The sequence below is a fragment of the Dyella telluris genome, from assembly GCF_014297575.1.
In the GTDB taxonomy this organism is placed as follows: Bacteria; Pseudomonadota; Gammaproteobacteria; order Xanthomonadales; family Rhodanobacteraceae; genus Dyella; species Dyella telluris.
Window position 1 is genome coordinate 1,079,648 of sequence record NZ_CP060412.1, and the last position, 112,745, is coordinate 1,192,392.

Annotated in this window: 111 protein-coding genes (1 of these 111 cut by a window edge); 34 read left to right on the top strand and 77 right to left on the bottom strand. The window is 65.8% G+C overall.

Going from position 1 to position 112,745, the window contains the following annotated elements; translation table 11 throughout:
* On the top strand, nt 1-210 hold the final stretch of the coding sequence (locus H8F01_RS05035; RefSeq protein ID WP_187057939.1) for an O-linked N-acetylglucosamine transferase, SPINDLY family protein. It extends 1,896 nt beyond the left edge of the window; the window shows 210 of its 2,106 coding nt (coding positions 1,897-2,106); its start codon lies beyond the left edge, outside the window; it ends in the stop codon at nt 208-210.
* 126 nt (nt 211-336) lie between these two features.
* Nucleotides 337-1,122: a polyphosphate kinase 2 gene (gene ppk2, locus H8F01_RS05040; protein WP_187057940.1), complete on the top strand. Its 786-nt coding sequence runs from the start codon at nt 337-339 to the stop codon at nt 1,120-1,122.
* A 69-nt stretch (nt 1,123-1,191) separates the two neighbouring features.
* Here ppk2 (H8F01_RS05040) and H8F01_RS05045 read toward each other — a convergent pair whose 3' ends face one another.
* On the bottom strand, nt 1,192-1,692 hold the full coding sequence (locus H8F01_RS05045; protein WP_187057941.1) for a VOC family protein: 501 nt from the start codon (nt 1,690-1,692) through the stop codon (nt 1,192-1,194).
* Nucleotides 1,693-1,925: 233 nt separating this feature from the next.
* Between H8F01_RS05045 and H8F01_RS05050 the strand changes: the two genes are divergently transcribed.
* Nucleotides 1,926-4,736 (top strand): EAL domain-containing protein, encoded by a 2,811-nt coding sequence (locus H8F01_RS05050; RefSeq protein ID WP_187057942.1) that lies wholly within the window; start codon nt 1,926-1,928, stop codon nt 4,734-4,736.
* Nucleotides 4,737-4,740: 4 nt separating this feature from the next.
* Here the strand turns inward: H8F01_RS05050 and H8F01_RS05055 are convergent, their stop codons facing one another.
* Genes H8F01_RS05055 through H8F01_RS05065 form a run of 3 tightly spaced genes read right to left on the bottom strand, consistent with a single transcriptional unit; the run spans nt 4,741 to nt 6,763 of the window.
* Nucleotides 4,741-5,007: an acylphosphatase gene (locus H8F01_RS05055; RefSeq protein WP_187057943.1), complete on the bottom strand. Its 267-nt coding sequence runs from the start codon at nt 5,005-5,007 to the stop codon at nt 4,741-4,743.
* Nucleotides 5,008-5,009: 2 nt separating this feature from the next.
* Nucleotides 5,010-5,489 carry a TlpA family protein disulfide reductase gene (locus tag H8F01_RS05060; RefSeq protein ID WP_187057944.1) on the bottom strand — a complete coding sequence of 160 codons (480 nt, stop codon included), beginning with the start codon at nt 5,487-5,489 and terminating at the stop codon, nt 5,010-5,012.
* Nucleotides 5,486-6,763: a YihY family inner membrane protein gene (locus H8F01_RS05065; protein ID WP_187059161.1), complete on the bottom strand. Its 1,278-nt coding sequence runs from the start codon at nt 6,761-6,763 to the stop codon at nt 5,486-5,488. The genes H8F01_RS05060 and H8F01_RS05065 overlap by 4 nt, the downstream gene beginning before the upstream one ends.
* Before the next feature lie 130 nt (nt 6,764-6,893).
* Between H8F01_RS05065 and wrbA the strand changes: the two genes are divergently transcribed.
* Nucleotides 6,894-7,496: an NAD(P)H:quinone oxidoreductase gene (gene wrbA / locus H8F01_RS05070; protein ID WP_187057945.1), complete on the top strand. Its 603-nt coding sequence runs from the start codon at nt 6,894-6,896 to the stop codon at nt 7,494-7,496.
* Nucleotides 7,493-7,840: a DUF2069 domain-containing protein gene (locus H8F01_RS05075; protein ID WP_187057946.1), complete on the top strand. Its 348-nt coding sequence runs from the start codon at nt 7,493-7,495 to the stop codon at nt 7,838-7,840. The genes wrbA and H8F01_RS05075 overlap by 4 nt, the downstream gene beginning before the upstream one ends.
* A gap of 183 nt (nt 7,841-8,023) precedes the next feature.
* Here the strand turns inward: H8F01_RS05075 and pdxR are convergent, their stop codons facing one another.
* Entirely contained in the window at nt 8,024-9,499 is a 1,476-nt protein-coding gene (gene pdxR, locus H8F01_RS05080; protein ID WP_187057947.1) for a MocR-like pyridoxine biosynthesis transcription factor PdxR, read from the bottom strand.
* 100 nt (nt 9,500-9,599) lie between these two features.
* Here pdxR and H8F01_RS05085 point away from each other — a divergent pair, with 100 nt between their 5' ends.
* Together H8F01_RS05085 and H8F01_RS05090 are read left to right on the top strand one after the other, a co-directional pair.
* Entirely contained in the window at nt 9,600-10,595 is a 996-nt protein-coding gene (locus H8F01_RS05085; RefSeq protein WP_187057948.1) for a transporter family protein, read from the top strand.
* A gap of 12 nt (nt 10,596-10,607) precedes the next feature.
* Entirely contained in the window at nt 10,608-11,369 is a 762-nt protein-coding gene (locus H8F01_RS05090; RefSeq protein WP_187057949.1) for a class I SAM-dependent methyltransferase, read from the top strand.
* Here the strand turns inward: H8F01_RS05090 and H8F01_RS05095 are convergent, their stop codons facing one another.
* Nucleotides 11,370-12,299 carry a LysR family transcriptional regulator gene (locus H8F01_RS05095; RefSeq protein ID WP_187057950.1) on the bottom strand — a complete coding sequence of 310 codons (930 nt, stop codon included), beginning with the start codon at nt 12,297-12,299 and terminating at the stop codon, nt 11,370-11,372.
* A gap of 109 nt (nt 12,300-12,408) precedes the next feature.
* Here H8F01_RS05095 and H8F01_RS05100 point away from each other — a divergent pair, with 109 nt between their 5' ends.
* The 4 genes from H8F01_RS05100 (at nt 12,409) to H8F01_RS05115 (ending at nt 16,457) form a co-directional block, all read left to right on the top strand.
* On the top strand, nt 12,409-13,407 hold the full coding sequence (locus tag H8F01_RS05100) for an aldo/keto reductase (RefSeq protein ID WP_187057951.1): 999 nt from the start codon (nt 12,409-12,411) through the stop codon (nt 13,405-13,407).
* A 99-nt stretch (nt 13,408-13,506) separates the two neighbouring features.
* The gene (locus tag H8F01_RS05105) at nt 13,507-15,153 is read left to right on the top strand and encodes an acyl-CoA dehydrogenase family protein (protein ID WP_187057952.1); all 1,647 of its coding nucleotides are present in this window, start codon (nt 13,507-13,509) and stop codon (nt 15,151-15,153) included.
* 142 nt (nt 15,154-15,295) lie between these two features.
* On the top strand, nt 15,296-15,787 hold the full coding sequence (locus H8F01_RS05110) for an asparaginase domain-containing protein (RefSeq protein WP_187057953.1): 492 nt from the start codon (nt 15,296-15,298) through the stop codon (nt 15,785-15,787).
* A gap of 142 nt (nt 15,788-15,929) precedes the next feature.
* The gene (locus H8F01_RS05115; RefSeq protein ID WP_187057954.1) at nt 15,930-16,457 is read left to right on the top strand and encodes an RrF2 family transcriptional regulator; all 528 of its coding nucleotides are present in this window, start codon (nt 15,930-15,932) and stop codon (nt 16,455-16,457) included.
* A gap of 45 nt (nt 16,458-16,502) precedes the next feature.
* On the opposite strand, the gene H8F01_RS05120 is transcribed toward H8F01_RS05115, so the two are convergent.
* The 5 genes from H8F01_RS05120 to sufT all read right to left on the bottom strand — a co-directional run bounded on the left by H8F01_RS05120 (nt 16,503) and on the right by sufT (nt 23,385).
* The gene (locus H8F01_RS05120) at nt 16,503-17,708 is read right to left on the bottom strand and encodes an NAD(P)/FAD-dependent oxidoreductase (protein WP_187057955.1); all 1,206 of its coding nucleotides are present in this window, start codon (nt 17,706-17,708) and stop codon (nt 16,503-16,505) included.
* Nucleotides 17,709-17,945: 237 nt separating this feature from the next.
* Nucleotides 17,946-20,597 (bottom strand): protease pro-enzyme activation domain-containing protein, encoded by a 2,652-nt coding sequence (locus tag H8F01_RS05125; RefSeq protein ID WP_238481153.1) that lies wholly within the window; start codon nt 20,595-20,597, stop codon nt 17,946-17,948.
* Nucleotides 20,598-21,280: 683 nt separating this feature from the next.
* Nucleotides 21,281-22,285 (bottom strand): polyphosphate kinase 2, encoded by a 1,005-nt coding sequence (gene ppk2, locus H8F01_RS05130; RefSeq protein ID WP_222615724.1) that lies wholly within the window; start codon nt 22,283-22,285, stop codon nt 21,281-21,283.
* A gap of 176 nt (nt 22,286-22,461) precedes the next feature.
* Nucleotides 22,462-22,680, bottom strand: a complete 219-nt coding sequence (locus H8F01_RS05135) for an HP1242/YdcH family protein (protein WP_187057957.1) — start codon at nt 22,678-22,680, stop codon at nt 22,462-22,464.
* A gap of 147 nt (nt 22,681-22,827) precedes the next feature.
* Complete coding sequence (gene sufT, locus H8F01_RS05140) at nt 22,828-23,385, bottom strand: putative Fe-S cluster assembly protein SufT (RefSeq protein ID WP_187057958.1); 558 nt, start codon at nt 23,383-23,385, stop codon at nt 22,828-22,830.
* Between the two features lie 242 nt (nt 23,386-23,627).
* On the opposite strand from sufT, the gene H8F01_RS05145 reads away from it, so the two are divergent.
* Complete coding sequence (locus H8F01_RS05145; protein WP_238481154.1) at nt 23,628-24,062, top strand: hypothetical protein; 435 nt, start codon at nt 23,628-23,630, stop codon at nt 24,060-24,062.
* Between the two features lie 9 nt (nt 24,063-24,071).
* Here the strand turns inward: H8F01_RS05145 and H8F01_RS05150 are convergent, their stop codons facing one another.
* Nucleotides 24,072-25,499: an NAD(P)(+) transhydrogenase (Re/Si-specific) subunit beta gene (locus H8F01_RS05150; RefSeq protein ID WP_187057960.1), complete on the bottom strand. Its 1,428-nt coding sequence runs from the start codon at nt 25,497-25,499 to the stop codon at nt 24,072-24,074.
* Complete coding sequence (locus H8F01_RS05155) at nt 25,499-25,804, bottom strand: NAD(P) transhydrogenase subunit alpha part 2 (protein ID WP_187057961.1); 306 nt, start codon at nt 25,802-25,804, stop codon at nt 25,499-25,501. The genes H8F01_RS05150 and H8F01_RS05155 overlap by 1 nt, the downstream gene beginning before the upstream one ends.
* A 138-nt stretch (nt 25,805-25,942) precedes the next feature.
* On the opposite strand from H8F01_RS05155, the gene H8F01_RS05160 reads away from it, so the two are divergent.
* The 3 genes from H8F01_RS05160 to H8F01_RS05170 all read left to right on the top strand — a co-directional run bounded on the left by H8F01_RS05160 (nt 25,943) and on the right by H8F01_RS05170 (nt 27,464).
* Nucleotides 25,943-26,527, top strand: coding sequence for an RNA polymerase sigma factor (locus tag H8F01_RS05160; RefSeq protein WP_187059163.1), 585 nt, complete (start codon nt 25,943-25,945; stop codon nt 26,525-26,527).
* Entirely contained in the window at nt 26,524-26,901 is a 378-nt protein-coding gene (locus H8F01_RS05165) for a hypothetical protein (protein ID WP_187057962.1), read from the top strand. The genes H8F01_RS05160 and H8F01_RS05165 overlap by 4 nt, the downstream gene beginning before the upstream one ends.
* A gap of 155 nt (nt 26,902-27,056) precedes the next feature.
* On the top strand, nt 27,057-27,464 hold the full coding sequence (locus H8F01_RS05170; RefSeq protein ID WP_238481155.1) for a DUF3106 domain-containing protein: 408 nt from the start codon (nt 27,057-27,059) through the stop codon (nt 27,462-27,464).
* 60 nt (nt 27,465-27,524) lie between these two features.
* On the opposite strand, the gene H8F01_RS05175 is transcribed toward H8F01_RS05170, so the two are convergent.
* Nucleotides 27,525-28,625: an NAD(P) transhydrogenase subunit alpha gene (locus tag H8F01_RS05175; protein ID WP_187057964.1), complete on the bottom strand. Its 1,101-nt coding sequence runs from the start codon at nt 28,623-28,625 to the stop codon at nt 27,525-27,527.
* Between the two features lie 190 nt (nt 28,626-28,815).
* Here H8F01_RS05175 and H8F01_RS05180 point away from each other — a divergent pair, with 190 nt between their 5' ends.
* From H8F01_RS05180 to H8F01_RS05225, 10 genes are all read left to right on the top strand, one after another.
* Nucleotides 28,816-29,262 carry a cytidine deaminase gene (locus H8F01_RS05180; protein WP_187057965.1) on the top strand — a complete coding sequence of 149 codons (447 nt, stop codon included), beginning with the start codon at nt 28,816-28,818 and terminating at the stop codon, nt 29,260-29,262.
* A 30-nt stretch (nt 29,263-29,292) separates the two neighbouring features.
* Complete coding sequence (locus H8F01_RS05185; RefSeq protein ID WP_187057966.1) at nt 29,293-29,862, top strand: nitroreductase family protein; 570 nt, start codon at nt 29,293-29,295, stop codon at nt 29,860-29,862.
* Nucleotides 29,859-30,749: a 5'-3' exonuclease gene (locus H8F01_RS05190; protein ID WP_187057967.1), complete on the top strand. Its 891-nt coding sequence runs from the start codon at nt 29,859-29,861 to the stop codon at nt 30,747-30,749. Before H8F01_RS05185 ends, H8F01_RS05190 begins: the two co-directional genes overlap by 4 nt.
* Before the next feature lie 233 nt (nt 30,750-30,982).
* A complete protein-coding gene (locus H8F01_RS05195; protein WP_187057968.1) occupies nt 30,983-31,807 on the top strand; it encodes an AraC family transcriptional regulator in 825 nt (274 codons plus the stop codon).
* A gap of 177 nt (nt 31,808-31,984) precedes the next feature.
* Complete coding sequence (locus H8F01_RS05200; protein ID WP_187057969.1) at nt 31,985-32,947, top strand: DMT family transporter; 963 nt, start codon at nt 31,985-31,987, stop codon at nt 32,945-32,947.
* 74 nt (nt 32,948-33,021) lie between these two features.
* Entirely contained in the window at nt 33,022-33,597 is a 576-nt protein-coding gene (locus tag H8F01_RS05205; RefSeq protein WP_187059164.1) for an NUDIX hydrolase, read from the top strand.
* 94 nt (nt 33,598-33,691) lie between these two features.
* Nucleotides 33,692-34,057: a hypothetical protein gene (locus H8F01_RS05210; protein ID WP_187057970.1), complete on the top strand. Its 366-nt coding sequence runs from the start codon at nt 33,692-33,694 to the stop codon at nt 34,055-34,057.
* 241 nt (nt 34,058-34,298) lie between these two features.
* Complete coding sequence (locus tag H8F01_RS05215; RefSeq protein ID WP_187057971.1) at nt 34,299-35,474, top strand: GGDEF domain-containing protein; 1,176 nt, start codon at nt 34,299-34,301, stop codon at nt 35,472-35,474.
* A 157-nt stretch (nt 35,475-35,631) separates the two neighbouring features.
* On the top strand, nt 35,632-36,807 hold the full coding sequence (locus H8F01_RS05220; protein ID WP_187057972.1) for a YjgN family protein: 1,176 nt from the start codon (nt 35,632-35,634) through the stop codon (nt 36,805-36,807).
* Nucleotides 36,808-36,811: 4 nt separating this feature from the next.
* The gene (locus tag H8F01_RS05225; protein ID WP_187057973.1) at nt 36,812-37,876 is read left to right on the top strand and encodes a M48 family metallopeptidase; all 1,065 of its coding nucleotides are present in this window, start codon (nt 36,812-36,814) and stop codon (nt 37,874-37,876) included.
* A 33-nt stretch (nt 37,877-37,909) separates the two neighbouring features.
* Here H8F01_RS05225 and H8F01_RS05230 read toward each other — a convergent pair whose 3' ends face one another.
* The 13 genes from H8F01_RS05230 to H8F01_RS05290 form a co-directional block, all read right to left on the bottom strand.
* On the bottom strand, nt 37,910-38,287 hold the full coding sequence (locus H8F01_RS05230) for a cupin domain-containing protein (RefSeq protein ID WP_187057974.1): 378 nt from the start codon (nt 38,285-38,287) through the stop codon (nt 37,910-37,912).
* Nucleotides 38,288-38,714: 427 nt separating this feature from the next.
* Nucleotides 38,715-39,017, bottom strand: coding sequence for an STAS domain-containing protein (locus H8F01_RS05235; protein ID WP_187057975.1), 303 nt, complete (start codon nt 39,015-39,017; stop codon nt 38,715-38,717).
* Between the two features lie 138 nt (nt 39,018-39,155).
* Nucleotides 39,156-40,343, bottom strand: a complete 1,188-nt coding sequence (locus H8F01_RS05240; RefSeq protein ID WP_187057976.1) for a methyl-accepting chemotaxis protein — start codon at nt 40,341-40,343, stop codon at nt 39,156-39,158.
* Between the two features lie 15 nt (nt 40,344-40,358).
* The gene (locus H8F01_RS05245; protein ID WP_187057977.1) at nt 40,359-41,456 is read right to left on the bottom strand and encodes a protein-glutamate methylesterase/protein-glutamine glutaminase; all 1,098 of its coding nucleotides are present in this window, start codon (nt 41,454-41,456) and stop codon (nt 40,359-40,361) included.
* Nucleotides 41,457-41,559: 103 nt separating this feature from the next.
* Nucleotides 41,560-42,219 carry a chemoreceptor glutamine deamidase CheD gene (cheD, locus tag H8F01_RS05250; RefSeq protein ID WP_222615725.1) on the bottom strand — a complete coding sequence of 220 codons (660 nt, stop codon included), beginning with the start codon at nt 42,217-42,219 and terminating at the stop codon, nt 41,560-41,562.
* Nucleotides 42,216-43,097 carry a CheR family methyltransferase gene (locus tag H8F01_RS05255; RefSeq protein WP_187057978.1) on the bottom strand — a complete coding sequence of 294 codons (882 nt, stop codon included), beginning with the start codon at nt 43,095-43,097 and terminating at the stop codon, nt 42,216-42,218. Before H8F01_RS05255 ends, cheD begins: the two co-directional genes overlap by 4 nt.
* A 2-nt stretch (nt 43,098-43,099) precedes the next feature.
* Nucleotides 43,100-44,812, bottom strand: coding sequence for a methyl-accepting chemotaxis protein (locus H8F01_RS05260; RefSeq protein ID WP_187057979.1), 1,713 nt, complete (start codon nt 44,810-44,812; stop codon nt 43,100-43,102).
* A 26-nt stretch (nt 44,813-44,838) separates the two neighbouring features.
* A complete protein-coding gene (locus H8F01_RS05265; RefSeq protein ID WP_187057980.1) occupies nt 44,839-45,345 on the bottom strand; it encodes a chemotaxis protein CheW in 507 nt (168 codons plus the stop codon).
* A gap of 256 nt (nt 45,346-45,601) precedes the next feature.
* Nucleotides 45,602-47,284 (bottom strand): methyl-accepting chemotaxis protein, encoded by a 1,683-nt coding sequence (locus H8F01_RS05270; RefSeq protein ID WP_187057981.1) that lies wholly within the window; start codon nt 47,282-47,284, stop codon nt 45,602-45,604.
* A 254-nt stretch (nt 47,285-47,538) separates the two neighbouring features.
* Nucleotides 47,539-49,200 carry a methyl-accepting chemotaxis protein gene (locus H8F01_RS05275; protein WP_187057982.1) on the bottom strand — a complete coding sequence of 554 codons (1,662 nt, stop codon included), beginning with the start codon at nt 49,198-49,200 and terminating at the stop codon, nt 47,539-47,541.
* A gap of 270 nt (nt 49,201-49,470) precedes the next feature.
* Nucleotides 49,471-51,465, bottom strand: a complete 1,995-nt coding sequence (locus H8F01_RS05280) for a chemotaxis protein CheA (protein WP_187057983.1) — start codon at nt 51,463-51,465, stop codon at nt 49,471-49,473.
* Nucleotides 51,466-51,613: 148 nt separating this feature from the next.
* Complete coding sequence (locus tag H8F01_RS05285) at nt 51,614-51,976, bottom strand: response regulator (protein ID WP_019466590.1); 363 nt, start codon at nt 51,974-51,976, stop codon at nt 51,614-51,616.
* 14 nt (nt 51,977-51,990) lie between these two features.
* Nucleotides 51,991-52,308 carry an STAS domain-containing protein gene (locus tag H8F01_RS05290; RefSeq protein ID WP_187057984.1) on the bottom strand — a complete coding sequence of 106 codons (318 nt, stop codon included), beginning with the start codon at nt 52,306-52,308 and terminating at the stop codon, nt 51,991-51,993.
* 194 nt (nt 52,309-52,502) lie between these two features.
* Between H8F01_RS05290 and fliK the strand changes: the two genes are divergently transcribed.
* From fliK to H8F01_RS05305, 3 genes are all read left to right on the top strand, one after another.
* Entirely contained in the window at nt 52,503-53,654 is a 1,152-nt protein-coding gene (gene fliK, locus H8F01_RS05295) for a flagellar hook-length control protein FliK (RefSeq protein ID WP_187057985.1), read from the top strand.
* A complete protein-coding gene (locus H8F01_RS05300) occupies nt 53,651-53,926 on the top strand; it encodes an EscU/YscU/HrcU family type III secretion system export apparatus switch protein (protein WP_187057986.1) in 276 nt (91 codons plus the stop codon). Before fliK ends, H8F01_RS05300 begins: the two co-directional genes overlap by 4 nt.
* Nucleotides 53,927-54,258: 332 nt before the next feature.
* A complete protein-coding gene (locus tag H8F01_RS05305) occupies nt 54,259-55,320 on the top strand; it encodes a hypothetical protein (protein ID WP_187057987.1) in 1,062 nt (353 codons plus the stop codon).
* Nucleotides 55,321-55,396: 76 nt separating this feature from the next.
* Here H8F01_RS05305 and H8F01_RS05310 read toward each other — a convergent pair whose 3' ends face one another.
* The 45 genes from H8F01_RS05310 to H8F01_RS05530 form a co-directional block, all read right to left on the bottom strand.
* Nucleotides 55,397-56,341 (bottom strand): SphA family protein, encoded by a 945-nt coding sequence (locus H8F01_RS05310; protein ID WP_187057988.1) that lies wholly within the window; start codon nt 56,339-56,341, stop codon nt 55,397-55,399.
* Nucleotides 56,342-56,841: 500 nt separating this feature from the next.
* Nucleotides 56,842-58,779, bottom strand: a complete 1,938-nt coding sequence (locus H8F01_RS05315) for an AI-2E family transporter (RefSeq protein ID WP_187057989.1) — start codon at nt 58,777-58,779, stop codon at nt 56,842-56,844.
* An 89-nt stretch (nt 58,780-58,868) separates the two neighbouring features.
* On the bottom strand, nt 58,869-59,330 hold the full coding sequence (locus H8F01_RS05320; RefSeq protein ID WP_187057990.1) for a chemotaxis protein CheW: 462 nt from the start codon (nt 59,328-59,330) through the stop codon (nt 58,869-58,871).
* A gap of 52 nt (nt 59,331-59,382) precedes the next feature.
* Nucleotides 59,383-60,525: a flagellar motor protein MotD gene (gene motD, locus H8F01_RS05325; protein ID WP_187057991.1), complete on the bottom strand. Its 1,143-nt coding sequence runs from the start codon at nt 60,523-60,525 to the stop codon at nt 59,383-59,385.
* A gap of 14 nt (nt 60,526-60,539) precedes the next feature.
* Nucleotides 60,540-61,280 (bottom strand): flagellar motor protein, encoded by a 741-nt coding sequence (locus H8F01_RS05330; protein WP_187057992.1) that lies wholly within the window; start codon nt 61,278-61,280, stop codon nt 60,540-60,542.
* Nucleotides 61,281-61,282: 2 nt separating this feature from the next.
* Nucleotides 61,283-63,253, bottom strand: a complete 1,971-nt coding sequence (locus H8F01_RS05335) for a chemotaxis protein CheA (protein ID WP_187059166.1) — start codon at nt 63,251-63,253, stop codon at nt 61,283-61,285.
* 168 nt (nt 63,254-63,421) lie between these two features.
* Entirely contained in the window at nt 63,422-64,063 is a 642-nt protein-coding gene (locus H8F01_RS05340) for a protein phosphatase CheZ (RefSeq protein WP_187057993.1), read from the bottom strand.
* Nucleotides 64,060-64,467: a chemotaxis response regulator CheY gene (gene cheY / locus H8F01_RS05345; RefSeq protein ID WP_187057994.1), complete on the bottom strand. Its 408-nt coding sequence runs from the start codon at nt 64,465-64,467 to the stop codon at nt 64,060-64,062. The genes H8F01_RS05340 and cheY overlap by 4 nt, the downstream gene beginning before the upstream one ends.
* A 132-nt stretch (nt 64,468-64,599) precedes the next feature.
* On the bottom strand, nt 64,600-65,376 hold the full coding sequence (locus tag H8F01_RS05350; RefSeq protein ID WP_187057995.1) for an RNA polymerase sigma factor FliA: 777 nt from the start codon (nt 65,374-65,376) through the stop codon (nt 64,600-64,602).
* A 1-nt stretch (nt 65,377) separates the two neighbouring features.
* Nucleotides 65,378-66,301 (bottom strand): nucleotide-binding protein, encoded by a 924-nt coding sequence (locus H8F01_RS05355; protein ID WP_187057996.1) that lies wholly within the window; start codon nt 66,299-66,301, stop codon nt 65,378-65,380.
* 14 nt (nt 66,302-66,315) lie between these two features.
* Nucleotides 66,316-67,749, bottom strand: coding sequence for a flagellar biosynthesis GTPase FlhF (flhF, locus tag H8F01_RS05360; protein WP_187057997.1), 1,434 nt, complete (start codon nt 67,747-67,749; stop codon nt 66,316-66,318).
* A gap of 131 nt (nt 67,750-67,880) precedes the next feature.
* On the bottom strand, nt 67,881-69,974 hold the full coding sequence (flhA, locus tag H8F01_RS05365; RefSeq protein WP_187057998.1) for a flagellar biosynthesis protein FlhA: 2,094 nt from the start codon (nt 69,972-69,974) through the stop codon (nt 67,881-67,883).
* Nucleotides 69,975-69,984: 10 nt separating this feature from the next.
* On the bottom strand, nt 69,985-71,121 hold the full coding sequence (gene flhB, locus H8F01_RS05370; protein WP_187057999.1) for a flagellar biosynthesis protein FlhB: 1,137 nt from the start codon (nt 71,119-71,121) through the stop codon (nt 69,985-69,987).
* A gap of 10 nt (nt 71,122-71,131) precedes the next feature.
* Nucleotides 71,132-71,902: a flagellar biosynthetic protein FliR gene (gene fliR, locus H8F01_RS05375; protein WP_187058000.1), complete on the bottom strand. Its 771-nt coding sequence runs from the start codon at nt 71,900-71,902 to the stop codon at nt 71,132-71,134.
* Nucleotides 71,899-72,168, bottom strand: a complete 270-nt coding sequence (gene fliQ, locus H8F01_RS05380; RefSeq protein WP_187058001.1) for a flagellar biosynthesis protein FliQ — start codon at nt 72,166-72,168, stop codon at nt 71,899-71,901. Before fliQ ends, fliR begins: the two co-directional genes overlap by 4 nt.
* A gap of 223 nt (nt 72,169-72,391) precedes the next feature.
* The gene (fliP, locus tag H8F01_RS05385) at nt 72,392-73,183 is read right to left on the bottom strand and encodes a flagellar type III secretion system pore protein FliP (RefSeq protein WP_187058002.1); all 792 of its coding nucleotides are present in this window, start codon (nt 73,181-73,183) and stop codon (nt 72,392-72,394) included.
* A complete protein-coding gene (gene fliO, locus H8F01_RS05390; protein ID WP_238481157.1) occupies nt 73,183-73,554 on the bottom strand; it encodes a flagellar biosynthetic protein FliO in 372 nt (123 codons plus the stop codon). The genes fliP and fliO overlap by 1 nt, the downstream gene beginning before the upstream one ends.
* Nucleotides 73,555-73,559: 5 nt before the next feature.
* Entirely contained in the window at nt 73,560-73,901 is a 342-nt protein-coding gene (gene fliN, locus H8F01_RS05395; RefSeq protein ID WP_187058003.1) for a flagellar motor switch protein FliN, read from the bottom strand.
* Nucleotides 73,898-74,914: a flagellar motor switch protein FliM gene (gene fliM, locus H8F01_RS05400; protein WP_187058004.1), complete on the bottom strand. Its 1,017-nt coding sequence runs from the start codon at nt 74,912-74,914 to the stop codon at nt 73,898-73,900. The genes fliN and fliM overlap by 4 nt, the downstream gene beginning before the upstream one ends.
* 13 nt (nt 74,915-74,927) lie before the next feature.
* A complete protein-coding gene (locus H8F01_RS05405; protein ID WP_187058005.1) occupies nt 74,928-75,425 on the bottom strand; it encodes a flagellar basal body-associated FliL family protein in 498 nt (165 codons plus the stop codon).
* Between the two features lie 1,458 nt (nt 75,426-76,883).
* Nucleotides 76,884-78,116 carry a flagellar hook-length control protein FliK gene (locus H8F01_RS05410; protein ID WP_187058006.1) on the bottom strand — a complete coding sequence of 411 codons (1,233 nt, stop codon included), beginning with the start codon at nt 78,114-78,116 and terminating at the stop codon, nt 76,884-76,886.
* A 34-nt stretch (nt 78,117-78,150) separates the two neighbouring features.
* Nucleotides 78,151-78,585: a flagellar export protein FliJ gene (gene fliJ, locus H8F01_RS05415; protein ID WP_187058007.1), complete on the bottom strand. Its 435-nt coding sequence runs from the start codon at nt 78,583-78,585 to the stop codon at nt 78,151-78,153.
* Nucleotides 78,582-79,940, bottom strand: a complete 1,359-nt coding sequence (gene fliI / locus H8F01_RS05420) for a flagellar protein export ATPase FliI (RefSeq protein WP_187058008.1) — start codon at nt 79,938-79,940, stop codon at nt 78,582-78,584. Before fliI ends, fliJ begins: the two co-directional genes overlap by 4 nt.
* Nucleotides 79,937-80,593: a flagellar assembly protein FliH gene (locus tag H8F01_RS05425; protein ID WP_187058009.1), complete on the bottom strand. Its 657-nt coding sequence runs from the start codon at nt 80,591-80,593 to the stop codon at nt 79,937-79,939. Before H8F01_RS05425 ends, fliI begins: the two co-directional genes overlap by 4 nt.
* Complete coding sequence (gene fliG / locus H8F01_RS05430; RefSeq protein WP_222615754.1) at nt 80,590-81,585, bottom strand: flagellar motor switch protein FliG; 996 nt, start codon at nt 81,583-81,585, stop codon at nt 80,590-80,592. Before fliG ends, H8F01_RS05425 begins: the two co-directional genes overlap by 4 nt.
* A gap of 90 nt (nt 81,586-81,675) precedes the next feature.
* Nucleotides 81,676-83,376, bottom strand: coding sequence for a flagellar basal-body MS-ring/collar protein FliF (gene fliF, locus H8F01_RS05435; RefSeq protein ID WP_187058011.1), 1,701 nt, complete (start codon nt 83,374-83,376; stop codon nt 81,676-81,678).
* A 45-nt stretch (nt 83,377-83,421) separates the two neighbouring features.
* The gene (gene fliE / locus H8F01_RS05440; RefSeq protein WP_187058012.1) at nt 83,422-83,745 is read right to left on the bottom strand and encodes a flagellar hook-basal body complex protein FliE; all 324 of its coding nucleotides are present in this window, start codon (nt 83,743-83,745) and stop codon (nt 83,422-83,424) included.
* A 152-nt stretch (nt 83,746-83,897) separates the two neighbouring features.
* The gene (locus H8F01_RS05445; RefSeq protein WP_187059168.1) at nt 83,898-85,319 is read right to left on the bottom strand and encodes a sigma-54 dependent transcriptional regulator; all 1,422 of its coding nucleotides are present in this window, start codon (nt 85,317-85,319) and stop codon (nt 83,898-83,900) included.
* Between the two features lie 358 nt (nt 85,320-85,677).
* Complete coding sequence (locus H8F01_RS05450) at nt 85,678-86,235, bottom strand: PilZ domain-containing protein (protein ID WP_187058013.1); 558 nt, start codon at nt 86,233-86,235, stop codon at nt 85,678-85,680.
* Nucleotides 86,236-86,310: 75 nt separating this feature from the next.
* Complete coding sequence (locus tag H8F01_RS05455) at nt 86,311-86,601, bottom strand: flagellar protein FliT (RefSeq protein WP_187058014.1); 291 nt, start codon at nt 86,599-86,601, stop codon at nt 86,311-86,313.
* Nucleotides 86,602-86,603: 2 nt separating this feature from the next.
* Nucleotides 86,604-87,035 carry a flagellar export chaperone FliS gene (gene fliS, locus H8F01_RS05460; RefSeq protein ID WP_187058015.1) on the bottom strand — a complete coding sequence of 144 codons (432 nt, stop codon included), beginning with the start codon at nt 87,033-87,035 and terminating at the stop codon, nt 86,604-86,606.
* 16 nt (nt 87,036-87,051) lie between these two features.
* Entirely contained in the window at nt 87,052-88,563 is a 1,512-nt protein-coding gene (gene fliD / locus H8F01_RS05465; RefSeq protein WP_187058016.1) for a flagellar filament capping protein FliD, read from the bottom strand.
* A 195-nt stretch (nt 88,564-88,758) separates the two neighbouring features.
* Nucleotides 88,759-90,180, bottom strand: a complete 1,422-nt coding sequence (locus H8F01_RS21950) for a flagellin N-terminal helical domain-containing protein (RefSeq protein ID WP_187058017.1) — start codon at nt 90,178-90,180, stop codon at nt 88,759-88,761.
* Nucleotides 90,181-90,446: 266 nt separating this feature from the next.
* Entirely contained in the window at nt 90,447-91,673 is a 1,227-nt protein-coding gene (flgL, locus tag H8F01_RS05475) for a flagellar hook-associated protein FlgL (protein WP_187058018.1), read from the bottom strand.
* Between the two features lie 12 nt (nt 91,674-91,685).
* Entirely contained in the window at nt 91,686-93,560 is a 1,875-nt protein-coding gene (flgK, locus tag H8F01_RS05480) for a flagellar hook-associated protein FlgK (protein ID WP_187058019.1), read from the bottom strand.
* Between the two features lie 18 nt (nt 93,561-93,578).
* On the bottom strand, nt 93,579-94,553 hold the full coding sequence (gene flgJ, locus H8F01_RS05485; protein ID WP_187058020.1) for a flagellar assembly peptidoglycan hydrolase FlgJ: 975 nt from the start codon (nt 94,551-94,553) through the stop codon (nt 93,579-93,581).
* Nucleotides 94,553-95,722 (bottom strand): flagellar basal body P-ring protein FlgI, encoded by a 1,170-nt coding sequence (locus H8F01_RS05490; RefSeq protein WP_238481158.1) that lies wholly within the window; start codon nt 95,720-95,722, stop codon nt 94,553-94,555. The genes flgJ and H8F01_RS05490 overlap by 1 nt, the downstream gene beginning before the upstream one ends.
* The gene (gene flgH, locus H8F01_RS05495) at nt 95,722-96,405 is read right to left on the bottom strand and encodes a flagellar basal body L-ring protein FlgH (RefSeq protein WP_187058021.1); all 684 of its coding nucleotides are present in this window, start codon (nt 96,403-96,405) and stop codon (nt 95,722-95,724) included. The genes H8F01_RS05490 and flgH overlap by 1 nt, the downstream gene beginning before the upstream one ends.
* An 8-nt stretch (nt 96,406-96,413) precedes the next feature.
* A complete protein-coding gene (flgG, locus tag H8F01_RS05500) occupies nt 96,414-97,199 on the bottom strand; it encodes a flagellar basal-body rod protein FlgG (RefSeq protein WP_187058022.1) in 786 nt (261 codons plus the stop codon).
* 27 nt (nt 97,200-97,226) lie between these two features.
* Entirely contained in the window at nt 97,227-97,967 is a 741-nt protein-coding gene (gene flgF, locus H8F01_RS05505) for a flagellar basal-body rod protein FlgF (protein WP_187058023.1), read from the bottom strand.
* 9 nt (nt 97,968-97,976) lie between these two features.
* Nucleotides 97,977-99,194 (bottom strand): flagellar hook protein FlgE, encoded by a 1,218-nt coding sequence (gene flgE, locus H8F01_RS05510; RefSeq protein WP_187058024.1) that lies wholly within the window; start codon nt 99,192-99,194, stop codon nt 97,977-97,979.
* Between the two features lie 36 nt (nt 99,195-99,230).
* On the bottom strand, nt 99,231-99,914 hold the full coding sequence (locus H8F01_RS05515; protein WP_238481159.1) for a flagellar hook assembly protein FlgD: 684 nt from the start codon (nt 99,912-99,914) through the stop codon (nt 99,231-99,233).
* 17 nt (nt 99,915-99,931) lie between these two features.
* The gene (gene flgC, locus H8F01_RS05520) at nt 99,932-100,360 is read right to left on the bottom strand and encodes a flagellar basal body rod protein FlgC (RefSeq protein ID WP_187058025.1); all 429 of its coding nucleotides are present in this window, start codon (nt 100,358-100,360) and stop codon (nt 99,932-99,934) included.
* Nucleotides 100,360-100,761 (bottom strand): flagellar basal body rod protein FlgB, encoded by a 402-nt coding sequence (gene flgB, locus H8F01_RS05525; RefSeq protein ID WP_187058026.1) that lies wholly within the window; start codon nt 100,759-100,761, stop codon nt 100,360-100,362. Before flgB ends, flgC begins: the two co-directional genes overlap by 1 nt.
* Nucleotides 100,762-102,191: 1,430 nt before the next feature.
* Nucleotides 102,192-103,121, bottom strand: coding sequence for a chemotaxis protein (locus tag H8F01_RS05530; RefSeq protein ID WP_187058027.1), 930 nt, complete (start codon nt 103,119-103,121; stop codon nt 102,192-102,194).
* 164 nt (nt 103,122-103,285) lie between these two features.
* Here H8F01_RS05530 and H8F01_RS05535 point away from each other — a divergent pair, with 164 nt between their 5' ends.
* The 5 genes from H8F01_RS05535 to H8F01_RS05555 all read left to right on the top strand — a co-directional run bounded on the left by H8F01_RS05535 (nt 103,286) and on the right by H8F01_RS05555 (nt 107,492).
* Nucleotides 103,286-104,593: a methyl-accepting chemotaxis protein gene (locus H8F01_RS05535; RefSeq protein ID WP_187058028.1), complete on the top strand. Its 1,308-nt coding sequence runs from the start codon at nt 103,286-103,288 to the stop codon at nt 104,591-104,593.
* Nucleotides 104,590-105,282, top strand: a complete 693-nt coding sequence (gene flgA, locus H8F01_RS05540) for a flagellar basal body P-ring formation chaperone FlgA (protein ID WP_187058029.1) — start codon at nt 104,590-104,592, stop codon at nt 105,280-105,282. Before H8F01_RS05535 ends, flgA begins: the two co-directional genes overlap by 4 nt.
* 93 nt (nt 105,283-105,375) lie before the next feature.
* Nucleotides 105,376-105,699 (top strand): flagellar biosynthesis anti-sigma factor FlgM, encoded by a 324-nt coding sequence (flgM, locus tag H8F01_RS05545; protein ID WP_187058030.1) that lies wholly within the window; start codon nt 105,376-105,378, stop codon nt 105,697-105,699.
* On the top strand, nt 105,696-106,142 hold the full coding sequence (locus H8F01_RS05550) for a flagella synthesis protein FlgN (protein ID WP_187058031.1): 447 nt from the start codon (nt 105,696-105,698) through the stop codon (nt 106,140-106,142). The genes flgM and H8F01_RS05550 overlap by 4 nt, the downstream gene beginning before the upstream one ends.
* Before the next feature lie 93 nt (nt 106,143-106,235).
* A complete protein-coding gene (locus H8F01_RS05555; RefSeq protein ID WP_187058032.1) occupies nt 106,236-107,492 on the top strand; it encodes an EAL and HDOD domain-containing protein in 1,257 nt (418 codons plus the stop codon).
* Between the two features lie 1,220 nt (nt 107,493-108,712).
* Here the strand turns inward: H8F01_RS05555 and H8F01_RS05560 are convergent.
* From H8F01_RS05560 to pdxH, 3 genes are read right to left on the bottom strand one after another with little or no spacing between them, the layout of a single operon-like run.
* A complete protein-coding gene (locus H8F01_RS05560; RefSeq protein ID WP_187058033.1) occupies nt 108,713-109,537 on the bottom strand; it encodes a cobalamin-binding protein in 825 nt (274 codons plus the stop codon).
* Nucleotides 109,538-109,541: 4 nt separating this feature from the next.
* Nucleotides 109,542-109,979: a secondary thiamine-phosphate synthase enzyme YjbQ gene (locus H8F01_RS05565; protein WP_187058034.1), complete on the bottom strand. Its 438-nt coding sequence runs from the start codon at nt 109,977-109,979 to the stop codon at nt 109,542-109,544.
* Nucleotides 109,980-110,009: 30 nt separating this feature from the next.
* Nucleotides 110,010-110,597 (bottom strand): pyridoxamine 5'-phosphate oxidase, encoded by a 588-nt coding sequence (pdxH, locus tag H8F01_RS05570; RefSeq protein WP_187058035.1) that lies wholly within the window; start codon nt 110,595-110,597, stop codon nt 110,010-110,012.
* Nucleotides 110,598-110,639: 42 nt separating this feature from the next.
* On the opposite strand from pdxH, the gene H8F01_RS05575 reads away from it, so the two are divergent.
* Nucleotides 110,640-111,470, top strand: coding sequence for a kinase (locus H8F01_RS05575; RefSeq protein ID WP_187058036.1), 831 nt, complete (start codon nt 110,640-110,642; stop codon nt 111,468-111,470).
* A gap of 18 nt (nt 111,471-111,488) precedes the next feature.
* On the opposite strand, the gene H8F01_RS05580 is transcribed toward H8F01_RS05575, so the two are convergent.
* Together H8F01_RS05580 and H8F01_RS05585 are read right to left on the bottom strand one after the other, a co-directional pair.
* Complete coding sequence (locus H8F01_RS05580) at nt 111,489-111,833, bottom strand: YbjQ family protein (protein ID WP_187058037.1); 345 nt, start codon at nt 111,831-111,833, stop codon at nt 111,489-111,491.
* Between the two features lie 11 nt (nt 111,834-111,844).
* Nucleotides 111,845-112,699, bottom strand: a complete 855-nt coding sequence (locus tag H8F01_RS05585) for an NAD-dependent epimerase/dehydratase family protein (protein WP_187058038.1) — start codon at nt 112,697-112,699, stop codon at nt 111,845-111,847.
* Between the last annotated feature and the right edge of the window lie 46 nt (nt 112,700-112,745).

Here is a 112,745-nt window from a genome sequence, read left to right on the forward strand (position 1 = left end):
TGCGAAGACGAAGAAGCCTTCATCGCCATGGCCACGCAGCTGGGCAATGATCGCGACGCGCTTCGCCTGCTGCGCCAGCACCTGTCGCAGCAGCGCACGCAGGGCTCGCTGTTCGACATGCAGGGCTTTGCCGGCGATTTCCGCCGCACCGTGCAGGCGATGAGCGCGCGTTACCGTATCGGCCGAAAGCCCGTCGACCTGGATATGTAAAGTCGCCAACGAGGCGTGGGAAGCGCGCCGTGAACACCGGCCTGCCCGGCCAGGGTGACGCCTGTTCTTCACCCGCTTCCCACGGTTCGTCGCTTACTTCTACAACCTGCGAAGGAGAGGCTCGCCATGGCCAAGAAAAAGAAGAATCGCAGCTACCGACACGAGATGGCGGAACTGCAGCTTCAACTGGCCGGCCTGCACCGCTGGCTGCAACGCAGCGGGCACCGGCTGGTAGTGGTGTTCGAGGGGCGCGATGCCGCCGGCAAGGGCGGCACCATCAAGGCCATCACCGAGTCGATGGACACGCGCGGCTACCGTATCGCCGCCCTGGGCAAGCCCAGCGAAACCGAATCCTCGCAGTGGTATTTCCAGCGCTACGTGGAGCATCTCCCCAGCGCCGGTGAAATCGTGCTGTTCGACCGCAGCTGGTACAACCGCGCGGTGATCGAGCCGGCGATGGGCTTCTGCAGCAAGGTGCAGTACAAGGCCTTCATGGCGGCCGTACCGGCCTTCGAGAAGCTGATCACCGACGACGGCATCATCCTGCTCAAATACTGGCTGGCCGTCGACCAGGACGTACAGGAAGAGCGTTTCGCCGACCGCGCCAAGGATCCGCTCAAGCGCTGGAAGCTTTCGCCCAACGACCTGGCCTCACGCGAGAAGTACGAGGAAATCGGCCACCTGCGCGACCTGATGATCGAGCGCACGCACCGGCCGTGCGCACCGTGGTTCGTGGTGGATTACAACGACCAGAAGCAAGGTCGCATCAACCTGATCCGCCACCTGCTCGAACAGGTGCCGCGCCACGACGAAACCATTCCCGAACCCAAGCTGCCCAAGCTCAAGGGCAAGCCCAAGTCCGAGCATGTCACGCGCAAGGCGGAATGGGTGCCCAACAGCTGGGACGACTGACCGCGCCCGACGCATTGCCCTGCAGCCGCGCGTCCCGCGCGGTTGCCATCGCGTCATCCGAAGCCACCCTTACCCCGCCGCCGCCTGCCGCAGGGCCTGCAGATCCAGCTTGGTCATGCCCATGATGGCGGCGTGCACGCGGGCAACACTGGCCGCATCGTCGCTGGTGAGCATCGCGATCATCTCCTCCGGCACCACCTGCCAGGAGAGCCCGAAGCGATCCTTGAGCCAGCCGCACTGACCACTCTGCACGGCGGCACCTTCAAGCAGACGCTCCCAGTAGTCGTCGATCTCTTCCTGCGAACGGCAGCGCACCACCAGTGACACGGCCTCGGTGAAGGTGAACACGGGGCCGCCGTTCAAGGCGGTGATCCGCTCGCCATCGAGTTCGAAATCCACCGTCATCACCGACCCTTCGGCGCGCCCCGACGCGGCGGCACTCGCGGAGGCGTAACGCGTGGTGGCGAGCATGCGCGACCGGGGAAAGACCGACACATAGAACCGGGCGGCCTCTTCGGCCTGGTGATCGAACCACAGAAACGGGGTGATGCGCTGGAATCGCGTGGTCATGCGTCGTGTCTCCCTGCGTATGAGCGAATGGGGCCCTTGCCCCCTCACCCTGCCGACGAACATGGCCGGCCTGTATCGACACGGCGGTGTACGCCCCTGCCCGTGCCGCCCCGGTCGATGCGAGGTGAAGGCCGCCCCCGCTCAAGCTTGGCGCGGGCGGGGCCGATAAGGGGAGAGCGTGAATTCCAGAGGCGCGGGAGGGCGTTATGCCGGTCAGGGACCGGGTTGCCGATTTGATCAAACGAGAGCGAGCGGCGGAGATCGTGGTACCGTTCGTACTGGTTGTCGTCGTGATGATCGGGCTGTGCGCTGCCAGCCTGGACATTCTTTCGGCGGCACGCGCCTTCGTGGGTGGCGAAAGCCGCTGGTCGAAGGCGCAGAAGATCGCGGTTTCCAGCCTGCAGCACTACCTGGCCACGGACGCCGAGCCGGACTACCAGCGTTTCCTCGACGCCATTGCCGTACCCCTGGGGGACCACCGCGCACGCCTGGAGCTCGATCGCCCCAGGCCCGACATGGCGGTGGTCACCGCCGGGTTTCTCCGCGGCGGCATCGACCGCGCCGACATCCCGGGCATGGCACGCCTCTACCGCTATTTCCACGGCGTGGGCAGCATCCGCCGCGCCGTGAACGTGTGGGTCAAGGCGGACCAATCCATCGATGAACTGGTGGCGCTGGCAGGCGACGCGCACGAACGCATCAGCCATGGCGACCACCCCGCCGACTGGACCGAATCGACCAGTTCGCGCCTGCGCGACATCGACGAACGCCTGACGCCACTGGAGTACGACTTCTCGGATGCACTCGGCGGCGCAGCGCGCGAAACCGCCAACCTGCTGCGCGTCTGGCTATGTTTGGTAGCGGCCTCCATGGTGCTGATCGCCGCACGACGCGCACGGCGCCTGCTGGACGATCGCGCACGCGTGGCCCGCGACCTGCGCGCCAGCGAAGACCGCTTCCAGCTGGCCGTGGCGGGCAGCAATGACGGTCTTTGGGACTGGGACCGCACGACCGGCCATATCTACCTGTCGCCCCGTCTGCGCGAGATGCTCGGGTTCGACCGCATGAAGGGCGAGCCGAACAGATCGGTATTCCTGTGCCTGCATCCAGACGACCGTCGCCCGGTGATGCGTGCCGTGACCGCTCACGCGTGGAGCAACACGCCGCTGGACGTGGAATTTCGGGTGCCCCAGCCCGTGGGCGGACCACGCTGGTTCCATGCGCGCGGCGCATCGTCGCGCGATGATGCGGGTACCTCGCGGCGCATGGCCGGGTCGGTCACCGAGATCACTGAGCGACGCCGCGCCGACGCCATGCTGTTCGCGGCGAAGGAGCGCGCCGAGGTCACCCTGCAATCCATCGGCGATGCCGTGATTACCACGGACGCGCGCGGCTGTATCGACTACCTCAATCCCAGCGCTGAACGCCTCACGCAGTGGACCACCGAACGGGCACGCGGCAAGCCCGTCAGCGCGATCTGCCAGTTCAGGGCGGAGAGCAGCGGCGCCAGCATCGACGACCCGGTGATGCAGGTGCTCGGCGGACAGGCGGCATGGAGCCAGGAAGACAAGCTGGTGCTGGCCCATGCCGAGGGCCGGGCCACCGCCATCGACCTGACCGCCACCCCCATCCGCGACCGCGCCGGCAACATGGATGGCGTGGTGCTGGTGATGCGCGACGTCAGCAGCGATCGCGAACACGCCGCGCAACTGAGCTACCAGGCCAGCCACGACGTGCTGACCGGGCTGATCAATCGGCGCGAATTCGAACGAAGGCTTGCCCGCGCGGTCAGCTCCGCGGAAAGCAGCGGCCATCCGTTCACCGTGCTCTACCTGGATCTTGATCAATTCAAGGTGGTCAACGACACGTGCAGCCATGCGGCCGGCGACGAACTGCTGCGCCAGATCGGCAGCCTGTTCCTCAGCCACGTGCGCCCCATCGACGCGGTGGCCCGCCTCGGCGGCGACGAGTTCGTGGTGCTGCTGGAAAACTGCACACCCGACGCCGCGCTGTCGATTGCTGAAGGCCTGCGCACCGCCATCGGCGACCTGCACTTCGCGTTTGGCGAACGCAGCTTCAGCATCAGCGTCAGCATCGGACTCATCAGCCTGAGCGGCGAGCAGCGACTGGCTCGCCAGGACATCCTTGGTGCAGCGGATGCGGCCTGCCATCTGGCGAAAGAGAAGGGCCGCAACCGCGTGCAGCCCTATCACCTCGACGACGAAGAAGTGGCCGTGCGACAGACCGAGATGTGCTGGGTCAGCCGCATCCAGGCCGCACTCGCCGATAACCGGCTGCGCCTGTACTCGCAGGACATCGTGGACCTGCGCAATCCCATGGAGCATCCCCACGTCGAACTGCTGGTGCGCATGGTGGGCGAGGATGGTGAGATGCTGCCGCCCCGCGCCTTCATCCCTGCTGCCGAACGTTACGGCCTGATGCCGTCGATCGACCGCTGGGTGGTGCAGACCGCTTTCGCCGCGCTGCGCGATGCGCTGGACCGCGGGGTGGCCGACGTGCCGTCGCTGTGCACAATCAACCTGTCAGGCACCTCGCTCAGCGAGGACGGCCTTTCCGTGTTCCTGCGCCAGCAGTTCGACGCCTTCCATATCGCGCCTTCGTCAATCTGCTTCGAGATCACCGAAACAGCCGCCATCTCGAGCCTGTCCCGCGCCACCACCTTCATCCACGAAATGCGCGCGATCGGCTGTCGGTTCTCGCTGGACGACTTTGGCGCCGGCATGTCTTCCTTCACTTATCTCAAGCACCTGCCCGTCGATTTCGTGAAGATCGAAGGCAGCTTCGTGAAGGACATGATCGAGGACCCGATCGACTTGGCCATGGTCGAGGCGATCAACAACATCGGCCATGTCACCGGCAAGCAGACCATTGCCGAATGCGTGAGCTCACCGGAGCTGCTGGCCGCCGTGCACCGGCTGGGCATCGATTACGCGCAGGGTTTCGTATTGTCCGTCCCGCACCCCTTCCTGCAGGCGCACGAACCGATGCGGGCTGCTCCTGTGGCGGAGCACTCGGCCGCCTGAGCGGTCAGTGGGTGCGGAAACCGTCGAGGTCGGGAGCGTCGCAGTCCTCGCGCAACACCTGTTCGACGTGGGCGCCCGACGGCCCGCGCCTCAACCAGCGTTCCAGTGCGTCGATGGAGGCCGGCGAGCCCTCGGCCACCACTTCGACGCGACCATCCGGCAGGTTCTTCGCATAGCCGGACAAGCCGAGCGCCATGGCCTGCTCGCGGGTGCTGGCGCGATAGAACACGCCCTGCACCCGACCACTGACGAAGAAGCGCGCGGCGGCCATGCTCACTTGCCCAGGCCGATGGCCTGCCCCAGCGAAGTTTCATTGACGGTGCCGACGAAGCGCTTGGCAACCTTGCCATCCGGGCCGATCAGCCACGTGGTGGGAAGGCCGCGCGGCTCGTCGAAATCCTTCAACGGCTTGTCCATGGTCACCTGCGCCACCGGATAGCTCACCGGGTGCTTGAGCAGGAAAGCCTTGATGTCCTCGGCGTCGCTGTCGTCATAGGCCAGGCCGATGGCGCTTACCTTGTCCTTGTGCGCGGTGACGAATTTGGAGATGTCCGGCATCTCCTTGATGCACGGCACGCACCAGGTGGCCCAGTAATTGACGATCACCCACTTGCCGCGCTGCGAGGCCAGGTCATACGACTTGCCGTCCAGCGTGGTCAGCTTGATCGACGGCTGCTCGGGCATGGCGGCCTGCGCCGCGCCGGCCATCGCCAGTGCGAGACCCACGGCAGCGAGCGGTTTCCACAACGTCATGGTGATGTTTCCTTGGTGGGGATCGATGCCGACACACCCGGCGGCCAGGCAACGTCCAGTGTCTTGTGCAGCGTATTGCCGAGCGACTGCGCGGCACCTTCCAGCAGCGCGATCAGCGGGGCCGGCAGGCGCAGCGCGTGCGCGCTGGCTTCTGCCGCCGGGTGCAACGGCACCCGGTAACTGCAGTGAGCATATACGCGCATCAGGTCGGTGCTGTCGAGACTGCGGTTCAGCATCCAGCCGCTGCCCACTTCGCCCTGGATCAGCCCTGCGCGCAGGAGATCACCGAAATAATCCACGATGGAGGCGCGGTGCAGACGCGGCTCCAGCGCGCGCACGCTGTCGGGCGTGATGCAGCTCCCTTGCCGCTGAGCGTCGATGAAGTGGCCCAACACCACCAGCAACCCCAGTAGCGCGGCATCTTCCGGCAGGTAATCGGAGGGCGGCAGGTAGTCGAACGCCGAGACGGAAGCCGCCACCGACGCGCACAAAATCACGATGACCCACGAAAGGTAGACCCACAGCAGGAAGATCGGCAGCGCGGCAATCGCCGCCCCGTAGATCGCCTGGTAGGTATGCGCGTGATGGATGAAACGCGCGAAGCCCCAGCGGGCGACCTCGAACAGCACCGCCCCCATCAGCGCGCCGATGGCCGCATGCTTCCAGTTCACCCGGCGATTGGGCACCACCATGTAGATCAGCATGAGGGTGACAAAGGTGACGACGAACGGCAGCGTGCCAACCACGCGCTCCTTCAGGTTGAGCGTGCTCGCTGCATCGTTGAGAAACGGCAGGGCCGTCGCGAACGAAGCCACCGCGATGCCGCCAACCACCAGCACCGGCCCCAGCGTGAGCGCGGCCCAGTACAGCAACAGGCGCGAAATCCAGCCACGCTGGCGCTGTACGCGCCAGATGCGGTTCATCCGGTCCTCGATGCTCACCATCATCGACAGCGCGCTGAAGAACATCACCAGCACGCTGATGCCGGTGAGCTTGCTGGCGTTGGTGGCGAAGCCGTCCAGGTAGTCCTGCACGCGCTCGCCAGCGGCGGGCACGAAATTCTTGAACATGAAATCGATCAGCATGCCGCGTGCGTCGGCAAACGCCGGAAACGCCGCGAAGATCGCCAGCGATGCCACGATCAGCGGCACCAGCGATACCAGTGTGGTGTAGGACAACGCACCGGCCGTCTCGAAGCACTTGTCGTCGATGAACCGCTGCCACACGAAGCGGCGGAAGCTCTGCAGGCGGTCGCGGTCGAAACGCAGGGCCATGGCCATGGTGACTCCTTTCCACGTCGTACGCCCAGCGTGCCGTCACACCCCATGCGGGATGCGTGAACATGGCGGCAACAGGGGCTCGGTCGCCCGCTACACTAACTGATCACACGCCACTGCCCCAACCATGAGCCACGACATCCTGGTCCTCTACTACAGCCGCTCCGGCCACACCGCCCAGCTCGCCCGACTGATTGCGCGCGGCGTGGAGGAGGTTCCCGGCATGCGTGCACGCCTGCGCCAGGTACCGCCTGTGGCACCCGTCACCGAAGTGGCCCAGCCACCGGAGCCCGATGCCGGCGCGCCCTATGTAACGCGAGAGGACCTGGCCGAATGCGCCGGCCTGGCGCTCGGCAGCCCGACCCGCTTCGGCAACATGGCGGCACCGCTGAAGTATTTCCTCGACTCCACCGGCGCCGAGTGGGCCAGCGGCGTATTGGCCGGCAAGCCGGCCGCCGTGTTCACTGCCACCAGCACCATGCACGGCGGCCAGGAATCGACCCTGCTCACCATGGCGCTGCCCCTGCTTCATCACGGCATGCTTCTGGTGGGCCTGCCCTATACCGAACCCGCGCTCACGGCCACGCTGAGCGGCGGCACGCCCTACGGCGCCAGCCACGTGGCCGGCCCCAAGGGCGACAACGCCATCAGCGAACACGAGCGCGAACTGGCCCGCGCCCTGGGCCGCCGCCTCGCCGACGTGGCACGCCGACTGGCCAGCCACGCATGAGCACGCCCGTTACCGCCAACTACCGCGTGGGACTGGCCGCATGGGCCGCGCTCACGCTGCTGCAGCTTGCATGGCATGGCTGGCTGTTTCCCACGCAGGTCATGCCGACCTGGGTGGCTTTGCTGATCACCGTGCTGCCGTTGTTGTTGCCGCTGTTTGCCATCCGCGACGTGCGACGCGCGCTGCTGTGGGTGGGCATCCTCAGCCTGTTCTATTTCTGCCACGGCGTCAGCGAGGCATGGAGCGCGCAGGGCGAGCGCTGGCTGGCGTGGCTGGAAATCCTGTTCACGCTGAGCCTGATTACCGTGCTTGGCGCGGGCGTGAAACGTCGCCGCGCGGTGTAGCCCCCGCCTCCCCTGTAGGAGCGCACTTGTGCGCGACAACGGCACGTCGAGGTAACACTGGATGGCTGCGGTCGCGCACAAGTGCGCTCCTACAAAAGATCACAAGCAGCCGGTGCATGACAAACCAACGGAGCGGTCACGACGGAACGCCACCGTCGCGCGCAGGGCACGCTCCCACCGTGATCAGAAGCAGCCGGCCAGCCTGCGCACGCCTTCATCAATCTCTGCCAGGCTCGCACCGCCATAACCCAGGATCAGGCCGCCCCGTCCTGGCGGACCGATGTAGCACGGCGTCAACGGCCGCACGGATACACCCACGGCAGCGGCCCGGCGCGATACGTCCACGTCATCGACACCTTGCGGCAGAAACCCGGCCAGCTGCATGCCGGCCTCGGTGCCGATCACTTCCAGCCGACCACCCATGTAACGACTGATCGCCTCGAGCACGGCAACGCGCCGCTCCATGTACAGCGTGCGCATGCTGCGGATATGCCGGGCGAAATGGCCTTCGCGGATGAATTCGGTCATCACCGACTGGTAAAGCATCGACGAAAACGTATCGATGGCGTCGCGCCCTGCGTGGAAATCCGCCACCAGGTCCTTCGGTACCACCAGATAGCCCAGGCGCAGCGCGGGAAACATCACCTTGCTGAAGGTGCCCAGGTAGATCACGCGCTCGTGCGTGTCGGTGCCCTGCAGCGACGACAGCGGCCGGCTGCCGAAGCGGTATTCGCTGTCGTAGTCGTCTTCGATGATCCAGGCATCGTTGCCTGCGGCCCAGCGCAGCAACTGCATGCGCCGCGGCGCGCTCATCGCCATGCCCAGCGGGAACTGGTGCGAGGGTGAGATGTACACCGCGCGCGCGTCTGCAGCCACGCGTGCGCCATGCGCCACGTCGATGCCTTCCCCGTCCACCGGCACGGGCACCAGTTCCGCGCCGGCGGTGCGCAGCGCCTGGTGGGCGCCGGGATAGCCGGGATCTTCCATCCACACACGCTCGCCCTGATCGAGCAGCACGTGCGCGCAGATCTGCAATCCCTGCTGGGACCCGGTGGTGATCAGGATCTGTGAGGCGTCACAGCGCACCGCGCGGGCCACGCCCAGGTATTCGGCAATGGCCTCACGCAGCGGCAGATGCCCCATGGGATCGCCATAGCCCATGGCCTCCGGCGACAGGTGGCGCGCATGACGGCTCACCAGCTTGGACCACAGCACGGACGGAAACGCCTCCAGCGCCGGCACGCCCACGCGGAACGCGCCCATGTTGGCCAGCCACGTAGGCTCGGGCGAACGCAGCAGGGCCGCACGACGCGAGGTGCGACGCGAGCCGCCGGGCGCAGGCACCGGCGCCAGCGGTACCTGCTTCTTCCGCTCCACGATCATGTCGGCGGGGATGGCCCGCGCCACGCAGGTGCCTGCGCCGGTGAAGGTCTCCAGGAAGCCTTCCGACTGCAGCTGCTCATATGCACCCAGCACGGGAATGCGCGAGATGCCCAGCTCGGTGGCCAGGCTGCGGGTGGACGGCACACGCTGCCCCGGCCGCAACTGGCCGCTGCTGATGGCGCGTCGGAACCAGTCCGACAGCTGCTGGTACATGGGCGTGTCGCTGCCCGTGTCCATGGCGACGGGCGGCAGGAATCCGGCGGCGATGCGCTGCATGGCACGATCTCAAAGTGGATATACCAAGACACTTCAAAGTGGCTATTCCAGCCAACCACTTGCGGGCTTAGCTTGCGCTCGTCCGAACGAGCCCGCAACCATGAAGTGCACACCGCCCTCATCGCCGCTTGCCCCGCGCCTGTTCGTGCTCTGGCTGGCGTTCCTGCTGTGTCTGCCGGGCGCCTGCCAGCGCACCTATGCGCAGGACGTCGCCGCCACGGCGGCGCCGCAGTCGCGAGAGGACGCCTGGTGGACCGGCCCGATGATGGCCAATTCCGCGGAGACCCTGCCGCCAGGCCACATCCTGCTCGAGCCCTACCTCTACGACGTCACGAGCAAGGGCTCGGACAGTTTCGGTTCGCGTACCTACATGAACTACGGCGTGGCCAACAACTTCACCATGGGCATCATCCCGGTGTTCGGCTACAACCGCGTCAGCGGTGGCCCGAACAGCAGCGGCGTGCAGGTGGGCGACATCACCGTGCAGGCGCAATACCGCCTGCGGCAATTCCACGAAGGCAGCTGGCTGCCCAGCGTGGCTATCCAGCTGCAGCAAAGCTTCCCCAGCGGCAAGTACGACCAGCTCGGCAACCGCCCCGCCGACGGACTGGGCACCGGCGCGTACACCACCACCATCGGCATCAACACGCAGACTTACCTGTGGATGCCGAACGGCCGCATCCTGCGTGTGCGCTTCAACGTGTCCGCATCATTCTCGTCGCGAACCGAGGTGGAAGGCGTAAGCGTCTACGGCACGGACGCAAACTTTCGCGGTCATGCCCGCCCCGGTGACAACGTGTTTGCCAATGCGTCGCTGGAGTACAGCCTGACGCGCCGCTGGGTACTGGCGCTGGATCTGCTCTACAACCACAACAGCAGCACGCACGTCAGTGGGCAGGAATATGCGAATGGCGATCCGTTCCCGCCTGACGCGACGCTCGGCGCCAAATCAAACCGTTACATTGGCTTCGCGCCCGCCGTGGAATACAACTGGTCGCCGAACATCGGCCTGCTGGTCGGCGTGCGCATCATCCCGTCGGGCAATCGCACGTCGTCGTCCATCACGCCCGCCATCGCACTCAACTACGTGCACTGAGGAAGTGACGCCATGAAACGCTTCTCCGTGATTGCGATCTCTGCCTTGCTCACCGTCACCGCCGTGTCGTTCGCCGCGCCGACGCATCCGCTGCCAAGCACGGTGGGGCTGGCCATTGCCGACAAGAATCGCCCCGCCGAAGATCGCGCGCTCGACGACGAACGCCACCCCGCCGCCGTGCTCGGCTTTACCGGCATCAAGCGCGGCGACATCGTGGTCGACTTGATGCCCGGCAAGGGCTACTACACCCGCCTGTTCAGCCACATGGTCGGCCCCACCGGCAAGGTCATCGCGCTGCAGCCGACGGAAATGGACACGAAGGCGCCCAAGGGTTTGATCAGCGTGCGGGGTTTCGCCGGCAAGGAGCCCTATGCCAATGTTTCCGTCATCGTCGAGCCCGTCACCGATCTGAAGCTGCCCGAGCCGGTGGACGTGATCTGGACATCGCAGAACTACCACGACCTGCATGATCCCTTCATGGGCTCGCCGGACATGGCCAAGCTCGACAAGCAACTGTTCGACGCACTCAAGCCGGGCGGCACATTGATCGTGCTGGACCACGCGGCCGCTGCCGGTACGGGTATTTCAAAGACCGACGACCTGCATCGCATCGATCCTGCCGCCGTCAAAAGCGAGCTGACCGCGGCGGGCTTCCAGTTCGACAGCGAGAGCGATGCGATGCGCAATCCCGCCGACGATCACACCAAGGGCATCTACGACGCATCCATCAAGGGCCACACGGACCGCTTCATCTACAAGTTCCACAAACCCTGATCACGTTGTCCGGCGCACCTCGCCGTCCCCTCGCTGCGCGCCTTCGGCCTTGATGAAGTCGACGAAGGCGCGCAGCGGCGCCGGCATGTGGGCGCGGCTGGGGTAATACAGCAAGGGGCCGCTGAAGCGCTGGCACCACTCCTCCAGCACGGGCTCCAAAGCCCCGTTGGCGAGCTGCGGCTGCAGCAGCTCCTCGAAGGTGTGGATGATGCCCAGCCCCGCCACGGCCGCTTCCACTTCCATCTCGGTCGTGGAGGCCAGCAAAGGACCATCGGGCCGGATGCGCACGATCTTGCCGCGACGCTCGAACTCCCACACGGCAACCACGCCGCTGGGAAAGCGATGCCGGATGCACGCGTGATCCACCAGTTCCTGCGGCCGCGATGGCCTGCCATGCGCCGCGAGATACGCCGGTGCTGCCGCCGCCACGAAACGCTGCAGGCGTGGCCCGATGGGCATGGCGATCATGTCGCGCTCCACCCGCTCTTCGTAGCGGATGCCGGCATCGCAGCCGGCTGCCAGCACGTCCACGAAGGCATCGTCGGTGATCACGTCCAGCGTGATACCCGGATGTGCGCGCAGAAAACGCGTGGCGATGGACGGAAGAATGTGCCGCGCGACGATGGATGGCACGTTGAGCCGCAGCGTACCGGTGGGACTTTCGCGATAGGCGTTGATGCTGTCGAGCGCACTCCCGATCTCGCCGACCAGCGGCCCCAGCCGCTCGAGCAGCCGCTGCCCAGCCTCAGTCGGCGTGACGCTGCGCGTGGTGCGGTTGAGCAGGCGCACACCGAGGCGTGCTTCCAGGCGACGCAGAGCCGCGCTGAGCGCCGAGGCAGAAACGCCGCCCTGCACAGCGGCCCCCCGGAAGCCACGGGCGCGCGCTACCGCCAGGAATGCCTCGACATCGGAAAGACCGAGCTCTTCCATTGTGCTGATTCCTGCACGGGCTGTACGGATAGGATCGGATTATCGTACACCCCGCGCCACGCCATACTTCCGTTCATCGCGTCCCCACCCACGTCTGGAGAGAGTCACCATGCAGCACCTTCCACTTGGCGCCACCGGTCCCCGCGTTTCCGCCCTTGGCCTGGGCTGCATGGGCATGTCGGGTATGTACGGCCCCTCCGATCGCGCGGAAAGCATCGCCACCATCCACGCGGCGCTGGATGCCGGCATCGACCTGCTCGACACCGGCGATTTCTACGGCATGGGCCACAACGAAATGCTCATCGGCGAAGCACTGAAAAACGTGCCGCGCGACAAGGCGCTGATCAGCGTGAAGTTCGGCGCCCTGCGCGGCCCGGCGGGTGACTGGGTCGGCTACGACGCCCGCCCCGCCGCGGTGAAGAACTTCGTCTCCTACACGTTGCAGCGTCTTGGCGTGGATTACATCGATGTGTATCGCCCGGCGCGCCTGGACCCCAACGTGCCCATCGAAGACACCATCGGCGCCATCGCCGACCTGGTGAAGGCCGGTTACGTTCGCCATATCGGGCTGTCCGAAGTGGGTTCGGAAACCATTCGCCGCGCGGCCGCCGTACATCCCATCGTGGACCTGCAGATCGAGTACTCGCTGATCTCGCGCAGCATCGAGGACAGCATCCTGCCGACCTGCCGCGAACTGGGCATCGGCATCACCGCGTATGGCGTGCTGTCGCGTGGCCTGATCAGCGGCCACTGGGACAAGAACAACGCAGGCGCTGGCGATTTCCGCGCGCACAGTCCGCGCTTCCAGGCCGGCAACATCGATCACAACCTTGCACTGGTCGACGCGCTCCGCACGATTGCGGCGCAGAAGCAGGTTTCCGTGGCGCAACTGGCCATCGCCTGGGTCGCCGCGCAGGGCAAGGACATCGTGCCGCTGATTGGCGCCCGCCGTCGCGATCGCCTGCAGGAAGCGCTGGGCTCGCTCGACGTGGTGTTGACGGCAGGCGACCTCGCCACCATCGAAGCCGCCGTGCCGAAAAACGCTGCCGCCGGTGAGCGCTACGCCGCCGCGCAGATGGCGCACCTGGACAGCGAACGCGCGCATTGATCGCCAAGGTGGCCGCATCGATCACCGTCGATGCGGCCACCCCATGATCGGGACGGGGCAGGCCTATACTCGACGGCACCGATCCGACGAGAGCCGATCATGGGATTCCTGCAAGATCCGCCGCAGCTCGCTCATCCGTATCGTGAAGACCCGCTGCTGCGCGCCATGCTTCGTCGCGCACTGCCGCCGGCACGGCTTTCCGTTATCGAACCCGACCTGGAAGCATTGGGCGACTATGCACGGATGGCGTGGGCACGCGCCTGTTGCAGCACGCGCCGCAAACCCGTGCTCACGCAGTGGGATGCGTGGGGCCATCGCGTCGACCGCATCGAACTTACCCAGGCGTGGCAGGAAGGCCCGCACGTCACCACGAAACACGCCGTGCTGGCGGCAGGCCATGAAGCGCATGAGCATGCGCGACTGGAAGCATTCGCACGCGTGTACCTCTATCACGTGGCCAGCGAGTTCTACACTTGCCCGCTCGCCATGACCGACGGCGCCGCGACCGCACTGAAGGCATCCGGCAACACGGCACTTATCGAACGCGCGCTGCCGCACTTGCTGAGCCGCGATGCGTCGACGTTCTGGCTGAGCGGGCAGTGGATGACCGAAACTCCCGGCGGTTCCGATGTCGGCAACACGGAAACCATCGCGCGGCAGGATGCCTCCGGCCAGTGGCGCCTGTACGGCCGCAAGTGGTTCAGTTCCGCCGTGGTCGGCGAGATGGCGCTCGGCCTGGCGCGCCCCGAGGGTGCCGGCACCGGCCCGGGCGCACTGGCACTGTTCTATGTCGAGACGATGGATGGCGAGCGACGCAAGCCGGAGCTGATCATCGATCGCCTCAAGGACAAGCTCGGCACGCACGAATTGCCCACCGCGGAAATCCATCTGGACGGCCTGCCCGCCTGGCCGCTCGGGGAGCTGTCCAACGGCGTGCGCCAGGTGGCGCCGATGCTCAACATCACGCGCACGTGGAACGCCGTATGCGCCACCGCCAGCATGGCGCGCGCGTTGCACCTTGCGCGCGACTACGCGACGCGCCGCGAAGCCTTCGGCAAGCGGCTGATCGACCAGCCGCTGCACGCGCAGACGCTGGCCGACATGCAGGCCGGTTTCGAGGGCGCGTTCGCGCTCACCTTCGAAGTGGCGCATCTGCTCGGGCGGGTGGAACACGGCACGGCTCGGCCACACGAAGCCGCCCTGCTGCGGCTGCTCACGCCGCTGGCCAAGCTGTGGACCGGCAAGATGGCGGTGAAGTTGTGCTCGGAGGCGCTGGAGTGCTTCGGCGGCGCGGGCTACATCGAAGATACCGGCCTGCCCCAGCTTTTGCGCGACGCGCAGGTGTATTCGATCTGGGAGGGCACCACCAACGTGCTGTCGCTGGACAGCCTGCGCGCCCTGGCCGGCGAGAACATCGGCGCATTGCGCACCGCCATCGAAGGCTGGCTGGCCGACAGCATCGACGCGCAGGCGCGGCAGGCGATCCACCAGGCCCTGGATGCCGCCACCGCCAGCCTGCAGGCCAAGGCCATCCAGCGCGACGCACTGGAGGCCGCCGCCCGCGGCATCGCCATCACCCTGGCCCGCTGCACCGCCGCCGCCCTGCTCGCCCGCCACGACACCTGGTCGGCGCCCCATGGCCACGCGCGTACCGGCGCCGCACTACGGCGCTTCGTGGCGCACGGGCTGTCGCGGCTGTCTGCGGCCGATGCCACGGATACGGCCCTGTTGCTAGGCCCCCACTGAGCCCTCAGCACAGCCCCTTCCTCACCGTCATTCCCGCTTTCGCGGGAATGACGGTGAGGGGTAGCAGGATTCCGCCTCGGGGTGCCCCAAAGCAGGCGACCGGCTAAAATGCCCTCCTTCCCCTCCCTGGCGACCCACGACCATGCAGCATCTGACCATCGTCACCACCGGCGGCACCATCGACAAGATCTACTTCGACGACAAGTCGGATTACAAGATCGGCTCGCCGCAGATCGGCGACATCCTCAGCCAGCTTGGCGTGGCCTTCCAGTTCGACGTGATCCCGATCCTGCGCAAGGACAGCCTGCACATGGGCGATGAGGACCGCGCACTGGTGCGCTCCACCATCGAGGCGCAGCCGCATCGCCACGTGCTGGTGACCCACGGCACCGACACCATGGTGGAAACCGCCCGCGAACTGGCCCACATCAAGGGCAAGGTGATCGTGCTGACCGGCGCGCTGAACCCGGCTCGCTTCCAGGGTTCGGACGCCGTGTTCAACATCGGCTGCGCCGTGGCCGCCGTGCAGACCCTGCCGGACGGTGTCTACATCACCATGAACGGCCGTGTGTGGGATCCCGCCAAGGTGCGCAAGAACCGCGACGCCAACCGCTTCGAAGAGAGCAACGGCTGAGGCCACGCTCTTCCTGCGGTAAACCACCCGCTATCCCAAGGCCCGGCCGCCAGCGACCGGGCCTCGTCTCTTTGGTGCCCGTGACTTTGCGGCCGACCTGATCTACCGTATCAACTACGATCCACTGAGTCGCCGTAAGATCATGTCCTTCATCAGCACAGGCGTCGAATACGGCCTGCATTGCCTGCTCTACCTGTCCGGATCGTCTGCCGGCGTTCGCGAAGCGAGCGTGCGCGACCTGGCTGAGATGCAGGGTGTTTCCGTCGATTACGCCGCCAAGCTCTTCACCCGCCTGGCCAAGGCCGGCATCGTGGAATCCACCGAGGGCGTGCGTGGCGGATTCAAGCTCGCACGTCCGCCAGAAAAGATCACGGTGCAGGACGTGGTTGAGGCCATCGACGGCGACAAGGGGCTTTTCGACTGTCGCGAAGTGCGCGGCCAGTGCGCGCTGTTCGGTGAGCAGCCGCCGGCCTGGGCCACGCGTGGCACCTGCTCGATCCATGCCGTGATGCAGGCCGCCGAGCGCGCCATGCGCGCGGAACTGGAAAAGCACTCGCTGGCCGACCTTGCCACGCGCACCCATGCGAAGGCGCCCACCAGTTACGGCGAGCAGGTCATCCACTGGTTCAACGACCGCGCCGCCAATCGCCGCAGCGATCGACAGGCCTGAAGGCAACACGGAGCACGCCCTGCGCGCTCCGTGTGTCATCACCGATCAAGCCACCACGATGCGCAGCGGATCGGCCGCCGCAAAGACTTCTGCGCGGTCGGCCCGTGGCGGATAGATCCATTCGGAATTGATCTGGTGCTTCAAATGCTTGGCATCCATGCCCTGCATCTTTACTTCGCGCTCCCAACCCTCCGTGTACACCGCGCCCCACGGTCCCAGGTCAAGGCACGTCACGTACTTGGGCTGGCTATAGGGAATGGCCGGCAACCCAAGCAGGTCGGCGGCCGCGTTGTGACCCGCCGAGCGGCCCAGGTTCATCGCATGCTGGCACGACATCATGGTGCGATTGCCTTCGTCGTCGGTGGCCGCACACGCCACGTCGCCTGTTGCATAGACGCCGGGCACGCCTGGCACGGCAAGATGTCGATCCACGTGCAGTCGGCCAGCCACGTCACGACTGGAAGGAATCTGTTCGGTCAGTGAACTGGCGCGCAAGCCGGCCGTCCAGATCACCGTGCTCGATTCGATGCGCTCGCCATCGTCCGTCACGATGCCGCCTTCATCCACCGAGGCAACGCCCGCACCCAGGCGCCACGCAACGCCTAGCTCGCCCAGTGCCTTTTCGATGACCGGACGCGGGCCCGCACCAAGATCGGGACCCATGGCCTCGGCGCGCTCGACGATGATCACCCGCACGTCGGCGTTTTCGCCCAATACGGCACGCAGGCGCGCCGGCATTTCCGCGGCGGTTTCGATGCCGGTGAAGCCACCGCCCGCCACGACCACGGTGTTGCGTGCAAGCGATGCGGGCCGGGACGCGAGCTGGTGGATGTGCGTTTCCAGTTCCACCGCTTCGTCGGTCTGGTCCACGCTGAAGGCGTGCTCGGCAAGGCCGGGGATAGCCGGCCGGAACAGGCGGCTGCCGCTCGCGAGCACCAGACGGTCGTAGCTCAGCGTCAGTGCCTGCTGGTCCGCGCCGATCACGTCCACGGTGCGGCTGCCCACATTGACGTGCTCGACCATGCCCTGCACGAAGTTCACGCCCACCGCGTCGAAGATCTCCGTGAGGGGCGCCCTGAAGTTGGCCGGCCCTTCTTCGTACAGGCGCGGGCGCACATGCAGGTGCGGGTCGGGAGCAATCAGGGTGATTTCCACGTCATCGCGGCCCTGTTCGTCCAGCAGCCGCGCCGCGCTCAAGGCGCTCCACATGCCGGCGAAGCCGGCACCCACAACAAGAATACGTTTGGTCATCTGGATCTCCGGTCAATGAATGCACGGCACGCGCTCGCTGTCGCATGCCGCCTTGCGCCCCGTAACTACGATTTTATGAGTCGTAGTTACGGGGCGCAAGTCACCGCCGGCTGACTCTCCATCGGTGACACCCACGCCACGGCGCCGTCAAAACTCGCTACCGGCGGCGCAATCACCAAGAAGAAAGGCCCGATCCACACGGACCGGGCCTTTGCTTTCAACACGATGTAACGGTGCTTACTGCACGGTCAGGTTCACGTCGTCGAGCACGAACGAGGTCTGCAGCGACGAGTCTTCGGAGCCGGTGAACTTCAGCGTCACCGTCTGGCCGATGTACGCGCTGAGATCGAAGCTGGCCTGCGAATAGCCCGAAGCCGCATTGAGGTTCGAATACGTCGCCAGCGTCTTCAGCACCGTGCCGCTGCTGTTGAGCACCTGCACGCTCAGCTTGTCGTACGCCGTGGTGGTGCTGGTCTCGGCGGTGTCGACATGCAGGTAGAACGTCAGCTTGGCCGAGGTCTTGCCGCTGGGGATAGCCACCTTCTGCGACACCGTGTCGGTATGCGTGCTGCCGTAGCCATCCAGCCACGCGAACCAGGTGCCGCCGTGCGCCGTCTCGCCACTGCAGGTGCTGTTGCTGCAGAGCGTGCCGGAGCTCATCGACCACGGCGTGGCCGCGCCGGTTTCGAAGCCAGGGTTCACGATGATCTGCGACGGCGTGCTGCCGCCCGATACCGTCACCGACGAGGTCTTGCTCGAGGTCTTGGCGCTCGTGCCATCCGTGACCGTTTCCGTCACGTTGTACGTGCCGGCAGCGGCATAGGTGTGGCTCGGGCTGGCTGAGGTCGAGGTGCCACCGTCGCCGAAGGTCCACGCGTACGAGGAGATGCTGCCACCCGAATCCGTGGAGCTGTCGGTGAAGGTGGCGGTGAGGCCACTGGTGACGAAGCTGAAGTTCGCCGTGGGCGTGCCGCCCGTGGTGCCGCCACCGCCACCGCCCCAGTACTGCGTCACGTAACTGTTGAACTTGGCGATGTCGAGCGAACCCCAGCCGGTGGAGTTGTCGTAACCGGCCTTCGCGGCGTAGCCATAACCGTTGTAGCCGTTGTTGCCCGACGTGACGTCATGCAGCGGCGAGGCGTCGGTCGGGAAGTGGGCGTACATGTTCTGTGTCGGCAGGCCCAGCGTGTTGTTGTTCGCCGAGAGGATGCGCGCCCAGATGCCCACGAAGATCGGCGAGGCCAGGCTGGTGCCGCCGATCTGGTACGCGGTGCCCTGGATGTAGATGTTCGCGCCGGTCGACTGGGCGGCATCGAACGCGAGGTCGGGCACCTGGCGCATCGTCACCGACGAACCCAGCGCCGTTGTCTGCCAGGCAGGAGCCGACTCGAACAGGCTCACGCCGCCACCCGTCGCCCACAGGCGCTTGTTGTTGTCGCCATTGGTGGAGTCGACGGCTGCGAGACCTTCGTTCCACACCGTTTCACCCGCCCAGGTGGTGCCACTGGTGCTCAGCGTGGTGCCGCCCACGGCCACCACGTTGGGCGAGCTGGCCGGCTCGCTCACGGAGTAGTGGCTCAGCGAGATTTCCACGGTGCCGGCCGAGTTGGTGACATAGCCTGGCGCGCCTTCGGTCGGATCGCTCGACCACTGGTACACGCCCGCATCGCCCGAGGCGATGGAGAAGGTCTGACCCTGCGCCACCGCCTGCGCGAAGATCTTGTCGTCGGCAGCCTGCGTACCGGAGCTATTGGCGGCCGATTCGTCTTCACCCAGCGAGACGTTGATCACCTTGGCGACGTTGTCGGTCACGGCGCGGTTGTACGCGGCGGTGATGGCGGCGTCGGTGAGGCAGCTGTCGTTCGCGTCGCAGTTGGGCGCGGTGTAGAAAATCAGCGTGTTCACGCCGCCCGATGTGCCGGTGATGGTCTGGCTGTCCAGGTTCCATTCGCCGTCGCCGTTCGGATCGTCTGCGTACGCGCTGGTGCCGGTCTTCACCACCTGGGTATTTACCGTGCTCATACCGGCGTTCGTGGTGAAGGTCTTGAGGTCGGTGATGGTCTGGGTGAGATCACCCCAGGTGATGATGCCGACCTTGGTGTTGGACGCGGTGGGCGTGCTGCCCACGTCGTAGATCGCAGGGAAATCCTTCGGACTGTGCGAGGTCTGCGTGCCTGTGGCCTGGATACCCACATGGTTCGCACTCACCGGCCCCTTGATGTGGTGCATGGTGTGCGGCACGTTGAGGTTCTGCAGGCCCAGCACCGAATCCACGATGCCACCCAGCGCCCCCGGCACCTGCACGGCCGAGTCGTTGGCGATGCGCTGCTTGCCGCCGTACTTGAAGGTGCGCATGGTGGTGCGGAACGCCGCGTTCACGGTGTTCGCATTGCCGTCGGCTTCCACCAGCATGTTGTTGGGTGACACGCGGACGTTGCTGAAGCCGGACTGGCTCAGGTGCGCCATGACCTGCTGCACCTGGGCGTCGGTCGGCGCATAACGGGCCTTGAACTGCGCCGGTGTCAGGAAGCGGTGGAACTGCGCGCTCGCCGGGTCGTTCACGGCGTGCAGGAACGTCTCCAGCTCATTCACGTTGCGCAGGTTCAGGCTCAGCGCCACATGCATGGGCTTGCTGGCCTCCAGCGGCGACACGGTGGCGGCATCCACCTTTGGCGAGCCGTGCATGCTCAGCGTCCAGCTGCCGCCAGCGGCGGCGGTGGTCGCCGCGGGGGTGGGCGCCACGGCATGGGTCATGGCTGCCTGCGTACGCACGCCCACCCAGCCATCGTTGGTGGTGGCGTGCAGCGAACCTGCCATGGCGACCGACATCGCCAACGGCAGCATGGCCTTGCGAATTGCCTTTCCCCGCAAATCGATACGAACAGTCATTCTTGTCTCCTTGACGTTTTTTGAGGACGAACCGACCCGATGCGGTGCGCTGCACCACATGAAAGGTTTGCGCCGCATTCGCACGGCCTCAGGTCTCGTGACTGTGTTGCGATCCGATAGGCGCCAGGACTCACCTTCCCCCTGCCATTCCATGGAACGGCATGTCCCGACGCAGACTCGCTAAACGACGCCCACCAGCGAATACCGGCGGCAGCGTCGCCAAAGGACCATCCGTCAACCCTCCCGCTCACGGATTAATTGACGCTAATCAAGAAAATTCGAAGCGTCAATCAGATCGGCGCTGCGTATAAAACGTTTTTCCGACAGCAAGTTAATGCGAAATCCGACGATTTCCCCATTAACTTCCGCAAGGCTTTCGCGAAGCTGGAGTGGCCAATTACTCAAGCTGTTTCAATACGATAAGAAAAGTGGTGACGCCCATCGCAATATGAAGAAGTGACAGGCCGATCCCGCTGCGGCGCGAGTTATATCGATTCGACTACCAGGCGTGCCTCGCGGCGGCGATCCGAAAATCACTGCACACGGCGCGAAAGTTATTGCGAAGGCCAGGAGGCCTCCGTTCGCCGGAGGCCTCACAAAGGTAAATGTGCACTGAATATCGGCAACGCAAACGCGAGGCGAATGCGCGGCACAGCACGATGCATCTCTCGTGCTGTGCCGCTTCAACCGTAGAGTGCGCGCCCCACGATCAGGGGATCGGCCAGCCCGATCGACGACGGGTCGCGATTGGCATAGGCAAGGCGATTGAGCACGTGGCGCATGGCATTGAGGCGCGCTCGCTTCTTGCAATCGGAGCGGATGACCATCCACGGCGAATCGGCCGTGTCCGTGTGCGCAAACATGGCCTCCTTGGCCTGGGTATACGCATCCCACTTGTCGAGCGAGGCCAGATCCACCGGGCTCAGCTTCCATTGCTTGAGCGGATGCAGCTTGCGCTCGTCGAACCGTCGCCGCTGTTCGGCGCGGCTCACCGAAAACCAGAACTTGAAGAGATGGATGCCGCTGTTCACCAGGTGCCGCTCGAACTCCGGCACCTGGCGCATGAACTCGTCGTACTCGGCCGGCGTGCAGAACCCCATCACGCGCTCCACGCCAGAGCGGTTGTACCAGCTGCGATCGAACAGCACGATCTCGCCCCGCGTCGGCAGATGCTGGATATAGCGCTGGAAATACCACTGCCCGCGCTCCGCTTCACTGGGCTTTTCCAGCGCCACCACGCGTGCGCCACGCGGGTTGAGGTGTTCCATGAAACGCTTGATGGTGCCGCCCTTGCCCGCCGCATCGCGCCCCTCGAACACGACAATGACGCGTTGCCCGGTTTCACGGACCCACGCCTGCAGTTTCAGCAGCTCTACCTGGAGCCGGTATTTCTGCTTCTCGTAATGGCGGCGGGACATCTTGTGTCGGTAGGGATAGTCCCCGTTGCGCCAGCCTGCCGAGAGCTCATCGTCCGGGTGGCGATGATGGACGCCACGCAGGCCAGGATCACCTTCCAGCAGCAGCTGCCGCACGCGTTCCGCATCGTCGGGAGACAAACCCTCCATGACAGTCCGCATGCTGGCATACAACGCATCGGCACCTTGTGCAGACTGCCCGACGAAGATGTCGTGCGCGCCTTCGGCCAACGCGGATCGCGCCGACGCCACCGCATGGGCAACCGTGCGCACTTCCCCGGCGTGCGTGGCCTCCCGCTGCACGGATGGAGGCGGCGTTGGGTGGGTGGTGTCAGCACTTTGGGCAACGGGTGCTGTTGCGGACGATCGTCCGGCGGGTTGGCGCGACATGCGGGAGTCCCTGCGGCAGGGTCGATGGAGAGCCGCGCCGACGGCGCGGCCGGGAAAGATCAGGACACCGATGCCTTGCGCAGGATCACGTACATCTGATCCTTCAGCAGCAGCTTCTCTTTCTTGAGCTGCTCGATGGCCAGGCCGCCTGCGGGCGTCTGGCCGGTTTCCATGTTGGCGATTTCCTGGTCCAGCGCGTTGTGGCGATGGAACAGGCGGGAGAAGTGAGGGTCACGGCTCTTGAGCGTCGTGATCAGGTCGCGGTATTCGGGAAACATGGTCGTGCTCCGGCTGGGAAAACAGGCTGCTTGTGCAGCCTGGCGCTCAGCCGGTCGGCAGGTACTGACCTTGATCAACGATGTCAGCGTGCGATGACACCCTTGCGGCGGCATCGTGGGTGCGGGCATCTGCCCACACCGGAAAAATCAGAGCATGCCGGTTTCGAGCTTGGCCGCGTCCGACATCATGGAGTGGTTCCACGGCGGATCGAACACCAGGTCCACGTCCGCTTCATTGACGGTGGGGATCAGCTCGAGCTTGGTGCGCACATCGTCCACCAGGATGTCGCCCATGCCGCAGCCGGGCGCGGTCAGCGTCATCTTCACGTAGACCTTGCGCTGGTCGGGCGAGGGGTGTTCCATGCTTACGTCGTAGACCAGGCCCAGCTCCACCACGTTGATGGGGATCTCCGGATCGAACACGGTGCGCAGCTGCTGCCACACCAGTGCTTCCACGTCGGCATCGCTGGCGTCGCTGGCCAGTTCGATCGGCGGCGGCGGCTCTTTGCCCAGCGCATCGGCATCGTTGCCGGCGATGCGGAACAGGTTGCCTTCCACGTACACCGTGAAGCTGCCGCCCAGGGCCTGGGTGATGTAGCCGATCTGGCCGGCGGGCAGGCTCACCGTTTCGCCCTGCGGCACCATGACTGCCTGACAGTCACGCTCCAGGGTGAAGGGCTCGCTGCTAAGACTGAAACCGCTCATGCCGATCCTGCCGAATCTCGTCGATGGGCGAGGCAAAGCGCCACGCCAAGCTGTCTATTATGCCGGTTGACGCCCGGCCATGCCCGTTCACATCAGGTCGGGGCTGGCCAATCTCAAGGGCGACGCCGCTTTCCGGCGTTTCAGCCCCGGGACAGCCAGGCCGCCCGGCGCGGTATCATGGGGGTTTTACGCCCGGGAAAAACCGTGTCCGCAGTCCACTCCGTCACTCGCCACGCATGAAGATGCGGTCCGTCTTCTCGATGCTGTTTGCGCTGGTGAGCGCCCTGATGCTGGGGCTGGCCGCTGGCGCCATGTGGATGGTTCCCACGCTGTATTCCCAGCGTGCCCTGCCGTGGCTCGCCCTGCCGTTGGGTTGGCTGCTGGGCAAGGCGGTGCGCCATTGGGTGCGCCCCGCCGGCGGCAACGCTGCCATCCTCGCCGCCTTCGCCACGTTCGCTGCGGTGTTGTACGTCAATGTGCTGATGGCCGCGGCTCGCATTGCCGGCCTGATGGGCCTGGGGCTGGTCGACTCGCTGCGCACCGCCGGTCCGCGCATGCTGCTTCAGCTGGCCGAACTGAGCTGCTCGCCCACCGACGATGTCTGGTTCATCGCCAGCATGGGCCTGGCCGCTTTCATTGCCCTGCGTCCCGCGCACCAGCCGAAGGCTGGCGACTGAGGGAACACCTCAGCCGTCCAGCGACTTGAGCTCGGCCACCAGCTGGCTCGCCGCTGCCTGGCCATCGCCATAGAGCATGCGGGCGTTGTCGGCATAGAACAGCGCGTTTTCAATGCCGGCAAAACCGGTGCCCTTGCCGCGCTTCACCACGATCACTTGCCTGGCGTTGGCCACATCCAGGATGGGCATGCCATAGATGGGCGATGACGGGTCGGTCTTGGCCAGCGGGTTCACCACGTCGTTGGCGCCGATCACCAGGGCCACGTCGGTCTGCGGGAACTCGGGGTTGATGTCATCCATGTCGGCGATCAGGTCGTAGGGCACGCCCGCTTCCGCCAGCAGCACGTTCATGTGGCCGGGCATGCGCCCCGCCACCGGGTGGATGGCGAACTTCACCTTCACCCCGCGCTCGATCAACAGCTTGGCGAATTCCCACACCTTGTGCTGCGCCTGCGCCACGGCCATGCCGTAGCCCGGAACGATCACCACGCGCTCGGCGTAAGCCATCATCACGGCCGCGTCGCTGGCCTCGATCGGCTTCTGGGCGCCATCGATGGCCTGGCCGGCGGCACCGCTGGCGCCGAAGCTGCCGAACAGCACGTTGCCGATGGAGCGGTTCATCGCCTTTGCCATCAGCTGGGTAAGCAGCGTGCCCGCCGCACCCACCACGGTGCCCGCGATGATCATCGCCTCGTTCTGCAGCACGAAGCCCTCGAACGCCACGGCCAGGCCGGTGAAGGCGTTATAGAGGGAGATCACCACCGGCATGTCGGCCCCGCCGATGGGCAGGGTCATCATCAGGCCGAACAGCAGGGCCAGCACGAAGAAGGCCACGATCAGCGGTTCGGTCAGCTGACCGCTGGCGATCATGCCCCCCAGCACCACCGCGGCCGCCAGCACCAGCATGTTCACCACGCGCTGGCCGGGGAACACGAAGCGTTTGTCCAGCCAGCCCTGCAGCTTGGCAAAGGCAATCAGCGAACCGGAGAAGCTGACCGAGCCGATCAGCGCGCCCAGTACGGCCAGCGCCAGCTGTGCGGTGTTCGGGGCGTCGCCGCTGGCGGTGAACTGCCCGCCGTCGAGCATCGTGACGGACCGGCCCGCATAGCTGAACAGCTCGGCCGCGCCGATGGCCGCCGCCGCACCGCCGCCCATGCCGTTGTAGAGCGCCACCATCTGGGGCATCGCCGTCATGGCGACCCGCCGGCCCGACCACCAGGCGGCCGACACGCCGATCAGCACCGCCGCCAGGATCAGCCCCCGGTTATGCATGTCCGGCAGGGCGAAGGTGGCCAGCACGGCCACCAGCATGCCCACGCCCGCCCACACGATGCCGCCCCGAGCGGAGCGCGGGGAACTCATGCGTTTGAGACCGAGGATGAACAGCAGGGCAGCGAGGAAGTAACAGGCCTTGATCACGTCAGGCAGCCAGGCCATTACTTCGCCTCCTTGCCGGGGGCGGGCTTGCTGGCCTTGAACATCTCCAGCATCCGTTCAGTCACCACGTAACCGCCGGCCGCGTTGCCGGCACCCAGTAGTACGCCAACGAATCCGATGACCACCTCGAAAGGGGTCTGGGCATGGCCTAGCGCTATCATGGCGCCCACCAGCACAATGCCGTGGATGAAATTTGAACCGGACATCAACGGCGTGTGGAGAATCACCGGTACCCGGGCGATGATCTCGTACCCCGTGAAAGCAGCCAGCATAAAGATGTAGAGCGCCAGGAAACCATCGATCATGACCCCTCCCCGCCAGAACATCGGTGTAACCGCACTATACGGTTGCGGGTCAACGCGCGCGAGCCTCGGACGTTGATATCCAAGGACGTACCGATGGAGTCTCAGGATGGCCGATCCGATGAAACGGACGATGGCGGCATGAACAGCGCCGTGTCCACCCTTGATGCCGACCTGCTGCTCGAAGACGTCCGGGCGGTACCCGCTTCCATGGACGCTTTCCTGGCCCAAGTGGAGCGCCGCGCCTTCCGCATGGCCGAGCTGAACCTCGGTCACCGCGAGGATGCGCTGGACGCCGTCCAAGACGCCATGCTCAGGCTCGTCAAGCATTACAGCGACAAACCAGCCCAGGAATGGACGCCCCTGTTCTGGGGCATCCTGCGCCGGCGCATCGTGGACCTGCAGCGCCGCCGCAAGGTGCGCTCGATCATGGTGGGCTGGCTGGGCGGACGGGACGAAGACGGCGAGGATCTCCCCATGTGGGAGCCGGCAGACAACGGCCCGGGCCCGCTGGAGCGGCTGACCGACTCCCAGTCGTACGCGGACATGGCAGCGGCCGTGAAACTGCTGCCCCAGCGCCAGCGCGAGGCTTTCATGCTGCGCGTGCTGGAAGGCCTGGACGTGGCGGAGACCGCGCAGGCCATGGGTTGTTCGGAAGGGAGTGTCAAAACACATCTGTCGCGCGCGCTGCAACGCTTGCGTGACCAACTGGAGGACTGGCGATGAACGCGCCTGACAACCACCTCGAACGCCGCGCCCGCGAGCTGTATCGCGAGGCCGCGGTCCAGCTTGACCCGGCCATGGCCGCGCGTCTGCGCGCTGCCCGTCGGGACGCGTTGGCCAGCCCGCGGGACTCGTGGGCGCACCGCTTGCTGCAGCTGCTGCTACCGGCAGGGGCCTTCGCGGCCATTGCCTTTGTCGCCCTGTTCCTGTCTTCGCCGGTGCAGCGACCGACCTCGGCCGCCCCCACCGTCATGCAGGCCGCCGATACTGAAGGCGAGCTGCCGCCGGACGCGGCTGCTGCCGACCCGACGCTGTATCAGAACATGGAGTTCTATGGATGGCTGGCCAAGAATGGCGACAGCGAGGCGAGCAGGTAACCATGCGTCGATGCCGTGTTTTCGCCTCGCTGCTTTTCGTCCTCGGACTCAGCGGCATCGCCACCAGCGCCTTGGCCCAGCAGCTCCCCCCGCCGGGATCGCCGGGGGCTTTTCCGCCCCCACCGCCGGGAGCCTTTCCCCCTGGCCCTCCGGGCATGCCGCCCGGACCGCCGCCGCAGGCGCGCCCGTGGCAGAGCCTGTCGCCGGATGAGCGCGACATTCTTGCCCCGCTGGCCGACAAGTGGAACTCCTACCCGCCGGACCGCCAGGCGCGGATGCTGCAGCGTGCCCAGCAGTGGAAATCGCTGCCGCCCGACCAGCGCGCGGAGATTCGCCAGCGCATCGACCAGTGGCAGAAGATGACGCCGCAGCAGCGCGAGCAGGCCCGCGAGAACAGCAAGCGCTTCCAGGAACTTCCGCCGCAGGAGCGCGAGCAGCTGCACGCGGCCTTCCAGCGTTTCCAGCAGTTGCCGCCGGACCAGCGTGAGCAGCTGCTGCGCCAGTGGCACCACGACATGCGCGACCAACCGATGGGCCCGCCGCCCAAGGGGCCGCGGCACTGAAAAAAGCCCTGCTTGCGCAGGGCTTTTTTTATGGGCTCAGGTGGCGTGGAGCGGAGCGGATCAACCCTGGAACTGGGCCTGGCCGTCGCGGGTGACGCAGCTCTTGGCCACCAGCTCGTCGTTGAAATCGGGGGCCAGCGTGCCGCCCTGGATCAGCAGCTCGACGAAGTTGTACACGTTGCGCGCGATCATTTCCGACGCATGCAGCGGCGCGCCGGCGGGCAGGTTCAGCGGCCCAAGGATCACCACGCCCTGATGCTCCACGCGCTGGCCCGGCTGGGTCAGCTCGCAGTTGCCGCCGCCCTCGGCCGCCAGATCCACGATCAATGCGCCCGGCTTCATGCCATCGACCATGGTGCGCGTCACGATCTTCGGTGACGGACGCCCCGGCACGGCGGCGGTGGTCACGATCACATCGACACTCTTGAGGTGCTCGGCCAGCGCCTGCTGCTGTGCCTGGCGCTCCTCGGCGGTGAGCTCGCGCGCATAACCGCCGCTGCCGGCGGCGCTCACGCCGAGCTCGATGAATTTCGCACCCAGCGACTCCACCTGCTCGCGCGTTTCCGGACGCACGTCGTAGCCCTCGGTCTGCGCACCCAGGCGGCGCGCGGTGGCAATGGCCTGCAGGCCCGCCACGCCCGCGCCGATCACCAGCACGCGCGACGGCCGGATGGTGCCCGCCGCGGTGGTGAGCATGGGAAAGAATTTCGGCGAGGCCTCGGCGGCAATCAGCATGGCGCGATAGCCCGCCACTGCGGCCTGTGAACTCAGCACGTCCATCGCCTGTGCACGCGTGGTGCGCGGCAGCAGCTCCAGCGAGAACGCGGTCAGGCGGCGCTTGCCCATCGCCTCGATGCGCGCGGCGGCGCCATAGGGACGCAGCTGGCCAACCACCACGGCACCTTCGCGCAGGCGCGGCCACACGCTGTCATCGGGGGGAAGCACGCAGGCGAACACGTCGGCCTGGGCCAGCACGCTGTCCGCATCGGCAAACTCCACGTCCGCATAGGTATCGTCGGGAAAACCGGCCGCTGCACCGGCACCGCGCTCCAGCAGCACGCGCACGTCCTTGCCGCGCAGTTTCTTCGCCACTTCCGGTGTGATCGCCACGCGCCGTTCGCCGGCGGCGGTTTCGCGCAATGCAGCCACGGTGATCGGCATCGTGCATCCCCTGCGGAAAGGTTCCCGCATCCTACCTGAGCGCCTGCGGCGTCGACCACCTGGCCCTTGCAGTCCCTGCTCCAAGGGAGTTAACTGGCCCGCCACCGGTACGAAAACCGCCCTGGGCGACCGTAAGCGAACACCGCCCCGGGGACAGCGTATTGATGGGGATCCCGCCATGGAGATCCCGATGACTGCTGTCGTTGTTCCCGATGTCCTGCTGAACCTGGCGCGCCAGGCGCGCGAAAACGCCTATGCGCCCTACTCCCGCTTCCTGGTCGGCGCCGCGCTGCTCACCCACGATGGCCGCCACTTCACCGGCTGCAACGTGGAGAACGCCTCTTACGGCCTGTGCAACTGCGCCGAGCGCACCGCCTTGTTTGCTGCGGTGGCTGCCGGCTGCCGTCCTGGCGATTTCGCTGCCATCGCGGTGATCGGCAGTACTGCCGGCCCGATCAGCCCCTGCGGCGCCTGTCGCCAGGTGATGTCCGAGCTGTGCGACGAGACCATGCCGGTGTGGCTGGGCAATCTCGACGGCGCCGTGCAGGAAACCACGGTGGAGGCGTTGCTGCCGGGGTCGTTCCGGCTGGCAAGTTGCGGGCACGGGTCGCTTCACTCGCCAGCCCCCGCGCTTTAGCATCCACGGTTTGGCTTTGCGGACCGCCCCATGTCCTCTCCCCTTTCCCTGCTGCAACAACGCCACTCCGCCCCCTCGCGCCAACTCGGTGAACCCGGCCCGGACGAGGCCACGCTGAAGGCGCTGCTGGAGGCCGCGATCCGCGTGCCGGACCACGGCAAGCTCCAACCGTTTCGCCTGATTCTGTTGCAGGGCCAGGCCAAGCTCGATTTCGGCCAGCGCCTGGCCGAGCTGTCGTTGCGCGTCAACCCGAACATGGCTGATGCCAAGCGCGAGAAGGACCGCACCCGCTACGACTTCGCCCCGCTGGTGGTAACCGTGGTCGCGCGCATCGATGCGTCGAGCACGGTGCCGGTGATCGAGCAGCAACTCAGCGCGGGCTGCGTGGCCTACAACCTGCTGCTGGGTGCCGGGGCGCTCGGCTTCGGCGCGCAGTGGCTGACCGGCTGGGCGGCGTACAACCGCGAGGCGGCGGCCATCCTCGGCCTGAAGGACAACGAGCAGGTGATCGGTTTCGTGCATATCGGCACGCCACAGATCGACGTGCCCGACCGTGAGCGACCGGTACTCGGCGAGGTGGTCAGCACGTGGACACCATGAGCCGTCCAGCCGTCCATCTGATCGACGGCAGCCTGTATGTGTTTCGCGCCTGGCATTCGATGCCGGACGAATTCCATGATGCGGACGGCCACCCGGTCAACGCCGTGCACGGCTTCACGCGTTTCCTCTGCGAACTGCTGGAACGGGTGAAGCCCGAGCACCTGGCGGTGGCGTTCGATGCGTCGCTCACCACCTCGTTCCGCAATGCCATCTACCCCGCTTACAAGGCCAACCGCGAACTGCCGCCGCCCGACCTGGAACGCCAGTTCGTGCTGTGCCGCGAAGTCGCGCTGGCGTTGGGCGTGCCGGTACTGATCGATCACACCTACGAAGCCGACGACCTGATCGGCAGCGCGCTGTGGACCTTCCGTGGGCACGGTTTCCGCAGCGTCATCGTTTCCGCGGACAAGGACTTCGGCCAGCTGCTGGGCGACGACGATGAGCAGTGGGACTACGCACGCAACCTGCGCTGGGGCCCGGCGGGCGTACATGAAAAGCTTGGCGTGCATCCGCACCAGGTGGCCGACTACCTGGCGCTCTGCGGCGATGCCGTCGACAACATTCCCGGCGTGCCGGGCGTCGGCGCAAAAACCGCGGCGGCGCTGCTGGCCCACTTCGGCAACCTCGATGCACTGCTCGATCGCGTGGACGAGGTGCCCTTCCTGCGCCTGCGCGGCGCGGCCAGCTGTGCCGTCAAGCTGCGCGAGCATGCGGAAGCCGCACGCCTTTATCGCCGCCTGACCCGTATCGCCCTGGATGCGCCGGTGCCGCTGGAAGCCGATGCCCTGCGTCGCCAGCGCGGCGAGACGGGGGTGATGGATGCGCTGTGCGAGCGGCTGCGCTTCGGGCCGCTCACGCGGACGCGGTTGCGGGCGTTGCTGGCCTGACCAGCCACACGGCGTCACCCCATGCCTGTAGGAGCGCACTTGTGCGCGACCGCAGAGGCGCGGCGCACCCCTGTCATTCAAGAAACACTTTGATGTGTAGGAGCGCACCCTGTGCGCGACCGGCATAGGAATGGGCACCATGCCATGCGGTGGTCGCGCACAAGTGCGCTCCTACAAAAGTCGTACGGGGGCGCGCCAGCACCGGGCGTGCAGCTCGCGGTAGCATGTCACGCATGCAAGGCGTCCCCTCCACGTTCCCGTCGCAACGCGACGAGGCCGAATTCCGTCTGGCGGCCCATCGGCCGGGCGTGGAGCTGTATCGGGCGCACATCGTGCGCCATGCCTTCGATCCACATACCCATGACGGTTTTGGCCTGGGCGCCATCGAATCGGGCGTGGAACGCTTTCGCTACCGCGGCGCGGACCATCTCGCGCCCGCCGACTCGGTGGTGATGATGAATCCCGACGAGCTGCACACGGGGCGCGCCGAAACCGAAGGCGGCTGGCATTACCGCATGGCGTACATCGAGCCGTCCGTGGTGGCCGAAGTCACCGGCGAGGCAGGATGGTGGTTCGACGACGTGGTGCGCGAAGACCTGCCCAGCGCACTGCGCGTCACCCAGTTGCTCAACGCGCTGTGGCAGGTGCGCGAACCGCTGGCCTTCGACAGCATGCTGTACGAACTGCTGGGGCTGTTCCGCCGCCATGCGCAGGTGCCACGCAAGGCCACGGATGGTGCGCCGGCGCGATTCGCGCCCGTGGTGGAATACCTGCATGCGAATCTCGCACAGCGGCTGACGCTGGATGAACTCGCGGCAGTAGCCGGCCTGAGCCCCTTTCATTTCCTGCGGCAGTTCCAGTCACAGCATCACGCCACGCCCCAGCAGATGCTGATGGCGTTCCGCCTGGCCGAGGCCAAGCGGCAGCTGTCGCGTGGGCAACCGCCGGCGGACGTCGCAGCCGCGGTGGGCCTGGCCGACCAGGCACATCTCACCCGGGCATTTGCGCGACGTTACGGGGTGACGCCGGCGAAGTATCAGCGCGCGTTGCGCGGTTAGGCGTCCGTATCCTCGACTCTGTAGGAGCTCGCTTGCGCGCGACTGGACTGCCGGTTGATCGTAGGGGAGCGGAGAGTCGTGGCTCCGCGGTCGCGCGCAAGCGCGCTCCTACAAAGAATTGCGCCACCCGCAATCTGGTACAAGACCGCGCCACGCGATTAGGCCACGCTGCGGCCCATGTGGACAGGCATTCTCTACGCACTCGCCGCCGGCCTCATGTGGGGCCTGGTGTTCGTCAGCCCGCTGTTGCTGCCGGAGTATCCGGCGGCGCTGCAATCGGTGGGCCGTTACCTCGCCTTCGGCGTCATCGCGCTGCCGCTGGGCTGGATGGACCGGCGCGCCCTGCGCATGCTTGGCCGCGCGGACTGGCTGGAGGCACTCAAGCTCGCCGCCGTGGGCAACTTGCTCTATTACCTCTGCCTGGCCAGCGCGATACAGCTGGCCGGCGCGCCACTGCCGACGATGATCATCGGCACGCTGCCGGTGGTGATCGCCATTACCGCGAACCTGCGCGATGCGCATCGCGATGGCCGGCTGCCATGGCTGTCGCTGGCGCCGTCGCTGGTGCTGATCGCGCTGGGCATCACCTGCGTGAACCGGGCGGAGCTGGCCGCACTCGATCATCCGTCGAGCGCCGAGCTCTGGCGCTATGCGCGAGGCGCCCTGCTCGCCATCGGCGCGGTGGTGTGCTGGACGTGGTATCCGCTGCGCAATGCCGACTGGTTGCGCCGCCACCCCGAACGCAGCCCGCGCACCTGGGCAACGGCACAAGGGCTGGCCACGCTGCCGCTCGCGTTGGGCGGCTATGCGGTGGTGTGGTCGTTGATGAAGATCAGCGGCAACCCGTTCGCGATGCCGTTGGGTCCGCATCCATGGCGATTCGTGGGGCTGATGGCCGCCATCGGCCTGTTCGCCTCATGGCTGGGCACGCTGTGCTGGAACGCCGCGAGCCAGCGCCTGCCGACGGCGCTGGTGGGGCAGCTGATCGTGTTCGAGACCCTGGCCGCGCTTTCCTATGCCTACGTGCTGCGCGGCCAGCCGCCCGGCCCGCTCACACTGGCTGGCGTGGCCCTGCTGGTGGCCGGCGTGGCGCTGGCGGTGCGCATCAAGCCGCGACCGGTCGAATTGTCTGTGGAATGAGGGTTCCCAAAGGTTGTTCCTGACACATCGGCACGGGCAACATGCAGTCTTCCGAACCCGCCGTGATCCTGCCGATGAATCATCCTGACTCCCGTATTCCCAGCGACGCCAGCGCGCCGGTGGAAACCCTCCATGTCGGCAAGTGGCTGAGCCTGCGCAAGCGCGGGCGCTGGGAATATGCCGAGCGCAACAACCCCGGTGGCGCGGTGATCATTCTGGCGGTCACGCCGGAGGACAAGGTGCTGTTCGTCGAGCAGTACCGCGTCTCCATCCTCAAACACACCATCGAGATGCCTGCCGGCCTGGTGGGTGACCTTCACGAGCACGGCGATGAAGACGCCATGCTGGCCGCCGGTCGCGAGCTGGAAGAGGAAACCGGCTATCGCTGCGGCCGGCTGGAATTCGTGCATGAAGGCCCGTCGTCCTCGGGCATGAGCACCGAGATGATCGCCTTCGTGCGCGCCTGGGATCTGGTCAAGGTGGGTCCGGGCGGCGGTGACGAGTCCGAGAACATCATCGTGCACGAGGTGCCGCGCACGCAGGCCGGCGAGTGGCTGTTCGCCCGCGCGGCCGAGGGTTACTCGATCGATCCCAAGCTGTTCGCCGGCCTGTGGTTCATCGAGCACACCGGCGAGAAAGCGCGAAGCTGAACGCATCGTCGCGCCGGGGCTAAAGAAACCTGGGGAGCCGCCGATCTGAGTCATGTCGAACCTTTGCGACTGACCACATCACGGACCCCCTTTCATGAAGAAGACCCTGATTGCCGCTGCCCTGTTCCTGTCTGCTCCGCTGGCTGCCCACGCTGCCTGCGCACCGACCGATTTCCAGGTGCAGGACTTCAAGATGAAGCTCGTCGGCGCTGGCGCCGCCGCCCGCCTGAGCCTGACCGGCCAGCTGGTGAACCACTGCGCCGAAGCCGCCGCCGCCCAGATCACCATCGATGCCAAGGACGGTTCCGGCAAGGTCCTGGCCACCAAGAAGGGCTGGCCGGCCGGCACCACCAACATCGCCCCGGGCCAGTCGGTGGATTTCGACCTGGGCCGCCTGTTCCGCTTCGATCCCGAAATGCAGCAGTACACCGTCGGCGTGGCCGACGTGCGCACCTGGTAACCACCGTTGCCGGTGGCATGCCCTGCGTTCTGATTTGTTTCTTTTCAGGCCCCGTTTCGGGGCCTTTTTTTGGCTGCGACCCGGCCAAACCGGGCGACAAGTGTGACGCAGTTCAAGTTTTCGGACTCTTGTCCGATATGCTGGGGGACTCAGTGACAGCCTTACAGGAGGCTCAGGGCACCCCCATGGCCAGACGGGTGCCCTGGTATCAGCGAGCGCCATGCACCTAGACATTCCAACCTTGACGATTGTCAGTCTGCTGATGGGCATTGCCGCGTCAGTGGGCTTTACGTCGTTGATGGCGGTCATGAACACGCAGAAGGTCCTGCGCATCTGGGTAGCCAGCATCTGGATCAACACGTTGGGCATCACCCTGATCGGGCTGCGCAACCATATTCCGGACGTCCTCTCGATCGTGCTCGGCAACGGCCTGCTGGTCACGGGCAACATCCTCACCCTTCGTGGCATCAAGCAGCACCTGGGCCGGCCCATGCGCTGGCGCTGGCCAATCCTGCTTGCGCTGGTCTACACCGGCGCCATCGCGTGGTTCGCCTTTGGCACGCCCAACCTCGGCGCGCGGCTGCTCGCCGGCAGCCTGCAGGCCATGGCGTTCAACCTTGCCTACGCTTACCTGCTGCTGCGCTACGCCGAACCAGACATCCGCAAGAGCTGCCGCATCGCCGGCGTGGTGCTGCTGGTCAACGGCCTGTTCTATCTCGTGCGGTCCTTCGTGCCGATGAATCCCGAGGCCAGCCAGAACCTGATGCTGGCGGGCGTACCGGTGGCCGCCACCTATGTCATCGGGATCCTCACCACGCTGGCCTCCTACTTCGCCCTGCTGCAGCTGATCACCGAACGGCTGATGGTGGATCTGCGCCGCGCGGCGCGCACGGACGGGCTCACCGGCCTGCTCAACCGCAGCGCCATCGTGGCGGAAGGCCGTGAAGCGCTGGAGCGCTGCCAGGAGCGGGGGCAATCGTTCGCGCTGATGATCTTCGACCTCGACTACTTCAAGCAGATCAACGACCGCTGGGGCCACGACGCGGGCGACGCGGTGTTGCGCCACGTATCGCAGCAGCTGCGTGAGGCGATCCAGTGGCCGCACTACCTGTCCAGCCGCTACGGCGGCGAGGAATTCGTTGTCGCCCTGCCCGGCGCCACGCTGGACCAGGGGTTGGCCGCAGCCGAACGGCTGCGTCATGCGCTGGCCCATTCGCACGCACGCTTCAGCAACCAGAGCATCCCGGTCACCGCCAGCATCGGCGTGGCCGTGGCCCGATCGGGCACACGCTTCGAACACCTGGTGCGGCAAGCCGACCACGCCATGTACCGCAGCAAGTCCGACGGTCGCAACGGTGTAAGCGCTGCCGATGACCTCGGCGGCCGGCTGGCGCAGGCCGGCGACTCCCGCTGCTGACGGGCGCGTCCCCCGGCGACGCCGGGACTGACCATCTGGCTGATACGTTTCAGAAAAGCCCTACAGGCTTCTGAAATCCCCTGTCCCTCGCCTGTCGGGATTCTCGGCTATGCTGCCTGCGCTTCCGGGGGGAAGCGTTCAAGGGGAATCCAAGGTTATGCATGACGAGACGATGGCCTCGGGCGTATACCTGCCCGAAATCGGTGCTGCCGCCGAGCGACCCGTTGTAAACAGCCGTACCCTGCAATTCCACGGCAATGCCGAGGACTATTTCCGCATCTGGATCGTCAACGTCGCGCTGAGCCTGGTGACGCTGGGCATCTACTCGGCGTGGGCCACCGTGCGCACGCGCCGCTACATGTACGCCAACACCTGTCTTGGCGGCTCACCGTTCGACTACCTGGCCCGTCCGCTGCCCATCCTCAAGGGGCGCCTGCTGACCGCGCTCATCTTCGGCATCTATGCGCTGGGCGGGCAGTTCTTCAAGCCGGCACAGTTCGCCGCCGCGCTGCTCATCGCGGCCTTCATGCCGTGGATGATCGTCAAGAGCCTGATGTTCCGCGCGCGCTACTCCTCGTGGCGCGGCCTGCGCTTCTACTTCACCGACGACTACGCGGGCGCTTACAAGTGGTATCTGGGCGTCTATTTCCTGATGGGCATTCCGCTGGTGGCCATGGGGGCATCCTCGTTGACGGGGCACCCCATCTTCGGCGCACTGCTGTGCGTGATCGGCATGATCGCCCTGTATCCGTGGATCAAGGGCAACCAGCAGCAGTGGATGGTGGAGAACCATCACTTCGGCGGCAAGTCGTTCAAGTTCAATGGCGACATGGGCAGCTATTACTCCATCTATGGCCTGGCAGCGCTCGTGGCGCTGGCCTGGTTCATGCCCACTACGGGCCTGTTCGGCGCATTGAGTCCCCTGCTCAAGGGCCAGATCAACGCGCACACCAAGCTGCCGCCGATCAGCTTCGTGCTCGCCGTCTACGCGTGCATGGTGCCGCTCTACCTCGGCGTCTGGACGTTCGTGCACACGCGCATGACCAACATGCTCTACAACCAGTCGCAACTGGGCACTTATCGCTTCCGTTCGACGCTGGCGTACTGGCCGATGCTGGGCATCTACCTCACCAATGGGCTGGCCGTGCTGTGCACCATCGGGCTGGCCATGCCGTGGGCGCGCATCCGCATGGCGCGTTATCGCGCGGCGCATCTGGAAGTGATCGGCGGCGGCGACCTGAGCGACTTCGTGCGTGATGCGTTCTCCCATGGGGACATCGGCGCCACCGCCACCGAGTTGGACAGCCTGCTGGGCATCGACATCGGCCTGTGACGTGATGGTTCCGGCGACCTATTTCGACGGACGATCCACTCGCGCCACGCCGGTATCGGTGTGGCGCGAAGAGGCGATGCTGCGCTGGCGCACCGCCGACCGCCTGCTCGAATGGCAGGCGCCACTACAGGCCATCGAGCCCAGCGCCGGCGTCATCGGCCTGCCCTACACCCTGCGCCTGGTCGACGGCGCGCATCTGCAGATCGAGCACGACCAGTTGCCCGACGACTGGTTTCCCCGCCACCACCGGCTGGAACGCCTGGTCGACTGGCTGGAGCGGCGGTGGCCGGCCGCCCTGGCGGGCATCGCCGTGATCGTGGTGGCGCTGGCCGGCCTGTTTGAGTTCGGCGTGCCATGGGCGGCCGACCGCATCGCCTCGCATATACCTTCCTCGCTGGAGAACGCCATGGGCACGCGTTCGCTGGCCGCGCTGGAAGGCCACCTGCTGTTGCCCACCACGCTGACGACTCGGCAGCAGGCGCACTACCAGGCCGTGTTCCAGCGTTTCGTGCAGAACATGCACGACCTGCCGGAGGTGCGCCTGCACTTCTACAAGGCGCCGGCCATCGGCGCCAATGCGTTCGCCATGCCGGGCGGCACCGTGGTATTCACCGACGAACTGGCGAAGGCACTGCCGGATGACGAGGCGTTCATCGCCGTCATCGCGCACGAGCTTGGCCATCAGGCCCACCACCACATGATGCGGCAGGTGCTGCGCGGCTCCGGCGTCTTCATCGTGGCGGGCATGCTCATGGGCGATGTCACCTCGCTGGGCGGCATCACCGCCGGCGTCCCCACCTTTCTCATCAACGCGCATTACACGCGTGGCTTCGAATCGGACGCGGACCGCTTCGCCTTCGATGCCCTGGCACGCGATGGCATCGATCCGGTGGCCTTCGTGCATGCCATGCAGGCGCTCCAGAAGGCGCACCCTGGACTGAACGAGGTGGAGAAGGACTTGCGGTACGTGTCCAGCCATCCGATGACGGTCGAACGCATCGCCCAAGCCAACAAGGCATCGCAGGCGTTTCGCGCGCATGCGACAGGAAAGACGACGGCGGCTCGCTGAGTCGCCGTCCCTTTTGCATCCACACTCGCGCGCTTACTTGGCGCCCTTGAGCTCGACCACCACCGCCTTGGTCGCCGTACTGCCCACGTTCTGGTTGCTGTGGGTGACCGGGGCGCTGTACATCGCATCGCCCGCCTTGTGCTCCGTTTCGGTGACTTTGCCGTCAGCCGTGGTCGTTTTCGTCTTGCCACCCGTCACGAAGTAGACCACGTTGGCCGGATGCGAATGCATCGGCAAGGTTTCGCCGGGCTTCAACCAGACTTCCGTCACCTTCACCTGGTCGTTGTCCACCAGTACCTTCGTGTTGTTCGGCGCCACCTTCGCCATGTCCTGCGCCAGCAAGGGGCCTGCGACAACACAGGCGAGCGCCAGCAAGGCAGCCTTTGCACTGCACGAAACAGAAACGGTCATGACACGTCCTCCCTCGGTTCAACGGCGTCGTTGATGCCTCCGGAGTGCACGCCATGCATCCCGGAAGCCCACGGTCCGGAAGTCCGTTTCCCTGCGGATGGCATCCGCCCATGCCCCCGCATGGCTCCATGCTGTTGCCCATGTGGCGTATCGACGAGCGACTGCGCCACACATCGGCCGATGTGCGTGTGCAGGTCGTGGGGGCGGTGCAACGACGTGTGCGTGGACGAACGTGAAACAGCAAACACCCGGGAACCCGTGCCCGGATATGCGCCGGAACCTACGCCGGCGCCCGGATGGCGTCAATTGCCCGGAAGGCCGAGAGTCGCTACAGGCCGCGGCAGACGCGGCTTACACGCAAGGCAGGCTTAAGCAAAGCCTGCCTGATCGAACATGGCCCTGCGCGCATGAGCGCAGGGCCAGCGAATCAGTGCAGCACGAACAGCTTGTCGAAGCCCGCCACGCGCAGCGTGCCGCGCAGGCTCGTATCGGCGTTGACGATGCGGATTTCCGAGCGGTCGGCGCCGGCGTGTTCGCGCAGCAGGAGCAGCATGCCCAGCGCGGAGCTGTCCATGCTGGACACTTCGCCCAGATCGATGACGTAGCTGCGTGCGGCACGGCCGTCGAGGCAGGCATCGTGGAAGGCGCGGTGGACGCTGAAGTCGAAGCGCTCACCCAGCTGCAGGGTGACGCAATCGAGGTCGGGATCGTGATGGACGGTCAGGCTCATGACGGAATTTCCTAGGTCAATGCGATCCATCGAGGGATCGCTCGCAGATCAGACACACCGTGTTTGATCTGGCGGAACCAAGTCCGGGCACGTACCGGACTTGGTGAGTCAGGACGGTGCGGATGCACCTTCCTGACCTTAGAACAACTCAATCTCGCCGGCGTCCATCGAGTTCTGCAGCGCCGGGCCGCGCGAGCGGAGGCGCGCCTTCTCGCGCTGGATGGCCAGACGGCTGCGTACACGCTCGGCGCGCTGCGCCAGCAGGTCGGCATCGATCGGGTTGCACGCCAGCTCCTGGATGTCGCGGGTGCATTCGGTGGTGATGTCCTGCAGTTCCACCAGTCGCTGGCGCGTCTGGTTGATCAGCTGGCTGAGGATGTCCTCGAACTGCAGCGAGCGCACGGTGGTGGCTACGTCGGTGCCCAGGCCGCGGTTGATCTCGACCACCTGGTCGGCCACCTTGCTGGTACGGGCGTCGCTCTCGGTAACGTGCGCCATCATGGCGTCGATGCCGCCCTTGGCGGACAGCGCCACGTTCAGATCCTGCGAGGCCATCGTACCGACCAGGCCGCGCAGTTCGCCCATGGCGGCGCGTGCGCGCTCCACGTGGCTGCCGATCTGTTCGTTGAACTGGTTGGAGTGGCTGGCCAGGTTGCGGATCTCACCGGCCACCACCGCAAAGCCACGACCCGACTCACCCGCACGCGCTGCCTCGATGGCCGCGTTCAGCGCCAGCAGGTTGGTTTCTTCGGCGATGGTGTTGACGTTCTTCAGGAGGCCGAACACCGCGTCCATTTCCTTGGCCATGCCGTCGATGCGGTAGACGATGCGCAGGCTTTCGCGCGACATCTGCACCACCATGTCGACGAAGTGCTCCAGCAGGTCGCCGGTACGGGCGGCGAAGTCCTGCACGGACACGCCCTCGCCCTGCACGTCGATGATCTGGCGCAGCAGCGACTGCTGCTGGCCGGTCTTGCGCGACAGGCCGTCAAAGCCGCCGCCGAGCTCGGTCACCGCGTCGCGCAGCAGGTCCATGGCCTGATGCAGTTCACGCGTGGCGTGACCCAGTTCGTCCACCAGCGAGCTGCGTACTTCTTCCAGTGCTTCGCGCACCGGCTCGTGATGTTCCAGCGATGCCTGGATGACCGGCGGCGCGGCGACCGGCACAGCCCGGCGCGTTTCGACGATCCACGCAGCGGTCAGCAATACAACCAGGACCGGACCCAGCCAGGCCGATGGCCAGGCCATGGTCAGCACCAGCGCAACGGCGCTGGCGGCCAGGCCGATCACCGGGCGCTTGTGCATGAAGGAAAGAAGGGCGTCCATAGAGATATCCGCAGATCAGGTGGCCGGCACAGCGGCGCGGGAAACAGGTTGGTGCGCCAGCGCGAGCAGGCGCGCGGCAATATGGTCGAGCGGGAGCTTTTCGGTGGCGGCGCCGAGCTTCCACGCGGCACCGGGCATGCCCCACACCACGGAAGATTCTTCGTCCTGCACCAGCGTGCGCGCACCGCCCTGCTGCAATTCGAGCAGGCCGCGTGCGCCGTCATCGCCCATGCCGGTGAGCAGCGCAGCGATGGCAGACTTGCCCACGCTGGCCGCCATGGACCGGAACAACACGTCCACGCTGGGCTTGTGGCGGTTCACCGGCGGCCCGTTGTGCAGGCGGCACACGTACTTGGCGCCATCCCACATCACCAGCAGGTGTTCGCCACCCGGGGCAATGTACGCATGGCCTTGCTGGATAGGCTGGCCGTCGCGTGCTTCGCACACGCGCATGGCCGAGCAGGTATCCATGCGTGCCGCGAACGGACCGCTGAAAGCCGCGGGAATATGCTGCGTAATGACAATCGGCGGCGCATCGGGTGGCATCGCCTCCAGCACCACGCGGATTGCCTCGGTGCCACCCGTGGATGCACCGATGGCAATGATGGGCATGCCGCCACGGGTACCTGCCGTCTGCGCGCGCGGAAGCACGGCATCGGCGGTAAGGCGCGGCGGCACGTCGAGCTTGCGCACGGCGGTGCGCTGGCGCGGCTTGGCCAGTGCGGCCAGCTTCACCTTCGCACAGATCTCCTGCGCACCTTCGGCAAAGGTGCTGGCCAGGTCCGCGCTTGGCTTGGTGAAGAAATCCACCGCGCCCAGTTCCAGCGCGCGCAGGGTAACTTCGGCGCCTTCCTGGGTCAGCGACGACACCATTACTACCGGTGTCGGCCGCAGGCGCATCAGGTTCTCGAGGAAGGTGATGCCGTCCATGCGCGGCATTTCCACGTCGAGCGTGAGCACGTCCGGATTGAGCTGCTTGATCTTTTCGCGCGCAATCAGCGGATCGGCGGCGGTACCCACCACCTCGATACCCGGATCGCACGAGAGCATGGTCGACAGCAGCTTCCGCACCAGTGCGGAGTCATCGACCACCAGGACACGTACTCTTTCCATCGCGTATTCTTCTCGCCTTCGTCGTACGGCGTGGCGCCTGCCACGTCCGCCGGCCCGTGTCGGCGCCAGATAGCCTGAGGAAACCGTCGCAACGCCCGCGGCGTCAGAACAGTTCCACCTCTCCCTTTATCGGATCGTTTGCCAAACGCTTGAGATACTGGCGCTCGCCATCCACCAGCACCGTGTCGGTGCGACCTCTTAGCTGGCGCACGCGCGCCTTGCCGGTGGTGGGGAAAAACTGCACGTGACGCGGATGCACGTCGCCAAGGTCTTCGGCGGCCACGTCCAGACGCTCGGCATCCAGGTAGCGCCGCACGAAGGCAATGTTGCGCTGACCGATGTCGGTCATGGTGGCCAGCACGCGGCCGCCACCGAACACTTTCACCACCAGGTTCGCGCGCTGCCCGCCTGCCTTGAGGATGGCATTGATCAGCTGTTCCATCGCATCGTTGCCGTAGCGCGCGGCGCGACCCACGGTATCGACCCAGCCACCGCGCTCGCCGCCGATGGGCTCGGGCAACATGAAGTGGTTCATGCCACCGATGCCGCGCACGCGGTCGAAGATGCACGCGGACACGCAGGAACCGAGCACCGTGGACACCATCTCCGGCTGCGAGCTCACGTAGTACTCACCCGGCAGGACCTTCACGGTCATGCAGGCATGCGCGGGGTCCCAGAACCTGCGCAGATGTTCAAAACCGGGAATCACCCGCGAGGGGTCATACCCTGTCCCGACGGGGACGTTGGCAACGGCGACGTTCATGCACTGCGTTTCCGGTAGACCGTCCTTCCGATCAGGTCAAAACTGTCGTTGAGTCCGTACATGGACTCCGAATGGCCAAGGAACAGGTAGCCGCCGTCGGGCAGCAGTCCGGCGTAGCGCTGGAACAGCCGCTGCTTGGTGGGTTTGTCGAAATAGATGACGACGTTGCGGCAGAAAATGGCATCGAACGGACCCTGCATGGGCCAGTCGTGCAACAGGTTCAGCGGCAGGATGCTGATCAGCTCGCGCAGGCGCGGGTTCACGCAGGCGTAGTCGGCGTACTCGCCTTCACCGCGCAGGAACCAGCGCCGCCGGCGTTCCTCACTCACGCCTTCGAGACGATCAAGCGCGTAGACGCCCTTGCGCGCCGTCTCCAGCGCCTGCGGCGACAGATCGGTAGCAAGAATCTTGGCGTCCAGGCCGTTGGCGTTGTGCTTTTCCAGCGCCTCGGCCAGCACCATGGCGAGCGTGTACGGCTCTTCGCCGGTGGCGCAGCCGGCGGACCAGATGCGCAGGCGGCCGCCGTTCTTCTTTTCGCTGATCCAGCGCGGCAGCAGTTCGTCCCTCAGCAGGTCGAAATGATGCGATTCGCGGAAAAAAGCGGTGACGTTGGTGCTGATGGCGCTGGCCAGCTCGCCCAGCTCCTGCTGCGGATCACGCCGCAGCAGCTCGCAGTAGGCCTGGAAATCGCGCAGCTTCAGCGCACGCAGGCGGCGCAGCAGGCGCCCTTGCACCAGCTGGCGCTTGTGCTCGCCCAGCGAGATGCCGCACTGCTCGTACACGAACGTGCGCAGGAACTCGAACTCCGCATTACCCAGTGACGGGCCGCCCATGGCCGCCACGCCAGCTTGATTGTCCATCGTGGCAGCCATGCTCATGCTCAGAACTCCTTCCAGGAGCCAGCGTCGGCGGCTTCAGCCTTGGGTGCGCGCTGTGCCGGCGCGTTGGAGCTGCGCACGGCGGCGAACACGGCTTCGGCTTCGGCCATCACCGACTGCGATCGGGCCTTCTCGGTCGCCACTTCGGCAGAGGCTTCGCCGACCTGGAAGAAACTGACCTGGCGGGCCAGTTCGCCGGCCTGCTCCTGCATCGCACGGGCGGCGGCAGCGGCCTCTTCCACCAGCGCGGCGTTCTGCTGGGTCATTTCGTCCATCTGCAGCACCGCGTGGTTCACCTGGTCGATGCCGGCGGACTGTTCCTGCGATGCGGCGGCAATCTCGGCCACGATGTCGGTGACCTTCTTCACGCTGTCCACGATTTCGGCCAGTGCCTTGCCCGACTGGTCCACCAGCGACGAACCCACGCGCACCTTCTCCGCGCTGTCGTTGATGAGGCCCTTGATCTCCTTGGCGGCACCGGCACTGCGCTGCGCGAGGTTGCGCACTTCGGTGGCCACCACGGCGAAGCCGCGGCCCTGTTCGCCAGCACGTGCCGCTTCCACGGCGGCGTTGAGCGCCAGCAGGTTGGTCTGGAAGGCGATTTCGTCGATCAGGCTGACAATTTCGGAAATCTTGCGGCTGGAGTCGTTGATCTCGCGCATCGCCGCACTGGCCTGCGAGGCCACTTCGCCACCGTGCTCGGCCTGGCGGCGCGTGGCGCTGGCAAGCTGGTTGGCGTGGCTGGCGTTCTCGGCGTTCTGCTTCACGGTAGAGGTCATTTCCTCCATCGACGAGGCGGTTTCTTCCAGGCTCGATGCCTGCTCCTGCGTGCGCTGGCTCAGGTCATCGTTGCCGCGGGCAATCTGCTGCGCGGCCGAGCTCACCGAGCCTGCACCGTGGCGCACTTCGCCGACGATGTTGCTGAGGCGCTGGTCCATGGTGCGCAGGGCATCCAGCAGTTCGCCCAGCTCGTCCTTGCGCTGATTGTCGATCGCGTGGCCGAGCTTGCCGCCCGCGATGGCATGGGCCACCTTCACCGCCACGCCCAGCGTGCTCAGGATGGAGCGCATCAGCAGCATGGCCATGACCGAGGCAATCGCCAGGCCGACCAACAGCGCGACGATGCTGATCGTGCGGACCACGTGGTAACGGGCCACCTGCGCGTCATAGATCTGCTTGGCATCGGCGCGCTGCGCGTCGACCATCTTGCTCAGGGAGGCCTGGCGCTGCATCAGCAGCGGGCGCACCTGCATTTCCAGCAGTTCGCTGGCGCCGGTGTCGCCCTGGTTCAGCGCGTCAACCATCGAGGCCTTGGCATCGGAGTAGTCGGCGTCGGTCGAATGCCAGTCGTCGTAATGCTTCTTGACGGCCGGGCTCATCGGAATGGAGGCGAGCTGCTTCTTGAGATCTTCCATCTCGGCCTGCAGCTTGGCGTATTCGGCCAGCTTGGACTTCACCTGGTCCGGCTTGCCCACCAGCGTGGCGGATTCGCCCAGAAGGATGAAGGACATCAGCTGGCGGCCGGTGACCTGCGAGACCAGCTGGGTCGGCACGATCTCTTCCTCGTAGATCTTGCCCATGCCGGTGTTCTGCTCCTGCATGCCACCAATGCCGATCACCGCTCCGGCGATCAGCATCAGGCCAAGCAGGCCAAGGACCGCACGCATGCGGTTTCGGACCGAGAGTTCCGGGGCTTTCAGTGCAAACTTCTTCATGATGATTCCACTTCCTGCTTTATCGTTCAGGCCACGGCTTTGACATCGGAGGCGGCTGGCAGCGCCGCCTCAAGCATCTGTGCATCCTGGGGCTGCAACAGCTTGTCCACGTCCAGCAGCAGCACCATGCGCTCGCCGGTGGAGGTCAGCCCCTTGAGGTATTCGGTATCCACGGTGGTGCCCATGTCCGGCACCGGGCGGATGGCATCCGGTGTCACGTCGAGCACGTCCGAGACGGCATCGACCACCACGCCGAAATTGCGGCCGGCCACCGTGATGATCACGGTCACCGTGGTCACGCCATAGGCCTCGCGCTCCAGGCCGAAGCGCAGGCGCATATCGATCACGGGCACGATCGCGCCGCGCAGGTTGAGCACGCCCAGCACGTAATGCGGTGCCTGCGGAATGCGCGTCACCGGGGTCCAGCCACGAATTTCGCGGACCGCCAGGATGTCGATGCCGTATTCCTCGTGGGCGAGGTTGACGGTGAGGTACTGCGACTGGAGCGCCTCGCTCCGGGTGTTATCGGACATGTTCGCCTCGTGGTCGGGGCCGCATGCGAGGCCCCCTATCGGGATCTGAATCGGCGGTAAGCAGGGAAACTTGAGTGGAAAGCACGTTTTCGGCAGGTGCCTGATAAAACCTTGCAGGAGCGCGCTTGCGCGCGACCGCCCTGCCCGTGTCAGCGCAAGGCACACCGTCCGGGGTATCGCATGAACAAACGATCCCCGCCGTGCGAAGGGTCCCGGTCGCGCACGAGTGCGCTCCTACAGATAACGGGCCGGCCCGTCAGAACTCGCTCCATCCCCCGGCAGCAACGGCCACCGGGCGGGCTGCCACCGGCGCCCGGGAAGCCGCCGCCGGCGCGGGCCGCTGTGCCGGTTTCGCGCTTGCCTTTCCTGCCAGCCGGAAGAAGCCCACCTGCAGCTGCAGCTGGTCCGCCTGTTCCTGCATGGCGCGGGCCGCCGCTGCCGCCTCTTCTACGAGTGCGGCGTTCTGCTGGGTGACTTCGTCCATCTGCATCACGGCGCGGTTCACCTGATCGATGCCCGAGGACTGCTCCTGCGCCGCGGCTGCCATTTCGGCCACGATGTCGGTGACGCGCTTGACGCTGTCCACGATGCCGGCAAGCACCTGGCCCGATTCGTCCACCAGCGCCGAACCGGCCTGCACCTTGTCCACCGTGTCGCCAATCAGCGCCTTGATCTCCTTCGCTGCCGTGGCGCTGCGCTGGGCCAGGCTGCGCACCTCGCCGGCCACCACCGCAAAACCGCGGCCCTGCTCGCCGGCACGCGCCGCTTCCACGGCGGCGTTGAGCGCCAGCAGGTTGGTCTGGAAGGCAATCTCGTCGATCAGCTGCACGATGTCGGTGATCTGGCGGCTGGCGCCTTCGATCTCGCGCATGGCGTGACTGGTGCGGGTGGCCACCTCGCCGCCGCGCTCGGCCTGCTCGCGGGCGCTGCGGGCCAATTGGTCGGCGTGGCCGGCGTTGTCGGCGCTCTGACGCACGATGGAGGTCATCTCTTCCATCGATGCGGCGGTTTCTTCCAGGCTCGACGCCTGTTCCTGCGTGCGGTGCGACAGATCATCATTGCCGCGCGAGATCTGTTCCGCCGCGGTCGACACCACCTGGGAACCCTGCTGCACCTCGCCCACGATCTCCACCAGCTTGGCGCGCATGCGCTGCAGTGCATCGAGCATGCTGCCGGCAGCAAAGGTCTTGCCGTCATCGCCGGTCGCCAGGTCGCCATCGGCAATGCGTGCCGCCATGGCCAGCGCGAACGCCGGCTCGCCGCCGATGCTCTGGCGGATGCTGCGCATGGATTGCCACACCACGCCGATCACCAGCAGGCCCACCAGGGCGGCCTCCAGCAGGCTGACCAGCAAGGCATGCTGGAACTGCGTGTTGATGTCCACGAAATAGGCGCCCGTGCCCATGTGCATGTCCCACGGCTTGAACCACGCGCTGTAGGTGATCTTGGACTCGATCTTCTTGTCCGGCGGCATCGGCCACACATACTCGGTGACGCCCGCGCCCTTTTCACGGTCGACCTGGCGGATCATCTGCCAGAGCGGCTTGCCGTTCGGGTCCTTGTCGTCGGCGACGTTCTTTCCTTCCTTTTCCGGAAGGAAAGCGTGCACGTGCATGATGAAGTTGGAGTCGAACACGAACACATAACCGGAGCCGCCGTTGCCCCAGCGCATCGCGCGGATCACGGCAAAGGCACGGCGCTTTGCATCCTCATCGGTGAATTCACCGGCCTTCGCGCGATCGTGAAAACTCTGCGCCACGGCCATGGCCGTAGCGACGTGGTCGCTCAACGCATGCACGCGGGCCTCCATCTGCAGGCGGCGACTGTCGAACGCGGATACCACGGTCAGCGTGACCAGCCCCGCGATGACGAACGCGATGACCAGCCACACCTTGGCCGCAAGGCTCAGGCGATCGATGAACTTCAAGGGAGACTTCATTGGGTAAACCTTCAGAACGAAAGAGGGCGGTGCTGCGATTGCCCGGATTCATTCCCTGCACTGCACGTCACTGGCACCCCTGCCAGCGGCCACGGCTTCCTGTCGTGACTTCTTCATCTACAACGGGTGCAGCAACGCGCTGGTGCGCGAGCGCTGCCTTTTCCTCGCTTCAGGGTCGGGCAACGGGAAACGCCACGGCCCTTCTCTGGTCGATCGCGCACAAGTGCGCTCCTGCCGTCAGGGCGCGATGCGCGTCAGAACTCGTTCCATCCACCCGCCGCCGCCACCTTGGGCAGCGGCGACACGACGGGCTGCGGGGCGACGCGTGGCTTGGCGGGCACCGTCCCAGCCTGCACGCGGAAGTAGCGGATCTGGCGCTCCAGCTGGTCCGCCTGTTCCTGCATGGCGCGGGCCGCCGCTGCCGCCTCTTCTACGAGTGCGGCGTTCTGCTGGGTGACTTCGTCCATCTGCATCACGGCGCGGTTCACCTGGTCGATGCCCGAGGATTGCTCCTGCGCCGCGGCTGCAATCTCGGCCACGATGTCGGTGACGCGCTTGACGCTGTCCACGATGCCGGCAAGCACCTGGCCCGATTCGTCCACCAGCGCCGAACCGGCCTGCACCTTGCCGACGGTGTCGCCGATCAGCGCCTTGATTTCCTTCGCTGCCGTGGCGCTGCGCTGGGCCAGGCTGCGCACCTCGCCGGCCACCACCGCAAAACCGCGGCCCTGCTCGCCGGCACGCGCCGCTTCCACGGCGGCGTTGAGCGCCAGCAGGTTGGTCTGGAAGGCAATCTCGTCGATCAGCTGCACGATGTCGGTGATCTGGCGGCTGGCGCCTTCAATCTCGCGCATGGCGTGACTGGTGCGGGTGGCCACCTCACCGCCGCGCTCGGCCTGCTCGCGGGCGCTGCGGGCCAGCTGGTCGGCGTGGCCGGCGTTGTCGGCGCTCTGGCGCACGATGGAGGTCATCTCTTCCATCGACGCTGCAGTTTCTTCCAGGCTCGAGGCCTGTTCCTGCGTGCGATGCGAGAGGTCGTCGTTGCCGCGCGAGATCTGCTCCGCGGCGGTCGACACGATCTGGGAGCCCTGCTGCAACTCGCGCACGATGCCCACCAGCTTGGTGCGCATGCGCTCGAGTGCTTCGAGCATGCTGTCGGGCGAAAAGCTGGTATCGCCGTGCGCCACGAGGTCGCCATCGGCAATGCGTGCCGCCATGGCCAGTGCAAACGCCGGCTCGCCGCCAATGCTCAGGCGGATGCTGCGCATGGAGCGCCACACCACACCGATCACCAGCAGACCGACCAAGCCCGCTTCGAGCAGGCTCACCATCAATGCATGGTGGAACTGCGCATTGATGTCCACGAAGTACGCGCCCGAGGCCACATGCAGGTCCCAGGGCTTGTACCAGGTGGTGTAGGTGATCTTGTGTTCGTCCTGCTTGCCGCCCGGCATGGGCCACATGTATTCGGTAACGCCGGCGCCGTCGCGCTGGTCGGCTTCCATCATGTGGCGATACATGAAGGTGCCCTGGCTATCCGCCTCGTCGCGGACACTGAGGCCCACGCGCTTGGGCATGATCGGATGCATGCGCATCACGAAGTTGGAATCGAATGCGTAGACATAGCCCGCGCCCTTGTTCCAGCGCAGCGCGGATACCGCCGCCAGCGCCTGTTTCCTGGCTTCCCCATCGCTGAGCTGGCCAGCGTCGACGCGCGCGCGGTAGCTGTCCAGCAGCGAGATGGCCGTGTTCACTTCGTCGTTCAGCGCACTGACGCGCGCATCCATCTGCAGCCGCCGGCTATCGAGCGCGGACACGAAGGTGAGCGTTGCCAGCCCCGCCACGACAAAGGCGATCACCAGCCACACCTTGGCGGCCAGGCTCATTCGATCGATGTATTGGAGCGGAGACGTCATGGGGGGACACCTGAAAGATGACTTGGGCCACCGGCAGGGGCCCGCTATGGAATGGATCTGGTTCGCCTTGGATTACCCTGACGCCGGCCGCAGGCCGACGCGCCGCGGCTTCCTGTCGCGACTGATGAATGGGTGGTGGATGGATACGCCGGCACCGGTATCACGGGATGTCTCCGGCGGTGTCACGGGTCAGCCGGCGCTGCGCATGACGCGCGCCAACGAACCATTCTTCCGACGGGCGGCGTCGCTCCTGCGTCGCCGCCCGCTGAATCAGGCCGCCTTGCGACGACCCTGCATGCGAACCAGGCCGGCGATGTCGACGATCAGCGCCACGGAACCATCCGCCAGGATGGTCGCGCCGGAAACGCCCTGCACGCGGCGGTAATTGGCTTCGAGCGATTTCACCACGGCCTGCTGCTGGCCGATCAGGCCGTCCACGAACAGGCCCACGCGCGCACCGTCGCCTTCCACCACCACCATCAAGCCTTCGTCGATGGCATGGATGGCGTTGTCGCAGGCAAACGCGTCGTGCAGGCGGATCACCGGCAGGTATTCCCCACGGAAGCGGAACAGCTCGCCGCCACCGGCCACGCTGCGCACCGCATCGGCCTTCAGCTGCACTGATTCGACGATGGACACCAGCGGCACGATGTAGCGTTCCTCACCCACCGCAGCGGTCAGGCCATCGATGATCGCCAGCGTCAGCGGCAGGGTGATGGTGAACACACTCCCCTTGCCCTGCGTGCTGCGGATGGTGACGGTGCCGCCGAGATCGGCAACGTTGCGGCGGACCACGTCCATGCCCACGCCGCGACCGGACAGGTCCGTCGTGACCGCGGCGGTGGAGAAGCCCGGCTGGAAGATCAGTTCCGCCACGGCATCGTCGCTCATGCCTTCGGCACTGCTGATGATGCCGCGCTGGATAGCCTTGTTGACGATGGCATCGCGGTTGAGGCCCGCACCATCATCGGATACTTCAACCACCACGTTGCCGCCGCGATGCGAGGCATGCAAGGTGAGCGTGCCGGTATCGCCCTTGCCCGCGGCGCGGCGCTTGTCCGGCGTTTCCAGGCCGTGGTCGATGGCGTTGCGCACCAGGTGCACCATCGGGTCGCCGATTTTTTCCAGCACCGTCTTGTCCAGCTCGGTCTGTTCGCCGACCAGCTCCAGCTTGACCTGCTTGCCCAGCTTCTGGCTGATGTCGCGCACCATGCGCGGGAAGCGGTTGAATACCGAAGCGATGGGCAACATGCGGATGCCCATGACGCTTTCCTGCAGCTCGCGCGTGTGGCGCGCCAGCTGGGCCAGGCCCTGTTCGAGCACGGCCAGCCGCGAAGCGTCGATATCGCCTTCGCGGAAGGTGTCGAGCATGGACTGGGTAATCACCAGCTCGCCCACCAGGTTGATCAGTCCGTCGATCTTGTCGATCGACACGCGCACCGAACTTGATTCGGCGCTGGCTTCACGCTGCGCGCGTGCCGCACCGGCATCGGCCACGGGTGCGGCCGGTGTCGTGGTGGCCACCGGCGCGGCGGCCGGCGTGGGCGCGGCTTCCGCCACGACGTGCCTGGCCTCGATCTCCAGATCGCACTCGCCTTCCACCCAGTCGAACACAGCGGCGATGTCGGCACGCTTGACCGGGCCTTTCAGCTCGATGGTCCAGCCGACATGGCATTCGGTGGGTTCCAGCGCGGCGAAGGCCGGCAGCTGATCCAGCGATGGCGTGACCTGCAGCTCGCCGAGGCCGGCCAGTTCGCGGATCAGGCGCAGCGGCTCGTTGCCGCCGGCAAGCATGCCGGCGTGCGGACGAAAGCGGATGGTCCAGGCATCGGCCTGGTCCACGTTGCGCCGCGCCTGCACCGCCGCCGCGGGCGCGCCGCGCCCCATGGCGGCGGCGAGCTCGTTGCGCAGCCCTTCGGCCACGGCATCGTTGAGCGGCTCACCGGCCTGTGCACGCGCGAACATGCCGCGCAGGCAATCCACCGTGCGCAGCAGCAGTTCGATGATGGCGCCGTCGATGGCTCGCTTGCCGCCACGGACTTCGTCCAGCAGCGACTCCGCCTCGTGGGTGAACGAAGACATCTCCGGAAACCCGAAGGTAGCCGCACCGCCCTTGATGGAGTGCGCGGCGCGGAAGATGGTGTGCACCAGCTCCCCGTCGCCGCCTTCGTCCAGCGCAAGCAGCGACGACTCCATCGTGTCGAGTCCTTCCAGACTCTCCTCGATGAATACCTGTTGGAACTGCGCCAGACCGGCCTTGCTCATGGGGGATCTCTACTCTTGGATTGCTTCGCTGTGACCTACCTTTCCGTCATCCCTGCTAACCCCGGAAAGGGGCACGAGCAGGGATCCAGCGCCTTTGCACGCGACGAAAGACGCTGGATTCCAGCTTCCGCTGGAATGACGAGCCGGATCAGCCGAGCACGCGCTTGACGGTGGCCAACAGCTGCTCGGGATCGAACGGCTTCACCAGCCAGCCGGTTGCGCCGGCGGCCTTGCCTTCCATCTTCTTGTCCGTGTGCGACTCGGTGGTCAGCATCAGGATCGGCACGCCCTTGTAGGCCGGCAGCGTGCGCAGTTCGCGCACCATGCTGATGCCGTCCATCACCGGCATGTTCACGTCCGCCAGCACCAGGTCGAAGCTGCCGCCCTTGGCCGCGTCCAGCGCCAGCTGGCCGTTCTCCGCCTCGCTCACATCGTGGCCGGCGTTGCGCAGGGTGAAGGCCACCATGCCGCGCATCGAAGCCGAATCGTCAACCGCAAGAATCTTTGCCATCTTCCACCTCAGTTTCAGGCCGGCATCGGTGCCGGCAATTCCAGAGCCTGTGCGAGGCCGAGCACGCCGGCCGCGTCACGCATGACTTCGCTAACCCCCAGCCACGCCGGCGACTGGCCACGCGCCGTCGCCTCGCGACGGAACGCCACCAGCAGCTGCAGGGCCGCGGTGTCCACCCGCTCCACGCCGGCGCCGTCCAGCTGGGCGGCGGGCGCGTCGAATGCTTCAATCAGTTCGGCCTTGACGTCGGCCACGCTGCCGAGCCGGAAGTCGGCCGGCAGCGCGATCACGCGCGCCCCACCGTTGCCTTGCTTGGTCGTCTTGCTGCCCATCGCGTTGGTCCTTCGCCCACCCTGAGGGCGTCTACGGGTGGCTTATCGGCCATATCCCTGCCTGCTTTAGCGATTCCAGCCCTCAAAAGGCGCAAGCGGGCGGATGCCGGGGGCACTAAAGTTTTTGCGACAGCCGCCGATGATCAGGGCACGGACGGGCGCGCGCACATCGCTGGGTCCGCAAGGAGCCTCGATTGATCATTCAACCCACCAGCCTCGCAGCCCTTGCCTGGGCCGGCGCCGCGTCTGGCAGTGCCGCCGAGAGCTGGCGCATCGGTACCGTGCTGTCCGCGCGCCCGCTGGGGATCAATCCCGACGGGATGATGGTGCTGCAGATCGGCGCCCTCACCGTGGAAACGGAGGCACCCAGCGGCCAGCAGCTGCCGGCACAGTTCCAGTTGCGCGTGCTCAGCCTGGGCGCGCAGCCCATGCTGGAACTGGTGGCGCCGCAGATGCCCGAGCCCGCCAGTCAGCTGGCGATGCGCGAGCGGCTGCCGCAACAGAATGGCTACGCGCCCCTGCTGGCCACGCTGGACGCGCTGGCCCAGCGCCCCGCGCTGCGCCAGTTGCCCGCGTACATCCGCCCGGCGCTGGCCTTGCTGGAACACGGCGTACGCACGCCCGCCGAGATCACCCGTGGTGAAGGCCTGAGCGAAGCGATCAAGCGCAGCGGCCTGTTCCTCGAATCGCAACTGGCCCAGCCTCACCTGGATATGGCTGGCCTGAGCCAGGAAGACTGGAAGGGAGCGCTGTTGCGCCTGGCCAGTCTGCTCGACGACTACCTGCCCACGCCCACCCGGCGCGGGCCATCTTCAACCGCCACGGAAACGCCACCGCCGCTGCAGCAACGTGGCCTGCAGGCACAGCCTCGCGCTGCCCTGCCGGTGTCCCTGCTGGAAGACGATGTCGATGCCCTGCTCAGCCGCCTGCACGGTGAAGTGCATGCGGCGCTGGCGCGCGTGGAAGTCGCCCAGCTAGAGGCCACGACGGCCTCGGCATGGATGGTGGAGATCCCCCTGCAGGGCGAGGATGGCCGCGACATCCTGCAGATCCAGCTGCAGAACCACGCTGATACCGATGCCGGATCGTCGTGGACGTTCGGCTTCGCCATCGACCTGCCATCGCTGGGGCCCATCCAGGGCGAACTGCAACTGCGCGACCTGCGCCTGGCCGTGCGACTGTGGGCAGAGCGAGCCGATACGGTGCATCGCCTTGAACAACAGTTCGGCGCGCTACGTCACGCGCTGCTGTCCAGCGGACTGATCCTGGATCAGCTGTCGTGCCAGCAAGGCCTGCCGCATTCAAGCAATCCGCATAGTGCCATCCTGCTGAGGACCATGGCATGACCAACGCACTGCCCTCCCCGCGCCGGCGCGTGACGTTGCGACTTTCCGGTGGCGCAAACGATGCGCCGACACCGTCGGTCAGCCTTCCTCCGGAATCGCTGGAAACCCTGCTGGCGCGCGCCCGCGCACTGGGCATCCCGCTGCACCACGATCCCCAGATGGCCGCGCTACTGGCATCCTTGCGCCTGCGCCGGGAAGTACCCGCCACCTTGTACGCGGCAGCGGCGGCCGTGATGGCCAGCATCTACGACGCGTCCGAAGCAGGCTCCTGATAGCGGATAGCTGGTTGCTGCATCGCGCAGCAATGGCGGTCTTTGTCTGCAGCAGGCTCGCCCTCAGCGCTATCTGACAGAGCAAAGCGAATATCCGCAGTCAACAGATAGCCCTGCTGCTCTAGGCCGACGACCTCCCTGCCACGCAGACTTTCGAGGTCGAGATGGCGGTCCCGCTTTACGTTCGAAAGCGGGCCATCCAAGCCTGGCGTCATCCGGCCACCCCAAGGGTGATCCGACCGCCAACACCACGACGTTTCGGCCCGACGATCGTCTTGCGGCGGCGGTCGTGCGCCTGTACGTGCCTCAACTGCGGAGAAGAGCTTATGTACTTGTCCAAGATTCCAGCCATCCGTCGCGGCGCGCGTACCGTGCTCGTGCTTGCCTCCCTCTTCGGCGTGGCGCACGCCGACACCGGCACAGCGGACACCCTGGCCGCCACGCCGTCCACGGACAGCGCCCCGTCGGCTGATTGCGCAAGCATGCAGGCGAACCTCAACGCCGACCTGAAAGCCCAGATGAAGGCAGGCTGCAAGCCCAGCGACGCGCAGATCGCGCAGTTGATGAACAACCCCGTGGGCAACCTGGTCATGTTCCCGCTCCAGAACGACTACACGCGTGTCAAAGGTGGCGTGGTCGACAACTACAAGGACATGAACCGCACGCAGTTCATTCCGACCTTTCCGGTGGCGCTCAATGACGACTGGAACCTGATCAACCGCATCTCGTTCCCCATCGTCAGCGACCCGGTCAACAAGCACATCGGCGGTCTTTTCGGCGATACGCCGCTGCAGATCGCCCAGGACCCGAGAACGGCATCCATCATCAACGACCCGTACAGCCGCACGACGGGTCTTGGCGATATCACTTACGTGGGCCTGGTCTCGCCCTCGGCAGGTACGAAACTGAGCAACGGTGGCGTCCTTGTGTGGGGCGTGGGTGGCACCGTCATGCTTCCCACCGCCAGTCAGGCGGTCCTGGGCACGGGCAAATATTCCGCCGGCCCCTCGGCCGTGCTTGCCTACATGGGCTCGAAGTGGATCGGCGGCATCTTCCCGCAGCAATGGTGGTCGTTCGCCTCCAGCAAGAAGAACCGGCCGAACGTGAACATGACCAACATCCAGTACTTCATCCAGCGCAAGCTGGACGAGGCCGGCAAATGGCATATCGGCATGACGCCGAACATTTCCATCAACTGGAATGCCCAAGGCGGCGGCAACAAGGTCAATTTTCCGGTGGGTCTGGGCGTCAACTACACCACCAAGCTGGCGGGCATACCCATCAAGTACGGCTTCGAGGTGCAGTACTCGGTGATCCAGCAGTCGTCCATCCCGGGTGCGCGATGGAACTATCGCTTCGTGATCCTGCCCGCCGTTCCCAAGTTCCTTCTCTGAGGAACGCATGAGCGGACGCGCACGTCGCTGCACGCGGCGTGCGCGCGGGTCCGCACTCTCCGCGGGGCATCGTCGGTCAGAGCGAGATCGACGCTGACAACATGGCAGGATTACCCTGCGTGCGGTTCTTCACGTCGAACTCGTGCAGCCAGCGCAGCGAAAATTCAACCTGGCCACCCTGCCACTTCTTCAGGTAGTTCACCATCGGGCCCAATGACACGGCCCGACCCTTGAAGCCATTGAGCCGATCGGCCAGCGGGCCCGTGTCCTTGTCGATCTGGTAGATCCAGCCGCCCACGCCGCCAATACCCCAACCCGAGGGGAAACGCTTCACCAGCAGCGAATCGACGTGGAAAACCGAACCGTTCTGGTAGTTGGTGGCGTCATCCTTGGTATAGAAATCCACACCTGCCGTGGTGCTCCATTCCAGCGAACCCTGCGAGAACAGCTGCGTATAACCCACCGTCGGCGTGAACACCCAGGTATTCAAGCTCGTGTTGGCCAGATTTCCCTTGGTGTAATCGCCAGTCGGCGCTTCGATGTACAGGGCCAGCGAAAGGTGTTGTGTCTGGCTGAAGTGATGGCTGGCGATCACCGGTACGAAGGTCATGTCGTACAGGCCTGTGGCGCTGTCATGCGTGCTCGCATGCAGGCGCCCGAAATCGACATCGGCCGTTGCACCCACGTAGGCAAACGGCAGTTCGACCATCGAGGCGAAGTTCCATGACGATGGCTTGGTGTTCCAGATGTACATGCCTACGGCTTCGAACAACTGAAACTCCGCTTTGATACCCAGTGAGGACCCGCCACCCGTCAGCGGGACTTCCCTGGAGCCGCCGATGTCGCCGTTGTAATAGGCGTAGGCCAGCTGCCAGTTCCATCCCGGAGTCGGTGGCACCAGGCCCGAATAGGATGCCGCCTGCAGGCCGGTAATCGATCTGCCGACACCGCCCTCGGTCGCAAGGGCCGGTGCAGCCGCGGTAACGGCAAGCAAAAGAAGCGCAGGCACAAGTCGTTTCATAGAAGCTCTGGGCGATAAGTGGGGGCGCACCGGGACGCACGGGACGTGCGGCCTCTTATGTAAGAAACTTCTTATTTCGGCCTTCAGCGTCTACGGATCACGGGCACCGGACAAGCGAAAATCCACGTATGCCAGTTAGGTAAAAGTACGGACTACCAAGGCGATCCACGACCCAAGGGGCCCCTCGGCCACGCGAAGGAAATGCAGCACCCGTCCGAGCCGCAAACCCTGCCAGCCACCGCCAGACAGCTGCCTTACGGCTGATTTTTTCGCGCCCGGCAGATCGCTGCCGGTGCCGTCCAGGACGGATCTCCCGGACGATCTCCTCGCCGGATCCAGCGACCTCGCGTTGCACCGGACGGTGTTGCCCGCCAGCCTGCAGAGGCCATCGCAGCCGCCTCTGGTAGCGATGCAATGGACGCCCACGCCGACAGGCGCAGGCCTGTCGTGCGACCGCCTATGAGTCGGCTGTGGCTAGTTCCGTCCTTGCGGCAAGGCCATTACGCCGTCGCCGCACCGCCTTCAGGAATGCGGACAATGGCCTGCTGCGCGGCCTGCTCCAGCGAGCTGACCACTTCGTTGACCTCGGCATTTGCAGGCAGCGTAGCCTCGGCGGTCACCAGCGGCTCCGGAAACAGCACCCCCACGATGCATGCCTTGGGCAGGCGGTTACGCACCACGCTCACCACGTTGTCGTAGGCATCGCGCTCTGCCTCGGGGTGCGTGCTGACGACGTAGACCATCGAGACCGCGTCCTTTGTCGCATCCGGGTGCGGTTCGGCGTCGAACGCCGTGAAGTCGTCGATGAAAAGGTGACGCGCGTCGATATGAAGGTCGCGCAGGATGCGCGTGAGCAGCTCGGTGGAGAGGTCATCCGCCATGGAGCCCAGTCCCACGCAAAGCACCACCGATCCCGGTGCCACCGTGAGCGGGCCTTGCCAGCGACCAAAGGCATCCTCGCGATGCTGCCGCAGGCTGCGGCCGATGTTCGCGTCGTCAAGCACGGACGGGCGCCGCCGCCAGCGACTCCATTTGCTTTCGTGGCTGTCGAGGGTCTCGACCACGGTGACAATGGCACGCCGCACGGCCGTCTGTTGCACCGTGTTGATCGCGCCGGCGGAAAGGTCGGCCCGCGCCAGTTGCAGCGCTGGCAGCAGCACGGCATCGCAATAGGCCGCGAAACTCTTGCGCTTCAGGAAGTCCCGCGCCTCGCTGATGATTTCGTTGGCATCGCCCGACAGTGCGCGCTGATACACCCGTTGCGGCAGGGTGAGCGCCGGTGCATCGCCAAGCAACACATTGAGCAGGTCCAGTGCTTTCACGTGACGGCCGGCAACCACCAGGCACAGGGTCAGCGGCGTGGACATCAACAACCCCACCGGCCCCCACAGCCAGCTCCAGAAAATCGCCGCCACCACCACGGCCAGCGGCGAGAGGCCGGTGGTATGCCCGTACAGGAACGGTTCGATCAACTGCGAAACCACCACCTCGACGAACAGGTAGAGCACGATGGTCATGGCCAGCAGCGACCAGCCGGGCGCCACGGCCGCCGCAAACACACTGACCAGCGCCGCCACCAGCCACACGCCCACATAAGGCACGAAACGCAGCGCCGCGGTCAGCACGCCCCACAACGGCGCACTGGGCACGCCGATCACCGTCAGGCCCAGCCAGATCGCCACGCCCACACTGAAGTTCACCGAGAACGTGGAAACGAAGAAGCGCGACAGGCGCTCGCCCGCATCGTTGATCGCCGCCGTGGTGGCGCGCAGGTCGGTACCACCTGCCAGCCGGATGAAGCGGTCACGCAGGGATTCGTGTTCCAGCAACACGAAGATCAGTACCACCAGCACGATGCCCGCCGTTTCCAGCGGTACCCAGGCGGTGGACAGCACGCGGGTCACCAGGGTGAGCGGCGCGGACGTCGCCTTGGTCGACGCAGATGCAGGATGGGCTTCGCCCGGCGCGTTGGTCAGGTAGGGCGGCGCCACAAAGGGCAACTGGGCCGAACTGGCCGTCGCCGGCGCCGCCCCCTGCCCGTTGCCGTCGATCACCTTGCCCAGCTCGCCCTGCAGGAAATCCAGCCGGCCGAGCGTTTCCTCGCGCAGGGACTTCACCTTGGTGCGGATGGTCACTTCGTACTGCGGCAGGCTGCGCGCCACGTGGACCACCTGCGTGCCGACCATGGTGGCCATGCCGGCGACCACCACCGCCAGCACGCCGACCGCGACGAGAACTGACGAGGTGTGACCCAAACCGACACGCCGGAACAGGCGCGTCCATGGCGCCACCAGCAGGCTGAGGAAAATCGCCAGGATGATCGGCACCAGCACTTCGCGCCCGAAGTACAGCAACGCCAGCACGCAGGCCGCCGCAATGATGACGACGGCGCGCTGGCTGGCGGATGCGACGGGCGAAGCGGGGGCTTGCGACGACATGGGCGAGTCTCCTTTTCATCGCGGCATGACCGGGGCAACCCGGTTGCCCCACGGTGCCGCAAGAATAGCCTCGCCCGATGACGGATGGATCAGGCCGCTTCGTGCTCCAGCGGCAGACGGCACAGACGACGTACGTCAAGAAGTGCCACGAAGCCGCCCTGCGACGGCAGCACGCCGTGCACGGGTTCATCGTCGCGCGCCGCGCCGCCCGGCGGGGGCGGTGCGATATCCGACGAACGGGCCGACAACAGCTCGCCCACGGCATCCACGCGGATGCCCACCAGGTGCGGACCGTGCGAGAGCATCACCAGGCGCACCTGGAACGGGTCGGCGCGCCCTTCTTCCGACAGGCCCAGGCGACGCCGTCCGTCCAGAACCGGCACGATGCGTCCACGCAGGTGGCGAATGCCAAGCAGGTCGCCGGCGGAACCCGGCACCGGCGTCAGCTCGCCATCACGCAGCACCTCGCTCACCTGCGTCAGCGGCGCGGCGTAAAGCTGACCGCCAATGCGGAAGGAGAGCCAATCTTGGTTGTTGTTTGCGTGGGTCATGGCGTTGACTCCCCTGCTGATGCCTTGGCGGCTGGTAAGACAGTTATGCAAGTCATGGGCCATGCTCGGGCGAGGTCACCCGCGCACCGCCCACCGTGATCGCACCAGTGGCGACATCGGGTAGCGTCGCGTGCGGCGCGAGATCCGGCCGGGCATCGCCATCCTGCTGCGCGGTGCGCACCGGCCTGGACAGAATGACCTTGTTCACCGGTACGTCGTCGACCGGTTTGGGCGCTACCACCTCGATGGTGGGCGTGGCACCAGGGGCATCGGCGTTCGCGGAGGCCACGGCAACGGGAGCTGCGCTGGAGGCCGGGGCCGGGGCGCCGTTGTCGTCCGCGGTCAGTTGGCCGCTCTGCAGATCATTGAGGAGGCGCTTGGGTGCGTCTTCCCCGCTCAGCACCACGATCAGCACGCGGCGGTTGTGGTTGCGGCCGTCCGGGGTGGTGTTGTCCGCGCTGGGCCGATACTCGCCCCAGCCCATGATGCCCAGTCGCGACGGGTCAACACCTTGCTCCGAAAACAATCGGGCCACGCTCGCCGCGCGTGCGGCGGAGAGTTCCCAGTTCGACGGATACAGCGCGGTATTGATGGGTCGGTCGTCCGTGTAACCCTCCACGCGCACCGCATTGGGGAAGGGCCGGAGGATGGACGCCATGCTGTCCAGCACCTCGTTCGCCTCGGGCGACAGCTTGGCCGCGCCGCTGGCAAACAGGATATCCGTACGCAGCTCGATCTCCAGCCACGAGGTGGTCTTGCGCACGATCACCATCTGCTTGTCGATCAGCGGCTGCAACGCGTGCTGCACCTGGTCCCGGATGGACTCCAGATTGCGCTTCTCCTGCGACATCGATGCCGAACGCGAATCCACCGCGCGCACCAGCTGCGGGGACGCCGGAATCGGCACGCTCACGGGCGTGGAGGCCGCACCCGGCCGGGTCTGCGGCGAGGCGATGGCGGGGTCGACGTTGCGCGGCTGCGCGCGCGTCTGTGGCATCGGTGCAATCACGCGGCTGGAGCCGTTGAACGCCTCGATGATGGAATTGGACATCACGCGGTACTTGCCTTCGTTCACCACGGACACCGCATACATCACCACGAAGAAGGCAAGCAGCAGCGTCATCAGGTCGGCATAGGGAATCGCCCAGGCCTCGTGGTTGACGTGGTCTTCGTGATGTTTTTTCTTCCTGGCCACGATCGTCGTTCCCGTTACGCCAGGTAGCCTTGCAGCTTCGCTTCGATCTGGCGCGGGTTCGCGCCTTCAGCGATGGCCACCAGGCCTTCGATCAGGATCTCGCGCATCTGCGTCTGCTTGTGGATCAGCGCCTTCAGGCGTGCCGACATCGGGATCATCAGCAGGTTCGCCAGCGCCACGCCGTAGATGGTCGCGACGAACGCCGCGGCGATGCCGTGACCCAGCTTGCTCGGGTCGGCCAGGTTCTGCATCACCGCCATCAGCCCCATCACCGCACCGATGATGCCCATGGTCGGCGAGAAGATGCCGGCGTTCTCGAACACCTTGGCACCGGCGAGGTCGTGGTGTTCACGCGCGTCCACTTCCACTTCCAGCACGCCGCGGATGGCCTCAGGCTCGCTGCCGTCCACCAGCAGCTGCAGGCCCTTGCGCACGAAGGTGTCGCTTTCCGAATCGATCTGCGGCTCCAGGCCGAGCAGGCCCTGGCGACGCGAGATTTCACTCCAGCCCACGATGCGGCTGATCAAGTCCGATGGCTGGTGCTGCGGCGGCTTGTACACCATGGGGAAAATCTTCATGGCGTGCTTGAGCACCTTGCCGGAGTTCTGCACCAGCAACGCGGCGATGGTGCCGAGGAACACGATGACGAAGGCCGCAGGGTTCCACAGCGCTTCCACGCTGGAGCCCTTGAGGATGGTGCCGACGATGATGACGATGAACGCCAGGATCGTGCCGATGAGACTTACCAGATCCATGGTCAGGTGTTCACTCGGAGGGAGGGGAGGAGTTGGCCGTCACTGCCGGACAAACCGGCAAGATCCATCACCAGCGCCAGGCGGCCATCGCCAGTGACGGTTGCGCCCGCCACGGCGGGCACGCCTTCGAACAGGGGACCGAGCGGTTTCACCATCACGTCCTCGCGGCCGATCACTTCATGCACCAGGCAACCCACGCGCATGTGGCCGATGTGCAGCACCACCACGTGGCGACCCGCCGGGCCTTCCACGCCGATCCAGCCGCCGAGATCTGCCAGCGCCAGCGCGCGACCGCGATGCGCGGCCACTGAGCGGCCATCCAGCTGTTGCTGCTGGCCCGCGGCCAGCTCGAAGACCTCTTCCACGTTGCTGAGCGGCAGCGCCAGCAGGCGTCCGCCCACGCGCACCATCAGCACGCGCTGAATCGCCAGGGTAAGCGGCACCGCCAGTTCCAGCGTGCTGCCCTTGCCCAACTGCGAGCGCACGCTCAGGGTGCCGCCCAGTTCCACCACGCGCGTCTTCACCACGTCCATGCCCACGCCGCGACCGGAGATGTCGGAGACGGTGGCCGCGGTGCTGAAGCCGGGGCGGAAGATGATTTCGTAGCACTCGTTCTCGGTGAGGCGCGAGGCCTGAGCCTCGTCCATCAAGCCCTTCTCCACCGCCTTGCGGCGCAGGACCTCGGGATTCATGCCGCGCCCGTCATCGGACACGGTGATGACGATGCGCTCGCCACGCTGGCTTGCGCCCAGCGTGACCTTGCCCTTGCGCGGCTTGCCGGCGCGCTCGCGCTCTTCCGGCATTTCCAGGCCGTGGTCGAGCGCGTTGCGGATCAGGTGCACCATCGGGTCGGCCAGCGCCTCGACCAGGCTGCGGTCCAGATCGGTGCCTTCGCCTTCCTGCACCAGTTCCACGTCCTTGCCAAGCTGGCGCGACAGGTCGCGCACGATGCGCGGAAAGCGCTGGAACAGGCGGCCGACCGGCTGCATGCGCATGCCGAGCACCGCGTTCTGCAGCGCATCGGCCACGCGATCGAGTTCGGTGGCGGCGAGTTCCAGTGTTTCGTCGCCCTGCTTGGCCGCCAGGCTCAGCAGGCGATTGCGCACCAACACGAGTTCACCGGCACGATGCACCAGCGCATCGAGGCGCGCGGTATCCACGCGTACGGTATTTTCCGGCGCGGGCGCCGCGGCCTTGGCGGCAGCGGCAGGAGCCGGCGCGGGCGCGGCAACCGGCGCAGGAGCTGGCGCGGGCGCCTGCGTGCCGGGCACGCCGCCCTTGCCATGAAGATTGTCGAGCAGCGATTCGAACTCGTCGTCCGAAATCGAACCGGCCGGCGTGGCCGCCACCGATGCATCCACCGCACCGGGCATGCCGCCCTTGCCGTGCAGGTTGTCCAGCAGCGCTTCGAATTCGTCGTCGCTGATGCTGCCCGACTCGGGTGCAGCCGCCGGCACGCCCGGTGACCCGCCGGTGCCGTACAGGCTGTCCAGCAGGGCCTCGAATTCCGAATCGTCAATGGTGCCGTCGCTCGGTGGCGGCGCCACCGGCGGGGCGACCGGCTTGGGTGCCGCAGCCGGCTTGGGCGCCGCGGCACCCGGCGTCAGCCGCTGCAGCAGCGCCGGCGGCGGCATGGCCATCGACTCGCCGGCGGCCAGGGCCGCCATCATGTCGTTGAGCAGGTCCAACGCTTCCAGCAGCGCGTCCATGCGGTTGGCATCGAGCAGCAATTGCCCGTTGCGCGCCACGTTGAGCAGGTCTTCGGCGTGATGGCACAACTGCACCATCGGTTCGATGGCGAGAAAGCCCGCGCCGCCCTTCACCGTGTGGAACGCGCGGAACACGGCGTTCAACAGATCGGCGTCACGCGGCGCGCTTTCCAGCCCGACCAACTGCTCACCCAGGCGCTGCACAAGCTCCCCGGCTTCCACCAGGAAATCGTTGCGCAACTCGCTGTCCAGCGTGGGATCCATCATTAATCTGCCTTTGAAACCTTTCCATGCGCCCGGTTCTGCCCCACCGTCATTCCCGCGGAGGCGGGAATCCAGTGACGTTCACACCAGCGCGAAGGCGCTGAATCCCCGCTTCCGCGGGGATGACGGTGAGGAACCAAGCACCATACCGAGGCCATGATTGGGCGCTTAGAAACCGAATTCGCTCAACAGGCGATCTGCCTCGTCCTGGCTGGTGACCTTCACCGGGCCCGCGGCGGCTTCGCCCGAAGCCAGCGCGCCGGTCAGGCTCACCAGTTCCAGCAGCGAGTTCTCCACGCTGCCGATGAAGTTCACGACCTTCTTGATGCGCTGGCCAGACAGGTCCTGCCACGACTGCGCCACCACGAATTCGGCCATGCCTTCGCGATGCTCGTTGGCAAACGTCTGCGCCTGCTTCGCCAGTGTCAGCACCGTGTCGCCATCGGCACTGCCGTCGATCACGCGGGCGGCGCTGTCGGCCAGCGCGTCGGCCTGCGGACGCATGCGCTCGGCGAAATCCAGCGTGCCGTGTGCGGCCTGCGAGCTCATTTCGAGCACTTCTTCCAGATGCTGGCGCGCATCAGCCACGCTGCCCGGCACGCCTTCCTGGGCCAGGTCGCCACCGAGGCGACGCACGGCATCGTGCAGGTCACGGGCCAGCAGGCCCAGCGCGCGGAACATGCGCTGTTCACGCTGGCGCACCAGCACGTCGAGCGCCTGCTCGAAGGCGACGCCGTCGGAGCTGTTCAGCAGGTCATGCAGTTCCTGCGGCATGGCTTCTCCCGCCATCAGGGACACTTGTGCGTTCATGCGCTCGCTCCGCTGGCGGCCAGGCGTTCAAAAATCTTGCCGAGTTTTTCCTGCAGGGTGACGGCGGTGAACGGCTTGACGATGTAGCCATTCACGCCGGCCTGTGCGGCGGCGATGATCTGGTCGCGATTGTTTTCCGCGGTGACCATGAGCACCGGCATGCCCTTCAGCGTGGGCTCGGCACGGATGGCGCGCAGCAGATCGATGCCCGTCATGTTGGGCATGTTCCAGTCGGTCACGACCATGTCGAAGCTGTTGTTGCGCAACATGGTCAGTGCGTTCTCACCGTCGTCGGCCTCCTGGATCAGCCCGTTGCTGAAACCCAGTTCGACCAGCAGGTTGCGAACGATGCGCCGCATGGTGGAAAAGTCGTCCACCACGAGGATCTTCATATTCTTGTCCAAACGCTTTCTCCGCTGCGCGTTACTTGGCTAGATGGGTTTGCTGAAACGATGGCATGTCGCTGGGCGCCAACCCGTGGCCGTCGCGCTGCGTGAACCGGAAGCCCGCCTGCTGCTCCGGCGATCGCGCCCGTGTCACATGCCTTTCGTTCCCTTCCTTTGTTTCTTCGAGGCTTCCTGCTGACCCTCGCTCCAGCCGCTCATGCGCGCACGCAAGCGCACGATGGCCTGGCCGTGGATCTGGCACACGCGTGATTCGGTCACGCCGAGCACCGCACCGATCTCCTTGAGGTTCAGCTCTTCCTCGTAATACAGGGACATCACCAGCTGTTCGCGCTCGGGCAGGCTGCCAATGGCTTCCACCAACGCCCCGCGCATGTCGGCATGCTCGACGCTGTCGGCGGGGCTCAGGCTGTCGCCGTCGGCCACGTCGAACGCCGCGCCACCGTCCGCGTCGTCCGGCGCGGAGAGGCTGAGCAGGCGAGCGCTCGCGGCGTCGGCCAGCACCTGGTGATATTCCTCGGCACCCATGCCCAGACGCCGCATGACTTCGGCATCCTCGGCATCCGCGCCGGTTTCGATTTCAATCTGACGAACAACCTCCGCCATTTCGCGCACTTTTCGATGCACCGACCGTGGGGTCCAGTCGGTGCGCCGCAACTCATCGAGCATCGCACCACGGATGCGGATACCCGCAAACGTCTCGAAACTCGCGTTTTTGCCGGTGGTGAAATTGCGCGCGGCCTCCAGCAAACCGATCATGCCGGCCTGAATCAGGTCGCTGACGTCCACGCTGGGCGGCAGTCGGCCCATCAGGTGATAGGCGATCCTGCGTACCAGGGGCGCATGCTGGCGAACCAGTTCGTCGGCACTCTGCCGCTGCAGCTGCAGATATTCGGAAGCCACACTCATGTCACCACCCCGTCGCTACTGCGGCCTGCCTGCTGAAAAAGGCGATACGGTCCAGGCCCAGTCGCTCGGGTTCACCCCATGTATCGACCGCACCTGCCAATTGCTTGAATGCCAGCCCCGACCGGCTCGACGGCCACAGATCCACCACCGCGCTCTGGCGGCGGATGGCCTGCTTCAATCGTTCGTCGTGCGGCACATGGCCCATGAAATCCAGCGCCACGTCCAGGAAGCGGTCGCAAACCCTTGCGAGCTTCTGGTGCAGCTGCTTTGCCTCGCCCATGTTGCGCACCATGTTCGCCACCATGCGGAACCGGCGCACGCCGAAATCGCGGCTGAGCACCTTGAGCAAGGCGTAGGCATCGGTGAGCGAAGCAGGCTCGTCGCACACCACCACCACCACGTCGTCCGCCGCCGCGGCGAACATCGCCACGTTGTCGGAGAGGCCGGCGGCGGTATCCACCACCAGATAATCCGGCGGCGACACCAGGTCGTCGAAGGCGCGGATCACGGCCGCATGCTCACCCGAGCCCAGCTGGGCGAGGCGGCGCGTACCCGATCCGGCCGGCACCACTTTCAGCCCGTGCGGGGCCGGCATCAGCAGGTCTTCGATGGTGCAGCTGCCGTCGAGCAGGTGCCCGATGTGGCGCGTGGGCGAAAGGCCCAGCAGCACGTCGATGTTGGCCAGACTCATGTCGGCGTCCAGCAGGATCACCTTGTGCCCCTGCATGGCCAGCGCCATGCCGAGGTTCACCGACACGGTGGTCTTGCCCACGCCGCCCTTGCCGCCCGCCACCGCGATGGCGCGGCAGCGCTTCTGCGGCGCGCCACCACTCAGTCCGTAGGCCTGGTCACGTTCCGGCGCTTGCCGGGTGTGTCGTTCGGTCAGCGCACGCAGCATGCTTTCCAACCCCATCGCCTGATTCATTGCGAAAACACCGTTCATGCGTTCGCCACCGCTAGTCCGAATCGATCCGCCATCACCATGTCATCCGCCGGGCCGTTGCCCTTGAGCACCTGCGCGGCACGGCACACCAGCACACGCGCGTCGGCGGTGGCGATGTCCTCGGGCACACGCTGGCCGTCGGTGACGTAATCAAGCGCCAGCCGGTGACGAATCAGCACCGACAGCGCACCGCCGAGGCTGGGTGCCTCGTCGAGCTTGGTAAGAATGCAGGCGTGCGGCTGCACCGGCAGGTAGGCGCGCACGGCCTCGTCGAGCGAGGATGCGTGCGCGTTCGCCGCCAGCACCAGGCAGGCGCGCAAGTCGCCGCCGTTGCGCAGCACTTCCAGTTGTTCCGCCAGTCGCGGATCGCCACCGGCAAGGCCGGCGGTGTCCACCAGCACGGTGTGGCAACCGCGCAGCAGTTCCAGCACCTGGCGCAGGCTGTCGGCGTCGTAGGCCGGGTACACACGCACGCCGAGCAGGCGGCCGTAATGTTCCAGCTGCGCCGCGGCGCCGATGCGGTAGTGGTCGGTGCTGACCAGCGCCACCTGCGATGCGCCATGGCGCATCACGGCCCGCGCGGCGAGCTTGGCGATGGTGGTGGTCTTGCCCACGCCGGTGGAACCGACCAGGGCGGTCACCGTGCGGCGCTCCGCGTGATCGCGCGGGCTGATCGACAGGCTGCGGCTCAGTACGCCTAGCGGCAGATAGCGCGCCTGCTCGGCATTGATCTCCACCGGCAGCTCACCCACCAGCTGGCGGGCGACGTCCGGCTCGATGCCCAGGCGGGTCATTTCACGCAGGATGCGCGCGCGCATCGGCTGGCGGCGCTCCATGTCGTTCCAGATCAGGCTGGACAGCTGGGTTTCCAGCAGGTCGCGCAGGCTGCCCAGTTCGGCGCGGACGCGTGCGGTGTCCTGCATGGCGCGCTCGAGCATGGGATGGAGCGCGGCCGGTGCATCGGCGTCGGCCACCGGCGGGACCGGTTCGGCGGCGGCGGGTTTCGCCTCGGCAATCTTCGCGTTCGGTGCGGCGGGCAGCATCTCCACCACCTTCGTTGCCGGCACTTCCGCTGCGGGCTCCGAACGCGCCGGCGTTGCGGCACGCGATGACAGCGACACGGTGACGCCTTCGTCGTCGCGACGGTTCGCCGTCGGCAGCGGCGGCGGCAAGACGTCGGAACGTCGCGCGGCGGGCTTCATCTCCACCACGGCCGAAGGTGCCGGTGCACTGGCGCGCTCCACTTCCAGCGGTGCGCCGTGGCGGGCGGCTTCGCGCACCAGGGCTTCGTCGAAATCCACCGCGGCGATGATCTCGATGCCGTCATCCATCCGGCGCGTGGAAAGGATCACCGCATCCGGCCCCTGGTCCTCGCGTACTGCACGCATGGCCTGGCGCATGTCCGGGGCCACGAAACGCTTGATCTTCATGCCTTGCTCCGCGAAACGTCGACGATGAGCAGGTGGCTCGGACACGCGGCCATGCCGTTCGCCGCAGCCATCGAAAGCCTGTGTTTTGCGCCCGCGCTACTCATCCCTTCTTCCTTCGCTCGTCTGTTCGATTAACGACCCAGCGCCTGCACCAAACGCACTCGGCGGTTGTCCGGCACTTCGTTGTAGGCCAGTACGTGCAGGTTCTGTGCCACATGGCGCGTAAAGCGCGCGAGCCACGGACGAAGCTGCGGCGCGACCAGCAAAACAGCGGGTTCGCCGCTCATTTCCTGCTTGCGCGCGGCGTCGGCGACGCCCTGCTGCAGGCGGTCGGCAAGGCCCGGTTCCACCGCAGCGCCCGCTACACCGCCGTTTGCGAGCGATCCCAGCAGGATCTGCTCCAGTTCTGGCGCCAGCGTGATGACCGGGATCTCCGTGCCCAGTCCCGAGATCTCCTGCACGATCTGGCGACCCAGCGCGACGCGAACGGCGGCGGTAAGTGCGCCGGGATCCTGACTCTGGCTCGCGTGCTCCGCCAAGGTTTCGACGATGCTGCGCATGTTGCGGATCGGCACGCGCTCGGCCAGCAGGTTCTGCATGACCTTGACCACCACGCCCAGCGACAGGCGCTTGGGCACCAGGTCTTCCACCAGCTTGGGCGCGTTCTGGGCCAGGCGGTCCAGCAGCTGCTGCACGTCCTGGTGGCTGAGCAGTTCGTGCGCGTGGCTCTGCAGGATGTGCGACAGGTGGGTGGCCATCACCGTGGCCGGGTCCACCACTGTGTAGCCCAGGCTCTGCGCGTTTTCGCGCTGGCCCGGCTCGATCCAGACGGCCTCCAGGCCAAACGCCGGATCGCGCGTGGCAATACCCTGCAGGCCGTCCTGCACGCGACCGGGATTGATCGCCAGCAGGCGGTCGTTGTGTACTTCGGCCTCGCCCATCGGCACGCCCATCAGGGTGATGCGGTAGGTATTCGGGCCCAGATCCAGGTTGTCGCGGATATGCACCGCCGGCACCAGGAAGCCCATCTCCTGCGACAGCTTGCGGCGCACCGATTTGATGCGGCCCATCAGCTCGCCGCCCTGGTGCGTGTCCACCAGCGGAATGAGCCGGTAACCCACTTCCAGCCCCAGCGGATCGACGCTGGCGACGTCTTCCCAACCCAGTTCGAGACGCTCGGTGGGCGCAGCAGCCGGCGGCGGCACCTCGGCCGCGGCCTTGGCCACGCGCTCCTGCGCTTCGCGATCGCGCTTCACCATCAGCCATGCCGCGCCACCGCACGTACCACCCAGCAGCAGGAAGGCAATGTTCGGCATGCCCGGGATCAGGCCCATCACGCCCAGCACCACGCCCGCCACCGCGAGCGCACGTGGCTGGCCAAACAGCTGGCCCACCAGCTGCTTGCCCATGTCGGTGGACTTGGACACGCGCGTCACGATCACGGCGGTGGCGATGGACAGCATCAGCGACGGCACCTGCGCCACCAGACCGTCACCGATGGTCAGCAGCGTGTAAGTCTTGGCGGCCTCGCCGGCCGACAGGCCGTGCTGCAGGATGCCGACGAAGAAGCCGCCGACAATATTGATGATCAGGATCAGGATGCCGGCCGTGGCATCGCCGCGCACGAACTTCGAGGCACCGTCCATCGAACCGTAGAAATCCGCTTCCTCGCGCACTTCCTGGCGGCGCTCGCGTGCCTGTTCCTGATTGAGCAGGCCGGCGTTGAGATCGGCGTCAATCGCCATCTGCTTGCCGGGCATGGCATCCAGGGTGAAGCGCGCGGTCACTTCGGACACGCGCGTGGCGCCCTTGGTCACCACCACGAAGTTGATGATGGTGAGGATGGCGAAGACGACAAGACCCACGGCGAAGTTGCCGCCGATGACGAACTCGCCGAAGGCCTCGATCACCTTGCCCGCCGCGCCGGGGCCATCGTGGCCGTGCAGCAGCACCACGCGGGTGGAGGCAATATTCAACGCCAGTCGCAGCAACGTGGCCATCAGCACCACGGTGGGGAACGCGGCGAACTCCAGCGGACGCATCACGTAGATCACCGCCAGCAGGATCACCAGCGACAACGCGATGTTGAAACTGAAGAGCATGTCCAGGATGAACGGCGGCAGCGGCAACATCATCATCGCCAGCGCGGCGAGCATGATCACCGGCGCGCCCAGTCCACGGCGGCCGAGCGTTTTCAGATTGCCAAGGGCAGTAGCGGTAGCCATTGCGTTTCCGTCAGAACTTGTAGGGACCCATCAGGTCCGGATCGACATCGGGTTGCGGCGCCTTCGGCGGTTGTTCACCGCGGGCGACGGCCTGCTTGAGCTGGAACACGTACGCGAGCACCTGCGCCACGGCGACATAGAGCCCCGAAGGGATCTCGCGATCGAGCTGGGTGGTGGCATACAAGGCGCGTGCCAACGGCGGCGCTTCCACCGTGGGAATGCGATGGCTGGATGCCACCAGGCGGATCTGCAGGGCCAGTTCGTCCATGCCCTTGGCGATCACGCGCGGCGCGCCCATGCGGCCTTCGTCGTAGCGCAGCGCCACGGCGAAGTGCGACGGGTTGGTGATCAGCACGTCGGCCTTGGGCAGCTCCTGCATCATGCGCTTGCGCGCCATCTGGAACTGCATCTGGCGCACGCGCGCCTTGAGCTCGGGATTGCCGTCGCTTTCCTTCGACTCGTCCTTCAGCTCCTGGCGCGTCATGCGCAGGCGCTTGGTGTGGTCAAACTTCTGGTACAGCGCGTCGGCGCCACCGATCAGCGCAAGGATGGAACCGAACAGCAGCGCGCCATGCCCCAGCAGGCTCATCGCCTTCATCGTGCCCGCGCCCACTTCGCCACGGCCGGTGGCCATCAGGTCGTTCTGCCAACCTTTCAGGACCATCACCAGCACTGCGCCGATCAGCAGCAGCTTCACCAGCGACTTGGCCAGTTCCACCAGGCCGCGCATGGCGAAGATGCGACCCAGTCCGGCGATGGGATCGAGCCGTTCGAACTTCGGCTGCAGCGCTTCGGCGCTGAAATTGAGGCCGCCCAGCAGCAGCGGCGCCGCCAGTGCGGCGAGCACCGTGGCCGTGGCCACCGGCGCAAACATCGCAAAGGCCTCGTGCATGGCCAGCGACAGGATGCGGCCCGGCAGCTGGTCGCTGAACAAGGCATCCCGCCCGTAACTCAGCCCCAGCCCGTAGATGCGACGCACGTGCTCCATCGAGCCTTCGCCGCCGCTCATCAAGGCGGAGACGCCGGCCAGCACCACCACGGCACCGGAAAGATCACGCGAGCGAGGCAGATCACCCTTCTCCCGCGCTTCGCGCAGGCGTTTTTCTGAGGGTTGTTCTGTGCGTTCCTGATCGTCGTTCTCGGCCATGGCGTCTTTCTCAACCGCCGGCCAGTTCGTGCATCAGCGTCCAGGCGCTGTTCTGCAACGATTCGAACGCACCCGGCACGCTGCGCAGCGACAGCCACAGCGCGACGAAACCCAGGGTCACCGTGATGGGAAAACCCACCGCGAACAGATTCATGGATGGCGCTGCGCGGCTGATGGCCGCGAAGCCGATGTTCACCATCAGCAGCGAGGTCATTGCCGGCAAGGCCACGCGCACCGCTCCGCCGAACAGGTGCGAGGCGAATGCCACCACCGCGTGCAAGCCATTGGTGTCGATCACCGGCTGGCCCGGCGGCAGCGTGCGGAAACTGTCGGCCAGCAGCGAGATCAGCTGCAGGTGGCCGTTCATGGCCAGGAACAACAGCGTCACCATCAGCAGGTAGAACTGGCTGAGCACCGGCGAACTGCCGCCACCGCGCGGATCCACCGTTTCGGCAAAGCCCAGGCTCATGCTCTGACCCACCAGCTGGCCACCCAGCGAAACCGCTTCAAAAGCGAGCTTCAGCACGAAACCAATCGCCGCGCCCATCAGCACCTGGCTGACCATGCTGGACACGCCATCGGCCGTCATCAGGTCGATGGTGGTCGGCGCCAGCGGCGCCAGCACCAGGGCAAGCATCATCATCACGCCAAGGCGAATGCGCTTGGGCACCACGGCATCGCCGAACACGGGAGCGGTCAGGCACAGCCCGCCGACGCGGGCCATGGCCCACAGCAGCGAGCCCACCAGCCCCTGCAGTTCGGCAAGCTGCACCGTGGTCACTTCACGGCCCCGGGCAGGCTTTCGATCAACTGATGGGTGAACTGCACCAGCGTGCGCAGCATCCACGGACCGGCGATGAGCGCCACCGCTGCCATCGCGATGATCTTGGGAATGAAGCTCAGCGTCATTTCGTTGATCTGCGTGGCGGCCTGCACCACGCCGATGATCAGGCCCACCGCAAGCGCGGTGAGCAGCAGCGGCGCGGCCACCATCATGGCGACGTAGAGCGCGTGCTGGCCGAATTCGATGACGGATTCAGGCGTCATGGCGTGGCTCCGGTGAGGCGTTCAACAGCACTCGGGCTCACCTCACCGTCATCCCTGCGAAAGCAGGGATCCAGTGTCGTTACGCACTGCACCGACGCCTCGTACAAAGTCGCTGGATCCCAGCCTTCGCAGGGATGACGGGCGTGAGAGGCCGCAGCATGCAACCACACTTCGCACCACTCGAGTCCACCGACGGACGAGGAGCAAAAAAGCCGCGCGCCACTCATGTATAGAAACTCCCCGCCAGCGTGCCCAGCAGCAGCGTCCACCCATCCACCAGCACGAACAACATGATCTTGAACGGCAGGGAGATGATGGTGGGCGACACCATCATCATGCCCATGGACATCAGCACGCTGGCCACCACCAGGTCGATGATCAGGAACGGAATGAACAGCAGGAAGCCCATCTGGAAAGCGGTCTTCAGCTCACTGGTGACGAACGCCGGCATGGCGACGCGAAACGGCACGTCGTCCTTGCTGGCATACGGCTTTTCGTTGGCCAGATGGGTGAACAGCTGCAGGTCCGCGTCGCGCGTCTGGTCCAGCATGAAATGCTTGAACGGCGCCGCGGCGGCAGGCACGGCCTGTTCGGCGGACAGCTGGCCGTCCATATACGGCTTCACGCCATCCGTGTAGGCACGGTTGAGCACCGGTGACATCACGAACAGGGTAAGGAACAGCGACAGCCCGAGCAGAATCTGGTTGGACGGCGTGGACTGCGTGCCCAGCGCCTGCCGCAGGAAGCTCAGCACGATCATGATGCGCGTGAACGACGTCATCATCAGCAGCACCGCCGGCAGCAGCGTGAGCACGGTCATCAGTGCCAACACCTGCAGCGACAGCGTCCAGTTCTGCGCGCCGCCCGCAGCGTTCTGCACCGTCAGTACGGGGATGCCCGCCCCTGAACCGGGCATCTGCGGCATCGAAGGCATCGCCGGCATGGCGGGTGCAGCCCAGAGCAGCATGGGGCACAGCAGCAACAGCCCCAGGAGAATCCAGCGGAACGACTTCATTACTTGCGCTTCCAGCGGGCCAGCACGTCGCCGAAGGGCGCAATGGGCGGTTGCGGTGCGGCTTCCGGTGCGGGCGCCACGCCTTCATAGACATGCAGGGTGCGCATGCCGCCCTGCCCCACGCCGATCAGCAGACGCTTGCCGTCCGCGTCGACCAGCATCAGGCGGTCGCGTGCGCCTACCGACATGGTTTCGACGCAACGCATGCGTCGGCCACCCGGCGTGGCGCGCGCCTGCAGCCGGCGGCTGAACCAGCCGGCGGCAAAGATCAGCGCAATGATGCCGAGCAGGCTCAGCAGCACGCGCACCAGTTCGCCACCGACGTTGATGTCGGGTGTGGCGGCGACCGGCAGGGCAAGGGCCAGGATCATCGAACTCACCGCAGCTTGCGCACGCGTTCGGCGGGGCTGATCACGTCGGTCAGGCGGATGCCGAAGCGTTCATTGATCACCACCACTTCGCCATGCGCCACCAGCGTGCCGTTGACGAACACGTCCAGCGGCTCGCCAGCAGAGCGGTCGAGTTCCACCACCGAACCCTGGTTGAGCTGCAGCAGGTTGCGGATGCTGATGCGCGTGCGGCCCACTTCCATGGCAAGCGTGACCGGCACGTCGAGGATCATGTCGAGGTTGACATCGGCACCCTCGCCCACGGGGGCGGTGAGCTGGTCGAATTCGACGCGCTGGGTAGCGCTGGCAGCGTCATTGGTCGTGGTCATGCGGGGTCAATCTCCAGGGCAGGTTCAGTCGCCAGGCGCATCTCGCGGCGGCCTGTCGGGGCATGGAAGCGGACGGCCGTGCGGCCGTTGTTCTGGCCGTAGCGGCCACGGAATACCGGCACGTCTTCGGCGAAGACCGTGCTGAATTCCGGCAATTGAATGGGCAGTACGTCGCCGGGGCGAAGCTGCAGGAAATCGCCGATGCTGATGCGCGTTTCGAGCAGCATCGAACTCAGCTCCACTTCCGCGTCCAGCACTTCGTCCTGCAGCGTTTCGGCCCAGCGATGGTCGCGATCCACGCGGTCGCTCTGCACGCCCGCATCAAGCAGGGTGCGGATCGGCTCGATCATCGAGTACGGCAGGGTCAGGTGGATCTCACCGCCGCCGCCATCGAGCTCGACATGGAACTTCGATACCACCACCGTTTCGGTGGGGCTGACGATGTTGGCGAACTGCGGGTTGATTTCCGAATTGAGGTATTCGAAGTTCAGCGGCATCACCGGCGCCCAGGCTTCCACCATCGACGTGAACAGCTCGCCGAGGATGATCTGAATCACGCGGTTCTCGGTCGGCGAGAAATCCCTGCCCTCGATGCGTGCATGAAAACGGCCATCGCCACCGAAGAAGTTGTCGATCACGGTGAACACCAGGCGCGGTTCCATCACCACCAGCGACGTGCCGCGCAGCGGCTTGACGCGCACCAGGTTTAGGTTGCTCGGCACGGCCAGGCCATGCACGTACTCGGCGAACTTGATCATCTTCACGCCAAGCACGGACACCTCGCAGGTCTTGCGCAACACGCCGAACAGCGCGGAGCGGAAGAAGCGGGCGAAGCGATCGTTGACCATCTCCAGCGTGGGCAGGCGGCCACGAACGATGCGGTCCTGCTGGGTGAAGTCGTACGAGATCACCGCATCGGACGGCAACGGTTCGTCGTTGCCCGTCTCCACGGCGCCCACTTCCACGCCATTGATCAGGGCATCGATTTCTTCCTGTGAAAGCAGGTCGCTCATCGCCGCGGTTCCGTCACTGCATCACGAAGCTGGTGAAGTACAGCGCTTCCACGCCCGGACGACCCAGGCGCTTCTCGAGGATCTTGCGCACATCTGCCAGCGCCTGCGCCTGCAGCTTCTGCTTGCCGGCGGCGTCGCTGAGGATGGTGTAGTCCTGGCTGCTGAACAGCATGACCAGCGCATTGCGGATCACCGGGTCGGCTTCCTTCGCGGCGGCCAGCGCGGCGGCGTCGTGCGACATCAGGCTCACGCCGACCTGCAGGAAGCGCATGGACTGGTCGTCCTTGAAGTTGACGACGAACGGCGGATCCAGCGTCAGGTACTGCTCCTGCTTGGACATCACCACCTTCGGCTCATCCGCCTCGGCGCCATGCGCCTTGCGTGCGTTCATCACCAGGTAGCCGGACGCGCCGGCCATGGCGACCATCGCCACGCCCATGATCATCACGACCTTGCTGGAGCCCTTCTTGGGCCCCGCGGCCGCGTTTTCCGTTTGCTCGTTCTGAGCCATGCGAATGTCGATCCCTATCAGTTGCCATATGTCTGCCACCCGTCATGGGTGGCGCATGCCCTTTGGTAGCAAACCGCGTGCCATCGACGGGATGCGTTGCTGCCACTGGGTTTGCGGGGGATGCGACGGGGCGGCGGCGCTTTCTTGACGCCTGTCGGAGATTGGGCGTGACGGGGGGATGGCGGTTGACGGAAGGTTGTCGCGGGAGCGTGCCTTTTCCCTGTTCCCTTGGGAGCATGCGGGGAGCAGCCATGGATGGATGCGGCTTTGGGGGCGAGGATAGGGTTGGGGTGAGGGGTGACCCTGCCTCACCGATTCGATCTCGTCATCCCGGCGCAGGCCGGGATCCAGGGCCTCGGTGGTCGGCTTTCGCCCCACCGCTTCATTCTTTTGACCGTCATCCCAGCGAAAGCTGGGATCCAGGGCCTTTGCTCTCGGCCTTTGCTCTCGGCCTTTGCTCTCGGCCTTTGCTCTCGGCCTCCGGTCTCGCGCGTTTCCGCGATCGGGCCGCTTACGCAGCGGAGGCGTTTCGACCTCCTGCCGGAGGCCGAGTCACTTTTCTTTTGCTGGCCCAAAAGAAAAGTAACCCAAAGAAAATGGCCTCAAGAGCTGGCAGCATTCCGCTGGGATAAGCCCGAACGGCTGAGGAACGTTGCTGCTTGGCAACCTCCGCCTCTACACAGCGGGTACTTCCAAGCGCTTCGCAACGCGCCGATGCGCTGAGGACTTAACGCGGAGCGTCGTGCCGCGAAGCGGCACCTTCTTCCTTGCCACTTGGTGGTTCACATTGAACATCCCCTGTCGCTCGTCCTCTCCCATTCGGGAGAGGACTGGGGTGAGCACTGAGGCGAGAGAGAAACGGACTCCACACGCTGCGAGCCCCACCTGTAGGAGCGCACCTTGTGCGCGACCGCAGCGTCCTGTCGATACCGCTCCGTCAGGTGGTCGCGCACAGGGTGCGCTCCTACAGACAAGCTAAACCGGTACGCCATACGCCGTCGCACCATGCGACGCGATGTGCAGCGCAGCTGCACGAGCCGTCTGCTTTTGACCTACCCGACCCCTTGAGCGGCGGTGAGGGGCGGACGACAGGCCCGCAGGGGGATCGGCAGGGAGGCCGATCCCTTTTCGACAGGACAGGGAGGTCCTGTCGAAAAGCCCGGCCGACCCTCACGGACCGGCCGGCTCCACCGGCCGGCGCCGCGATGGGGGTGCCTTTTCTTTTGGTTACTTTTCTTTGGGCAAGCAAAGAAAAGTGACCCGGCCTCCGGCAGGAGGTCGGAACGCCCGCTGCGTAAGCGGCCAGGTCGCGGCAGCGTTGGAACCCGAAGGCCAGGAGCAAAGTCACTGGACCCCTGCCTCCGCAGGGGTGACGGCTCTTTTGAAGTGGCGAGGCAAGGTTGACCACTCACCTCAACCCTCACCCCAAACGGGAGAGGGAGAAGAAGCGCGGACCGGTCAGGCAAACATATCCACCAACCCCACCGCCACCTTCCCAATCGGCGACACCGCCGAAACCACATCACCCACCTCGTCAGCCAACGAACTCCCACTACCCGACGACGAGCCCGACGCATTCGCCGTCTGCGACGACGAACCCTGCCCCGTATTCCCCTGCCCCACCATCGCCTCTCCCAACGACAGGCCGTGATGGGCGAGCATGGAGTCGAGCTGGGTCAGCGTCTGCTGCACGGCATGAACGGCCTGCGGGTGTTGGGCGATGAAGGCCACGTCGACGTGGTCCTGCTTCACGCTCACCTTCACGTCGAGCTCGCCGAGATCTTCGGGATGGAGGCGGATGCGGGCTTCCTTCACGTCCTGGCCCCCGAGCCAGGTGACCTGCTGGCTCAGTTCCTGGCCAAAGGCCGGCGTGCCGACACTGGATTGCATGGTCAGCACATGCGGCGTAGCGGTCGCGGTGACCCCGTTCGGTTGGGCCAGTGACTGCTGCGACATGGCCGCTGCAGAGAGGTTCTTCAGGGCTTCGAGCGGGTCGCTGCTGTCTTTCTGGTCGGACGACGAGGACGCGGTCAATGCCTGCAAGGCGTTGCTCAAGGCATCGCCCTTGGCCGCCTGCGCGCCATCCGTCGCGGTGGTGTCGACGGCATCGCCGGCGTCATCCGCGTCCTGGCCGGCCAGGGACAAGCTCTTGTCCTTGATCCCGTCCATGGCCTTGCTGAATTCGTCGCCGTCGCCGGCCTTGCCCTGCGCCGTACTGGCACCCTGTATGGCGCCCAGCAGCGAAATGGTTGCCGACGCCGGCAAGGTCGAGGTGGCGGCGCCAGTCACGGCAGCCGTGGCATCGTCGCCATCTGCGTCGGAAACCGTGGATGCAGCGGCGGAGGCAGGCACGCTCTGTCCCAGCAGCGCGAGCATCGCGGCGGCAGCGCCGGGCGCGGCCGTTTCCGCCGTGTCATCGTCCTTGTGATCCGACTTTCCACTGGCCTTGGCCTGCGAGGAAGAAGCGGACGACGTCGTGCTGCCCGATGACGAGGGCGCGGACGATTTCGCCGGCGCCGGCCGGGCATCGTCGCGCTGCCGTGCAAACTGCTGGCGCGCCTGCTGCAGCGGTGCGCTGAACCTGTGGTCGTTGGCGCCGGACGATGCGCTGCTCGTATCGCTGCTTGAGGAACTGTTGGTGGCACTCGGCGCGGGCGCCAGATTTGCCGCCAGGGCAACGGACGGGGTCATGGGTTGTTCTCCGGGAATGCTTTCTTGGACAAGGTCACGACAGCCCTCTCCTCGGTCGACGGTGCTGCATGCGCTCGTCGATCTCGGCCTGTTCGCGACGATCCTCGCTTTTGCGTTCCTGCTCGCGGTAGCGGTCGATCACGCTGCCGAGCGCCTGCTCGCGTGCGTGGGCTTCGCGCCACTGGTCGCGCACGCCGTCGAGGTACCGGCGCTGGCGGGCTACTTCATTGATCTGCTGGGCAATGACCTGGTTGATGCGTTCGACGAATTGGCGTCGGTTGAGCATCGCAGCCACGCTGACGCCGCCCTGCGTTTCCGCATACTCGGCGCGGTATTTCTGCAATTCGTCCAGCTGCTGCTCGGCCTTGGCGAGCTTCTGCTGCTGCTCGGCCAGGCGCTGCATGGCCGCCTCCTGGCGGTCGTGGGCCAGGTCAACGGCAGGTTGCAGGCGGTTCGCGCGGGATTTCACGGCGTACCGCCGGCGGTCAGCGTTTCAAGGGAGCTGATGGCGTCGACCAGTGTGGTTGGCGCGTCCACTTCCTGCTGCAGGAAGTCGCGCAGCCGCGGCCACATGGCAATGGCGTGATCCACCTGCGGATCGGACCCTTTCTGGTAGGCGCCCACGGCAATCAGGTCGCGCTGCTGGCGATACGCCGAGTAGACCTGGCGGAAGCGCTGCGCAGAGCGCAGGTGCTCGCGCTGCACCACCGCGGGCATCACGCGGCTGATGGAAGCTTCGATATCGATGGCGGGATAATGGCCCGCCTCGGCAAGATCGCGCGAGAGCACGATATGGCCATCCAGGATGGCGCGCGATGCATCGGCGATGGGATCATGGCGATAGTCGTCGCCTTCGGTCAGCACGGTGTAGAACGCCGTGATGGAGCCACGCCCTTCGGCATCGTTACCGGCGCGCTCCACCAGTGCAGGCAGCATGGCGAATACCGACGGCGGATAACCCTTGGTGGCCGGCGGCTCGCCGATGGCCAGTGCGATCTCGCGCTGCGCCTGGGCATAGCGCGTGATCGAATCCATCAGCAAAAGCACGCGCTGGCCGCGGTCGCGGAACCATTCGGCAATGGCCGTGGCGTACTGCGCACCGCGCAGGCGCTTGAGCGGCGGCGCATCGGCCGGCGCGGCGACGATCACGGCACGGGCGCGACCTTCCGCACCCAGCGTGTGTTCGACGAATTCCTTCACTTCGCGACCACGCTCGCCGATCAGGCCCACCACCACCACGTCGGCGTCGGTGTAGCGCGTCATCATGCCGAGCAGGGTCGACTTGCCCACGCCGGAACCTGCAAACAGGCCCAGGCGCTGGCCGCGCCCCACGGTGAGCAGGGAGTTGATCGCACGCACGCCGGTGTCGAGCGGCGTATCGATGGGCTTGCGCGCCATCGGGTTGATCGGTTCGTTCTTGAGCAGGGCGTGCTCGTCCACGTCGAGCGGGCCCAGTCCGTCGAGCGGCACGCCATCGGCGCCGATCACGCGACCCAGCAAGGCCTGCCCCACCGGCAACCCGCTGGTGTGCGAGCACGGGCGCACGCGGGCATTCGGCAGCACGCCGTGCATCTCGGTCACCGGCATCAGCAGCAGGCGCTCGTCGGCAAAGCCGACCACTTCGGTATCCAGTTCATTGCCGTCGGCTGTGCTGACCAGGCAGCGTGCGCCCAGCGGCGCCTCGCAACCTTCGGCCTCCAGGGTGAGCCCCACGACGCGGCGCAGCCGGCCTTCCACGGTCAGCGTGCGCGCACCCACGGCACGCTGGCGGCGACGGGCCAGCCGCTCCTGCCACAGTGCGCTGCGGGTGGGCTGCGCGTTCATCCACGCACCTCGTCGGCATCTTCGTCGGTTTCTTCGGCTTCCGCACCCAGCACCGCATCCACCACCGCGGCGAGCCGCGTTTCGATGCGCGCATCCAGGCGCGAGCGTTCGCTTTCCAGCAGGCAATCACCGCGCTGCAGGCTGGGGTCGGGCATCAGCTGCCAGTGCGACTCGACCATGTCCAGCGTGCGCAGCAGGGCGAGATCGTCCGGGTGCAGGCGCACGCGCAGGTTGCCCGACGCCGATGGCAAGGCCAGCGCGGCCTGCCGTACGGCTTCGACCACCAGGTCGGGCGTCACGCGCAATTCGTGCGCCACCACCTGGCGCGCCACGGTCATGGCCAGGCGCGTCAGTTCGAGTTCCACCATGTCGTCCATGCTGCGCAAGGGGCGGGCGGCCGACTCCAGCAGTTCGTCCAGGCGCTGCATGCGTTCCTGCAGTACCGCGCGCGCTTCCGCCATGCCCTGCTCGTGGCCCGCCGCGTAACCTTCGTCACGGGCCTGCTGTTCCAGTGCCTCGAGTTCGCGCACGGTCGGCTGCTGCTGCACCGGTTCCACGGGTGCAGGCTCCGGCGCCACCACCGGCTCGCCCACCTCGGGTGGCAGCCAGCGCTCGAAGGCCTGGAAGTGGTCGCGATTCATCAAGGCACTCATGAGACGAGTTCGTCACCCGTGCCGGAAAGGTTGATCGCGCCCGAATCGGCCAGCTTGCGTGCAATGCCGAGCACTTCCTTCTGCGCGGCATCGACTTCGCTGAGGCGCACGGGGCCGGACACTTCCAGGTCGTCGCGCAGCATGTCGGCGGCGCGCTTGGACATGTTGGCGAAGATCTTTTCGCGCACGCCGGGCTCGGCACCCTTCAGCGCCGTGACCAGGCGCGCGGTGGGCACTTCGCGCAGCAGTGTCTGCATGCTGCGGTCGTCCAGGTCGCCAAGGTCCTCGAACACGAACATCAGCTCTTCGATGCGGCCACTCAGGCCCGAGTCGTGACTGCGGATGGCCGACATCAGCTCGGTCTCGCGGCTGGTTTCCATCGCATTGAGGATGTTGGCCGCGGCCTTCAGGCCGCCCACGCTGGCGGACTTCAGTTTCTTGGTGTTACCGCCAGAGAACTGGCGCTCCATGATTTCGTCGAGCTCGTTCAGCGCATGAGGCTGCACGCCATCGAGCGTGGCGATGCGCATCACCGCGTCGCTGCGCGTGCGCGGCGGCAGGTAGCCGATGACTTCGGCCGCCTGGTCCGGCTCCAGATGCGCCAGCACCAGCGCGATGATCTGCGGATGCTCCTGCCCGATCATCTCGGCAATGGCGCGACTCTCCATCCATTTCAGCGACTCCAGCCCCTTGCTGGTGCGGCCGAGCAGGATGCGGTCGATCAGGCCACCGGCCTTGTTCTCGCCCAGCGCATTGACCAGGATCTTGCGGATGTATTCCTCGGTACCCACTCCCAGCGAGGTATGGCGACCCATGTCCTCGTCAAGGCGATCGAGCACCATCTCCACCTGCTCGCGCGTGACGTTGGAAAGGCTGGCCATGGCCGAGCCCACCGCCTGCACGTCGCGCGCGCTGAGGTGCTTGAGCACTTCGGCTGCGTCCTGCTCGCCCAAGGTGAGCAGCAGGATGGCCGCGCGCTGGGCGCCGTTGATTTGCAGTTCTGCTTTCATGATTCGATTCACCCGCTAACCTGCCTGGCCATGGTGGTCTGATGGATCGCGCTCAAGCGCGCGATGTCGCGATCAGCCGCCATCCTCGCCCACCCAACTCTTCACCACCTGCGCCACCTGCTTGGGGTTCTCGCCCACCATGCGGCGCGCAGTGCCGATGCGCTGCTCGTAAGCGAGCTGCGGCGGTATGCCGCCCAGGCGCACGGGCTCGTCCAGTGCTTCGTCGTCGTCCACGCGTACCGAAATCGTCGGCATGCCCGGGCCACCGCCTGCGCCGGCCAGAGCCAGCTCGGTACCGGGCACCGGGCTGCGCGACAGACCGCGCAACAACGGACGCAGCAGGCCAAAGGCCACCAGCAACGCCACCAGGATGCCAGCGCCCTGCTTGATCAGGTCGAGCATGCCTGGGCGCTCCCAGAACGGCTGTGCGGGTGCGTCGACGTTGGCGCTGGGGTCCTGGTGGAACGGCTGGTTGATCACGCTCACGCTGTCGCCGCGCTTGTCGCTGTAACCGACTGCATTGCGCGTCAACGTGGTGAGGTGTTCCAGTTCCTGCGGCGTGAACGGCACGCTCTTGGGCGCACCCTTGTCGCCAACCACGGTCTTGTTGTCCACCACCACCGCGACGGTAAGGCGCGCGAGGCGGCCCGCCGGATCGCTGACGTGGCTGATGGTGCGGTCAAGCTCATAATTGCGCGTGGCGCTGCTGGTGGTATCGCTCGGCCCGCTGCTCTGCGCCGTGGCCGTGGTCTTGCCCTTGCCCGCATTGGGCTTGGCCGCGGTGGGCTGCGACACGGCGGTCGGCGGCTGGTTGCTCAGCGCGCCAGGCACCTGGCCATCGCTGGCCTCGCCGGTGTGCTGCTCGCTGTTGGTCTGCTCACTGCGCAGCGCGGGGTGTTCGTGATCGAACGTCTCCGTTGCCTTTTCGGTTTCGCTGAAGTCGAGATCCGCGTAGACCTGTGCGCGCACCTTGCCCGCACCGACCAGCGGCGTCAGCAGTTCCTCGATGCGCTGCGCGTAGGTGTTCTCGATGCGCGTAGCCAGACGCAGGCGCGAATCGCCCACGGCGGTGGCGCTGGCCGCATCGGTGGTAGTGAGCAACTGGCCCTGCTGATCGACCACCGACACCTGCTTGGGATCGAGGTTGGGCACGCTGGAAGCGACCAGGTGCACGATCGCCGCCACTTGGCTGGCGTCGAGCTGGCGGCCGGGATACAGCGTCACCAGCACGGACGCGCTGGCTTCCTTGTTGTCTCGGATGAATGCCGACGGCTTGGGCAGCGCCAGATGCACGCGCGCGGCGCGCACCGACTGCAGGCCGGCAATGGTGCTGCCCAGGTCCGTTTCCAGCATTTGCTGGTAACGCGTGCGCTCGGCCAGATCGCTCATGCCGAACGGCGAGTCTCCGCCCGGTGCCACGGCCGTGGCCGCACTGCCCTGCGGCAGTCCCTGCGAGGCCAACTTCAGGCGGATGGCCGCCAGGTCGGAGGCCGGCACCATGATGGAGTTGCCATCCGCACCCAGCGTGTACGGCGTGTTGGACGCCTGCAGCGCCTGCGTAACGGCGGCGGCGTCTTTCTGTTCCAGGCCTGCGTACAGCAGGCCGTAATTGGGGCCACGGGACCACAGCACCACGGCCACGCCAAGCGCCACGGCGGCGGCCACACCAATCAACAGCAGCAGCTGCCGCGATGCCGGCGTGCTCGCAAGCTGTTTGAGATCCAGGCGAGAACCGGGCTTTTCATCGGTGGTCGCGAGGGCGTTATCGGCCATGGAAACTGCTCTTCCTTGGGGGACGCGAAGTCGTCAGTTAACCGGTCAGACCGGCATGTTCATGATGTTGTTGTACGCGTCGACCAGCTTGTTCCTCACCTGGGTCAACGTGTTCAACGACAGGTCGGCCTTGTTGATGGCGACCATGGTGCGTGAGAGGTCGGCGCCCTCGTCGCCACGCTCGAAACTGGCTGCCTGCTGGCCGGCATCCATCTGCGCATCGGCCACCGACGAGATCGATTTCTTCAGCAACGTGGAGAAATCGGTTTGCCCCGACGCTGCCGCGGTGAACGACTGTTCCACCGGTTTCGTCTGCAGGGAGAGCTGGCGCATCTGCGACAGCAGGTTGTTGACGTCGATCTGACCCATGACGGAATTCCAACGCGTAAAGAGTGCCTGAGGGTGTTACTGCACGACGCGTGCCAGTGAGCGAGGAGTGAGTGAAGAGGAGTGAGAAGTGAGAGAAAGCGAGAGCACTTGGCCTTCTCTCACTTCTCACTTCTTTCAACTCACTCCTGCACTTACGCCTGAAGGCTGGGCTGCAGGCCGTACTTGCGCAGCTTTTCCACCAGCGTGGTGCGCTGCATGCGAAGGAGCTTGGCGGCATGCGCGACGACACCACCGGTAACGTCAAGCGCTTGACGGATCAGACCCACCTCGATGTCGGCCAGATGGTCCTTCAGGTCCAGGCCGCCTTCCGGCAGCATCATCAGCGACTCGCTGGACACCACGGACAGCGACTCCGGCAACACCGGCGCCTGCCCGGTCATCAGCGACAACAGCGCCGCGCCGCGCACTTCTTCCACCATCTGCTGACCGCGATACTTTTCCGGCAGGTCATTCACACGCACTTCGCTGTGCGGATAGAGGATGGAAAGACGCTCGACCAGGTTGTAGAGCTCACGCACGTTGCCCGGCCACGCATAGGTGTGCAGCGCATTCATCGCACCGGCGCTGAAACGCACGCTGCCCAGGCCGCGGCGCGACAGGCGATGGTTGAACTCGTCCACCAGCTCGGACAGGTCGTCCAGGTGCTCGCGCAGCGCCGGCATTTCCAGCGGGAACACGCTGAGGCGGTAATAGAGGTCTTCGCGGAACTGGCCATTGGCGATGGCATCTTCCAGATTGCGGTGCGTCGCAGCGATGATGCGAACGTCGCAACGCTGCGTGCGATTGCTGCCCACGCGCTCGAACACGCGCTCCTGCAGCACGCGCAGCAACTTCACCTGCATCGGCAGGCTCATGTCACCGATCTCATCCAGGAACAGCGTGCCGCCCTCGGCCAGCTCGAAGCGGCCCTTGCGGGTGCTGATGGCGCCGGTGAAGGCGCCCTTCTCGTGGCCGAACAGCTCGCTTTCCAGCAACTCGGCCGGAATGGCGCCGCAGTTGATCGCCACGAACGGCTTGTCGCGGCGCGATGAGGTTTCGTGGATGCTGCGCGCCACCATCTCCTTGCCGGTGCCCGATTCGCCCAGCACCAGCACGCTGGAATCGAACGGCGCCACCTGGCGAATCAACGCGCTCACGCGGGCCATCGGACCCGAACTGCCCACCAGGCGCAGCTCCGGCCGACGCGGCCCCTGTGCCTGCGGACCGCGCAGCATCTCGGCGAGCTGCTCATAGCGCAGCGGAAATTCGATGATGCCGACGTGACCGGCGTTGCTCGTGCGATCGGCGCCAAGGCGCGCCAGCCATTCCGAATCGGAAGCCAGCAACACCCTTGCATCATTTGCGGCGGAGCCGAGCTGGGCGAACTGGCGTTCGGCTTCGGCTTCATCCCGCACATTGCCCACATAGACGGCACGCCATGCGTGCGTCGTTTCGTCCACCACCTTGCAGTCTTCGCCGCGCAGCGGCTTGAACCCAAGGAACTCCAGCGCCGAAACAACCGACTCCGCCCTGCGATGATCGGATTCGATCACCAGTACGTCGAACTTGCCCATGTGATGCTCTCGTGCGTGCTTCATTGGTGACCCCCTGGATTGCACCTTCGTGCGTGACGACAATCCGTCGCCGTCCGCGCGAGGTAATGAGCAAGAAGGGGGCCAGCCAGTCACGGATTTCCGACATGCCCTTTAAAGGGGTGCCTGCCGGTGAGCGTCACCTTGGCTGAATACCGCCGCGAATGTCCTCAGAGGTATGCCACAGATGGCTGAATCCACTGAAAAAATGCAGAGGGCGGCAATGCTCGGGAAGGTGACCCTGTGCGACACCTGATCGAGATCTGCGTCAAAGAACTTTCTTCTCGGGATTCCGTAGCGTGATATCGATCACATTTCGCCTGTGATCGTGTTCCGGCATTCAGGAAGCTGTCTGGCGACGCTCTGCCACTTTACGTCGGTGGTGACGGAACACGAGTCGCTCAATCGCGTCACATGTGGCCTCGTCCATGGTTTCGAAGGCAACAAAAATGTGATCCGCATCACGCTCTTGCACGTAACGGGCGACCAGTTCGAGCGGCAGGGCCAGGCAACCGTCGAAGTGGAGTCGCACCAGCGCCTGGGCCTGGTCCACCGGCCACAGCGACCGTGGCAATAACGCGCCGATCGCGTTGAAGCTGACACGGGAGCGCGGCGGAAGATCGGCATTGCGCTGGAGCAGCTGGTCCAGCATGGCCATCAGCACGTTCATCTTGCTGTCGAGTCGCTGCATGTCGAGGGCCACCGGGCTCTCTTCGTCCACGGTTTCGCTGCGTCGCTCGTTGAACATCGCCAGCGTGCCCAGCACGCTGAGATTGCGGTCACGCATGGCGGTGCGCTGCAGGTCGCCCAGCGCCTCGGTCAGGGCGACGCAGCCAACGTGAAGGCCGTCGTCGTAGGTGACCCGTTCGGAAAATGCCTGCCAGGAAGCGTCTTGCATGATGCCCTCGTCGCGGGGCCGCCCGGATGGCGGCCTGGCGGGATTATGCGCGCCTGGTGGTCATGGCCGGCCCGATCACTCGGCGCCGGCAACCAGGTAGGCGCTCAGTGCGCGGTGGCGGTGCGGATGCTCTTCCAGATCGGTGCCCAGGCGATCCCGCTGGCGACCGGCCAGCGCACGCACCTCTTCGGTGTGGGCCAGCAGCTGGCGAAGCAGCGGCAGTACAGCCGCGTCATCGTTCGGCAGGGCGACGATGCCCTTGCCGCGCGCCTCTTCCAGCGAAACCACCGCCTCCCAATCGCCGGAGCGGGCGGCGGCGAGCATGCGCTCACTCAGGTCCAGCAACTGTTCGTAGAAAACCGACATCGTCAGGCCACCGCGCCGGGCGCGCGCTTCTGTGCGGCCAGGAACTGGTCGCGGATCTGCTGCCAGGCGTCTCGCACCGGCGTGAGCAGATCCACCACTTCGTCGATGGCACGCTCGTCATTGTTCAGCTGGGCATGCAGCAGGCGACGGCTCGCGTAGTCGTAAAGCGCGTCGAGACGAGCGGCCAGCGGACCGCCCTGCGCGTGGTCCAGGCTGCCGCGCAGCTCGCCAATGATGGCGTGCGCCCGTGCAAAATGTGTCCCTTTGGCCGGCACATCGCCCCGGCGCATGGCGCCGCGGGCCTGGTTGATCCGGTCGATCGCGCCGTCGTAGAGCATGCCAGTCAGCTGATGGCGGTCGGCGCCTTCCACGCTGCCGCGCGCACTGGTGTCCTGATAGAGCGCGCTGGCGTTGCGCATGTAACCGTAAGTCATGGTCGCTTCCCCGCGATCAGTTCTTCGAGTTCGAATTGGTCAGCTGCGCCAGCGCCGTGGTCAGGTACGAGCTGGTGTTGTTCAGCGAAGACATCAGCGTGTCCAACGCCGTGTACTGCGACTGCAACTGCGACTGGTAGGTCGCCATGCGGTTGTTCAGGGCGGTCTGCTGTGTGCTCAGCTGCGTCAGCGTGCTGTTCAGGCTGTCCATGCGCGTGCTGATGATGCCGCCGCTGGACGTGTACGAGTTGATCGCGGTGTTGAGCTTGGTGCCGTAGCCGTTGGTGCCGACGAACAGGTCTTTCACCGCCGACGGATTGCTCTGGAAAGCGGACGCGAGCTTGCTGGTGTCGAGCGCCAGCGTGCCATCCGCATTGCGGGTAATGCCCACATTCGCCAGCGTACCGATGCTGTTGCCCTTCACCGAGCTGCTCAGCACCGAGGCGATCGAGCGCTGCACCGAGGAAAGCGTGGTATCGCCCAGCAGCACACCGGCCGCACCGGTGCTGGTGTCGTAGCTGGACAGCGAGGACACCGTGCTGGCGTAGCTGTTGTAAGCGGTAACCAGGGCCTGGATGGCGTTGGTGGCGGCCGTGTTGTCCTGCGCCACGGTCAGCGAATTGGTACCGGTGCCGGTGAGGTTCAGCGTGACGCCGTCCATCATGCCGGTCACGGTATTGGTGGCGCTGGTGACGGCAATGCCGTCCACGGTGAGCTTGGCGTCCTGCGCCTCGTTGCTGCCCGCCGTGTTCAGCGTGGTCGCCAGGCTGGACAGGCCGCTGCTGCTGGTGGCGTCGGCGCTGATGGTGAACGCGTTGGCCACACCCGTCTTGCTCGAGCTCAGCATCAGCTGCTGGCCGTTGGTGCCGTTGACGATGGTCGCTGTCACGCCCGGGTTGGACGAGGAGCTGTTGATCGCGGTGGCGATGTCGGCCAGGGTGTTGGTGGCGGAAACCGCCACGTTCATGGTGTTGGCGCCCACCGTGATGGCCAGCGTGCCCTGCCCCACGGCCGTGCCGGAAGCCACCGCGCTGCTGGCGCGCTTCTGCGCCGTGGCCAGCTGGCTCACGGCAATGGTGTACGAACCCGGCTGGGCGCTCGACATGGTGGTGGCCGTGCCGATGCTGCTACTGCTGCCCTGAGCGGTCAGGGTCGAGGTGTAGCTGTTGAACGTGTTGACCGAGCTCAGCGTGGCCAGCGCGGTCTGGATGCCGCCGAGCGCGGAATTGAGCGAGGACAGGCCGGTCAGCAGATTGTTCGTCTGCGTGGTGCGGCTGGTGATCTGGTCCTGCGACGCGGCTTTGCGCGCATTCACCAGCGCCGTGACGATGGAGCTGACATCCAGGCCCGAACCGATGCCCGCTGCGCTGAGGGAGCCGCCGCTGGAGCTGGTGGTCGACGAACTGGAGGAGCTGGACGAGGAGCTGGAGGTCGAACCGCTCGAACTGCTCGTGCCACTCGTTGCCGAGGTGAGCTGGTTGAGCAGCGTGCTCAGGCTGCTGGTGCTGCTGGTGCTGCTGGTCGTCATCGCACTACCTTGTCAGTTTCCCGAAATGATCCCGCCGAGGCGGAAGGTTCGAGCCCCCGGCAAAACCTTCGCACGCAAAGGCTTTGCCGGAAGCTCCCGGAACACCCGGCGGGCTGCGAGTAGCAACCCGCCAGGTGGTAAATCCAGCCCAGGAGGACGCGATCCGGGAGGGGTCGCGTCCAGGCCTTGGGTCTGTTACTGCAACAGCTTGAGAACCTGCTGCGGGTTGGAGTTGGCCTGGGCCAGCACCGAGATACCCGCCTGCTGAAGCACCTGAGCCTTGCTGAGGTTGGCCGTCTCGGACGCGAAGTCAGCGTCACGGATGGTCGACTGCGAGGCCTGCAGGTTGGTGGTCTGAGCGGCCACCGTGGAGATGGTCGACTGGAAGCGGTTCTGCACCGCACCCAGCTGGGCAGCGAAATCGCTGACCGTCTTCAGGGCGACGTCGACGCGGGAGATCAGGTCGTTGGCCTTGTCGACCGTGGACACGCTGCCGCTAGCCAGCGAGCCACTGGTAGCCGCCGTCGAGGTGCCCGTCGAGAACAGGTTCTTGCCGGTGTCCGTGATCGACAGTGCGCTGCTCGAGTAGAAGTTGATGGCGGTGCCATCGCCACTCACCGCGGCGCTGACGCCCGAGATGCCAGCAGCATTGATGGCGTCGGACACGTCCTGCAGGCTCTTCGCGCTGCTCAGGTCAACAGCCTTGCCATTGATGTTGAGGCCTTCGGACGAAAGATCCGGGAACGAGGCACCGGCAATCGCAGCAGCCACGCCCGACGACGTGCCGGTGCCGTCCACCGTACCGTTGTTCTTCACCACGGTCGCCGGCAGGCCCAGCGAGGTGTTCGTACCGCCAATGGTCACGTCGTTCGTGGTGCTGGCGTTGTCAAAAGCGAGCTCGCCAGAGGCATTCACGGACGCAAACGTACCGGTGCCGCCAGCAGTCGTGTATGCCGTGTTGATCGCAGTGGCCAGGGAGCTGGCGCTGCTGTAGTTGCCCGCAGCAACGCTGACCGCGGTACCGGCGCCCACCTTGATGGTGACGTCGCCGGAGGCCAAGCCGACGCTGGGAGCCAAAGCCTGCGAGGTCGCTTCCGCCACCTGACCCATGGCGCTGGACTTCACGCTGGTGCCCAGGCTGACCGAGATGGTCTGACCGACGTTGGCGCCGATCTGGAAGCTCTTGGTCTTCATGGAGCCGTCCAGCACGTTCGAACCGTTGAACGTGGTCTGGTTGGCGATACGGGTGATTTCCGCCAGGCGCTGCTGCACTTCCTGGTCGATCGAGGAACGGTCAGCGTCGGTGTAGGTACCGTTGGCCGACTGCACCGCCAGGTCGCGGATGGCCTGCAGGTTGGCAGTGACCTGGTCCAGCGCGGAGCCGGCGGTCTGTGCCAGGTTGATGGCGTCCGAGGCGTTCGAGCTCGCCTGGTTCAGGCCACCGATCTGCGTGGTGTAGCGCTGGGAGATCGCGAAGCCGGCGGCGTTGTCGGCGGCGCTGTTGATCTTCAGGCCCGACGACAGACGCTGGGTGGCGGTCGACAGCGCGCTCTGCGACTTCGACAGGTTGTTCTGTGCGTTCAGCGACGAGATATTGGTGTTGATAACGAGAGACATGATTTGCTCCTACGTAACCGGTGACCGGTTGGATTGGCGTTGTTCGTGCCGGCGTCCAGGCCCCGTTCGTGGGATGCCATCCGCCTCAGTGACTTTTTCGACCCCCCCGGGGATTACTTGAGTCACTTTTCGCGCCAATTCGTGATGGAGCTCACTGGACAAGGGTTTACCTCCCTTCCGACCCGCTCCATCACTACCGTCAACCTTGCGTAAGACCTCCTCTCGTTGCGGCGACGCCGTCGCCCGCCGTGCGTTAGTTCCTGCGATTACTTCAGGTAATTGAACAGGCTCATCGACTTCACCTGCGCAAAGATCTGCTGCGAGGCCTGCAACGCGGTGGACTGCAGCGACAGCTTGCTGATCGCCGTATAGGCATCGGCGCCCTGCACGTCCGACAGCGCGGACTGGTAGGTGACGTTGAGATCCGAATACGCGCCCTGCTGCTGGGTCAACGTATCCAGGCGCCCGCCCACGGAAACCTGCACCGAACTGATCGCCGATTGGGTCTGGTCGATGGATTCGATCTGGCGGCTCATCACGTTGGTGAGCTGCGTGTCGCTGGAGCCGCTCTGCAACGCGCTGATCATGTTGTCCAGTGTGCTGAACACATCCTGCTGGCCACCCGTGCTCACCGACACCGTGTCACCGGAGGCCGGCGTGCCGCTCATCGCGATGGTCATGCCGTTGAAGCTGATCGAGCCGCCATCCGTGTACGTGCCGCCGACCGGGTTGCCGCTGCTGTCCTGCACGGCATTGCCGTTGGCATCCGTGGCCGTCCACGTACCGCCGGCTCCAAAGGTGATGGTGTAGCCACCGCCGCTGCTGGCCTTGCTGCTGTTCCATGCCGACAGGTCGGTGACGCTGTTGCTGCCCACCAGCAAGGTGCCGGTGTTGGCGCTGCCGGCGCTGGCTTCGAACGAGCCGTTGCCCGTGGGAATGTTCATGAACAAGCCCGAGCCCGGATCACTGGTCGGAATCTGCAGACCCGAACCCACGGCCGAGCGCTGCTGCGCGTCATTGCCGCCATAGGTCACCGCACCGTTGGCGCCCACCTGGAACGGCGTGGTGGTGGTGCTGGTGCCGGCGAACAACGCGTTGCCATTGCTGTCCGTGGTGTTGGCCAGCTGCACCAGCTGATCCTTGATCTGGCTGAGCTGGCTGGCAATGCTCTGGCGGTCGCTGTCCGACAGCGTGCCGTTCACCGCCTGCAGGGCCAGCGTGCGCGCGGTGTCGAGAATGCTGGTCGCCGAGGAGAGCGTGCTCGCCTCGGTGTTCAGGCGCGTGGTCGCCGTGTTGATGGTGTTCGAATACTGCGTATTCGCCGCAATGACGTGGTTGAGGCTCACCACCTGACCCGCGCCCGCCGGGTCGTCGGAGGCGACATTGATACGGTTGCCCGAGGAAACCTCGTTCTGCGTCGCGGCCAGCGAACTCTGCTGGCTGATCATGGTGTTGAGCGACTGCTGGTACATCCAGCTGGTGGAAAGGCGCATCACGTATTTCCTTTAGGCCTGGATCGCGGAGATCAGGCTGCTGAAGATGGTCTGCGCGGTGGAGATCACCTGCGCCGAAGCCTGGTAAGCCTGCTGGTACTTGACCATGTTGGCGGCCTCTTCATCGAGGTTCACGCCGGACACGCTCTGCTGCGCTGACATCGCGTTGTTGTACAGGCTGGTCTGCGTGGTGAGATTGGTGGTGGCCTGGCTGCCCACCGTGCCGATGGTGGTGGTGAGCGTGCCGTAGGCATCCACCACCGACTGCGTGCCGCCGTTCAACACCTTGGCATCGGCCAGGTTGGCGAGCGCCAGCGCGTTGCTGGTGTCGTTCAGGCCATTGCTGTTCTGCGCGATGGCAAACGAATCACCCGCGGCCGGCGTGCCGGAAGGCGTCACGCTCCAGCCGTTCGCGCTGATGGTCTGGCCCGACGCATAACTGCCGCTGGACAGCACGTTGCCCGTGCTGTCCGTCACCTGATAGGTGTTGGCCGACGGGAAACTGACGGTGGCGCCGCTGAGCAGCGAGGTATTGGTGGGGTCAGTCACCGTGACGGCGCTGATACTGCCGGTGCCGGTGTTCGCCTTGGCCGCCGTGGCGTTCAGCGCGGCAGCGGCCGCGATGCCGTTGGGGTCGGTCATTACCATCTGCAGGCCAGTGGCGGCCTGGCGCGTCGGCTGGATCTGGAAGCTGTCGCCCGCCTGCGCGGAGCCGGACAGGGACAGCGTCAGGCCGCCCGCGGAATACGTGCCATCCGAATTGGCCGTCATCGCCACGCTCTGGCCCGAGGTGGTGGCCAGGTTCCAGTTACTGCCGTCGTAGCTCAGCACGTAGTCCGAACCGGTCAGGCCGGACACATCGGTGATGCTCGCCGAGACCGTGCCCGTGCCCTTGTTGAGATTGCTCGCCAGCACCGTGGGACTGGGCACGCTGAACATCGCCCCGCCCTGGTTGCCGTTGAGGTCCAGACCCTTGGACTGCTGCGTGTTGACGCTGGTGGCCAGCGCCACCGCCGACTGGCCCAGCTGGTTCTGCACGCTGTCCAGCACGTTGGTGCGGTAGTTGAGCAAGGCGCCCAGGGTGCCGCCGCTGATCTTGCCGCTCACCACGGTGCCGGTGTCATCGAGCACTTCGGTGCGCGAGGCGTCGTACTGGTTGTTGCCCGTCTGCAGGGCGAACGACTTGCTGCCGCTCACCAGCGCCTGGCCGGTAGAGGCATACACGCTGATCGTGCCGTCGGTCTGCGTATAGGCGGACACGCCGATATAACCCGACAGCGACTGCACCAGGCTGTCGCGCTGGTCGAGCAGATCGTTGGGCACGTTGGTGCCGGCCTCGTGGATCTTGTTGTTGATGGCCGCCAGGTTGCTCGCCACGGTGTTGATGCTGTCCACCGTGGTCTTGATCTGCGCGTTCACCTGGCTCTGCTGCGCCGTCAGCTGCTGGCCCAGCGTGTTGTACACGGTGGCGGCCTGGCTGGCATTGCCCAGCAGCGACTGCCGGCTGGATGCCACGCCCGGCGTGTTGGCCACCGTGCTGAAGCCAGCGTAGAAACTATCGAGCGCACTCTGCAGGTTGCCGCTGGCGCTCAGGGCGCTGTTGAGCGTGGTCGCCAGGTTGTTGGTGGTGGTGGCGCCCTGCATGCTGGAGTTGGCCGACCACAGCGCCGAGGTCAGGAAATCGCTGTAAGCGCGCTGCACCGACTGGATATCGACGCCGCTGCCGATGGTGTAGTTGCCGGCAGACTGCGAGATGGCCGCAGTCTGCAGCACGGTCTGGCGGCTATACCCCGTCGTGTTGACGTTGCTGATGTTGTTGCCGACCGTGGTCAACGCGACCTGCGCAGCGTTGAGCCCTGAGGCACCGATATTAAGGAGATTGGACATGTGTCATTCCAGGACAGGTCACTCGGAAGAAGTCGGCGGGACGGCAGCATTCTTGAGCGCGCCCTCACCGATGGCCGCCAACGCCTCCTTCATCTGGGGGCTGTTGGCGATCGCAATAATTTTCTGTGCGTAGGACGGATCGGTGGCATAGCCGCCACTGACAAGGCCCTTGGCGAAGCCGACCACGTCTTCGCCGTGGTTGAGTGCCTTGGCGTAACGCGGGTTGTCGGAGATGAGCTGGGCGTAGTCGTCGAACGACTGGCCGGGGTTGTCGTAGGAGCGGAACTGCGCGTGCTTCTGCACCGGCACACCGCCCTCGAACTCCAGCGTTTTCACGCTCACCTTGTCGCCATCCCAGCTGCTGCCGGCCTTCATGCCGAACAGGTTGTTGCTGGTGTTGCCGTTGGAATGCGAGGGCAAGTGCTTGCCCCACTGCGTTTCCAGCGCGGCCTGCGCCAGCACCGCACGCACCGACACACCCAGCTTCTGGGCGGCCTCCTGCGCATACGGAGCCAGCTGCTTGACGAAATCCTCGGCATCCTTGGGCAGCAGCTTGAGCACCTTTTCGCCAGTGTTCTTCATCGCGCTGGCGACCGAGCTCAGGCGCTGCTGCCAGCTGTCGCTGCCGCCAGTGGCGGTTGCTGCGGCGCCGGTGGCGCTGCCGTCCGACGAGCCGCCCAGCGCACCACCCAGCTGCTTCACCAGCATCTGCGCGATGCCGATGCCGTTGCCGCCCTGCGAGAGCTGCACGGAGAGCTGCTGGTCGAACATGTCGCGCCATTGATTGCCGGCGTCGCTGTCCATCAGGCCATCGCCACTGCTGGCGTCGCGCATGGACTTCAGCATCATCTGCGTGAAGATCGACTCGAACTGTTTTGCCACCGCCGGCAACGCTGCCTTGGCGTCGCTCTGCGCGGTCTGGCGCAGGGCCGAAAACCCGGACAGGTCGGTCCAGGTATTCAGGCTCTTGGTGGCATCCGCTATCGCAGCCATCAGATCACCACCAGCTCCGCGTGGAGCGCGCCGGCCTGCTTGAGGGCCTGCAGGATGGAAATGAGATCGGTCGGCGACGCACCCACCTGATTCACCGCTCGCACGATGGTGTCGAGGTTGGTGCCGGGGCCGAACTTGAACATGTGCGCGCCGTCTTCGCTGACCTGCACGTCGCTCTGCGGCACCACCACCGTCTGGCCGCCCTTGGTGAAGGGCGACGGCTGCGATACCTGCGGGTTCTCCGAAATGGTCACCTGGATGGAACCATGCGCCACCGCCGCCGGCGTCACGCGCACGTCCGCGCCGATCACCACGGTGCCGGTACGCGAGTTGACCACCACGCGCGCCGGTGCATCGCCCGGCGTCACATCGATATTCTGGATGGCACCCATCCATGCCACGCGCTGGCTGGGATCCTGCGGCCCACGCACGCTCACCGAGCCGCCGTCCATCGCGCTGGCGGTGCCTGCGCCATAGGTGCGGTTCACTGCTTCGGCGATGCGCGTGGCCGTGGTGAAGTCGGCCGTGTTGAGGTTGAGCACCAGGTCGCCGCCGTTGGAGAACGACGACACTACCGCGCGCTCGACCGAGGCGCCGTTGGGCACGCGACCGCTGGCCGAAATATTCACCTGCACGCTGGAACCGCTCTTGCCCGACGCGGTAATGCCGCCGACCACCACACTGCCCTGCGCCATGGCGTAGACGTTACCGTCTGCACCGCGCAGCGGCGTCATCAGCAGCTCGCCACCGCGGATGCTCTTGGCATTGCCGATGGAGGCCACGGTGACGTCGATGGTCTGGCCCGGCTTGGCGAATGGCGGCAACTGCGCCGTTACCGTCACCGCGGCCGCATTCTTCAGCTGCGGGCGCACGTTGGCGGGCACGGTGATGCCGAACTGCACCAGCATGTTTTCCAGGCTCTGGGTGGTGAAGGGTGCCTGCGTGGTCTGGTCACCGCTACCGTCCAGGCCCACGACCAGTCCATAGCCGATCAGCTGGTTACTTCGCACGCCGCCCACCTGCGCCAGGTCGCGGATCTTGTCCGCGTGCAGCGGCTGGTTCACCGAGAAGCAGGCGCATACCACGATGCCAGTGGCGCGCAGCGCCGCGGCCACGCGCTCGCGCACACGGATCAGGTTTCCATAGGTGAAGAGATGACGGATGTTCATCAGTAGGGCATCCACTTCGAGCTGAAGAAGCGCGACAGCCAGCCCTGCGTGTTCGCATCGGCCAGCGCACCCTTGCCGGTGTAGCCAATCTGCGCATCGGCCACGCGCGTGGACGGCACGCTGTTGTCCTGCAGGATGTCCTGCGGACGCACGATGCCGGCAATGCGGATCTGTTCCTGGCCCTGGTTGATGGTGACCATCTTCTCGCCGCGCACCAGCAGGTTGCCGTTGGACAAACGCTGCGCCACGGTCACGGTGATTGAACCGGTGAGCTGGTTGCTCTGGCTGCTGTCGCCGGCGCCATCGAAGGCGCGATCGGCGTTCAGGCTGCTGTCCGCCGTCTTGCCGCCCACCTTGAGCGCATGGCCAAGAATGGTCGGCGAGGAAATGGTGCTCTGGTCTTTCTTGCTGGTGCTGGTGCTGGCCTTCTTCGAGGCCTGCGTGCTCTCCACCAGCGTGATGGTGAGAATGTCGCCCACGCGATGGGCACGCGCATCGTTGAACAGTTCCATGCCCTGCTCGGCGTGGTAGATCGAACCATCCGTCGGCGGCGCGGCCGTCTGCTCGGCGGGCATGGTGGCCGCCCACTGGTGATCGTCGTGCGTGGGCTGCATGCCGCAGCCAGCCGACGCAGCCAGCGCCAGCACCACACCGATTCGGGAAAGGGAACGGAAGGACGACATGGCGGTTCTCACATCTTGTCGGTCAGGTCTTGCAGCATCTGGTCGGTGCTGCTGATCGCCTTGGAATTCATTTCGTAGGTGCGCTGCGTCTCGATCATGTTGACCATCTCGGCCACCACGTTGACGTTGGACGATTCCACCGAGCCCTGCATCAGCGAACCCATGCCATTCAGTGCGGGCTGGCCGGTCTGCGGCGCGCCGCTGGACACGGTTTCCTGGTAAAGGTTCTGGCCCACCGGCTGCAGGCCGGCGGGGTTGATGAAATCGGCAAGCTGAAGCGTGCCCAGCGTCTGCGGCGTGGCGGACGCATTGGTGGTGGCCGACACCGTGCCATCGGTACCGATGGTCAGGCTCTGCACGTTGGCCGGCACCGTGATGGCCGGTTCCAGCGGATAGCCGTCGGCAGTCACCAGCTGGCCGTTCGGATCGGTATGCAGCGAACCGTCACGCGTGTAGGCCACGGTGCCGTCGGGCATGCTCACCTGCAGGAAGCCGCGGCCCTGGATGGCCACGTCCAGCGAGTTGCCGGTCTGCGTGATGCTGCCTTCGGTGAACAGCTTTTCGTTGGCGACCACGCGCACACCGGTACCCAGCATCAGGCCGGACGGCGACACCGTCTGCTCGGTGGTCTGGCCGCCGGGCTGGCCCTTGTTCTGGTACATCAGGTCCTGGAACGAGGCGCGCGAGCTCTTGAACGCGGTGGTATTCGCGTTGGCCAGGTTGTTGGAGATCACGTCCATGCGCGTCTGTTGCGCGTCAAGGCCGGTCTTGGCGATCCACAGTGAAGAGAACATCGATTACTCCGTAAATATCAGCGAGGCTCAGTTGGCCTGCAGCAGCTTGAGGCTGGAATCGGCGTTGTCCTCGGAGGTCTTGATGGACTTCACCTGCATGTCGTACTGGCGCGAAAGCGAGATCATCTTGACCAGCTCGGCCGACGGGTTGACGTTGCTGCCTTCGAGTTCACCCGAGGCAATGGTCACCGTGTCGTCGATGGCCGCCGTGCTGCCGTCGCTCATGTGCATCAGGCCGTCGGAGCCCTGCGTCATCTGCGCCGTGTCCGGATTGACCAGCTTGATGCGATCGATCTGCGACACCGCGTTGGGCGACTGCCCCTGCGGCACCGTGGAGATGGTGCCGTCGGAGCCCACGCTGATGTCCGTGGCCGGGGGGATGGTGATGGGGCCGGAACCACCCATCACCGGATTGCCCTTCGAATCCGTCAAGCCGCCGTCGGCGGTAAGCCGCAGGTCGCCGGCACGCGTATAGGCTTCCGATCCATCCGGTGCCTGCACGGCGATGAAGCCCTGGCCGCGCACCGAAATATCGAGCGGGTTGCCGGTATTCACCGGCGAACCCTGCCCACTGTTCTGGCCGATGCCCTGCGCCACCGCGTTGATACGCGACGGCGTGCCATCGCCCAGCACCGGCACGCTCTGGAAGGCCGTGAGCTGGCTCTTGAAGCCGACCGTGGACGCGTTGGCCAGGTTGTGGCTCACCGCGTCCTGGGCACGCATGATCTGCGTGGCCCCGGTCATTGCGACGTAGACGGAACGGTCCATGGCGGTCTATCAGCGCGAGACAGCGTTGAACAGCGAGGACGCCAGCGTGTTGTCGGTGGACAGCACCTGCGCGTTGGCCTGGTAGTTGCGCTGCGCCTGGATCATGTTCACCAGCTGCGCCGTGGTGTCGGCCGTGTTGGAGCTTTCCAGCTCACCCGACTGGATGGTGCCGTACTCGCCCGCGTTGGCCGTGCCCCAGGTCGCCGGGCCCGAATCCGTGCTCGACGCCCAGGTGGTGTTGCCCAGCTGGCGCAGGCCCTGCACGTTGGCGAAATTGGCAATCGCCACCTGGCCGATCTGCGTGCTCTGGTTGTTGGAGTAGGTCGCGGTGACCACGCCCTGCTGGTCGATGTCGATGCCCGACAGCGTGCCGGCCTCGAAACCGTTCTGCACGATGGGGCCCGCCGAGTAGTCGGTACCGTACTGCGTGGTGTTGGTCACATTCAGCGACAGTGCCAGCGGTGCGGAACCATTGCCGAGAGTGACCGAATTGAAGGCCAGCGTGCCGTTGGTCGGCGTGGTGAGCTTGCCGGTGCTGTCGAAGGTCATCGACTGCGTGCCGGCGCTCTGGCCGTCCACATACAGGTTGGCGTCCCAGGTGTTGGTGCCGGTCTTCACGTAATAGACCGTCGCCTGATGCGAGCCACCCTGCGAGTCGTACACGGTCACCGGGGCGGCATTGTTGTAGCTGGTGGAGTCGCTGGTGCTGAACGCGGTGGTCGGCGCGGTGGCGCTGGCCGGCAGGTTGGAGGTCAGCGTGATGGACGACGTGGCCGTGGCGTTGCTCTGTGCCGCCTGCCAGCTGAAGTCCTTCAGCGTGCTCATGTCGAAGCCGCCGTTGCCGTTGGGCGGGTAGATCTGCAGCTTCGCGCCATCGGGCGTGGTCACGTAGCCGTTGGAGTTCTTCTCGAAGTCGCCAGCGCGGGTGTACTGCACGCCGCTGCCGTTGTTGACGGCGAAGAAGCCGTTGCCGTTGATGGCAAGGTCAAGGCTGTTGCCGGTGGTCTGCAGGTCACCCTGGTTGAACTGCTGGGCCACCTTCTCAAGCGTAACGCCACTGCCGACGGCGGTGGAATTGAGGTTGAGGCCGGTGACCGCAAAAATGTCCGCAAACTCCGCGCGCGAACCCTTGAAGCCGGTGGTGTTCGCGTTGGCGATGTTGTTGGCGATGACGTTGAGATCGGACTGGGCAGCGTTGATGCCGCTGAGCGCCGTATTGAGTGCCATGTTCGTTTACCTCGTGAGGAAATGACGCGCGACGCGTCAGAGAATCTGTGCGACCTGGCTGAGCGACACACCGCCCACGCCCGCGACCTGCAGGTAGGTGCCCAGCGTGCTGCCGCCGTAACCCACGCCTGTCACTGAACCCGCCACATAGGTGTCCAGCGACGCACTGCCCGTGGCGGCCTTGAGCGTGTACGTGCCCGAGGCCACCGCATTGCCGTTGTCATCCGTGCCATCCCAGCTGAACTGCTGGAGACCCGCGCTCTGCGTGCCCATGTCGATGTTGCGAACCACATTGCCGCTGCTATCGAGCACCTGCACGGTGACGCTGCCGGTGGCGGTGACGTTCACCGCACCCTTCACCGCATCGCTGCCGTCGTACGTCGCGGAGCTGCTGGGCACCATGACCTCGCGACCGACCAGGTTCGAGGAGCTCAGCACCTGCGAGGTCTGCATGGCCGAGCTCACGTTGGAGCTAAGCGTCTGCAGGTCGGTATCCAGCTGCTGCGTCGAAGAAAGCTGGCTGAACTGCGCCATCTGCGAAACGAACTGCGAGTTGTCGACCGGATTGGTCGGGTCCTGCGCCTGCAGCTGGGCCGTCATCAGCTTGAGAAAGTCGGCCTGCGTCATGGTGCTCGACAACGCCGAGTTGACGCTGGTCGAGCTACTCGAGCTGCTGGAGCTTCCGGTATTGGTAGTGTTGGTGCTGGGAATCGTGGTCACGTGGGTTTCCTCCCGGCTTACTTGCCGAGGTCGAGGGTCTTGAGCATCAACTGCTTGGTGGTGTTCATCGCCTCGACGTTGTTCTGGTACGAACGCGATGCGGTGATCATGTTCACCAGCTCGTCGATGGGATTGACGTTGCTGCCGTACACGTAGCCGGTGGCATCGGCCATCGGATTGCCCGGCTCGTAATGCGCCTGCACGTCGGCCTGGCTTTCGGTAACGCCCTTCACCTGCACGCCGACCGCGCTGTCCGCATCGGCGCTCTTGGCGCTGCCGATGGCCTTCTGCACGGCGGCGAACAAGGGTTCCTTCGCGCGATAGGCGCCCTCGGGCGTGCCCGACACGCTGTCGGCATTGGCGAGGTTGCTGGCCACGGTGTTGAGCCGCAGCGACTGCGCTGCCATGCCCGAGCCCGCGACATCGAAAATCTTGAAGAGGGACATCAGCCCTGGCCTCCGGTAATGGCCGTACGCAGCATGTGGATCTGCGCCGTGATGAAGGAGAGGCTGGCCTGGTAATGCACGCCGTTGGCGGCGAAGTTCGCCTGCTCCACCTGCGTATCCACGGTGTTGCCATCCATCGACGGCTGCGTGGGCGTGCGGTACGCCAGCTTCTTGGCGGCTTGCGCCTGCGGATCGATCTGGCCCTGCTGCGTGATCGTCATCGGCAGGTTGCTGCCGGTGCCGCTGGCGCTGGCCAGCGCCTTCTTGAAATCGACGTCGCGCGCCAAGTAACCCGGCGTGTCCGCATTGGCCAGATTGCTCGCCAGCACCTCGCTGCGCTTCTGCCACATGTCGAGTGCCTGCGTGTGCAGACCGAACAGGTTGTCGTTGATCGAACTCATCGCTCACTCCTGCGGCGGGGGCCGCGGGAGGGTTTGAGCAATTTGCGTGCCACTGTCTTCACATGACCCGGGAGGCCGCGTGGCTGTTGGGTTTGCGGGGTTTATGCCGCGGGGGTTCGGGTGGGTATGTCGGAAAGTCGACGCGGGTGGTAGCGGCTTTCTGGCGCGCGGGGGATGGGGCCTGGGCGGCCTGCTTTCTTGGCTCCCTCTCCCCTTCGGGGAGAGGGCTGGGGTGAGGCGTGGGTGCTCGCCTCACCGTTAGACAGGAACCGTGATCCTAGCGAGGCGCTTTGCAACATCCGAAGGGCTGGTCTAGCTGGGATCCAGTGACTTGGCTCTGGCCTTCGGTATGCGGTGATTCGGCCAGGTTGCCGCTTACGCAGCGGGGGCGTTTCGACCTCCTGCCGGAGGCCGAGTCACTTTTCTTTTGCTGGCCCAAAAGAAAAGTAACCCAAAGAAAATGGCCTTAAAGGCTGGCAGCATGCCGATGGGATAAGCCCGAACGGCTGAGGAACGTTGTTGCTTGGCAACCTCCGCCTCTACACAGCGGGTACAACAAAGCGCTTCGCAACGCGCCCAAGCGCAGAGGGCTTAACGCGGAGCGTCGTGCCGCTGCGCGGCACCTCCTTCCATGCCCGTAGGGTGTTCACGTTGAACATCCCCTGTCGCTCGTCCTCTCCCGTTCGGGAGAGGACTGGGGTAAGCACTGAGGTGAGAAAGCACCGGGCTTAGCCGTGCGAGAGACCTGCTGTAGGAGCGAACTTGTGCGCGACCGCAGCGCCATGTCGATACCGCTCCGTCAGGTGGTCGCGCACAAGTGCGCTCCTACAGAAAAGCCCGTGCCGGATACGGCGTCACAGCGAGAGACTCCATGTGCAGTGCAGTGGCACGAGTCGCGAACAGGGTTTGCTCCCACCGACAAGACAAGCCGGGAGGCAATACGCCACCGCGCCTTGCGGCGCGATGTGCAGCGCAGCTGCACGAGCCTTCGGCTCAGGCTCTGGCTCTGGCTTTTGACCTACCCGCCCCCTTGAGCGGCGGTGAGGGGCGGACGACAGGCCCGCAGGGGGATCGGCAAGGATGCCGATCCCTTTTCGACAGGACAGGGACGTCCTGTCGAAAAGCCCGGCCGACCCTCGCGGACTGGCCGGCTTCACCGGCCAGCGCCGCGATGGGGGTGCCTTTCTCTTTGGTTACTTTCTCTTGGGCAAGCAAGAGAAAGTGACCCGGCCTCCGGCAGGAGGTCGGAACGCCCGCTGCGTAAGCGGCCAGGTCGCGGTAGCGCTAAGCCCGAAGGCCAGGAACAAAGTCATTGGACCCCTGCCTACGCAGGGGTGACGGCTAAAGAAGGAGTGAGGCAAGACTTGCCCCTCACCCCAACCCTCTCTCCGGAGGGGAGAGGGAGCAAAGAGCAGCGGGCCAGCGCCCCCTCAAAACCGCTCTAACGTCCCCGGCATCAAATCCAGCACCGCCTGCGCCAACACATCCGGCTGGAACTTCGCCACGAAGCGATCCGCGTTCACCTCGCGCACCATGGCTTCATTGAAGATGCCGCTGATCGAGCTATGCAGCACCACCTTCAGCGAGCGCAGCGCCGGTGTCTCGCGGATGGCGCGCGTCAGCGCGTAGCCGTCCATGCGCGGCATTTCGATATCCGATACCACCAGGGTCACGCTTTCCTCGCCCTGCGCCTGGGCAATCGCCTCCAGACGCTCCAGGGCTTCGCGTCCGTCCTGGGCGACCACGCATTCCACATCCATCTGGCGGAACAGGTTCACCAGCTGGTTGCGGGCCACCAGTGAGTCGTCCACCACCATCACGCGGCGCGGCTGCAGGTCATGCACACGGGCAATGCGCTGCATCGGTTCGGAGAGTTCGGTGCGGGTGGCATTGAACGTGGCCAGTACGTGCTCTACGTCCACCACCGCGATCAGGGCGCCATCCACGCGGGTCACCGCATTGACCCGGCTGCCGAAGCCCAGCGCGGCGGCGGGAGCCGCCAGGGATTCGCCGGCGCAGTGAACCAGGCGCTGCGGCTCAGCCACCAGGAAACCCTGCACGCTGCGGCTGAACTCGGTAACCATCAGGTGGGCCGAGGACACGTCGCGCAACGAGGGGTAACCCAGCGCCACGGCCAGGTCGATCACCGGGATGGTGGTGCCGCGGTAGTCGCAACTGCCGGCAATCAGGGGATTGGCGTCGGGCATGCGCTCCATCGGCGGGCGGCGCATGACCTCCCTCACCTTGAATACGTTGATGCCGAACAGCTGCTCGTCGCCCATCCGGAACAGCAGCATCGCCACCCGGTTGTGGCCTGCCAGCTTGGTCTGCTGCTCTACCTTGTCCATCCACGCAGTCATGCGTTTTCCTCGCCGCGGCCCTGCCGCCTTTACTCCCCGCGTATCGGCCGCGACGGCGCCGGCTTGAGGGGGTGCCAACGGCGGTGGCACGTCGCTTGCTTCTCAAGTTCCGACATTTGCCGCCGATGCCGGGGGCGACCCTTTTAGGAAGGAACGATCCACCCATGAGCCTCATCTGGAGCCAGCATCTCGCCGACCTCGCCCGCGCCGCCGCGGCAGGGGACAAGGCGCAGGTCGCCCAACTGTCCGCCCGCCACCCGCGCGCCGCGCAGGCGTTGGCCCCGTTGCTGGCGGCCGTGTCCACGCAGCGACCGCCGGCGGCCGTCGCCCTGCAGACCATGGAACAGCTGGGCCTGGTGCTCGGCTCGGCCCAGCAGCTGGCGCGCGAGCAGGCCTCCATGCACCAGTCGGCACAGGAAAGCCGCGACGACGTCGGCCGTTTGACGGACGGCAGCGCCGGAATCTCGACGTCACTGCAGCAAATCGCCACCGGCCTGGATTACGCACGTCAGACCGGTGAAAGCAGCGAGCGCAGCGTGAGCGAGCTGGATGGCCAGCTGCGCCTGCTGCGCACCGCGCTGTCGGCCATGAATCGCAACCAGAGCAAGCTGGCCGAACAGGTCGCCCAGATCCGCAAGCTCACCGGCGTGGTGCAGGAGATCGCGCACCAGACCAACCTGGTGGCGCTCAATGCCGCCATCGAAGCCGCCCGTGCCGGTGAAGCCGGGCGCGGCTTTGCCGTGGTGGCGGACGAGGTGAAGCAGCTGGCCGAAAAGACCAGCCAGGCCACCGGCGAAATCGAAGGCGTCACCAGCTCCATCGGTGACTTCTCCCAACAGTTGGATGGCGACGTGCAGCAGGGCCTGCAGCGCCTGGACCGCGCACAGGGCGGCCTTACCCAGACGGAAACCTCGCTGCGCGACAGCGGCGAAGCGCTGCGCCAGATCGGCGAGCGCATCGGCGGCATGCACAAGAACCAGGATGCCCAGCACGCCCGCGCCGTGGCTGCTCAGGCCGCCCTGGGCGCGTGGCACCGCCGTTCGGCCGAAGCCACGCGTCAGTCCGAGGCCCTGAGCCGCGGCGCCCTGCTCGGCCATCGTCTGGCGCTGGACTGGCTGGAATCGGAAAGCGGCGAAGATCCGGCCAGCCTCAGCCTGACCGTGCGCGAAGCCGCGCAGGGGCTGCGCCAGGCCATGGAGCTGGCCCTGCAGGAACCGGCCGCCCTCGACCGCCGCTGGTTCGATACCCAGGCGCTGGCCCGCACGCTTGAACGCCTTACCGCCAGCCGTGCCGGCAGCCCTGCCGCCCACGCGCTGAGCGCCGCCGGCTCCCGCCTGCGCGAACAGGGCAGCAGCTTCGCCACCCTGCTGTGTGACGGCCAGCTCGACCAAGCCGGCCAGGTGATGACGCAGCTGGAAGGCGAACGCGAAACCCTGCTCGCCCAGCTCAACGTGCTGCTGGCCGACCTGTGATCCGCCGCGTACTGGCCTCCCTGCTGCTCGGTGCCCTCGTGGTGCCCGCCCATGCCGCGGAGCCGGCACAGGCGGCGCGCGCGATGGCCGAGCAGTGGTTGCGCGGCCAGTACGCCACGCCCGGCAGCCGGGTGGTGGCCCAGGCAGCAGAACTGGACACGCGCACGCTGGAACTGGCGCCGTGCCCCGCCGCACTCAACGCCAGCCTGCAGAACGGCGCCCGCCTGATGCCCCGCATGACCGTGCTGGTGCGTTGCCCCGGCGCCGATGGCTGGACCCTGCACGTACCGGTACAGCTTCAGGTGTTCCGCCAGGTGCTGGTGCTGGTGCACCCGCTTCAGCGCGGCGACGGCGTCCGCGCGGACGACGTGCGCATGGAAGAACGCGACATCACGCGACTGGGCTACGGCTTCGTCAGCGACCCGGCGGAGCTGGAAGGACGTACCCTGTCGCGCGCCCTGGGCGTGGGCAGCATCGTCACCCCGTCCGCCCTGGGCGGGCGCAGCGCCGTGAAAGCGGGAGATCAGGTTCAGCTGGTATCCCGCCTCAACGGCATCGAGGTCCGCGCCAGCGGCGTCGCACTGGGCAGCGGGGACAGCGGATCGCGCCTGCGGGTACGCAACGGCAGCTCCGGCAAGGTGATCGACGCCATGGTGATGGCGCCAGGCGAGGTGCTGGCCCTGCCATGACCCCGTACTGAGCGACCGACCGACCGATTAAAGTTTGTGGCCAGCCGGCCGATCCTGTGAACAACAGGGCCAGATATCCAAGAGAACGGACCCATGAATACCACCATCTCAAACAACGGCTTGCCGAAGCTTCCCCAGCCCGCCACGGGTCAGGGCAGCAGTTCCACGCAGAGCCCCGCCAGCACGACGTCCACCGACGCCGCGACCGGCAGCACGGGCACGAACGACCGCGTGCAGCTGACCGACTCCGCCCGCGCACTGCAGGAAGCAGCCCGCACCACCAGCGGAGCCACCATGGACACCAAGAAAGTCGAGCAGATCCGCCAGGCGCTGGCGAACGGCACGTACAAGGTCGACGCCGGACGCATCGCCGATCGCATGATGTCCCTCGAAACACAGATGAACGGCAAATCATGAACCCCTCGCTGCAAGCCGAACTGGACCATGCCCTGACGGCCGCGGTCGAGGAGATGCGGCTGGCAGTGGGCCAATTGATGGACGCGCTCCATGCCGAGCGCACCGCCCTGGAAACGGCTGACGTCGACACGCTCAATCAGGCTGGCGCCAGCAAGCACGAACTGATGCTGCGGCTGGAACAGCTGGACAGCGAACGCGTGCAGCTCAGCCAGGGCGCACCGGAGGCCAGCCGCGCGCTGGCGCCGAAATGGCAAGAAGTCCTGCAGTCGCTGCGCGCCTGCCAGCAGCTCAACCAGCGCAACGGCACCCTGGTGGGTATCCGTCTGCAGCAGGTGCGCAAGGCGCTGGCGGTGCTGACCGGCAACGAGACGGAAGCTAGCGTGTACGGCCGCGCGGGAGACCTGCGCACGAGCCTGCGCTCGCAGACCCTCGCCGAAGCCTGATGTAGCAAAACGCGCGTGCGGCCTTGCCTCATGCGTGTGTATTTGAAAGCGGCAACCGCCGTCCCCCCACCATCGTCAAGACGTCGATCGATCATGAGCGAAGCTGCGGTCATCTCCTCCGCCCAAGACGCCACCGCCGGCAGCGAACTGCCGTTGCCGGTCATTCGTCTGCCGATGCTGGACAACAAGCGCGAACTCTTCGCGTACGAAATCGTGTTCCAGGACGCCGCCGAAAGCGAAGACGCGCTGATGCGGCGCGCGCTCGCCACGATTACCGACGGCGCCCTCGCCCGCCTCGTGCGCGGCAACCGCACCTTCCTCAAGCTCACCCACGAGCTGCTGATGGAAGAAACCGACGTGCTGCAGCACCAGCCGCGCTTCGGCGTACTGCTGATGCCCGAAGCCGCGGCCGATCCTGCCCTGGTGGAACGCCTGGCGCGCATGGCGCAGCGCGGCTGCCCGCTGATGCTGGACGCCGGCGACACCACGCTGGAATTCAACCCGGCCGTCGAGCCCCTGCTGAAGATCGTGCAGTTCGTGCGCCTCGATGCCAGCAAGCTCGATCCCGCGACGCTGCGCTCGCGCAGCGAATACCTGCATGCGCGCGGCACCCACGTAGTGGCCGGCCACGTGGACGACCACGACACCTACCATCGCTGTGAGTCGCTGCCGCTCCAGGCGATCCAGGGCCAGTTCCTGCTCAAGCCCGAACCGGTTGCCGTGCCCGTGCTGGCCGCCAGCCGCCTGAGCCTGCTGCGCCTGATGAAGGCCCTGCAGGAAGGCAATCCGGGCCCGGTGGAGCTTGGCCAGATCGTGCGCGACGACGCCATCCTCAGCTACAAACTGCTCGGTTGCGTGAACTCCGCGTACTTCGCCCTGCCGCGTCAGCTCAAGTCAGTGCAGCAGGCCGCCATCTTCTTCGGCGCGGCCCGCCTGCGTAACTGGATCTACACCATGGCGCTGAGCGGCACCGGTGATCGTCCGCCGGAACTGCTGCGCGCCGCCCTGATTCGCGCACACATGGCCGAGAAACTGGCACAGGGCATGCCCGCCGAACAGCGCGAAATGGCCTTCACCGCCGGCCTGTTCTCGCTGCTCGACGCGATGATGGAAGCGCCGATGGATTTCGTGCTGTGGCATCTGCCGCTGGCGCGCGAGATCAGCACCGCGCTGCTGGAAAACAAGGGCCCGTTCGCGCAGTTGCTGGACCAGATCCGCGCGTGGGAAGCGGGCAACCTTCGCGGAGGCGAGGCGCAGCCGCAGGTGATTCGTCGCATGGCGGCGATTTACCTGGAAGCGACGCAGTGGGCGGATCACGTTTACGCGTTTGCGGATCAGCGGCCGAACTGAGGTTTGCGTTTTTCCTTGGCGGGGTATTCGTTCTCGCCACGTCGCTTCATAAGAGCCGTCATTCCTGCGGAAGCTGGAGGCGCTTTTCAACCGCCGTAGGGCGGGTCATTCAGTGCCTTTGCTCGTGGCCTCCGGTCTCGTGCGATACCGCCAGGTTGCCGCTTACGCAGCGGAGGCGTTTCGACCTCCTGCCGGAGGCCGAGTCACTTTTCTTTGCTGGCCCAAAGAAAAGTAACCCAAAGAAATGGCCTTAAAGGCTGGCAGCATGCCGGTGGGATAAGCCCGAACGGCTGAGGAACGGTGTTGCTTGGCAACCTCCGCCTCTACACAGCGGGTACTGCAATGCGCTTCGCAACGCGCCATAGCGCTGAGGACTTAACGCGGAGCCTCGTGCCTCTACGAGGCACATCCTTCCTTGCCACTAGGGTGTTCACGTTGAACATCCCCTGTCGCTCGTCCTCTCCCGTTCGGGAGAGGACTGGGGTGAGCACTGAGGTGAGAAAGCACCGGGCTTAACTGTGCGAGAGACCTGCTGTAGGAGCGCACTTGTGCGCGACCGCAGCGCCATGTCGATACCGCTCCGTCAGGTGGTCGCGCACAAGTGCGCTCCTACAGAAAAGCCCGCGCCGGATACGGCGTCACAGCGAGAGACTCCATGTGCAGTGGCACGAGTCGCGAACAGGGTTCGCTCCCACCGACAAGACAAGCCGGGAGGCAGTACGCCACCGCGCCTTGCGGCGCGATGTGCAGCGCAGCTGCACGAGCCTTCGGCTCTGGCTCTGGCTTTTGACCTACCCGCCCCCTTGAGCGGCGGTGAGGGGCGGACGACAGGCCCGCAGGGGGATCGGCAGGGATGCCGATCCCTTTTCGACAGGACACGGATGTCCTGTCGAAAAGCCCGGCCGACCCTCACGGACTGGCCGGCTTCACCGGCCAGCGCCGCGATGGGGGTGCCTTTTCTTTTGGTTACTTTTCTTTGGGCAAGCAAAGAAAAGTGACCCGGCCTCCGGCAGGAGGTCGGAACGCCCGCTGCGCAGGCGGCCAGGTCGCGGTAGCGTTAGAACCCGAAAGCCAAGAGCGAAGTCACTGGACCCCTGCCCGCGCAGGAATGACGGCTCTTTTGAAGTAATGGGGCAAGAGTCACCCCTCACCCCAACCCTCTCCCCAGCGGGGAGAGGGAGCCACGAGCACAAATGCGTCAGCGCAGCAGCAGACCTCACTCAGCCGCGCTGCTTCCGCTCCCACTCGGCAAAAATCCCGTGCATCGCCTCCAACCCGTCAAACAACGCCGCCGGCCCCGGCTGCAAAATAATCGGCGACTTGATCTCATGCAGCTCACCATCGCGCACCGCAGGAATCGCCTCCCAACCCTCACGCGCCGCAACGCGTTCGGGACGAAACCGCTTCCCGCACCATGAACCAAGAATGATGTCCGGCGCCGCGCGCACCACCTCGCCTGCGTCGGCAAGAATGCGATGCTTCGCCAGCGATTCGCCCGACATGCGCGGAAACACGTCATCGCCACCGGCAACACGTACCAGCTCGGCCACCCATTGGATGCCCGTGATCAACGGCTCATCCCACTCCTCGAAATACACTTTCGGCCGCCGGGTGAACTGCGCAGCCGCCGCCTCGATGCGCGCAATCTGCTGCTCGGCCTTGCGCGCATAAGCGTCGGCTTTCTCTGCCGCACCCACCATGGCACCCAGGCGCCGGATATAGGCAAGAATCCCGTCCACGCTGCGATGGTTGCTGATCCACACTTCCACGCCCGCCTTGATCAGATCACGCGCAATGTCGGCCTGGATATCGGAAAACCCGATCACGAAATCCGGCTGCAGCTTGAGGATCTCGTCGATCTTCGCGCTGGTGAACGCGGACACCTTGGGTTTCTCCTTGCGCGCACGCGGCGGACGCACGGTGAAGCCGGAGATGCCGACGATGCGGTGTTCCTCGCCGAGCGCGTACAGCACCTCGGTGGGTTCTTCGGTAAGGCAGACGATGCGCTGCGGGTAGTGGTCGGCGTTGTTGCGGAAATCAGTCACGCGTTCAATGTCCCAGCACGGTCACCGTGATCTTGCGCTGATGCGGATCGAGACGGTGTTCCCATAGATAGATGCCCTGCCACGTGCCCAGTTGCACCTTGCCCGCGTGCACCGGCACCACCAGGCTGACGCCGGTGAGGATGGCGCGCACATGCGCGGGCATGTCGTCCGGGCCTTCCTCGTCATGGCGGAAGATGCCGTCGCCGTCAGGTACGGCGCGCGCGAACCAGCGTTCGAGGTCATCGCGCACGGTGGGGTCGGCGTTTTCGCTGATCAGCAGCGAACAACTGGTGTGCAGGCTGAAGATGTTGGCCATGCCGGTGTGCACGCCGCTGGCGGAAACGACTTCACCCACCTTGTCGGTGATTTCGGTGAAGCCGCGGCCGCGCGTGTGAACGACGAAACCATGCTGGGCGACGTGATCGGCGGGCGTGGCACGCATGCGGATGTCTCCCTATGGCTTGGGCGTGACTCAGGGGTAAAGCAGGCGGCTCGTCCAGGTCTGGCCGTGGCGACTCCAGCGCACCCGTTCGTGCAGCCTGTATTCGGCGCCGTACCAGAACTCCACCATGTCCGGCTCCACCACGTAACCGCCCCAGTGCGGGGGACGCGGCACGTCGCGGCCTTCGAATTCATGCTCGTAGCGCGCGTAGCGCTGCTCGAACGTTTCGCGATCGGGCAGGGTCTGCGACTGCAGCGAGGCCCATGCGCCGAGCTGGCTCTCGCGCGGGCGCGTTGCGAAATAGGCATCCGACTCTTCCGGCTGCACCTTGCGCGCCACGCCTTCCACGCGCACCTGCACGGCGTTGCGAAGTTGCTTCCAGTGGAAGCACAGCGCCACCTGCGGGTGGGCCTCGACCTGGCTGCCCTTGTCGCTTTCGTAGTTGGTGTAGAAACGGAAGCCCCGCTCGTCGGCGCCCTTGAGCAGCACGATGCGCGAGCTCACGCGCCCCGCTGCGTCAACGGAGGCCAGGCTCATCGCGGTCGGTTCGGGTTCTCCCGACTTGCCGGCCTCGTCAAGCAGTTGCACAAAAGTGTCAAGGATTTCTCGTTTCAGCATGGGGGTCTTGAATCGTGGCTCGCGCGCGCCATCATGGCTGGCATGTCTCCAGATGCTAGCACGCAGAATTCGACCCTGGCCGGGCACCTGCTCGACCAGTATGCCGGGCGGATTGCCCGCTCCCGGCGCCCGTACCTGCTGGGCCTTTCCGGCCTGCAAGGCAGCGGCAAGAGCACCCTGGCGCGGGAGATGAAGGCCCAGGCCGAGGCCCGGGGCTGGCCCACCGAGGTGCTGTCGCTGGACGACTTCTATTATTCGCGAAGCGAACGTGAAGTCCTTGCTCACCAGATCCACCCCCTGCTGAAGACCCGCGGGGTGCCCGGCACACACGAGATCGAGCTGCTGATGTCGGTGCTGGCCGCGTTGCCGCAGGCATCCGACAAACTGCCGGTCGAACATCCGCGCTTCGACAAGGGGCGCGATACGCGCATGACACCGTCGAAGTGGACCAAGGTAACCCGCCCGCCCAAGCTGGTGATCCTGGAAGGCTGGGCGCTGGGCCTGCGCCCTCAGCTGGTGGCCGCGCTGGACGCTCCGGTGAACGCGCTGGAGCGCGAGGAAGACCCCGAAGGCACCTGGCGCCACTGGGTCAACAAGCAGCTGCGCAGCTACCAGCCGCTATGGCGCAAGCTGGACGCGCTGATCGTGCTGCAGGCACCCAGCTGGGACATCGTGCGCAAGTGGCGCAGCGAGCAGGAAGAAGAACTGCTGGCCCGCCACGCCCCCTTGGCGATGGACGCCGAAACCATGGTGCGCTTCCTCGCCCATTACGAACGCCTGAGCCGGCACGCGCTCGCCACGCTGCCGGCGCTGGCCGATACCACGGTGGAGTACGACGACAACCGCCACGTCATCGCCCTCCACCACGGTTGATCACTACGCGGTTGATGGCTACACGGCCGGCTCCACCTGCACGGCGGTGCCGTAGGCCAGCACTTCGGTAACACCCTCGGCGACATCGTTGGCGTCGTAGCGCATGCCGACCACGGCATTCGCGCCACGCTCTGCGGCATGGCGCAGCATCAGCTCGAAGGCTTCCTCGCGCGCCTTCTCGCACAGCTCCGTGTAGATGGTGATGTTGCCGCCCACCAGGGTCTGCAAGGCCGCGCCGAGGTTGCCCACGACGCTGCGCGAACGCACGGTAATCCCGCGCACGATACCCATGGGACGCACGATGCGATGACCCGGCAACTCGTTGCCGGTGGTAACCATGTGAAGCGAGATGTTGTTGGGCATGGAACGGTCTCTCACGTGAGTGGAAAAGAAGTGTCTGCGGCCTTCAGCAACGCCGCATAACCATCGCGCGCATCCGGCCATTGCGGCGCGAAGCCGCTGGCGCGCAGGCGCGCATTGCTCAATCGCTTGCTGCCGATACCCGGCGGCGGCGCGCCCTCCCCGGGCTCCGGTGCATGCACGCGCCGCGCAAGATCGCCATAGAGCACATCCAGAGGCAGCGGGGTGTCGTCCACGCCCAGGTAAAGCGGCTGCGCATGCGGCAGGAACAGCAGATGCACGATGCCGGCCGCGGCGTCATCGACGTGGATGCGGTTGGCCCAGTGCGGCGGATCATGCGGCACCCGCGCCGTGCCGGCCCGCAGCCGCTCGATCAGCTGCAGGCGACCGGGCCCATACAGCCCGGCCAGCCGCAGCACCACCGAGGGTGCACGCTGACGGGCCTGATGCTCCGCCTCCAGCAACACGCGACCATTGAAACCGGGCGGATCGGGCGGCGTCTCTTCATCGACCCAGGCGTCACCGTGCTCGCCATAGACGGCGCTGGAGGATACGAACAGCAGCCGCTGCAACGTTGCGTGATCCACGCGATCAAGCAGATGCCGCAGGCCATCGACGAACACCGCGCGATAGAGCGCCTCGTCGCGCGCATCCGGCGTGGGCAGGTAAACGATGTGACTGAGATCACGTGGCACCTCGCCCAGCGTGTCGGGCCGGGTCAGGTCGCCTCGGATCCAGCGGATGCCATCCTCCCCGGGCGGCACCGCGCCGCGCCGCAGCGCCCACACCGCATCGCCGCGCGCGCGCAGCAGCCGCGCCACACGCAGCCCCACATCGCCTGCGCCGGCGACCAGCACCCGTGCGCTCATGGCCTGTTTCCCGGCAGACGGCACAACCGCGCGCTTTCGCGCCTGT

Excerpts from the sequence above, each read along its gene's own strand:
- ppk2 (WP_187057940.1), top strand. The coding sequence starts at position 337 with ATGGCCAAGAAAAAGAAGAATCGCAGCTACCGACACGAGATGGCGGAA.
- H8F01_RS05045 (WP_187057941.1), bottom strand. The coding sequence starts at position 1,692 with ATGACCACGCGATTCCAGCGCATCACCCCGTTTCTGTGGTTCGATCAC.
- H8F01_RS05055 (WP_187057943.1), bottom strand. The coding sequence starts at position 5,007 with ATGGCCGCCGCGCGCTTCTTCGTCAGTGGTCGGGTGCAGGGCGTGTTC.
- H8F01_RS05060 (WP_187057944.1), bottom strand. The coding sequence starts at position 5,489 with ATGACGTTGTGGAAACCGCTCGCTGCCGTGGGTCTCGCACTGGCGATG.
- H8F01_RS05065 (WP_187059161.1), bottom strand. The coding sequence starts at position 6,763 with ATGGCCCTGCGTTTCGACCGCGACCGCCTGCAGAGCTTCCGCCGCTTC.
- wrbA (WP_187057945.1), top strand. The coding sequence starts at position 6,894 with ATGAGCCACGACATCCTGGTCCTCTACTACAGCCGCTCCGGCCACACC.
- H8F01_RS05075 (WP_187057946.1), top strand. The coding sequence starts at position 7,493 with ATGAGCACGCCCGTTACCGCCAACTACCGCGTGGGACTGGCCGCATGG.
- pdxR (WP_187057947.1), bottom strand. The coding sequence starts at position 9,499 with ATGCAGCGCATCGCCGCCGGATTCCTGCCGCCCGTCGCCATGGACACG.
- H8F01_RS05085 (WP_187057948.1), top strand. The coding sequence starts at position 9,600 with ATGAAGTGCACACCGCCCTCATCGCCGCTTGCCCCGCGCCTGTTCGTG.
- H8F01_RS05090 (WP_187057949.1), top strand. The coding sequence starts at position 10,608 with ATGAAACGCTTCTCCGTGATTGCGATCTCTGCCTTGCTCACCGTCACC.
- H8F01_RS05095 (WP_187057950.1), bottom strand. The coding sequence starts at position 12,299 with ATGGAAGAGCTCGGTCTTTCCGATGTCGAGGCATTCCTGGCGGTAGCG.
- H8F01_RS05100 (WP_187057951.1), top strand. The coding sequence starts at position 12,409 with ATGCAGCACCTTCCACTTGGCGCCACCGGTCCCCGCGTTTCCGCCCTT.
- H8F01_RS05105 (WP_187057952.1), top strand. The coding sequence starts at position 13,507 with ATGGGATTCCTGCAAGATCCGCCGCAGCTCGCTCATCCGTATCGTGAA.
- H8F01_RS05110 (WP_187057953.1), top strand. The coding sequence starts at position 15,296 with ATGCAGCATCTGACCATCGTCACCACCGGCGGCACCATCGACAAGATC.
- H8F01_RS05115 (WP_187057954.1), top strand. The coding sequence starts at position 15,930 with ATGTCCTTCATCAGCACAGGCGTCGAATACGGCCTGCATTGCCTGCTC.
- H8F01_RS05120 (WP_187057955.1), bottom strand. The coding sequence starts at position 17,708 with ATGACCAAACGTATTCTTGTTGTGGGTGCCGGCTTCGCCGGCATGTGG.
- H8F01_RS05125 (WP_238481153.1), bottom strand. The coding sequence starts at position 20,597 with ATGACTGTTCGTATCGATTTGCGGGGAAAGGCAATTCGCAAGGCCATG.
- H8F01_RS05135 (WP_187057957.1), bottom strand. The coding sequence starts at position 22,680 with ATGTTTCCCGAATACCGCGACCTGATCACGACGCTCAAGAGCCGTGAC.
- sufT (WP_187057958.1), bottom strand. The coding sequence starts at position 23,385 with ATGAGCGGTTTCAGTCTTAGCAGCGAGCCCTTCACCCTGGAGCGTGAC.
- H8F01_RS05145 (WP_238481154.1), top strand. The coding sequence starts at position 23,628 with ATGCGGTCCGTCTTCTCGATGCTGTTTGCGCTGGTGAGCGCCCTGATG.
- H8F01_RS05150 (WP_187057960.1), bottom strand. The coding sequence starts at position 25,499 with ATGGCCTGGCTGCCTGACGTGATCAAGGCCTGTTACTTCCTCGCTGCC.
- H8F01_RS05155 (WP_187057961.1), bottom strand. The coding sequence starts at position 25,804 with ATGATCGATGGTTTCCTGGCGCTCTACATCTTTATGCTGGCTGCTTTC.
- H8F01_RS05160 (WP_187059163.1), top strand. The coding sequence starts at position 25,943 with ATGAACAGCGCCGTGTCCACCCTTGATGCCGACCTGCTGCTCGAAGAC.
- H8F01_RS05165 (WP_187057962.1), top strand. The coding sequence starts at position 26,524 with ATGAACGCGCCTGACAACCACCTCGAACGCCGCGCCCGCGAGCTGTAT.
- H8F01_RS05170 (WP_238481155.1), top strand. The coding sequence starts at position 27,057 with ATGCCGCCCGGACCGCCGCCGCAGGCGCGCCCGTGGCAGAGCCTGTCG.
- H8F01_RS05175 (WP_187057964.1), bottom strand. The coding sequence starts at position 28,625 with ATGCCGATCACCGTGGCTGCATTGCGCGAAACCGCCGCCGGCGAACGG.
- H8F01_RS05180 (WP_187057965.1), top strand. The coding sequence starts at position 28,816 with ATGACTGCTGTCGTTGTTCCCGATGTCCTGCTGAACCTGGCGCGCCAG.
- H8F01_RS05185 (WP_187057966.1), top strand. The coding sequence starts at position 29,293 with ATGTCCTCTCCCCTTTCCCTGCTGCAACAACGCCACTCCGCCCCCTCG.
- H8F01_RS05190 (WP_187057967.1), top strand. The coding sequence starts at position 29,859 with ATGAGCCGTCCAGCCGTCCATCTGATCGACGGCAGCCTGTATGTGTTT.
- H8F01_RS05195 (WP_187057968.1), top strand. The coding sequence starts at position 30,983 with ATGCAAGGCGTCCCCTCCACGTTCCCGTCGCAACGCGACGAGGCCGAA.
- H8F01_RS05200 (WP_187057969.1), top strand. The coding sequence starts at position 31,985 with ATGTGGACAGGCATTCTCTACGCACTCGCCGCCGGCCTCATGTGGGGC.
- H8F01_RS05205 (WP_187059164.1), top strand. The coding sequence starts at position 33,022 with ATGAATCATCCTGACTCCCGTATTCCCAGCGACGCCAGCGCGCCGGTG.
- H8F01_RS05210 (WP_187057970.1), top strand. The coding sequence starts at position 33,692 with ATGAAGAAGACCCTGATTGCCGCTGCCCTGTTCCTGTCTGCTCCGCTG.
- H8F01_RS05220 (WP_187057972.1), top strand. The coding sequence starts at position 35,632 with ATGCATGACGAGACGATGGCCTCGGGCGTATACCTGCCCGAAATCGGT.
- H8F01_RS05225 (WP_187057973.1), top strand. The coding sequence starts at position 36,812 with ATGGTTCCGGCGACCTATTTCGACGGACGATCCACTCGCGCCACGCCG.
- H8F01_RS05230 (WP_187057974.1), bottom strand. The coding sequence starts at position 38,287 with ATGACCGTTTCTGTTTCGTGCAGTGCAAAGGCTGCCTTGCTGGCGCTC.
- H8F01_RS05235 (WP_187057975.1), bottom strand. The coding sequence starts at position 39,017 with ATGAGCCTGACCGTCCATCACGATCCCGACCTCGATTGCGTCACCCTG.
- H8F01_RS05240 (WP_187057976.1), bottom strand. The coding sequence starts at position 40,343 with ATGGACGCCCTTCTTTCCTTCATGCACAAGCGCCCGGTGATCGGCCTG.
- H8F01_RS05245 (WP_187057977.1), bottom strand. The coding sequence starts at position 41,456 with ATGGAAAGAGTACGTGTCCTGGTGGTCGATGACTCCGCACTGGTGCGG.
- cheD (WP_222615725.1), bottom strand. The coding sequence starts at position 42,219 with ATGAACGTCGCCGTTGCCAACGTCCCCGTCGGGACAGGGTATGACCCC.
- H8F01_RS05255 (WP_187057978.1), bottom strand. The coding sequence starts at position 43,097 with ATGAGCATGGCTGCCACGATGGACAATCAAGCTGGCGTGGCGGCCATG.
- H8F01_RS05260 (WP_187057979.1), bottom strand. The coding sequence starts at position 44,812 with ATGAAGAAGTTTGCACTGAAAGCCCCGGAACTCTCGGTCCGAAACCGC.
- H8F01_RS05265 (WP_187057980.1), bottom strand. The coding sequence starts at position 45,345 with ATGTCCGATAACACCCGGAGCGAGGCGCTCCAGTCGCAGTACCTCACC.
- H8F01_RS05270 (WP_187057981.1), bottom strand. The coding sequence starts at position 47,284 with ATGAAGTCTCCCTTGAAGTTCATCGATCGCCTGAGCCTTGCGGCCAAG.
- H8F01_RS05275 (WP_187057982.1), bottom strand. The coding sequence starts at position 49,200 with ATGACGTCTCCGCTCCAATACATCGATCGAATGAGCCTGGCCGCCAAG.
- H8F01_RS05280 (WP_187057983.1), bottom strand. The coding sequence starts at position 51,465 with ATGAGCAAGGCCGGTCTGGCGCAGTTCCAACAGGTATTCATCGAGGAG.
- H8F01_RS05285 (WP_019466590.1), bottom strand. The coding sequence starts at position 51,976 with ATGGCAAAGATTCTTGCGGTTGACGATTCGGCTTCGATGCGCGGCATG.
- H8F01_RS05290 (WP_187057984.1), bottom strand. The coding sequence starts at position 52,308 with ATGGGCAGCAAGACGACCAAGCAAGGCAACGGTGGGGCGCGCGTGATC.
- H8F01_RS05300 (WP_187057986.1), top strand. The coding sequence starts at position 53,651 with ATGACCAACGCACTGCCCTCCCCGCGCCGGCGCGTGACGTTGCGACTT.
- H8F01_RS05310 (WP_187057988.1), bottom strand. The coding sequence starts at position 56,341 with ATGAAACGACTTGTGCCTGCGCTTCTTTTGCTTGCCGTTACCGCGGCT.
- H8F01_RS05315 (WP_187057989.1), bottom strand. The coding sequence starts at position 58,779 with ATGTCGTCGCAAGCCCCCGCTTCGCCCGTCGCATCCGCCAGCCAGCGC.
- H8F01_RS05320 (WP_187057990.1), bottom strand. The coding sequence starts at position 59,330 with ATGACCCACGCAAACAACAACCAAGATTGGCTCTCCTTCCGCATTGGC.
- H8F01_RS05330 (WP_187057992.1), bottom strand. The coding sequence starts at position 61,280 with ATGGATCTGGTAAGTCTCATCGGCACGATCCTGGCGTTCATCGTCATC.
- H8F01_RS05335 (WP_187059166.1), bottom strand. The coding sequence starts at position 63,253 with ATGGATCCCACGCTGGACAGCGAGTTGCGCAACGATTTCCTGGTGGAA.
- H8F01_RS05340 (WP_187057993.1), bottom strand. The coding sequence starts at position 64,063 with ATGAACGCACAAGTGTCCCTGATGGCGGGAGAAGCCATGCCGCAGGAA.
- H8F01_RS05350 (WP_187057995.1), bottom strand. The coding sequence starts at position 65,376 with ATGAGTGTGGCTTCCGAATATCTGCAGCTGCAGCGGCAGAGTGCCGAC.
- H8F01_RS05355 (WP_187057996.1), bottom strand. The coding sequence starts at position 66,301 with ATGAATCAGGCGATGGGGTTGGAAAGCATGCTGCGTGCGCTGACCGAA.
- flhF (WP_187057997.1), bottom strand. The coding sequence starts at position 67,749 with ATGAAGATCAAGCGTTTCGTGGCCCCGGACATGCGCCAGGCCATGCGT.
- flhA (WP_187057998.1), bottom strand. The coding sequence starts at position 69,974 with ATGGCTACCGCTACTGCCCTTGGCAATCTGAAAACGCTCGGCCGCCGT.
- flhB (WP_187057999.1), bottom strand. The coding sequence starts at position 71,121 with ATGGCCGAGAACGACGATCAGGAACGCACAGAACAACCCTCAGAAAAA.
- fliQ (WP_187058001.1), bottom strand. The coding sequence starts at position 72,168 with ATGACGCCTGAATCCGTCATCGAATTCGGCCAGCACGCGCTCTACGTC.
- fliP (WP_187058002.1), bottom strand. The coding sequence starts at position 73,183 with ATGAAGTCGTTCCGCTGGATTCTCCTGGGGCTGTTGCTGCTGTGCCCC.
- fliO (WP_238481157.1), bottom strand. The coding sequence starts at position 73,554 with ATGATCCTGGCCCTTGCCCTGCCGGTCGCCGCCACACCCGACATCAAC.
- fliN (WP_187058003.1), bottom strand. The coding sequence starts at position 73,901 with ATGACCACGACCAATGACGCTGCCAGCGCTACCCAGCGCGTCGAATTC.
- fliM (WP_187058004.1), bottom strand. The coding sequence starts at position 74,914 with ATGAGCGACCTGCTTTCACAGGAAGAAATCGATGCCCTGATCAATGGC.
- H8F01_RS05405 (WP_187058005.1), bottom strand. The coding sequence starts at position 75,425 with ATGGCTCAGAACGAGCAAACGGAAAACGCGGCCGCGGGGCCCAAGAAG.
- H8F01_RS05410 (WP_187058006.1), bottom strand. The coding sequence starts at position 78,116 with ATGACCCCGTCCGTTGCCCTGGCGGCAAATCTGGCGCCCGCGCCGAGT.
- fliI (WP_187058008.1), bottom strand. The coding sequence starts at position 79,940 with ATGAACGCGCAGCCCACCCGCAGCGCACTGTGGCAGGAGCGGCTGGCC.
- H8F01_RS05425 (WP_187058009.1), bottom strand. The coding sequence starts at position 80,593 with ATGAGTGCCTTGATGAATCGCGACCACTTCCAGGCCTTCGAGCGCTGG.
- fliF (WP_187058011.1), bottom strand. The coding sequence starts at position 83,376 with ATGGCCGATAACGCCCTCGCGACCACCGATGAAAAGCCCGGTTCTCGC.
- fliE (WP_187058012.1), bottom strand. The coding sequence starts at position 83,745 with ATGGGTCAGATCGACGTCAACAACCTGCTGTCGCAGATGCGCCAGCTC.
- H8F01_RS05445 (WP_187059168.1), bottom strand. The coding sequence starts at position 85,319 with ATGGGCAAGTTCGACGTACTGGTGATCGAATCCGATCATCGCAGGGCG.
- H8F01_RS05450 (WP_187058013.1), bottom strand. The coding sequence starts at position 86,235 with ATGCAAGACGCTTCCTGGCAGGCATTTTCCGAACGGGTCACCTACGAC.
- H8F01_RS05455 (WP_187058014.1), bottom strand. The coding sequence starts at position 86,601 with ATGTCGGTTTTCTACGAACAGTTGCTGGACCTGAGTGAGCGCATGCTC.
- fliS (WP_187058015.1), bottom strand. The coding sequence starts at position 87,035 with ATGACTTACGGTTACATGCGCAACGCCAGCGCGCTCTATCAGGACACC.
- fliD (WP_187058016.1), bottom strand. The coding sequence starts at position 88,563 with ATGACGACCAGCAGCACCAGCAGCACCAGCAGCCTGAGCACGCTGCTC.
- H8F01_RS21950 (WP_187058017.1), bottom strand. The coding sequence starts at position 90,180 with ATGTCTCTCGTTATCAACACCAATATCTCGTCGCTGAACGCACAGAAC.
- flgL (WP_187058018.1), bottom strand. The coding sequence starts at position 91,673 with ATGCGCCTTTCCACCAGCTGGATGTACCAGCAGTCGCTCAACACCATG.
- flgK (WP_187058019.1), bottom strand. The coding sequence starts at position 93,560 with ATGTCCAATCTCCTTAATATCGGTGCCTCAGGGCTCAACGCTGCGCAG.
- flgJ (WP_187058020.1), bottom strand. The coding sequence starts at position 94,553 with ATGGCTGCGATAGCGGATGCCACCAAGAGCCTGAATACCTGGACCGAC.
- H8F01_RS05490 (WP_238481158.1), bottom strand. The coding sequence starts at position 95,722 with ATGAACATCCGTCATCTCTTCACCTATGGAAACCTGATCCGTGTGCGC.
- flgH (WP_187058021.1), bottom strand. The coding sequence starts at position 96,405 with ATGTCGTCCTTCCGTTCCCTTTCCCGAATCGGTGTGGTGCTGGCGCTG.
- flgG (WP_187058022.1), bottom strand. The coding sequence starts at position 97,199 with ATGTTCTCTTCACTGTGGATCGCCAAGACCGGCCTTGACGCGCAACAG.
- flgF (WP_187058023.1), bottom strand. The coding sequence starts at position 97,967 with ATGGACCGTTCCGTCTACGTCGCAATGACCGGGGCCACGCAGATCATG.
- flgE (WP_187058024.1), bottom strand. The coding sequence starts at position 99,194 with ATGGCACTCAATACGGCGCTCAGCGGCATCAACGCTGCCCAGTCCGAT.
- flgC (WP_187058025.1), bottom strand. The coding sequence starts at position 100,360 with ATGTCCCTCTTCAAGATTTTCGATGTCGCGGGCTCGGGCATGGCAGCG.
- flgB (WP_187058026.1), bottom strand. The coding sequence starts at position 100,761 with ATGAGTTCGATCAACGACAACCTGTTCGGTCTGCACACGCAGGCACTC.
- H8F01_RS05530 (WP_187058027.1), bottom strand. The coding sequence starts at position 103,121 with ATGACTGCGTGGATGGACAAGGTAGAGCAGCAGACCAAGCTGGCAGGC.
- H8F01_RS05535 (WP_187058028.1), top strand. The coding sequence starts at position 103,286 with ATGAGCCTCATCTGGAGCCAGCATCTCGCCGACCTCGCCCGCGCCGCC.
- flgM (WP_187058030.1), top strand. The coding sequence starts at position 105,376 with ATGAATACCACCATCTCAAACAACGGCTTGCCGAAGCTTCCCCAGCCC.
- H8F01_RS05550 (WP_187058031.1), top strand. The coding sequence starts at position 105,696 with ATGAACCCCTCGCTGCAAGCCGAACTGGACCATGCCCTGACGGCCGCG.
- H8F01_RS05555 (WP_187058032.1), top strand. The coding sequence starts at position 106,236 with ATGAGCGAAGCTGCGGTCATCTCCTCCGCCCAAGACGCCACCGCCGGC.
- H8F01_RS05565 (WP_187058034.1), bottom strand. The coding sequence starts at position 109,979 with ATGCGTGCCACGCCCGCCGATCACGTCGCCCAGCATGGTTTCGTCGTT.
- pdxH (WP_187058035.1), bottom strand. The coding sequence starts at position 110,597 with ATGCTGAAACGAGAAATCCTTGACACTTTTGTGCAACTGCTTGACGAG.
- H8F01_RS05575 (WP_187058036.1), top strand. The coding sequence starts at position 110,640 with ATGTCTCCAGATGCTAGCACGCAGAATTCGACCCTGGCCGGGCACCTG.
- H8F01_RS05580 (WP_187058037.1), bottom strand. The coding sequence starts at position 111,833 with ATGCCCAACAACATCTCGCTTCACATGGTTACCACCGGCAACGAGTTG.
- H8F01_RS05585 (WP_187058038.1), bottom strand. The coding sequence starts at position 112,699 with ATGAGCGCACGGGTGCTGGTCGCCGGCGCAGGCGATGTGGGGCTGCGT.